Annotated in this window: 107 protein-coding genes and 1 pseudogene (1 of these 108 running past the window's edge); 29 read left to right on the forward strand and 79 right to left on the reverse strand. The window is 28.0% G+C overall.

Annotated elements, in window-relative coordinates; translation table 11 throughout:
• The coding region (locus tag KJR01_RS00005; protein WP_214115724.1) for a cache domain-containing protein at nucleotides 1-1,327 on the reverse strand (1,327 nt) is incomplete at its 3' end.
• 113 nt (nucleotides 1,328-1,440) lie between these two features.
• Nucleotides 1,441-2,439, reverse strand: a complete 999-nt coding sequence (locus tag KJR01_RS00010) for a c-type cytochrome (protein ID WP_214115725.1) — start codon at nucleotides 2,437-2,439, stop codon at nucleotides 1,441-1,443.
• 225 nt (nucleotides 2,440-2,664) lie between these two features.
• Here KJR01_RS00010 and KJR01_RS00015 point away from each other — a divergent pair, with 225 nt between their 5' ends.
• The gene (locus tag KJR01_RS00015; protein WP_214115726.1) at nucleotides 2,665-3,066 is read left to right on the forward strand and encodes a hypothetical protein; all 402 of its coding nucleotides are present in this window, start codon (nucleotides 2,665-2,667) and stop codon (nucleotides 3,064-3,066) included.
• Nucleotides 3,067-3,163: 97 nt separating this feature from the next.
• Here the strand turns inward: KJR01_RS00015 and KJR01_RS00020 are convergent, their stop codons facing one another.
• From KJR01_RS00020 to KJR01_RS00185, 34 genes are all read right to left on the reverse strand, one after another.
• On the reverse strand, nucleotides 3,164-3,634 hold the full coding sequence (locus KJR01_RS00020) for a hypothetical protein (RefSeq protein WP_214115727.1): 471 nt from the start codon (nucleotides 3,632-3,634) through the stop codon (nucleotides 3,164-3,166).
• A 61-nt stretch (nucleotides 3,635-3,695) separates the two neighbouring features.
• On the reverse strand, nucleotides 3,696-4,634 hold the full coding sequence (locus tag KJR01_RS00025) for a carbon-nitrogen hydrolase (RefSeq protein ID WP_214115728.1): 939 nt from the start codon (nucleotides 4,632-4,634) through the stop codon (nucleotides 3,696-3,698).
• Nucleotides 4,635-4,676: 42 nt separating this feature from the next.
• Nucleotides 4,677-5,198, reverse strand: coding sequence for a serine O-acetyltransferase EpsC (gene epsC, locus KJR01_RS00030; RefSeq protein WP_214115729.1), 522 nt, complete (start codon nucleotides 5,196-5,198; stop codon nucleotides 4,677-4,679).
• Complete coding sequence (cysK, locus tag KJR01_RS00035; protein WP_214115730.1) at nucleotides 5,191-6,099, reverse strand: cysteine synthase A; 909 nt, start codon at nucleotides 6,097-6,099, stop codon at nucleotides 5,191-5,193. The genes epsC and cysK overlap by 8 nt, the downstream gene beginning before the upstream one ends.
• A gap of 78 nt (nucleotides 6,100-6,177) precedes the next feature.
• Nucleotides 6,178-7,113 carry an agmatine deiminase family protein gene (locus KJR01_RS00040; protein ID WP_214115731.1) on the reverse strand — a complete coding sequence of 312 codons (936 nt, stop codon included), beginning with the start codon at nucleotides 7,111-7,113 and terminating at the stop codon, nucleotides 6,178-6,180.
• Nucleotides 7,113-8,174 (reverse strand): YeiH family protein, encoded by a 1,062-nt coding sequence (locus KJR01_RS00045; RefSeq protein WP_239803498.1) that lies wholly within the window; start codon nucleotides 8,172-8,174, stop codon nucleotides 7,113-7,115. The genes KJR01_RS00040 and KJR01_RS00045 overlap by 1 nt, the downstream gene beginning before the upstream one ends.
• Nucleotides 8,171-9,763, reverse strand: a complete 1,593-nt coding sequence (gene argS, locus KJR01_RS00050; RefSeq protein WP_214115732.1) for an arginine--tRNA ligase — start codon at nucleotides 9,761-9,763, stop codon at nucleotides 8,171-8,173. The genes KJR01_RS00045 and argS overlap by 4 nt, the downstream gene beginning before the upstream one ends.
• Nucleotides 9,763-9,993 (reverse strand): twin-arginine translocase TatA/TatE family subunit, encoded by a 231-nt coding sequence (gene tatA / locus KJR01_RS00055; RefSeq protein ID WP_214115733.1) that lies wholly within the window; start codon nucleotides 9,991-9,993, stop codon nucleotides 9,763-9,765. The genes argS and tatA overlap by 1 nt, the downstream gene beginning before the upstream one ends.
• 1 nt (nucleotide 9,994) lies before the next feature.
• A complete protein-coding gene (gene gmk, locus KJR01_RS00060; protein ID WP_214115734.1) occupies nucleotides 9,995-10,606 on the reverse strand; it encodes a guanylate kinase in 612 nt (203 codons plus the stop codon).
• 2 nt (nucleotides 10,607-10,608) lie between these two features.
• On the reverse strand, nucleotides 10,609-12,429 hold the full coding sequence (locus KJR01_RS00065) for a hypothetical protein (protein WP_214115735.1): 1,821 nt from the start codon (nucleotides 12,427-12,429) through the stop codon (nucleotides 10,609-10,611).
• 9 nt (nucleotides 12,430-12,438) lie between these two features.
• On the reverse strand, nucleotides 12,439-13,197 hold the full coding sequence (gene fliR / locus KJR01_RS00070) for a flagellar biosynthetic protein FliR (RefSeq protein ID WP_214115736.1): 759 nt from the start codon (nucleotides 13,195-13,197) through the stop codon (nucleotides 12,439-12,441).
• Nucleotides 13,185-13,892 carry an SIR2 family NAD-dependent protein deacylase gene (locus tag KJR01_RS00075; RefSeq protein ID WP_214115737.1) on the reverse strand — a complete coding sequence of 236 codons (708 nt, stop codon included), beginning with the start codon at nucleotides 13,890-13,892 and terminating at the stop codon, nucleotides 13,185-13,187. The genes fliR and KJR01_RS00075 overlap by 13 nt, the downstream gene beginning before the upstream one ends.
• A complete protein-coding gene (locus tag KJR01_RS00080) occupies nucleotides 13,885-14,505 on the reverse strand; it encodes an ABC transporter ATP-binding protein (protein WP_214115738.1) in 621 nt (206 codons plus the stop codon). The genes KJR01_RS00075 and KJR01_RS00080 overlap by 8 nt, the downstream gene beginning before the upstream one ends.
• On the reverse strand, nucleotides 14,505-15,569 hold the full coding sequence (gene tsf / locus KJR01_RS00085; RefSeq protein WP_214115739.1) for a translation elongation factor Ts: 1,065 nt from the start codon (nucleotides 15,567-15,569) through the stop codon (nucleotides 14,505-14,507). Before tsf ends, KJR01_RS00080 begins: the two co-directional genes overlap by 1 nt.
• Nucleotides 15,569-16,339 carry a 30S ribosomal protein S2 gene (rpsB, locus tag KJR01_RS00090; protein ID WP_214115740.1) on the reverse strand — a complete coding sequence of 257 codons (771 nt, stop codon included), beginning with the start codon at nucleotides 16,337-16,339 and terminating at the stop codon, nucleotides 15,569-15,571. Before rpsB ends, tsf begins: the two co-directional genes overlap by 1 nt.
• A gap of 119 nt (nucleotides 16,340-16,458) precedes the next feature.
• Entirely contained in the window at nucleotides 16,459-17,712 is a 1,254-nt protein-coding gene (locus KJR01_RS00095; RefSeq protein ID WP_214115741.1) for an ArsS family sensor histidine kinase, read from the reverse strand.
• Nucleotides 17,709-18,386 carry a response regulator transcription factor gene (locus KJR01_RS00100; RefSeq protein ID WP_214115742.1) on the reverse strand — a complete coding sequence of 226 codons (678 nt, stop codon included), beginning with the start codon at nucleotides 18,384-18,386 and terminating at the stop codon, nucleotides 17,709-17,711. Before KJR01_RS00100 ends, KJR01_RS00095 begins: the two co-directional genes overlap by 4 nt.
• A 233-nt stretch (nucleotides 18,387-18,619) precedes the next feature.
• Nucleotides 18,620-19,855, reverse strand: coding sequence for a type II secretion system F family protein (locus tag KJR01_RS00105; RefSeq protein ID WP_214115743.1), 1,236 nt, complete (start codon nucleotides 19,853-19,855; stop codon nucleotides 18,620-18,622).
• A 3-nt stretch (nucleotides 19,856-19,858) separates the two neighbouring features.
• Complete coding sequence (locus KJR01_RS00110; protein WP_442862230.1) at nucleotides 19,859-21,550, reverse strand: GspE/PulE family protein; 1,692 nt, start codon at nucleotides 21,548-21,550, stop codon at nucleotides 19,859-19,861.
• A 44-nt stretch (nucleotides 21,551-21,594) separates the two neighbouring features.
• Nucleotides 21,595-22,131, reverse strand: coding sequence for a hypothetical protein (locus tag KJR01_RS00115; RefSeq protein ID WP_214115745.1), 537 nt, complete (start codon nucleotides 22,129-22,131; stop codon nucleotides 21,595-21,597).
• Entirely contained in the window at nucleotides 22,128-23,000 is an 873-nt protein-coding gene (locus KJR01_RS00120) for a CDC27 family protein (protein ID WP_214115746.1), read from the reverse strand. Before KJR01_RS00120 ends, KJR01_RS00115 begins: the two co-directional genes overlap by 4 nt.
• The gene (locus KJR01_RS00125; RefSeq protein ID WP_214115747.1) at nucleotides 22,993-23,820 is read right to left on the reverse strand and encodes an ATP-binding protein; all 828 of its coding nucleotides are present in this window, start codon (nucleotides 23,818-23,820) and stop codon (nucleotides 22,993-22,995) included. Before KJR01_RS00125 ends, KJR01_RS00120 begins: the two co-directional genes overlap by 8 nt.
• Nucleotides 23,821-23,829: 9 nt before the next feature.
• Complete coding sequence (mshL, locus tag KJR01_RS00130) at nucleotides 23,830-25,452, reverse strand: pilus (MSHA type) biogenesis protein MshL (protein WP_214115748.1); 1,623 nt, start codon at nucleotides 25,450-25,452, stop codon at nucleotides 23,830-23,832.
• Nucleotides 25,430-25,798: a hypothetical protein gene (locus KJR01_RS00135; protein WP_214115749.1), complete on the reverse strand. Its 369-nt coding sequence runs from the start codon at nucleotides 25,796-25,798 to the stop codon at nucleotides 25,430-25,432. The genes mshL and KJR01_RS00135 overlap by 23 nt, the downstream gene beginning before the upstream one ends.
• Nucleotides 25,798-26,493, reverse strand: a complete 696-nt coding sequence (locus KJR01_RS00140) for a hypothetical protein (protein WP_214115750.1) — start codon at nucleotides 26,491-26,493, stop codon at nucleotides 25,798-25,800. Before KJR01_RS00140 ends, KJR01_RS00135 begins: the two co-directional genes overlap by 1 nt.
• Nucleotides 26,490-28,178, reverse strand: coding sequence for a hypothetical protein (locus KJR01_RS00145; protein ID WP_214115751.1), 1,689 nt, complete (start codon nucleotides 28,176-28,178; stop codon nucleotides 26,490-26,492). The genes KJR01_RS00140 and KJR01_RS00145 overlap by 4 nt, the downstream gene beginning before the upstream one ends.
• An 18-nt stretch (nucleotides 28,179-28,196) precedes the next feature.
• A complete protein-coding gene (gene era / locus KJR01_RS00150; RefSeq protein WP_214115752.1) occupies nucleotides 28,197-29,066 on the reverse strand; it encodes a GTPase Era in 870 nt (289 codons plus the stop codon).
• Nucleotides 29,063-30,382: an ATP-dependent protease ATPase subunit HslU gene (gene hslU, locus KJR01_RS00155; protein ID WP_214115753.1), complete on the reverse strand. Its 1,320-nt coding sequence runs from the start codon at nucleotides 30,380-30,382 to the stop codon at nucleotides 29,063-29,065. The genes era and hslU overlap by 4 nt, the downstream gene beginning before the upstream one ends.
• 2 nt (nucleotides 30,383-30,384) lie before the next feature.
• On the reverse strand, nucleotides 30,385-30,921 hold the full coding sequence (gene hslV / locus KJR01_RS00160; protein ID WP_214115754.1) for an ATP-dependent protease subunit HslV: 537 nt from the start codon (nucleotides 30,919-30,921) through the stop codon (nucleotides 30,385-30,387).
• A complete protein-coding gene (gene rplI, locus KJR01_RS00165) occupies nucleotides 30,921-31,364 on the reverse strand; it encodes a 50S ribosomal protein L9 (RefSeq protein WP_214115755.1) in 444 nt (147 codons plus the stop codon). Before rplI ends, hslV begins: the two co-directional genes overlap by 1 nt.
• A gap of 99 nt (nucleotides 31,365-31,463) precedes the next feature.
• Nucleotides 31,464-32,180: a tetratricopeptide repeat protein gene (locus KJR01_RS00170; protein WP_214115756.1), complete on the reverse strand. Its 717-nt coding sequence runs from the start codon at nucleotides 32,178-32,180 to the stop codon at nucleotides 31,464-31,466.
• A gap of 2 nt (nucleotides 32,181-32,182) precedes the next feature.
• A complete protein-coding gene (locus KJR01_RS00175) occupies nucleotides 32,183-32,665 on the reverse strand; it encodes a DUF3972 domain-containing protein (RefSeq protein ID WP_214115757.1) in 483 nt (160 codons plus the stop codon).
• Between the two features lie 8 nt (nucleotides 32,666-32,673).
• Nucleotides 32,674-33,921, reverse strand: coding sequence for a peptidase U32 family protein (locus tag KJR01_RS00180; RefSeq protein WP_214115758.1), 1,248 nt, complete (start codon nucleotides 33,919-33,921; stop codon nucleotides 32,674-32,676).
• Complete coding sequence (locus KJR01_RS00185; protein WP_214115759.1) at nucleotides 33,921-34,637, reverse strand: chemotaxis protein; 717 nt, start codon at nucleotides 34,635-34,637, stop codon at nucleotides 33,921-33,923. Before KJR01_RS00185 ends, KJR01_RS00180 begins: the two co-directional genes overlap by 1 nt.
• An 83-nt stretch (nucleotides 34,638-34,720) precedes the next feature.
• Between KJR01_RS00185 and glnA the strand changes: the two genes are divergently transcribed.
• Entirely contained in the window at nucleotides 34,721-36,151 is a 1,431-nt protein-coding gene (gene glnA / locus KJR01_RS00190) for a type I glutamate--ammonia ligase (RefSeq protein ID WP_214115760.1), read from the forward strand.
• A 30-nt stretch (nucleotides 36,152-36,181) separates the two neighbouring features.
• Here glnA and KJR01_RS00195 read toward each other — a convergent pair whose 3' ends face one another.
• The 8 genes from KJR01_RS00195 to KJR01_RS00230 all read right to left on the reverse strand — a co-directional run bounded on the left by KJR01_RS00195 (nucleotide 36,182) and on the right by KJR01_RS00230 (nucleotide 43,201).
• A complete protein-coding gene (locus tag KJR01_RS00195) occupies nucleotides 36,182-36,529 on the reverse strand; it encodes a cupin domain-containing protein (protein WP_214115761.1) in 348 nt (115 codons plus the stop codon).
• A gap of 61 nt (nucleotides 36,530-36,590) precedes the next feature.
• Entirely contained in the window at nucleotides 36,591-37,472 is an 882-nt protein-coding gene (locus KJR01_RS00200; RefSeq protein WP_214115762.1) for a glycosyltransferase family 9 protein, read from the reverse strand.
• Nucleotides 37,469-38,344, reverse strand: a complete 876-nt coding sequence (locus tag KJR01_RS00205; protein ID WP_214115763.1) for a lipid A biosynthesis lauroyl acyltransferase — start codon at nucleotides 38,342-38,344, stop codon at nucleotides 37,469-37,471. Before KJR01_RS00205 ends, KJR01_RS00200 begins: the two co-directional genes overlap by 4 nt.
• A complete protein-coding gene (locus tag KJR01_RS00210; RefSeq protein WP_214115764.1) occupies nucleotides 38,341-39,288 on the reverse strand; it encodes a glycosyltransferase family 9 protein in 948 nt (315 codons plus the stop codon). The genes KJR01_RS00205 and KJR01_RS00210 overlap by 4 nt, the downstream gene beginning before the upstream one ends.
• Nucleotides 39,269-40,258, reverse strand: coding sequence for an OmpA family protein (locus KJR01_RS00215; protein ID WP_214115765.1), 990 nt, complete (start codon nucleotides 40,256-40,258; stop codon nucleotides 39,269-39,271). Before KJR01_RS00215 ends, KJR01_RS00210 begins: the two co-directional genes overlap by 20 nt.
• A complete protein-coding gene (locus KJR01_RS00220) occupies nucleotides 40,251-41,330 on the reverse strand; it encodes a MotA/TolQ/ExbB proton channel family protein (protein WP_214115766.1) in 1,080 nt (359 codons plus the stop codon). Before KJR01_RS00220 ends, KJR01_RS00215 begins: the two co-directional genes overlap by 8 nt.
• Before the next feature lie 2 nt (nucleotides 41,331-41,332).
• Nucleotides 41,333-42,382, reverse strand: coding sequence for a class II fructose-bisphosphate aldolase (fbaA, locus tag KJR01_RS00225; protein WP_214115767.1), 1,050 nt, complete (start codon nucleotides 42,380-42,382; stop codon nucleotides 41,333-41,335).
• A gap of 9 nt (nucleotides 42,383-42,391) precedes the next feature.
• Nucleotides 42,392-43,201, reverse strand: a complete 810-nt coding sequence (locus KJR01_RS00230) for a peptidylprolyl isomerase (RefSeq protein ID WP_214115768.1) — start codon at nucleotides 43,199-43,201, stop codon at nucleotides 42,392-42,394.
• A 74-nt stretch (nucleotides 43,202-43,275) separates the two neighbouring features.
• On the opposite strand from KJR01_RS00230, the gene nth reads away from it, so the two are divergent.
• From nth to gltS, 5 genes are all read left to right on the forward strand, one after another.
• Entirely contained in the window at nucleotides 43,276-43,917 is a 642-nt protein-coding gene (gene nth, locus KJR01_RS00235) for an endonuclease III (protein ID WP_214115769.1), read from the forward strand.
• Nucleotides 43,880-45,124 carry a ComEC/Rec2 family competence protein gene (locus KJR01_RS00240; protein ID WP_214115770.1) on the forward strand — a complete coding sequence of 415 codons (1,245 nt, stop codon included), beginning with the start codon at nucleotides 43,880-43,882 and terminating at the stop codon, nucleotides 45,122-45,124. Before nth ends, KJR01_RS00240 begins: the two co-directional genes overlap by 38 nt.
• Complete coding sequence (locus KJR01_RS00245; protein WP_214115771.1) at nucleotides 45,121-45,921, forward strand: YihY family inner membrane protein; 801 nt, start codon at nucleotides 45,121-45,123, stop codon at nucleotides 45,919-45,921. The genes KJR01_RS00240 and KJR01_RS00245 overlap by 4 nt, the downstream gene beginning before the upstream one ends.
• A gap of 212 nt (nucleotides 45,922-46,133) precedes the next feature.
• The gene (locus KJR01_RS00250; RefSeq protein ID WP_214115772.1) at nucleotides 46,134-46,322 is read left to right on the forward strand and encodes a hypothetical protein; all 189 of its coding nucleotides are present in this window, start codon (nucleotides 46,134-46,136) and stop codon (nucleotides 46,320-46,322) included.
• Between the two features lie 178 nt (nucleotides 46,323-46,500).
• A complete protein-coding gene (gene gltS / locus KJR01_RS00255; protein ID WP_214115773.1) occupies nucleotides 46,501-47,802 on the forward strand; it encodes a sodium/glutamate symporter in 1,302 nt (433 codons plus the stop codon).
• Between the two features lie 12 nt (nucleotides 47,803-47,814).
• Here gltS and KJR01_RS00260 read toward each other — a convergent pair whose 3' ends face one another.
• From KJR01_RS00260 to KJR01_RS00275, 4 genes are all read right to left on the reverse strand, one after another.
• On the reverse strand, nucleotides 47,815-48,120 hold the full coding sequence (locus KJR01_RS00260; RefSeq protein WP_214115774.1) for an ArsR/SmtB family transcription factor: 306 nt from the start codon (nucleotides 48,118-48,120) through the stop codon (nucleotides 47,815-47,817).
• An 8-nt stretch (nucleotides 48,121-48,128) separates the two neighbouring features.
• On the reverse strand, nucleotides 48,129-49,004 hold the full coding sequence (locus KJR01_RS00265) for a permease (RefSeq protein WP_214115775.1): 876 nt from the start codon (nucleotides 49,002-49,004) through the stop codon (nucleotides 48,129-48,131).
• Nucleotides 49,005-49,849: 845 nt separating this feature from the next.
• Complete coding sequence (locus KJR01_RS00270; protein ID WP_214115776.1) at nucleotides 49,850-51,397, reverse strand: flagellar hook-basal body complex protein; 1,548 nt, start codon at nucleotides 51,395-51,397, stop codon at nucleotides 49,850-49,852.
• On the reverse strand, nucleotides 51,394-52,209 hold the full coding sequence (locus tag KJR01_RS00275; RefSeq protein ID WP_214115777.1) for a flagellar hook capping FlgD N-terminal domain-containing protein: 816 nt from the start codon (nucleotides 52,207-52,209) through the stop codon (nucleotides 51,394-51,396). Before KJR01_RS00275 ends, KJR01_RS00270 begins: the two co-directional genes overlap by 4 nt.
• Nucleotides 52,210-52,302: 93 nt before the next feature.
• Between KJR01_RS00275 and ciaB the strand changes: the two genes are divergently transcribed.
• Both ciaB and topA read left to right on the forward strand, forming a co-directional pair.
• Nucleotides 52,303-54,045, forward strand: a complete 1,743-nt coding sequence (ciaB, locus tag KJR01_RS00280; RefSeq protein ID WP_214115778.1) for an invasion protein CiaB — start codon at nucleotides 52,303-52,305, stop codon at nucleotides 54,043-54,045.
• Nucleotides 54,042-56,129: a type I DNA topoisomerase gene (gene topA, locus KJR01_RS00285; protein ID WP_214115779.1), complete on the forward strand. Its 2,088-nt coding sequence runs from the start codon at nucleotides 54,042-54,044 to the stop codon at nucleotides 56,127-56,129. The genes ciaB and topA overlap by 4 nt, the downstream gene beginning before the upstream one ends.
• A 44-nt stretch (nucleotides 56,130-56,173) precedes the next feature.
• Here the strand turns inward: topA and KJR01_RS00290 are convergent, their stop codons facing one another.
• Nucleotides 56,174-56,755 (reverse strand): hypothetical protein, encoded by a 582-nt coding sequence (locus tag KJR01_RS00290; RefSeq protein WP_214115780.1) that lies wholly within the window; start codon nucleotides 56,753-56,755, stop codon nucleotides 56,174-56,176.
• A 1-nt stretch (nucleotide 56,756) separates the two neighbouring features.
• Complete coding sequence (locus tag KJR01_RS00295) at nucleotides 56,757-59,150, reverse strand: molybdopterin-dependent oxidoreductase (RefSeq protein ID WP_214115781.1); 2,394 nt, start codon at nucleotides 59,148-59,150, stop codon at nucleotides 56,757-56,759.
• Between the two features lie 436 nt (nucleotides 59,151-59,586).
• On the opposite strand from KJR01_RS00295, the gene KJR01_RS00300 reads away from it, so the two are divergent.
• Nucleotides 59,587-67,776 (forward strand): hypothetical protein, encoded by an 8,190-nt coding sequence (locus KJR01_RS00300; RefSeq protein ID WP_214115782.1) that lies wholly within the window; start codon nucleotides 59,587-59,589, stop codon nucleotides 67,774-67,776.
• A 334-nt stretch (nucleotides 67,777-68,110) separates the two neighbouring features.
• Here the strand turns inward: KJR01_RS00300 and ychF are convergent, their stop codons facing one another.
• Genes ychF through KJR01_RS00340 form a run of 8 tightly spaced genes read right to left on the reverse strand, consistent with a single transcriptional unit; the run spans nucleotide 68,111 to nucleotide 73,959 of the window.
• Nucleotides 68,111-69,214 (reverse strand): redox-regulated ATPase YchF, encoded by a 1,104-nt coding sequence (gene ychF / locus KJR01_RS00305; RefSeq protein ID WP_214115783.1) that lies wholly within the window; start codon nucleotides 69,212-69,214, stop codon nucleotides 68,111-68,113.
• Nucleotides 69,211-70,623 (reverse strand): leucyl aminopeptidase, encoded by a 1,413-nt coding sequence (locus tag KJR01_RS00310; protein WP_214115784.1) that lies wholly within the window; start codon nucleotides 70,621-70,623, stop codon nucleotides 69,211-69,213. The genes ychF and KJR01_RS00310 overlap by 4 nt, the downstream gene beginning before the upstream one ends.
• Complete coding sequence (locus KJR01_RS00315; RefSeq protein ID WP_250325095.1) at nucleotides 70,607-71,257, reverse strand: DedA family protein; 651 nt, start codon at nucleotides 71,255-71,257, stop codon at nucleotides 70,607-70,609. The genes KJR01_RS00310 and KJR01_RS00315 overlap by 17 nt, the downstream gene beginning before the upstream one ends.
• A 2-nt stretch (nucleotides 71,258-71,259) precedes the next feature.
• Nucleotides 71,260-71,808 (reverse strand): adenine phosphoribosyltransferase, encoded by a 549-nt coding sequence (apt, locus tag KJR01_RS00320; protein ID WP_442862231.1) that lies wholly within the window; start codon nucleotides 71,806-71,808, stop codon nucleotides 71,260-71,262.
• Nucleotides 71,802-72,134 carry a hypothetical protein gene (locus KJR01_RS00325; RefSeq protein WP_214115786.1) on the reverse strand — a complete coding sequence of 111 codons (333 nt, stop codon included), beginning with the start codon at nucleotides 72,132-72,134 and terminating at the stop codon, nucleotides 71,802-71,804. The genes apt and KJR01_RS00325 overlap by 7 nt, the downstream gene beginning before the upstream one ends.
• Nucleotides 72,135-72,575 carry an RpiB/LacA/LacB family sugar-phosphate isomerase gene (locus KJR01_RS00330; protein WP_214116006.1) on the reverse strand — a complete coding sequence of 147 codons (441 nt, stop codon included), beginning with the start codon at nucleotides 72,573-72,575 and terminating at the stop codon, nucleotides 72,135-72,137. It abuts the gene before it with no gap.
• Between the two features lie 32 nt (nucleotides 72,576-72,607).
• The gene (gene smpB, locus KJR01_RS00335; RefSeq protein ID WP_214115787.1) at nucleotides 72,608-73,045 is read right to left on the reverse strand and encodes an SsrA-binding protein SmpB; all 438 of its coding nucleotides are present in this window, start codon (nucleotides 73,043-73,045) and stop codon (nucleotides 72,608-72,610) included.
• An 8-nt stretch (nucleotides 73,046-73,053) separates the two neighbouring features.
• The gene (locus KJR01_RS00340) at nucleotides 73,054-73,959 is read right to left on the reverse strand and encodes a lipoprotein N-acyltransferase Lnb domain-containing protein (protein ID WP_214115788.1); all 906 of its coding nucleotides are present in this window, start codon (nucleotides 73,957-73,959) and stop codon (nucleotides 73,054-73,056) included.
• 51 nt (nucleotides 73,960-74,010) lie between these two features.
• On the opposite strand from KJR01_RS00340, the gene KJR01_RS00345 reads away from it, so the two are divergent.
• Nucleotides 74,011-75,090, forward strand: coding sequence for an Mrp/NBP35 family ATP-binding protein (locus tag KJR01_RS00345; protein ID WP_214115789.1), 1,080 nt, complete (start codon nucleotides 74,011-74,013; stop codon nucleotides 75,088-75,090).
• A gap of 32 nt (nucleotides 75,091-75,122) precedes the next feature.
• Here the strand turns inward: KJR01_RS00345 and KJR01_RS00350 are convergent, their stop codons facing one another.
• Nucleotides 75,123-79,241 (reverse strand): hypothetical protein, encoded by a 4,119-nt coding sequence (locus tag KJR01_RS00350; protein ID WP_214115790.1) that lies wholly within the window; start codon nucleotides 79,239-79,241, stop codon nucleotides 75,123-75,125.
• 95 nt (nucleotides 79,242-79,336) lie between these two features.
• On the opposite strand from KJR01_RS00350, the gene KJR01_RS00355 reads away from it, so the two are divergent.
• Nucleotides 79,337-80,107 carry a DUF5718 family protein gene (locus KJR01_RS00355; RefSeq protein ID WP_214115791.1) on the forward strand — a complete coding sequence of 257 codons (771 nt, stop codon included), beginning with the start codon at nucleotides 79,337-79,339 and terminating at the stop codon, nucleotides 80,105-80,107.
• 4 nt (nucleotides 80,108-80,111) lie between these two features.
• Here the strand turns inward: KJR01_RS00355 and KJR01_RS00360 are convergent, their stop codons facing one another.
• The 14 genes and pseudogenes from KJR01_RS00360 to aspA all read right to left on the reverse strand — a co-directional run bounded on the left by KJR01_RS00360 (nucleotide 80,112) and on the right by aspA (nucleotide 96,497).
• Nucleotides 80,112-80,486 carry a hypothetical protein gene (locus tag KJR01_RS00360; RefSeq protein ID WP_214115792.1) on the reverse strand — a complete coding sequence of 125 codons (375 nt, stop codon included), beginning with the start codon at nucleotides 80,484-80,486 and terminating at the stop codon, nucleotides 80,112-80,114.
• The gene (locus KJR01_RS00365) at nucleotides 80,486-81,343 is read right to left on the reverse strand and encodes a helix-turn-helix transcriptional regulator (protein ID WP_214115793.1); all 858 of its coding nucleotides are present in this window, start codon (nucleotides 81,341-81,343) and stop codon (nucleotides 80,486-80,488) included. Before KJR01_RS00365 ends, KJR01_RS00360 begins: the two co-directional genes overlap by 1 nt.
• Entirely contained in the window at nucleotides 81,324-82,388 is a 1,065-nt protein-coding gene (rlmN, locus tag KJR01_RS00370; protein WP_214115794.1) for a dual-specificity RNA methyltransferase RlmN, read from the reverse strand. Before rlmN ends, KJR01_RS00365 begins: the two co-directional genes overlap by 20 nt.
• Nucleotides 82,385-82,894 carry a phosphorylase family protein gene (locus tag KJR01_RS00375; protein ID WP_214115795.1) on the reverse strand — a complete coding sequence of 170 codons (510 nt, stop codon included), beginning with the start codon at nucleotides 82,892-82,894 and terminating at the stop codon, nucleotides 82,385-82,387. The genes rlmN and KJR01_RS00375 overlap by 4 nt, the downstream gene beginning before the upstream one ends.
• Nucleotides 82,891-84,696: a 1-deoxy-D-xylulose-5-phosphate synthase gene (dxs, locus tag KJR01_RS00380; RefSeq protein ID WP_214115796.1), complete on the reverse strand. Its 1,806-nt coding sequence runs from the start codon at nucleotides 84,694-84,696 to the stop codon at nucleotides 82,891-82,893. Before dxs ends, KJR01_RS00375 begins: the two co-directional genes overlap by 4 nt.
• Nucleotides 84,686-85,471 carry a FliH/SctL family protein gene (locus KJR01_RS00385; protein WP_214115797.1) on the reverse strand — a complete coding sequence of 262 codons (786 nt, stop codon included), beginning with the start codon at nucleotides 85,469-85,471 and terminating at the stop codon, nucleotides 84,686-84,688. Before KJR01_RS00385 ends, dxs begins: the two co-directional genes overlap by 11 nt.
• Nucleotides 85,468-86,496, reverse strand: a complete 1,029-nt coding sequence (fliG, locus tag KJR01_RS00390; protein WP_214115798.1) for a flagellar motor switch protein FliG — start codon at nucleotides 86,494-86,496, stop codon at nucleotides 85,468-85,470. The genes KJR01_RS00385 and fliG overlap by 4 nt, the downstream gene beginning before the upstream one ends.
• Nucleotides 86,496-88,184, reverse strand: coding sequence for a flagellar basal-body MS-ring/collar protein FliF (fliF, locus tag KJR01_RS00395; RefSeq protein ID WP_214115799.1), 1,689 nt, complete (start codon nucleotides 88,182-88,184; stop codon nucleotides 86,496-86,498). The genes fliG and fliF overlap by 1 nt, the downstream gene beginning before the upstream one ends.
• Nucleotides 88,181-89,245 (reverse strand): prephenate dehydratase, encoded by a 1,065-nt coding sequence (pheA, locus tag KJR01_RS00400; protein ID WP_214116008.1) that lies wholly within the window; start codon nucleotides 89,243-89,245, stop codon nucleotides 88,181-88,183. Before pheA ends, fliF begins: the two co-directional genes overlap by 4 nt.
• 4 nt (nucleotides 89,246-89,249) lie before the next feature.
• The gene (gene lysA, locus KJR01_RS00405; RefSeq protein ID WP_214115800.1) at nucleotides 89,250-90,461 is read right to left on the reverse strand and encodes a diaminopimelate decarboxylase; all 1,212 of its coding nucleotides are present in this window, start codon (nucleotides 90,459-90,461) and stop codon (nucleotides 89,250-89,252) included.
• Nucleotides 90,462-90,479: 18 nt separating this feature from the next.
• On the reverse strand, nucleotides 90,480-91,523 hold the full coding sequence (locus KJR01_RS00410; protein ID WP_214115801.1) for an LptF/LptG family permease: 1,044 nt from the start codon (nucleotides 91,521-91,523) through the stop codon (nucleotides 90,480-90,482).
• The gene (locus KJR01_RS00415; protein WP_214115802.1) at nucleotides 91,524-91,964 is read right to left on the reverse strand and encodes a hypothetical protein; all 441 of its coding nucleotides are present in this window, start codon (nucleotides 91,962-91,964) and stop codon (nucleotides 91,524-91,526) included. It lies immediately after the preceding gene.
• Nucleotides 91,961-94,009 (reverse strand): annotated as a pseudogene (locus KJR01_RS00420) (cytochrome c biogenesis protein); the annotation flags it as partial. The pseudogene KJR01_RS00420 and the gene KJR01_RS00415, both read right to left, overlap by 4 nt.
• Nucleotides 94,010-95,096: 1,087 nt before the next feature.
• Nucleotides 95,097-96,497 (reverse strand): aspartate ammonia-lyase, encoded by a 1,401-nt coding sequence (gene aspA / locus KJR01_RS00425; protein ID WP_214115804.1) that lies wholly within the window; start codon nucleotides 96,495-96,497, stop codon nucleotides 95,097-95,099.
• Between the two features lie 61 nt (nucleotides 96,498-96,558).
• Between aspA and KJR01_RS00430 the strand changes: the two genes are divergently transcribed.
• The 17 genes from KJR01_RS00430 (at nucleotide 96,559) to KJR01_RS00510 (ending at nucleotide 111,628) form a co-directional block, all read left to right on the forward strand.
• Complete coding sequence (locus KJR01_RS00430; RefSeq protein ID WP_214115805.1) at nucleotides 96,559-97,278, forward strand: TerC family protein; 720 nt, start codon at nucleotides 96,559-96,561, stop codon at nucleotides 97,276-97,278.
• Nucleotides 97,268-97,522, forward strand: a complete 255-nt coding sequence (locus tag KJR01_RS00435) for a hypothetical protein (RefSeq protein ID WP_214115806.1) — start codon at nucleotides 97,268-97,270, stop codon at nucleotides 97,520-97,522. Before KJR01_RS00430 ends, KJR01_RS00435 begins: the two co-directional genes overlap by 11 nt.
• The gene (locus KJR01_RS00440; protein WP_214115807.1) at nucleotides 97,485-98,924 is read left to right on the forward strand and encodes a phosphoethanolamine transferase; all 1,440 of its coding nucleotides are present in this window, start codon (nucleotides 97,485-97,487) and stop codon (nucleotides 98,922-98,924) included. The genes KJR01_RS00435 and KJR01_RS00440 overlap by 38 nt, the downstream gene beginning before the upstream one ends.
• A gap of 102 nt (nucleotides 98,925-99,026) precedes the next feature.
• A complete protein-coding gene (locus KJR01_RS00445) occupies nucleotides 99,027-99,248 on the forward strand; it encodes a Flp family type IVb pilin (protein ID WP_214115808.1) in 222 nt (73 codons plus the stop codon).
• Nucleotides 99,238-99,660: a prepilin peptidase gene (locus KJR01_RS00450; RefSeq protein ID WP_214115809.1), complete on the forward strand. Its 423-nt coding sequence runs from the start codon at nucleotides 99,238-99,240 to the stop codon at nucleotides 99,658-99,660. The genes KJR01_RS00445 and KJR01_RS00450 overlap by 11 nt, the downstream gene beginning before the upstream one ends.
• A complete protein-coding gene (locus tag KJR01_RS00455; RefSeq protein ID WP_214115810.1) occupies nucleotides 99,660-100,430 on the forward strand; it encodes a hypothetical protein in 771 nt (256 codons plus the stop codon). Before KJR01_RS00450 ends, KJR01_RS00455 begins: the two co-directional genes overlap by 1 nt.
• On the forward strand, nucleotides 100,427-101,842 hold the full coding sequence (locus KJR01_RS00460) for a secretin GspD/PilQ domain-containing protein (protein WP_214115811.1): 1,416 nt from the start codon (nucleotides 100,427-100,429) through the stop codon (nucleotides 101,840-101,842). Before KJR01_RS00455 ends, KJR01_RS00460 begins: the two co-directional genes overlap by 4 nt.
• Nucleotides 101,843-101,851: 9 nt before the next feature.
• Nucleotides 101,852-102,919, forward strand: coding sequence for a CpaE/TadZ family protein (locus tag KJR01_RS00465; protein ID WP_214115812.1), 1,068 nt, complete (start codon nucleotides 101,852-101,854; stop codon nucleotides 102,917-102,919).
• Nucleotides 102,916-104,202 (forward strand): TadA family conjugal transfer-associated ATPase, encoded by a 1,287-nt coding sequence (locus KJR01_RS00470; RefSeq protein WP_214115813.1) that lies wholly within the window; start codon nucleotides 102,916-102,918, stop codon nucleotides 104,200-104,202. The genes KJR01_RS00465 and KJR01_RS00470 overlap by 4 nt, the downstream gene beginning before the upstream one ends.
• A gap of 1 nt (nucleotide 104,203) precedes the next feature.
• Nucleotides 104,204-105,091, forward strand: a complete 888-nt coding sequence (locus KJR01_RS00475) for a type II secretion system F family protein (RefSeq protein WP_214115814.1) — start codon at nucleotides 104,204-104,206, stop codon at nucleotides 105,089-105,091.
• Nucleotides 105,091-105,918, forward strand: coding sequence for a type II secretion system F family protein (locus KJR01_RS00480; RefSeq protein ID WP_214115815.1), 828 nt, complete (start codon nucleotides 105,091-105,093; stop codon nucleotides 105,916-105,918). The genes KJR01_RS00475 and KJR01_RS00480 overlap by 1 nt, the downstream gene beginning before the upstream one ends.
• Nucleotides 105,915-106,655: a tetratricopeptide repeat protein gene (locus tag KJR01_RS00485; RefSeq protein ID WP_214115816.1), complete on the forward strand. Its 741-nt coding sequence runs from the start codon at nucleotides 105,915-105,917 to the stop codon at nucleotides 106,653-106,655. The genes KJR01_RS00480 and KJR01_RS00485 overlap by 4 nt, the downstream gene beginning before the upstream one ends.
• The gene (locus tag KJR01_RS00490) at nucleotides 106,636-107,097 is read left to right on the forward strand and encodes a TadE/TadG family type IV pilus assembly protein (RefSeq protein ID WP_214115817.1); all 462 of its coding nucleotides are present in this window, start codon (nucleotides 106,636-106,638) and stop codon (nucleotides 107,095-107,097) included. The genes KJR01_RS00485 and KJR01_RS00490 overlap by 20 nt, the downstream gene beginning before the upstream one ends.
• Nucleotides 107,081-107,620, forward strand: coding sequence for a tight adherence pilus pseudopilin TadF (gene tadF / locus KJR01_RS00495; protein ID WP_214115818.1), 540 nt, complete (start codon nucleotides 107,081-107,083; stop codon nucleotides 107,618-107,620). The genes KJR01_RS00490 and tadF overlap by 17 nt, the downstream gene beginning before the upstream one ends.
• Nucleotide 107,621: 1 nt before the next feature.
• The gene (locus KJR01_RS00500; protein ID WP_214115819.1) at nucleotides 107,622-110,393 is read left to right on the forward strand and encodes a TadE/TadG family type IV pilus assembly protein; all 2,772 of its coding nucleotides are present in this window, start codon (nucleotides 107,622-107,624) and stop codon (nucleotides 110,391-110,393) included.
• Between the two features lie 72 nt (nucleotides 110,394-110,465).
• The gene (gene trxB, locus KJR01_RS00505; RefSeq protein WP_214115820.1) at nucleotides 110,466-111,398 is read left to right on the forward strand and encodes a thioredoxin-disulfide reductase; all 933 of its coding nucleotides are present in this window, start codon (nucleotides 110,466-110,468) and stop codon (nucleotides 111,396-111,398) included.
• A complete protein-coding gene (locus tag KJR01_RS00510) occupies nucleotides 111,395-111,628 on the forward strand; it encodes a hypothetical protein (protein WP_214115821.1) in 234 nt (77 codons plus the stop codon). The genes trxB and KJR01_RS00510 overlap by 4 nt, the downstream gene beginning before the upstream one ends.
• A gap of 364 nt (nucleotides 111,629-111,992) precedes the next feature.
• Here the strand turns inward: KJR01_RS00510 and KJR01_RS00515 are convergent, their stop codons facing one another.
• From KJR01_RS00515 to clpX, 6 genes are all read right to left on the reverse strand, one after another.
• Complete coding sequence (locus KJR01_RS00515; RefSeq protein ID WP_214115822.1) at nucleotides 111,993-112,247, reverse strand: hypothetical protein; 255 nt, start codon at nucleotides 112,245-112,247, stop codon at nucleotides 111,993-111,995.
• Nucleotides 112,228-112,587: a hypothetical protein gene (locus tag KJR01_RS00520; protein WP_214115823.1), complete on the reverse strand. Its 360-nt coding sequence runs from the start codon at nucleotides 112,585-112,587 to the stop codon at nucleotides 112,228-112,230. Before KJR01_RS00520 ends, KJR01_RS00515 begins: the two co-directional genes overlap by 20 nt.
• Before the next feature lie 4 nt (nucleotides 112,588-112,591).
• Nucleotides 112,592-112,969 (reverse strand): NINE protein, encoded by a 378-nt coding sequence (locus KJR01_RS00525; RefSeq protein ID WP_214115824.1) that lies wholly within the window; start codon nucleotides 112,967-112,969, stop codon nucleotides 112,592-112,594.
• Nucleotides 112,970-113,055: 86 nt separating this feature from the next.
• A complete protein-coding gene (locus tag KJR01_RS00530; protein WP_214115825.1) occupies nucleotides 113,056-113,826 on the reverse strand; it encodes a rod shape-determining protein MreC in 771 nt (256 codons plus the stop codon).
• Nucleotides 113,819-114,856, reverse strand: a complete 1,038-nt coding sequence (locus KJR01_RS00535) for a rod shape-determining protein (protein ID WP_214115826.1) — start codon at nucleotides 114,854-114,856, stop codon at nucleotides 113,819-113,821. Before KJR01_RS00535 ends, KJR01_RS00530 begins: the two co-directional genes overlap by 8 nt.
• Nucleotides 114,853-115,343: the 3' portion of an ATP-dependent Clp protease ATP-binding subunit ClpX gene (gene clpX / locus KJR01_RS00540; protein WP_214115827.1), read on the reverse strand. Its footprint extends 724 nt past the window's final position; only the last 491 of its 1,215 coding nucleotides appear in the window; the start codon falls outside the window, past its right edge — the gene reads right to left on this strand; it ends in the stop codon at nucleotides 114,853-114,855. Before clpX ends, KJR01_RS00535 begins: the two co-directional genes overlap by 4 nt.

Below are 115,343 nucleotides of genomic sequence, written 5' to 3' on the forward strand. Positions count from 1 at the left end.
CTTCTCCGTTTTTAATAACTTCGTTTGATTTTTGATTTACTGCATGCATAGATGCACTCATCTCTTCTACTGCTGCTGCACTTTCTTGTAAGCTACTTGCTTGCTTTCTTGCACCTTCGTTTATATCTTTAACACTTGTTTTTAGTATTTTAGATTTATCTTGTAGGTTTCTTGCAGTTTCAAGGTTTGTTTTTAACATATCTCTTATTTGCTTACCTAACATATTAGTTGCAAGTTCTACTCTACCTTTAGCATTTTTTATTTCATTTCTAAAGTCGTTTTGGCTATATTCATCAAATATCTTTTCAATTGAATTTGTATTAGCTCCAACTTTTTCTTCTAAAGTATCAAGCATTTTATTTAATACATTTTTTAATTCAATTAATTGTGGGTTTGCAGGATTTAGAGTAATTCTTGCTTTTAAATCTCCGCTTTCAATTGCTGCTGCTGTTTGAACGCTTTGTTCTACTGCTTCTTCATCTTTTAATAAAGATAATTTAGTTTTTTCTATATTATCATTGATTGCTTTTGCCATAGAGCCAAATTCGTCTTTAGAATGTAAGATGATTTCGTGAGCGTCTTCTTTTTCGTGGTTTAGGAAAGAGAAGAATTCGTTAATACCATTATTTAATTTGCTTAAAGATTTTACTATTAGCATCATCACATATACAATATAAGGGATAAAAACCACTATAAATACAAATAAAGCAATAATAGATGTCGTAACAAAACTACTATTGATTAAATTTTCTAACTCGTGAGTATTCTTATCAATCTCATCTAAATAAACACCTGTTCCAATCCATAAAGAATTTGTATTAGGTATTAATGCTATATAAGATAATTTTGGTGCTGTAATATCAGTGCCTGGTTTAGGGAAAGGAAAGGTTACAAAACCACCACCAGAATTAGCCTTTTTGCTTAATTCTTGAATAAAAAAAGTCCCATCAGAAGCTTGCATACCTTTTAAATCTTGTCCTATTAACTTTTTGCTAACTGGGTGAGCTACTGCTGTGGTATCTTTATAAACGAAAAAATACCCATTTCCATTGTCGAATCTAAAATTTTCTATAGCTTGTGCTATATAATCAATTTTCTCTTTTTCACTCTGTAAATCTTTTAAATGAATTGAAAGCGCATTAATCATTGCATCAGTTGATATTTTTAATTTTTCTTCTATATCAACTTGCATAATTCTTGCTACCTCATTTGAATTAGCTTGAATTGTCTTTTGATTATTATTGTAAAATAAATAAAGCATCAAAAATAAAACAAACAATCCTAAAATAATAACAAAACCAAGTTTTGCTTTTATAGTTTTTAACATTACATACTCCTTTTGAAACTTTAAATAAAACATAATTTTAAAATTTAAAAATATAAATAATGTTAAATTTAATTAAGATTTTAGGAATTTCAAAATTGAAATTCCTTTTTTACTTATTTTGCTTTAGATTTGCTAACTTCTTGCATTTTTATATAAGGTCCAAATCTATGTTGCTCTATGCTAAAATCATCATCATAAGGAGCTACATCCATATCAAGTGGTTTTGTCCTTCTATCAGGAAAATCTGCTTCACGATTAGCCTTAATTGGTCTTGGTTTTGAATTAATATAAGCTGCCACATCAAAAGCTTCTTCATCACTTAAAGTAGCATCACCTTTTGGCATATTACCTTTAATATACGAAGCTGCTTTTATTAGTCTATACATTCCAGCACCTGTGTTATAGCTATCATCTCCCCATAAAGCAGGATATACATAATATCCACCTTTTTGCTCGTCATTCGTTATACCTGCCCCATCTTCGCCGTGACAAGCCGAGCATTTTTCTTCATAAATAACTTTACCTTTTTTAGGATCAGCTGCTCTATTTAATAATTTTACTTGAGTAAGTCCTTGCCCTTCAACATTAGCACCTACTGGCACACCTTGGCTTAAATAGTGCATATAAGTTACAATTGCTTTCATCTCTACTGAATTAATAGGCAATGGCTTACCATTCATAGAGCGTTCCATACAGCCATTTATACGATTTTCAAGAGTAGCGACTACATCGCCTCTAGCTAAGTATTGTGGAAATCTAGCATAAATTCCTACAAAACCTGATTCATAAGGAATAGTCCCGCCATTTGCGTGACAGCTGCTGCAAGATAAATTATTTCCTGCATATCTTTTACTCTCATCTTTTGCCTTTGGACCTATGTAATATGTGGTTTCATTTAGGATTTTATTGCCTAAAATCACCGCTTCAATATATTTTGAGCCTTTAGGTAATTTTTCTTCATCTAAATACCCATCATCATTCATAGCACTCGGCACTACCCAATTCATTTTAGCTTGTTTAATGCCTGTTTCTGATTTGGTTTTATTCACACTTGGGTCTATCGCAAATGCAAAAGATGATAATAATAAAATCATACTAATTTTAGTTTTCATAACTTCTCCTTAAATTGATTTAAGAAAATGCTAGGATTTTTATGTGAATTTAATGTGAAAAATAAGCATAAAAATCGTAAAAAATTACAAAATTGTTACAAATTTACAAAAAATAAATAAAACTAAGAGAATTTAAAAAAATGAAGTATTAATTTTGATATTCTGTATTAAGTCAATTATAAGTATTATATTATTAAAATAAAAAACTAATATAAAGGAGAGAAAATGAGTAAAAAAATTAATATAATTATGGCTAGTACGTTATGTTTTATATCTACAGGTTGCGTTATGCCAGAACTTTTAAATGTAAATAATGTTATAAACCATAACAACAATTCTAATACTAACACAGCTAAAATCATAAGAACATATCCTGATAAAACCATAGTAACTCAAGGAAATATGAATTATGGTAAAAAATGTGCGTTCAAAACAGACCCTAGAAATAATAAAGTTGTAGAAGTAGGCTATGTTATACAAGATGCGTGCTTGCCTGATTGGTGTAAAAAATGGTATGACAATGTAGATTTAGAACCTAAATCTGATTCTGATAAATTTCAAGTTGATACTTGCCATAGTTTTATAATATATAATGCGTCATTAGGATATAAATTGATAGAAGATTAATAAAAGATTAAATAAATTATGCCTTTAACTTTTTAAAGCATAATTTATTAATCAAAAAACTAAAAAATAAAATCTTTAAACCAACAATCAAATTCTTTTACACTTCATCTTTAAATACTTCTTCTCTTACATAAATTGTGCATTCTTCTTTTTCATCTAAGCTTCCGTCCCATTTATAAACAGCTAATATTTCTCTTAATAAAGCTATTATTTCTTTTTCATTTAATGTTTTATTATCTCTTATAGAAAGTATTTTATAGACTTTGTCATAAACTACATTATCAATCTCTTGTTTGATATCATAATCTAAAATTATCCTTATATGTTCGCCTTTATAATATAAAATCCACAAAGATTTATTAAGCTCTGCATGGTCTAGTTCTGGGTCATCAAAATACATACAATTCATAAACCAGCAGTCTAATTCTTCATCTATTACAATATACCAATCATAAGGAAATTTATGATGTTGTTTGAGATACCAATCATTAGTATGCTTAATACAAATATCTACAAAAGAATATTTCTTCTCTAATCTATCATCAATAATTGCGTTTTTAAAAGCCATAAAATATCCTAGCAATTAGAAATTAGCTTAATGCTAATTCCTAATTAAATTCCAAAATGATTTATTCTTTTATAGCTCTTTTTGTTAGATTAGAATAATGTTCTATTCTTCTATCTCTTAAAAACGGCCACCAGCGTCTTATTTGTTCGCATTTTTTCATATCTATAGCAACTACTACTTCAAGCTCTTCGCTTTCATTGCTTCTAAATAGCTCTTTACCTTGTGCATCATATACAAAACTATTACCCCAAAAATCAATACCATTTTTAGTAGTTTCATTGTTATTTATAAAATGTTTTTTCTCATTTTGAGTAATGCTGCTTTCGCCACTAAGACTTACATCTTCAAAACCAACACGATTTACCCCCACAACAGGCAAACAATTAGCTATTGCATGTCCTCTTTGAACGCCTAGCCACGCATTTAATTGGTCTTGCATAGTTTCACTATCATCGCTAACGCCGTTTTCATAAAGCCAACCAATAGCTGTAGGATATATTAAAATCTGCGCTCCATCTAAAGCCATAAGTCTTGCAGCTTCAGGATACCACTGATCCCAACATACTAAAACTCCTAATTTTCCTACGCTTGTATCAATCGCACGAAAACCTAAATCACCTGGAGTAAAATAAAATTTCTCATAAAAATGCGGATCATCAGGTATGTGCATTTTACGATATTTTCCTGCAATACTTCCATCACTCTCATAAACTATAGCAGTATTGTGATATAAACCTTCTAGGCGTTTTTCATATAAAGATGTAACTAATACGATATTATTATCTTTTGCTACTTCGCTCCAAAAAATCAAATCATTTTCATAATCACTAGCTAGGTCAAAATTATTAGTATTTTGCACTTGGCAAAAATAAGCACTTTGGTGTAATTCTTGTAAAATTACTAATTTTGCACCTTTTTTAGCAACATTTTTAATCTTTGCTTTTGTGATTTCTCTCATATTTTCGCTATATTTTTGTGATACTAAACCAATTTTTAACATATTTTTATCCTTATAAGTTTTCAAGATATTATCAAATTCTAGTTATTTTATATTCTTGATTATTTCCTTTCCTATAGTTCCTACCATTGTTGTATTTGGCGATACATTTTTTAAAATAGTAGCATTCGCACCGATTTTTGCATTTTTACCAATTGTGATATTGCCTAAGATAGTAGCACCTGCTCCAATTATTACTCCATCTTCAATGGTAGGATGTCTTTTACCACTAACTTTACCTGTGCCACCTAAAGTAACCCCGTGATAAATAGTAACATTATCTCCTATAATAGTCGTTTCTCCAATCACAACTCCCATTCCGTGGTCAATAAATAAACCTTTGCCAATTATTGCTCCTGGATGTATTTCTATACCTGTTAAAAATCTTGAAAATTGAGATATAAATCTAGCTATAAAAAATAATTTTTTCTTATACATAAAATGCGCTAAACGATGAAACAACACAGAATGTACACCAGGATATAATAAAAAAACTTCTAATTTATTTCTTGCTGCAGGGTCGTTTTTTAAAATATTTTCTAAATCATATTTTAAATTATCAAACATCAAAAATCCCCATAGAAATATATTTTTCTCCGCCATCAGGAGCTATTGCTAAAATCTTTTTATCATTTGGTAAAGTTTTTGCCAATTCTAAAGCTGCAAATATACTAGCACCAGATGAAATTCCTAATAATAATCCTTCTTTACTAGCTAATAATCTTACCATATTAATTGCATCAGCTTCATCTACACAAACAATATCATCAACCACACTAGCATCATAAATAGCAGGAACAAATCCAGCCCCTATTCCTTGAATTTTATGCGCTCCTGCTGTATTTTTACTAAGCATTGGAGATTGCTCTGGCTCTATTGCTATTACTTTAATATCTTTAAAATGCTCTTTTAATCTCTTACCAACACCACTAATAGTCCCGCCTGTGCCTACTCCTGCTACAAAATAATCAAGAGTTTTAAATTCTTTTATGATTTCTTCTGCTGTTTTCGTATAATGCGCTTTTGTATTTGCTGGATTTTCAAATTGTTGTAAGATTATATATCTATTATCACTCTTTGCTAATTCTAAAGCTTTATTAATAGCACCTTTCATACCATCTTTTCCACTCGTAAGAATTAAATCAGCTCCGAAAGTTTTTATTAAATCTCGCCTTTCTTTACTCATAGTATCAGGCATTACTATGCAAGCTTTATAGCCCATTAATCTAGCAATCAACGCTAAAGAAATACCTGTATTTCCACTAGTTGGCTCTAAAATGATTGAATTAGAATTTAATTTTCCTTGTAATTTAGCTTCTTCTATCATAGCTAAAGCAGCTCTATCTTTTACACTACCGCTTAAATTAAATTTCTCAAGTTTTACATAAACTTGAGCCATTTTGTCATTTGTTAAAGCATTGAGTTTAACTACTGGTGTATTGCCTACTAAATCTAAAATATTTTTCATAATTACCCCTTGTTTTTAAAATAAAAATTTTATTATAAATTAAAAAATTAATTAAAAAGAGTAATTATGAAAATAAAATTATTCTTCAAATATATTCATACAAGAACAATGTAATGAACCATTTTGCCTTACGAAGACTAAGGCATTTACTAAAATAATTTTATGATTAGGTAAAGCTTTTTGTAATTTTTGTCTTACTAATTCATCATTTTTATCATCATAACAAGGCATTATTAAAGCATCATTTACAAACACAAAATTAGCATAAGTGCAGCCTAATCTTTTGCCATTATAATGTTTTGGGCTAGGAATTGGTAGTGAGATTAGATTATATTTAGTTTTTTTAAGCTCATCTTCTAAGGCTTTTAAACTAGCGTAATTTTCATCATTTTCATCTTCGCAAGAACTATAAGCGATAGTATTTTCATTAATAAATCTAGCTAAAGTATCCACATGAGAATCCGTATCATCACCTATAATGACACCATTTTCAAGCCACAAAACTTCTTGAACTTTTAAATATTTTTTAAGTGTATTTTCTATTTCTTCTTTGCTTTGTTGATTTCTATTATCGTTTAATAAACATTCAGTAGTTGTTAATAATACCTTGCCATTAGTATCAATGCTACCACCTTCTAAAATAAAATCAATTTTATTTAGGTCTTTTTTAAGATAATTTTTAAACAAATTTTCATTAAAAGCATTGTCTAAATTAGAACTAAATTTATTCCCCCAAGCATTAAAAACAAAATCCAAATTATTATCAATTGGACCAAAATCTCTAATCCAAGTATCATTAGTATTAAAACAATAAAACTCTATATTATTTAACTTTTTAAACTCATCAAGATTTGCACTTTCGTGATGAACTAAAAGCACCTTACAATGATTTGCAATAGCTTTTGCAAATTCTAAATAAGAATTTAAAATCTCATTTAAATAAGGCGACCAATCACTATCTTTATGAGGTAATGCTAATAATATATATTCACATTTTTGCCATTCTGCTCTCATTAACAAAACACCTTTATATAAGCATAAGCTGCAACCACTAACCATACGCATAAAATTGCTGCCATAATAAATGGCTTAAGACCAGCTTTGCTTAACATATCCTTTCTAATATTTACTCCAAGTGCCACCATTGCTAAACTTAATAAAAATGTATCAAAAATAGCAATATTAGGCTTTATAACATTTAAAGCATATTCTGTATTTAAAATAGGCAAACTTGATATGCCACAAGCTAGTAAAAATCCTAAAGCAAACCAAGGAATTTGATTTAAGAAATTGCCTTTTTTTTCTTCTTTTTTAAATCCAAAACTAAGCATTAATAAAAACGGAACAAGCATTAAAACTCTTACCATTTTTATAACTATACTTGAATTTGCCCCATCAACTCCTATACTAGAACCCGCTCCTACAACATGTGCAACTTCGTGTAAAGTCCCGCCTACTAAAAAGCCAAATAATCTACCATCTAAATCAAATAGATTTTGAACCAATGGATAAACAAACATTCCAATACAACCATACACAACTACGGTGCAAACTGCTATACCAACTCTTGCCGAACCACCTTTTAGCACACTCTCACTAGCTAAAACAGCAGCAGCTCCACAAATACTAGAACCACTAGCAATTAATGCTGATTGTAAAAAGTCTATTTTTAATAATTTTCCTATTAATAAGCCAATAAAAAATGTAGAAAAAACTATAAAAAAAGCAAGTCCAACTCCACTTAAACCAATGCTTTCAATATCACTTAAAGAAATTCTAAAACCATAAAGAATAATCCCTAGTCTTAAAATCTGCTTAGTGCATACTCCTAAAGCACCTGTTTTTTTTAATAAGCTTACATTATGATGTGCGAAATTTCCAATAACAGCTCCCAAAATTACGGCAATTATTAAAGCTGATATTCCAAAGTTCTTAAAAAAGCTTAATTCACCAATAGCATAAGAACAAAATGCTAAAACTACTAATACTACATAACTTTCTATTTTTTTACTTTTATAAATTTTATTTACCCCCAAAGCTACTTGCTCTGGGGATTTATTGTGTTTTTTACTCACTCTTTTTCCATTCTACTTACTGCATTTATACCAATTAAGCTAAGACCTGTTTTTATACATAAAGCAACTTGAGCAAATATTTTTAAATATTGCTCTTCGTTTTCATGTCCAATAACTCTAGTTTCATTATAAATTTTATGAAATGAACTTGCGATTTGTTTTAAATAATCGCATAATTTAGAAAGAGTTCTGCTATTAAAAGCGTCTTCTAAAACATCATTTAAAGCTAAAGCATCAAATAATAAATTAAGTGCATTTTCATCTTTAAAATTACTTAAGCTAACATTAATTACATCATTAAAGTTTTTATTAGCTTTTGCAAATATTTGATGAATTCTTGCGTGTGCGTAGTTTATATAAAAAATAGGATTTGAATTATCTTGCTTTTTAAACTCATCTACATCAAACTCAAGCGGGCTATCACAACGTTTACTTATAAAAATATATCTTAAAGCATCTACGCCAATATCATCTAAAACATCGCTAAATAAAATGACATTACCTTTTCTTTTACTCATTTTATAAGGTTGTCCGTTTTTTAGCAAATTAACCATTTGAGCTAGGATTACTTCAAGATTATTAGCATCATGCCCTAAAGCACTCATAGCAGCTTTTACACGAGCAATGTAGCCGTGATGATCAGCTCCCCATATATTAATAACTTTATCATATCCCCTACTTAATTTATCATCGTGATAAACAATATCAGCTGCTAAGTAAGTCCCCCTACCATCTTCACGCACGATAACTCTATCTAAGTCATCTCCATATTTTGTAGATGCTAAATATAATTTATCATCTTTTAAATATGTTGCTTCGGCTTTTTTTAATTTTTCTAAAGTTTCTTCAAGCTTTGGATAATAAGCAGTTTCGCTTACATAATTATCAATCTTAATTCTAGCATTTGCTAAAGTTTGCTTGATTTCTTTTAAGACTTCATCTTTAGCTAAACTTGCTATTTTGGTTTTGTTATTTATAAAATCATCTTTAAATTTATCATAAAAAATCCTAGCAAGTTCTTGCATATACTCGCCACCATAAAAACTTTCAGGATATTCAACATTTTCTTTTAAAACAAAATCTCTTATAGCTAAAATAACGCTTTCGCCTAATAAATCTATTTGATTACCTGCATCATTTACATAATATTCTGTATCAAATGTATAGCCTAAATGTTTTGCAATTTTATTTAAACTATCTCCATAAATAGCACCCCTTGCGTGCCCTATGTGAAGCGGTCCTGTTGGATTTGCACTTACATATTCAAGCAAGATTTTATAATTTTTTTTAGGACTTTTTGCAAAATCTTCTGGGTTATTTAAAGCATTTTTACATAATTTATCTAAAAAATCATTTGATAATTTGAAATTGACATAAGCATTCACTGCTTCAACACTGCTAAAAATCTCACAATTTTTCAATTTTTCTGCAAAATCTGTTGCAATTTTATTTGGGGCTAATTTAAGCTCTTTTGCAAAGCTAAAGCAAGGCATTGCAAAATGAGCTAAATTTCTATCTTTTGGACTTTCTAAACTAAATTCGCATTCTAATACTTTTGATAAATACTCTTTAATACTTTCCTTTAGCATTAGGCTTTTTGCTCGCTTTTTACTTCATTAGCTTCAGTTTTTTTAGTATTATCAGCTAATTCATCAATTTCATTCACAGGCTTTGCAGTAGTATCATCTGCCATTTCTTTTTTAAATGTTTTAATACCTTTTCCTAAGCCTTTTGCAAGTTCTGGTAATTTTTTACCACCAAATAATAAAATGATTACTAATAAAACAATAATCCAGTGCCATCCACTACCTATTCCCATATTATTCTCCTTTTTTCCATTCTGAAATAAATTTTTTAATGTCTTTATTTAACACTTTTAAGTTTGCTGCTTGGTAAAGTAATTTAAGCTCTTTATAAGCTTTTTCCAAATCATCATTTATAATAAAAAAATCATATCTTCCAATAGCTTGAACTTCAGCAGTTGCATTATGAAGTCTTTTAGCAATTACATCAGGATTTTCTGTGCCACGAGAAACAAGGCGTTCTTTTAATACTTTTTCATTCTCAGGACTTATAAAAACTGATAAAAAATCTTTACCTAATTTATCTTTTACTATTCTAAAGCCTTGAACATCTATATCTAAAATAACATTCTTACCATTTTCTAAAGCGTCATAAATTGGTTTTAATGGCGTTCCATAATAATTCCCATGAACATTAGCATATTCTAAAAATTCATCATTTTTAATTCCTAATTCAAATTCTTCGTGGGTCAAATAATAGTAATTTACACCCTCTTTTTCTCCTGCTCTAGGAGCTCTAGTGGTTGCTGATATTGAAAAGTAAAAATCATTATAATCTTGTGCTAAACGCTCTAATAGTGTGCTTTTGCCCGCACCACTTGGGCCTGATATTAATAAAATTCCTGCCATAATTAATCTTTAAAACTTATATTAATTGATATATTTATATCTTTTATACGATTTTTCGTGCCTTTTGTGCTATTGATAATAGCTTGATTTACTGCTTTTGTAACATTTTCGCTAACTTCACTAATGTCATCATCAACATTTGCTTCTATACTATTAGTAAAATCATTATTTTTTTCTTTTATATCTTCATTATTGTCTAATAATTCTACAACTTCCTCCCCTAACGCTTTTTTAATTTCAATTTCATTTAAATCATCAAAATCACTCACTTTTTCATCTCCTACAATTTCTTGAATATCTTCAATATCATCTTTAATATCATCAAAAGCAGCTAAAGAACCTAATTCATTATCTTGAATATCTTCTAAATGATTATTAACATTCAAATCTTCTTTCACATCTTCAAATTCTTCTTCTAAACCACTATCAATAAAATCATCTTTCATATCTTCAGCTACATCTAAATCACCCGTAACAACATCAAAATCATTTGTTATTTCTGTATTTAAATCATCTTCTAACTCTTTAAAATTATCATCTTCATAACTATCGTTTATATTTTCTTCTAAATCATTTGAACTTGTAAAATCAATATCATCTTGCAATAAATCTTGATAATCTCTACTTAATTCTTCAAAACTTTCAGGTAATGAAAATTCATCAATATTATTCAAATCATCTAAATTTAAATCATTATTTAAATTCTCTTCTAAATCATCTATATCTTTCGTAGTTTTTAAATCTTCTTCTAAAACAATAGCATTACTTAATTCATCTAAATTCTCAATATCACTTAAAGTATCCAAATCTTGCGATAATTCATCATTATTTAAATTCTCATCTTCGTTAAAATCAGATAATTTCGTATCTAATTCATCATCTAAAGAATTTAAATCATCAAGAGTATTTAAATTCTCATCTAACTCATCATTAGTATCATCTAAATCTTGTGCTAACTCATCATCTAAAGAAGTTAAATCATTAGAACTATCAAAATCTTGTGATAATTCATCATTATTTAAATTCCCATCTTCATTAAAATCAGATAATTTCGTATCTAATCCATCATCTAAAGAATTTAAATCATCAAGAGTATTTAAATTCTCATCTAATTCATTATTAATATCATCTAAACCTTGAGATGCTTCATCATTATTTAAATTATCAAGTTCTTCAATATTATCCAATTCTTCACTAAATTTATTATCAACATCATCTAAATTCTCTAAATCTTGCAATAATTCATCATCTAAAGAAGTTAAATCATTAGAACTATCTAAATCTTGCAATAATTCATCGTTATTTAAATTATCAAGTTCTTCAATATTATCTATGTTAAAATCATCTATAGAATTTAATTCATCAGTATTATCTAAATCAAGCTTAGTTTCCAAACCTAAACTATTACCAAAATCATTCAAGTCTAAACTATCTAAATCAGTGATATTATCTATTTTAAATTCTTCCAAATCAATATCATCACTTAATAAATCAATATTATCTAAATCGCTAGTATTAAAATCTTCTTTTAATTCGTCTTTAAAACTATTTATCAAATCTATAAAATCAGTAGGTAAAAATGGTTTATGAATAACTATTGCATCATTACTTGTTTCATTTTTTGCTAATATAAGAATTAATTTTTTAGACATTTGTTGACATAATTTAATATCAACTTCACACTCATTATCAGCTATAATAATATCACAAGGTTCAAGCTCTTCTAAATTATTTATTTCTTTATAAGTAATATTTAATTTTTGCAAACTAAGGCTTATTAATCTTGAAATTGCTGGATTTTTATTAATTAATATTGCATTCATTATACCTTCCTAACTTACAAATAGTTCAAGTTGTAAAAACACTTTTAAAACCAATTCTTTAAAATAAAACAAGATTGTAGCTAAAATTGTCATCAAAACAATAAATGCTATCGTTATTTTTATAGGATAGCCTACCACTAAAAGGTTAAATTGTGGCATTGTTTTCATAAGCAAACCAAATACAAAATCACTAAGCATTGATATAGCAATTATTGGAAACGCAAGGCTAAGACCAATTAAATATATGTCTTTAGTCTCATTCATTATCTGTCTAAACCAACCATCATGCAAAGCAAAATCACCTAAAGCAATACCATTTAAACTCTTTGCCCAAAATAACAAAACCAAATGATGTCCATCATAAGCTAAAAACAAAAGTAATGCAATAAGAGAAATAAAGTGACCAATGATAGGAGTATTTGCACCGGTATTTGGGTCAAGCACGCTAGCCATAGAAAAACCCATAATAAAACTAATATGTTCTCCACTCATTTGTAAAATCGTAAAAGTAAGCTGCAAACAAAGACCTGCAACAAGTCCTAACAAAAGCTCAGTTATAAGAGCAATAACTAAATAATTTGGCGTTATATTAGTATGAGCTAATGGATAGAAAAAAAAAGTCATAATAATAACAAAACTAGACTTAATAACCACAGGAATTTGTAAATGCGAATAAAATGGAAAAAACAAGCAAAGTCCGCTCATTCTAGCAAGTAATAGCATAAACAAAACTATGTTTTGCTCACTAAATAATCTTACGAGTTCCATTCTTGAATAATTTGCTCTAATTCATCTATACATTCATCACAAGATTTATAAATAATATGAGAAAATAAAGCTTCATTTATATATTTATTTTTTTCTAAATTAATTAATATATTTTTAGATTTTGCAAACCTTAATAAATAATTTATATTAATAACTGCACCACTTGTTCCTATGATAACCACCAAATCATCTTCATTAAGATTATAAAATGTTGAATATAAATCAGTATAAAATGGCGCTTGTTCTCCAAAAAACACCACACTAGGTTTAATTAATTTACTTTGGCATTTTTTACAATTTTCAAATTTAAATTCCAAATCATCATTTAAATTAAGCTTAGTAATATCATTACAATTAGTGCAGTGTAATTCTAATAATTTTCCGTGTAAGTGAATTACATTTTCACACCCTGCACGCTCTAATAAATCATCAACATTTTGAGTAAAATTAATAATTTCAAAACGCTTTGATATTTCAGCAATTTTTTCGTGCATTTTATTAGGTTTAACTTTTCTTAATTCAAGTCTTCTTTTATTATAAAACTCATGAACTAAATTAAAATTTTTAATCCAAGTTTGATAATTACAAACTATATCTAAATCATATTGTTCCCACAAACCATCATTATCTCTAAATGTGCTTAAACCAGATGGTGCACTAAGACCAGCTCCACTTAAAAAAACTAACTTACTCATTATTTATCCTTAAAATATCATCACACATTAAAGCTAAATTTTCATCGTGAGTAATTAAAAATAAGGCTGAATTGTTTAATTTAACATAATCAATCAATAATTTCATAGCTATTTTTGCATTTGTTGGGTCAAGATTTCCAGTTGGCTCATCAGCAAAAATAATTTTAGGTTTTTTGCAAAGAACTCTAGCAATACTTACTCTTTGTTGCTCTCCGCCACTTAATTCATTAGCTTTTTTATTTAGAATTTCTTTAATACCTAAAAAATTAATTATCTCATCATCTATTTTATTATTTGATAAAACACTTGCTAATTCAATATTTTCATAAGCTGAAAATCCTTTAAAAAGATAATGCTGCTGAAAAATAATTCCAAAATCATTTCTTCTTATTAATAATCTTTCATCTTCGCTAAGTTTATAAATATTCTTATCTTTATAAAAGACTTCTCCGCTATCAGGTGCTAAAAGTGTTGATAAAATATGCAATAATGTAGATTTTCCGCAACCACTTTTGCCTAAGACGGCTAAAGTTTGTTGCGGATTTAAAGTTAAATTTAAATTGTTAAATAAAACGGCATCGTATTTTTTACCAACACCGCTTGCTTTTAACATTAATTACCCATTTGAGCTGCAACTTCTGCTGCGAAATCTTCGTTTTTCTTTTCTAAGCCTTCGCCAACTTCATATTTTACGAAGCTTTCAATTACTAATTCATCTTTTAATTCAGCTGATTTATCAGCAATAACTTGCTCTACTGTTTTCTTATCATCCATTACATAAAATTGTCCCATTAATGTAAGGCGAGAATCTAAAATTGAGTTATCAGCTATAAATCTTGCCATTTGACCAGGAACAATTTTATCCCAAATTTGCTCTGGTTTATTTTGAGCTTTTAATTCAGCTTTTATATCTTCTTCAGCTTTCTTTAAAACTGCATCAGTAATTTGTAATCTACTTGCAAATTGTGGAATTTTATGAAGTGGCTTTTTAAGGCGAACTAATTCTTCATTTTCTTTTTCAAGTTCAGCACATAAAGCTCTATATTCAGCTTCTACAAATTCCTTATCTAAATCTTTATAACTTAAAACACTTGGTTTCATAGCTGCAATATGCATACAAAGTTGTTTTAAAAATTCTTCAACTTTTGCTTTATTAGCAGCATTATTAAATTTAGCCTTAACGATAACACCTACACGACCATTTGTGTGTAAATAACCACTTAAAGCTTCATTATCATTTGCTTTTAAAGTAGCAAATCTTCTTACAACTAAATTTTCTCCAATAGTTGCGATTTGATTTTTTAGATAATCTTCAAATTTAGCCCCATCAATATTGCTATTTAATAAACTTTCAACATCGCAAACTCCACTAACTTGAACTTGCTCAACTGTTTTATTTACTAAATCTATAAATTTATCATTTTTAGCAACGAAGTCAGTTTCTGAATTGATTTCTACTAAACTTGCTAAATTATTTGAAAGTTTAACACCAATTAAACCTTCAGCTGCTAATCTATCAGCTTTTTTAGCAGCTTTACTTAAGCCTTTTTCTCTTAAGTATTCAACCGCTTTTTGCATATCTCCATCACACTCTTTAAGTGCGTTTTTACAATCCATCATTCCAGCACCTGTGCTTTCGCGCAGGTCTTTTACCATTGCTGCTGTAATTTCTGCCATTACATTTCCCCTTCCATCATAGCTTCTTCTAATACTTCTTGTTTTTCATCTTCGCTAACTTCTGCTCTTTCAACTACTTCACCATCTTGTTCTCTTAAAGCTTTACCTTCTAATATAGCTTCGCACATTTCTTGGCAAAATAATTGAACTGAACGAATAGCATCATCATTACCTGGGATAGGAAAATCTACAACATCAGGATCGCAGTTTGTATCAATTGGAGCTACTACTGGGATTTTTAATCTATTTGCTTCTGCAACTGCAATTTTTTCTTTTACTGTATCAATTACAAAAATCATATCAGGGCGAGTTTTAAGGTCTCTAATACCGCCTAAATAATCTAATAATTTTTCTTTTTTACGATTTAGCATTAATGCTTCTTTTTTAGTTAATAAATTAATGCTTCCATCTTCTTGCATACTTTCAATAACTTCAAGTTTTCTAATTGATTGGCGAATAGTTTCAAAGTTTGTCATCATACCGCCTAACCATCTGTGATTTACATATGGCATTCCACATTTAATTGCATATTCTTTAATAGCATCTGTTGCTTGCTTTTTAGTTCCAACAAATAAAATTGTTTTACCTTCTGCTGCTGCATCACGAACGATATTGTATGTATATCTAAAATATCTAATTGTTTTTTGTAAATCAATTACATAAATACCTTTTCTCTCACCAAAAATGAACTTTTTCATTTTAGGATTCCAGCGTCTTGTTTGATGCCCAAAATGCACACCACATTCTAATAAATCTCTCATTGTAACCATAGGTTTCTCCTTAAAAAATTGTTTTTACCTCCACACCCAAATACAACTAGCGTTGCAACAATAAGGATTGGTGTGTGTGAAATAAGCGGATATTTTAACTTTTTTAAAGTTAATAAAGGTTATTTTTCTTGAGTTTTTTCTTCTTTGATTATATTATCAAGATTAGTAATGGCAAAAATATTATAACCATTATCATAGTTATAATTTAATTTCAATTTATGAGCTTCTAAAATCGTATTTACAACATAAAGCCCCAAGCCAAAAGAATTTGAACTCTTATTACCACCTTGAGTAAAAGGCTCTAAATAATACTCAATATTTTTATCTAATTTTTTACCTTTGTTATAAAACTTTATACTTTCATGGCAAATTATAACTCTTACAGCATTATCATCTGAATATTTAATAGCGTTATCTAATAAATTTTTAATTGCAGTTGTAAATAGTTTAAAATCAACATAAACTACAAAAGTATTATCACTTATAATATTAATTTTTTCATTTTCTAAAAGCAACATTTCCTTTGCTTCATTAAAAATGTGAGTAATTGAAATTTTCTTTGGATTTTTTGCAACTCCACTTGTGATTTGCTCTACTGCGGCTAATTCATCTATTAAAATCACCATTCTATCAAATACATTTATAAGTCTTTGCTTAAATTTCGTATCTTCTAGCATTTCAGCTGTAATTCTACCTTTTGTAATTGGAGTTTTAAGCTCGTGCATTATATTTCTTAAAAAAAATTGTCTTGAAGTATTTAAATCTTTAATTTTTTTAATAGCTTGATAAAAAGCATCTGAAACTTGAGAAATCTCATCATTACCCTTGCTTATATTTTCTATATTATCTAAATCATTGCTAGCAAATTTTGTAATTTGTCTTTTAAGTCTTCTAATAGGTCTTAATTTACCTATAACAAATATATAACTAATTAATAAAACCAAAATAACTATACATAATATTATTTGAATACTCATATATCTATAAGAATTAAAATTCGTATCTTCATATAAGAAATCTTTATCATTTGCTATTATATATAAATAATTCTTGCCATTACTTGTAAGAATTTTACTTGCTCCTAAATTATTACTATCTTCAGCCAATGTTATAGCATCAAATAAAATTAATTTTTTACTATCTTGGTCTATTAATTTAAGTTTAAATTGATTTTGTTTGTAATTAAATTCATCTTCAGTAATTGCATTATTTAATTCTTGGAGTTTTAAATTCGCTAAGTAAGAATATCTAGCGTTTAGTTCGTTTGAATAATTATCCTTATCATAATTAATCAACCAAATAAACGCCATTCCTATAGTTGAAGTAGCTAATATAAAAATAAAAGTAATTACATAAAAAATACTAGATTTCATTGTGTTAGCTTATAACCAATTCCCCTAATTGCGTGAATATGAGTTGGAGTTTTGCTATCATCACTAATTTTTTGTCTTATTCTAGAAATAATTACATCTATACTTTTATTAGAACTTTCTTCATTAATTGAAGAACAATTGTAAATTAATTCTTCGCGGCTAACTACACCACCTTCTTTTTTAATTAAATAACTTAAAATATCAAATTCTGCATTTGTTAAAACTAATTCTTTGCCTCTAAAATAAATAGCGTGTTTAAATTCATCATATTCTAAAGTCTTGTTGCTATGCTCGTTTGCACTTATTTGAATTTGTTCAAATCTTCTTAAATGCGATGTAATTCTAGCTTTTAATTCTTTTGGATCATACGGTTTTGGTAAATAATCATCAGCGCCTAATTCTAAAGCTTCTACTTTATCATTTATATCGTGTCTTGCAGATGATACTATAATTGGACTTGTATATTTTTTTCTAATTTCTTTACATACTTCAAGTCCGTCCATTCCAGGCAATGTTAAATCCAATATAATCAAATCATATGTAGTAAGATTTAATTTTGACAATCCAATATATGGTTCATCAGCAATATCAACTTTCATATCATATTGCTCTAAATATTCTTTTAAAATTTCTGCTAATTCTAAATCATCTTCAATCATTAATATTCTAGTCATTTTAACTCCTTTAAATAATTACTAATACAGATAAAACCTTATCAAAATCTATAATTTATATTATAAACCAAATAGCTTACAAAGATTATTTTAATTCATTAAAATTAAAACTATTTATCAAATTAAAAAATATTGTAGCTTAGTGATTGTATAGAACTTAGTTAAATTATTGTAAATTCAAACTAATAAAGAAATGTATTATCTTTAGTCAAATTCTTGACTAAAGATTTTATTTAGCTTTTTACAGCGCTTCCTAAATCCCACATAGGCATAAAAATACCAAGTGCTAAGAAAAGAACCATACCAGCAATAAATAACATAAGAATTGGCTCAATATAGCTTGATAGGTTATCTATAATATTATTAAATCTTTCCTTATAATACCCAGTAACTTTTTCAAGCATTGCATCTAATTGACCACTGGCTTCGCCTGCTTTAATCATTTGAATAAGCATATTCTCATAAAGTTCTGTTTCTTTAAAAGATTCAGTTAAGCTAAGCCCTCTTGAAATTGAAACTTTAGTAGCATTTAATTTATTTTTCATAGTTGTATTAGATATTGTTCTAAGTGAAGTATCAAGTGCATCTGCAATAGGAATACCTGCTCTTACTAGCTCTGTAAAAATAAGATTAAATCTACTCATAGTAGCAAATAAAATAATCTTTCCTATTAGATAAGTTTTTAAAGCATATCTATCAACTAAAGCTTTATAATTATCATTAATTCCATAAAATCTTTTACTAGCAAATATCCCACCAATAAGCACAACTAAAACATATATCCCATAATTTCTTAAAGTATGCTCAATAAATAACAAAGCCTTAGTAGCAGGTGGTAAATTAGCCCCTAGTTGTTCAAATATCTCCTTAAACTGCGGAACAACAACAAGCATTAAGATAGTAAATGCTATAGCAATAGCTGTAACAACTATTATAGGATACCTTAAAGCCTTTTTAAACTTTTGTTGATTGTCATATAATTCTTGTAAAATTTCTGCAAGTTTTTTTAAACTTTCACCCAATTTACCAGTGCTTTCACCTAGCTTAACCATAGCTAGTGTAATATCACCCAATTCAGCTTGAAATGGCTCAAGTGATAAACTTATACTAAGACCAGCATTCAAGTCCTCATAAACTTTAGAAAAAATCTCTTTTACCCTTTTATTTGCACTTGAATTTGCAACTTCTCTCACACTATCATGGATAGAAATACCAGCACCAGCCATAACACCTAATTGGTTAATTGAAGCAATCAAATCAGGTAATTTTATAGTAGGTTTAAAAAAAGATAAATTTTTTAATTTATCAACAGCACTTCCTAGCGAAACGGTTTGAACTTCGCCAGCCTTTACTATACGACCTAAATTTTTATTTTTAGCTTGTTCAACAGCACTTGCCTTGCTTTGTGCTGTTAGAGTTAAGACCTTTTTTTGTCCTTTACTAATATACTCAACTTGAAATTTCTTCATTTATTACTCTTTCGCAACTCTTAATACTTCATCAACACTAGTAACACCCTTAGCAGCTCTTACTATACCATCATGAAACATATCAACAAAACCTTCTTCATAAGCTACTTTTCTAATCTCTTCTTTAGATGCACCCGCTGCAACCATAGAAGAAATTCTATCGCTGATTGGTAGAATTTCACTTATCATTTCACGACCAGTATAGCCTGTTTGAGAACATTTAGGGCAACCTACAGGCTTATAAAATTGTGGATTTTCTACTTCTTTTACATACTTTTCAATTCTTGAATAAAAATTATCAGGTATTTTTGTAACTTGCTTGCAATTAGGGCAAAGCTTTCTTACAAGTCTTTGTGCTTCAATTGCTGTTAATGCACCACTAACCATATAAGGCTCAACCCCCATATCAACTATCCTAGTAACGGCTGAAACTGCGTCATTCGTGTGAAGAGTTGAAAATACTAAGTGTCCTGTAAGTGCTGCTTGAATAGCAATTGTTAATGTTTCAGCATCCCTAATCTCACCTATCATTATAATATCAGGGTCTTGTCTTAGAATAGACCTAAGTGCGGCTGCAAATGTTAGCCCTGCTTTTTCATTAACATGCACTTGCTGAATCAAATTCAACTGATACTCTACAGGGTCTTCAACCGTGATGATTTTAGTCTCAACACTTTTCATATCATTAAGCGCAGCATAAAGAGTAGTTGTTTTACCACTTCCTGTTGGACCAGTTACAAGAATAATCCCATAAGGTGCATGCATTGCTGCTTGAAATCTTTCAAGATTTGTAGGGTGCATTCCAAGATTGCCTAGACTAATTAAAATCTTTGATTTATCAAGTATCCTTAAAACTATACTTTCGCCATTTATAATAGGTAATGTTGAAATACGAAAATCATATTCTTTATCTAAAACCCTAGCAGAAAATCTACCATCTTGTGGTTTTCTTTTTTCTGCAATATCCATATTTGATAAAAGTTTCATTCTAGAAACCATTGGTGGATATATATCTTTATCAAAAATAAATATTTCAGTTAGCATACCATCAATCCTACCACGAACAATGCAGTTTGTCTCGGTTGGTTCAATGTGAATATCGCTTGAGCGATTTACAATACAAGTTCTAAGGATAACTTCAATTAATTTTAAAATTCCAGAGCTATCTTGCTCTCCACCAGTCATTGTAGGATCAGAACTTAATTCTTTTCTAATATCATTGATAATATCTTTTATACTTTCATTTAATTGAATTTTACTTAAATATCTATCAATTTGAGATGGATGTGCGACATAGTTTTTAACAAGTTTTCTACTAAATAAGTGCTGAACTTTATCTTGAGTTTCTAAATTAAATGGTTCTTTATATGCTACATATAAATTAATTTCATCTTCTTTAAAAGGTAAAAATCCATAGTTTGATAAAACTGAATACTGAATTTTTTCAGAAATTTTATAATTAATATCAACTGAATCTAAATCTATATATTCAAATCTTAATTTTTGTGCAATTTTTTCTAAAAATTCTTTATTACCTATTTCAAAATGTAATGCAATATCATCTAAAGTAATACCATTAGTCTTATAAAGGTCAATCAATAAAGATTCTAATGTGCTTTCATCTAAAACGCTTTTTAAATAATTTAACTTATCTTGTGGATTTTCAAAAGACATAATAGTGTCTTTTAATTCCATTTTTCTTCTATATACTAAAACTCCTAAACGATCTACAAATTCCATTACCAGTACTCTTTCACTTCTAATATTTGATTGTTTGAATTTAAAATAGTTAAAACCATCTTAGTAAATGGTTTATCAAATCTCAAACTCATTTCATAGATTTTATCATTATATCTAAAAATATATTTATCATTTTCCTTTATATAATTACCTGATATATAATCATCATAAATATCAGATAAAATATAATCACACTTAGGTAGCTTAATAGAGCTTATATTAAGGTTATCAACTAGTGCTGAATGCAATAATTTTTTCTTATATAAAATAGTTGAATAATAAACAGCATTAGCTCTTGCTTCTTTTGAATTTCTAAGTGCAATAATAACAGCTGATAATTTGTTTATATAATCTGTTCTTAAACATGCAATACCATACAAATTCATCAATCCATCATCTTGATTTTTTACAGCTAAATCATATACTAAATTATTGCATACTTTTGAATATTCTTGATTTTCAATAGCTTTATTAATGTCTGCTAAACTAATGGCAAAACAATTTAAAGCTATTAATAAAAAAATAATTTTTCTCATAATTTACCTTCTTTAATTAAGTCTAAAGTTTGTTTAACACGAGTTGAACTATTAGAATTTAAATAATTAGTTAAAGAATTAATAGCTTGCTCTTTTAAACCTAATTTATAACTTGCTTTTGCAAACATAACCCAAGATTTATCGTTTTTAACATCTAATTTATTTGCAGTCAATGCCCATTCTCTAGCGTTTTTAAAATCGCCTTTAGAATAATATACATCAGCTATATCTAAAGCAAAATATATACTATTAGTTTCAGAAAATTTTAATTTCAAATATTCTAAATCATCTAATTCCTTTCTGCTTTCTACCTTAGGTGTAGCCGTAGAATTTAAATCAGTAATAACTATTGTGTTAGTTTCTATATTTTTAGGTATATTTTTAATAATGTTATTATTTTTAATATTACTTGATTTTGTTTCACTTGTATTTGATTTAAAAGATGAGTTTTTAACATCTATATTCATAATGCTTAATGATATAGTTTCATTATTTGTAGTATCTGATAAAGTAGTAGTATTAACTTCTTCTTGTTTAGGCATATCTACTAATTTCTTATCATTATCTGGCTTATTACTAATTACTTCTACTGGTTTATTGATAATATTTTTATTATCTAATATTTTTTCTTTTTCTAATTTAACCTTAGTATCATTTATAATCTTTTTAACTTCATTATTACTTTTTTTTACATTAGTTTCTAATTCGCTAGCACCTTTTGAGTATGCAAAATATATTAAAGCAGATATAAAAATAACAAATATAATAAAAGCTAATATGTATAAAAAGATATACTTTTTCTTTTTTTTCTTACTTGAATAAATTTTCCATTTATTTTCTAATTCTATAACTTCATGTAAATTAAGCATTTAATAAACCTTTATCAAGAGCAGCCATTTCTAATACTTTTTCATTGATTTTTGGATTACTAAACTCACTAAATCTTTCTTGCTCGTAAAATTCATATATTTCAAATGCTTTATACAATAACATATTAACAGTTCTTAAGTTTCCTTTAGTAACGCTATATATAAACTTATAATTTTTATTACTAAAAAATCCTTTATCCAAACCATTCTTTAAAGTTTCTAATTTCTTATTAATATAAGTTTTAATTTCATCTTCACTAGATTCACTAAGTTCAATACTTTCCCAAATTCTAGTAGTAAAATGTTCTTGAGCTAAAATATCCTCATCAGCAATTGTCTTATGAACTGTAAATAAGAATTTAAACATTCTAGTATCTGATAGTAGTCTAATTTTTTCTATTAATATATTAGGATACATTTGAGCTTCATCAAGCATTACCATATATCCATCGTATTTTAATTCTTCAGGAGTTTGAGTAACTTTATCTTTAAAAATTCTTAAAAAATCTTCGTATTTTTCAATCTCTACATATTCATTAAAAATTTTTCTATGCAACTCTGTGTAAAATCCTGATTCTGAATAAAATGGCTGTTCTAATAATATAATCTTTTTATTTTTTTCTTTTAAATCTTTTTCTATTTTATTTAATAAAAAAGTCTTACCACAACCTGGCTTACCATAAAACAATACTAATTTTAAAGGCTTTTCTAATGAAGTTATAATCTTATGATAAGCAATCTTAGATTTATCAAGATTGATAAATCTAAGGCTTTCTAAATTGTCTATAAATAATTCTTTAGCTAATGTATATTTATTCAATAGCAACCCTTATTCAACATTATTTATTGAATCAAATTCTTCTGCTTTTTCTTTAAATAAGTTTTTAGTAGCAGTAGGTTTTAAATCTTCTTTATAATCTAGTGCTAAAGAGTATCCTAAATCTTCTAAAGATTTTCTTACTTCTTCTTTATCTTTAGTAAAATCAACAACATGCGGAGTGATAACAAACACTAATTCTGTTTTTTCTTTTGATTTTTGTTTAGAGCCAAATAATTTTCCTAATAAAGGAATATCTTGTAATACCGGAATTCCATTTTTACTAAATAATTCAGAATCAGTAATAAGACCACCTAAAACAATAGTCTCTCCATCTCTTACTTGAACAACTGTTGATAATTTCTTTTGTTTTGTATCTGGAGCAACAACCCTATAGCCATCTTTAACTTTTTTATCTTCAATATTTATTAGCTCACTAATGCTTGGATTAATTCTTAGCATAATTTTATTATCATCTGATATTTCAGGTAAGATATTTAATAAAATACCTACGAAAATTGATTTTTCTTCATCAGCATCACCCGTGCTACCACTATCTGTAGTTGTGCTACTTCCTTTTAATTTATAATTATATGTATCACCAACCGTGATTAATGCTTGTTGGTTATTTAAAGTTGCGATTTTAGGACTTGAAACAACTTTAACATCTCCACTTTCTTTAAGAAAATTTATCATACCTGTTAGGTTAATACCCATATTTATAGCTATATTTTCATCTCCATGCCATCTACCTTTATCGGTTTTACCCCAAAATACATTAGAAGTATTTTTTTTATCAGCTAAAATAATAGTGCCATTAGCAGTGTTTCCAATAAGATTTGTAAGAGATGCTCCAGTAGTATCAAATCCTAAATTAAATTGTGTCCAATCTATACCTGTTTTATGAGATTTATTAAGGCTTACTTCAATAATTGAAACATCAATTACTACTTGTTTTTTAAGTGATTCTTGAACTTGATTTAAATAAGTTTCAATCCTATCTAAAATTTCATTACTTGAAGTAACTGTGATTAAACCTGCATTAGCATTGATTGTAGGAGGGGTAATAGGAATATTTTGACCTGAATTTTGAACTATTTCTGAAATCTCTTTGCCTATGTTTTTCCAAAAATCAAATTCTTCTTTAGTTTCAATCATATTATCACTATCTGAACTTGAACCTGAACTTGAACTTGAGCTACTGCTATCGCTGCTGCTTGCTTGAGATTCAACATTTGCCTTAGTAATAGCACTACCCTTACGAACTGAAGTAATATAATCTAATTTAAATGTTTTAGTATTTAAACCTTGAATTTTTAAGATATTATTTGAAAAATCATAATCTAAACCTTGTTCAGCAATAAGCAAATCAAAAATGCCATTAATATGCATATTTTTAATGCTTATTCCATCTTGTCTAGTACTCAATATTCCTTTTGAATATGAATCTTTATAAACTACACTAAAATCACATACTTTTGATAATTGATTAATTATTTCGTAAGCTGAAGTATCTTCTTTATTTACTTTAATATCAAAAGCTCTTTTTGAGCAATCTGCTGCACTTAATGAGCTAGATAGCATTAGCGCTGCACTTAAAGATATAATAGTTTTATTTAACACTGATTTGAACATTCTGATTATCCTTTAAATTAAGTTCTACATAATTAATTGAATTTGAAAGACCAACTCTTTCATTATTAATACTAACTACCCTATAACCTGCAGTAATTATTTCGTTTAAACCATACCATTTTTGATTGATTTTCACTCTTTTATCTACAATAGCATATAAAGTAAAAGTTATAACCTCGTCTGATTTGATTTTGTCCTTATAAAAAGGATCATTTGTTTTTGTAATTTCAAGATAGTCTATTGTATTTCTAACTTGAACTAATTCATTAAATTTATTGTCAAGTTCTGTTCTTGTCATAGCAAAAATTGCTTGAATACAAACTAATATACATAATACTTTTTTCATTAATATTTAATCCCCCATATTGAGATTTTAACATCAGCTTGAATGTCATTTGTATAAACTTTGTTATTTTCGCCACCATTATTATCATTATTAGGATTATCTGTAGGCTCAATTTTATATAGTTTAAGCATATTTACATCTACAACATCAATTGATTTTTCTAAGCTATTTACAAAATGTAAAATATTTTGGAATTTACCAGTTAAAGAAAATTGAACATTAAAAACTTCTTCTACTTTTTGACTTACCAAATCATTTACACTGCTTCTTACATCACCTAAAACTACTTGATATTTTTTAGATAATTCATTAATTTTAGCCATAAACTCAGACCAATTTTTTTGATTATATAATAATTTTGACGCTTCTTTTAATTTATCATCAAAATACATATTCTCATCACTGATTTCTTTTCTTGCTTTTTCTTCGCTAATGATATCTTGTGTTAATTTTTGTATTCTTGAGTTTTGCTTTTCTCTTTCAATAAAATCATCAAGTCTTCTTAACTCTTCTTTAGCTTTATTTAATAATTCTGTTTGTTCTGCCACATACTGCTCTGAACTCTCATATGTATAATCATAGATTAAATAACCAAATAAAAATACACACATAAATATACTCATATAGAATATATTAGTATTAGGCTGCTTTTCGTAATAATTATCTATTTTATCAAAAATACTACCTTGTTTCATCTTAAAACCTTTATTACAATATTACTTTCATGCTCTTTATCTTTATCATCAAGATTTAATATCTTAATCAATACATCTCTTGATTCAATACTATAAGTATCATCAGCACCTATTTCTTTTAAGAATGAAGTTATACCTGTTGAAGTTCCTTTTAAATTAACATTTATAATATCATTATCAAAAGACATACTTGTTACTTTAATATTGCTTTGATTTAAGATACTAGCCATTTTTGTAGCTGCACTAGCTTTTGATAGATAATTAACTTTTTTATCATAAATATTATCTAAAAGTGTATATCTAAATTCTAAAGTTCTTCTAGCTTCATTTACTTCAGCTGATAAACTAGATAATCTACTTTCAAGGTTTTTAATTTCATTATCAATTCTTGTATATTCTGTTTGTTTAGCAGGAATTTTTTCACTAGTATCTCTTTCTTCTACTTCAATAAATTTACCATTTATATAATTATATATAGGATAAATACTAGCCAATACAATAACAGCCAAAATTGATAAAATTAACTTCCCAGAATATCTCTTCGCAAAAGGTGGTGGTCTTAAGAATGTAGATATGTTAAATACATCATTTGGCATTTTTAATTGTTCATTAGCTCTTAACAAGCTTAATAAAACAAATGGATTAATCCTTAATTCTCCGCCTTCTTTTTCAGGAGTAGTTGTAAATTCAGAAGGTGTATTAACCTCAACGGTAAAATTTCTAATATTTTTAAATAAATCATATTTAATTTTATGGATATTAATAAATTCTGCTACCTCAAGACTATTAATTCCAATTTCAACTTTATTATTAAGCATAGTTTCAAGTATAATATCATCATCAAGACACCTAAAGCAAGAAAACAATACTTCAACTTTTTTTAAGAAATTTTGACTTAACCCAATATCAGTTCCTACAAATACTTTTGTAATAGTAACATTATCTAATTGAGCACCTCTTAATATTAAAGATAAATTATTAATTAAGAATTTAAAAGACTCGCTTAAAACCTTATTAAGTGAAACTCTTTTTGCATCATCTACATGGTCAAAACCATATTTTGATAATTCATTTAAAAACATATGTTCAGGAATTCTCTCTCCTAAATCATGAGAAAAGCTACCATGCAACATATCTATGCTAAGTTTATTAATAATCTTATAGTTTATTAATTCTCCATCTTTATACACAGTAAGTGTTGTATATGTTTTATGAAAATATATAAATACTTGAACTCCATCACTTTCTATAAGTTTGCTTGTATAATAATTTTGATACATCAATGGTTCAATATCTATATAATCAATATACTGAAGCTTATTAGCTACATCTTTAAATTCTGTTTCAATTTTTTCATTTTCTACTACAAATACATTATATACTGTATTAATTCCCATACTAGCATTAGAAATACTATAAGATATCTTATAATCCTTGTCTATATCTAATTCTAATACTTCATAAGTTTTGTTTGTAATTATACTGATTTCATCCTCATCTGTATCGTTTGGAACCTCAACAGAAGCATACTTTACATTTTCACCTGGCATATAGGTAATATTGTAAGCAGAATTGCTTTTTTCCTTAACGGTAATTTCACTAAGGACATTATCAGCAAGTTTATAGAGTTTTTTTGTACTTGAATCAAAAGCGACCAATTCTCTTTTTTTCGCTGTTTTCGCCATTTAAATACCTTTTATTTTTTATTGTTTTAAGCCTACTTTTTTTAAAAAGTTCTCATTATCGTACCATTTTTTTTGAACTTTTGCAACCAACTTTAAGTTAATTTTTAATAAAAAAACTTCAGCAATTCTTTTCCTAGCAACTATTCCAATACGCTTAATTGTATTAGCATTTCGACCAATTAGCATTGCTTTATGATTTTCTGAATCTGTAATAATATCGGCATAAATAGTTAAAAAATTATCTTTTTCTATAATTTTATTAATTAACACTTCACAACAATATGGTAACTCATCACTAAGATTTTGATAAATACTTTCTATTATTAATTCTTTAATAACATCTTTAGTTGTTTTATCAGTGCTAAATTCTGGGTCAAAAAAATATGGGTGTTCTGGTAAATACTTTACCATCTCATCTAATAATTTATTTTTATAAAATTTATTTTTTGATGAATAAGGAATGATATTAGGAACAATATCTAATTTATTAAATTCTTCTAATTTATCTAACAATTTTTTAGGTTCAACCAAATCAACTTTGTTTATAACTACAATATGCTCAACCTTTGGCTTTAAATCTAAAAATTTTTTATATTCATCTAAACTATCAAAAATACTCATAACGAATACAATCAAATCACACTCATCTAAGCTCTTTTTAGCAGCTTCTATTAATAGTTGATTGAAATTCTTATTGCTTTCGTGTAGGCCTGGAGTATCTATTAATATTATTTGATTTTCATCGTGCATTATTACCACATTCATTTTTCTTCTTGTGGCATTTTCTTTATGTGATACTAGGCAAATATTTTCGCCTAGTAAAGAATTAATCATTGTGCTTTTACCGGCATTTGTTCTGCCGATTACACTTACAAAACCGCTTTTCATAAAATATATCTTGCTATATCTTGATTTTCTATAATAGAGCCTAATTTATCATCAACTAATTTTGTATCTATTACACAATCTTTATCTTTGTATTTATCACACTCATAAGAAATATCTTCTACTAATTTTTCAATAACAGTATGTAAGCGTCTAGCACCTATATCTTCCATACTTTCATTTGCTTGTGCTGCTATTTTTGCAATTTTTTTAATAGCATCATCTTCAAACACTAAATTAACTCCTTCAGTTTCTAAAAGTGCTTTATATTGTTTTAAAAGTGAGTTTTTAGGTCTTGTTAAAATTTCATACAACTCATCAGCACCCAAGCTATCAAGCTCAACTCTTAATGGAAATCTACCTTGTAATTCAGGGATTAAATCACTTGGCTTACTTAAATGAAATGCACCTGCTGCAATAAATAATATATGATCAGTTTTTACATTACCTAATTTAGTATTTACTACACTACCTTCTACGATAGGTAACAAATCTCTTTGAACTCCTTCTTTGCTAGGGTCTTGTCTGTTTGAATTACCCGAGCTTACCGCAACTTTATCTATCTCATCAATAAAGATTATGCCTTCATTTTGAACTCTTTTTAAGGCTTCATCTTTAATGCTTTCATTATCTAAAACACTATCTGTTAATTCAGTTTCTAAAACTTTTCTAGCGTCTTTAATTTTTAACTCTTTTTTCACTTTTTTATCAGCAATACCAATTACTTTTACCATCTCTTGCATACTTGCAAGTTCTGGTGGTAGATTTGGATTTGTCTCAAGTGAGCGTTGGGTTACATAAATTTCTATAACCTTATCTTCAAATTCTTTATTTCTTAGACGCTCCTTCATCTTTTCTAAGCTAGTTTCATACTCTGCTTGTTTTTCTTCACTAACACCTTTTGGCAATGGCGGTAATAATTTTTCTAAAATTTTATTTTCTATTAGTTCAGCTAATCTTGATTTGTTTTTTTCTAAATGCTCGTTTTTTACTAAAGTTAAAGCTGCATTAGCTAAATCTCTTACCATACTTTCTACATCACGACCAACAAAACCAACTTCAGTATATTTACTAGCTTCTACTTTAATAAAAGGCAAGCCCATTAATTTAGCAATTCTTCTTGCAATTTCTGTTTTACCAACACCTGTGCTTCCTATCATTAAAATATTTTTAGGAACAACATCATCTTGCATACTTTCTTCAAGCTTTAATCTTCTATATCTATTTCTTAAAGCAATAGCAATTACCTTTTTAGCTTTTTCTTGACCTATTACATATTCATCTAAAAATTCAACAATTTCTTTAGGTAACATCTGCATTCTTAATCCCTTAATTCATAAGTAGTTATATTTGTGTTTGTATAAATACAAATCTCTCCTGCAATTTTAAGACTTTCTTTAACTAAAGTTAATTCATCTAAATTCGCATGATTATGCAATGCTCTTGCAGCACTAAGTGCGTATGCTCCACCACTTCCAATAGCACAAATGCACTCATCTTGTGGCACAACTACATCGCCTGTCCCGCTTAATAAAAAGATTTGTTTTCTGTTTAAAACTATCATCATAGCTTCAAGTTTTCTTAAGTATTTATCTTTTCTCCACTCTTTTGAAAACTCAATAACAGCTCTTTCTAAATCTCCTTTTTTACTCTCAAGCATTTTTTCAAACATATCAAATAAAGTAAAAGCATCAGCAGTGCTTCCTGCAAAACCTGCTAATACTTTTCCTTCATAAAGCTTTCTAAGTTTTACTGCATTACCCTTTAAAACCGTATTTCCAAAAGTAACTTGTCCGTCACCACCAATTACTGAAGCGTCTTTTCCCTTATAAGCTAAAATCGTAGTAGCGTGAAACATTAAGCACCTTTTACCACTACTACAAATTCAGCAACAATGCCATGACCTAATTTTGCACTCACCTTATACTCACCTTCTGCTTTAATAGCATAATCTTGAATGCTTTTTTTATCAAGTTCAAGGTTAAATTGCTCTTTAATAGCGTGTGAAATTTCATCTTTTGTAACTCCACCAAATAATGTTCCATTAGCACCTAATTGTTTTTTAATAATAACTTTTTTATCAGCTAAGCTATCTTTTAATTTATTCATTAATTCAAGCTCGTATCTGTCTTGCTCTTCTTTTTTCTTTAAATCACTTGCGTGTTTTCTAAGCACTTCTGTGCTAGCAACTTTTGCAAAACCTTTACCAATTAAGAAATTTTGACCATAACCATCTTTTACTTCTTTAACTTCTCCGGCTTTACCTAAGCCTTTTACATCTTTAATTAATAAAACTTTCATAATTTCTCCTTTTTGTAATATTATTGATTGTAATAAAAAAAAGTATATTTTACGCAAATTATTATGTGGAATTTAAATCTATAATGAATGATTTAAATTCTAATACTTTATTTGATTAAGTATGTCGTAATTATAGCAACCCATCTGCTCGCCTAAATCACAAGCTTTTTTACTTAATTTAAGCGCTTTATTATAGTCTTCTTTTACACCTTCACCATTAAAATAAGCAAGAGCTAAATTATTGCAAGCCATAGGATATTCTCCATCGCAAGCTTTTTCATATAATTTAATTGCTTTATTGTAATCTTGTTTTACGCCTTTTCCTTCGCTATACGAAACGCCAGCATTATAACAAGCATTAAAAACTTCTCCATCGCAAGCTTTTTCATACAACTTAATTGATTTACTATAATCTTGCTTTACACCTTGTCCAATATAATAAGAATTACCTAAATTATAACACGCTTCAAAAACATCTGCATTACAAGCTTTTTCATATAAGTTATTTGCTTTTTTGTCATCTTGTTTTATACTTTTTCCATTTTTATATATCCAGCCTAAACCAAAACAAGCACCAAACTCATTTGCATCACAAGCTTTTTTAAATAATTTAATTACTTTTGAATAATCTTGCTTTACATATTTTTCTTGACTATAAATATAACCTAAAAAACTGCAAGACTTAAAATTATCTTTAGCACATTCTTTTTCCCAAATTTTAGCAGCTTTTTCGTATTCTTTATTTTTATAATACTCTAAACCTTGATTAGCAAAACAAAACACGCTAATAAATACAAATAATAAGATTTTTCTCATTTTTATTCTTTAATATCTTTTTGATAATTTTCTACAGCTTTATTCCACATTAGTTTATATTTGCGTTTAAGATATTCAATTTCTTCTCTAGCTAATTCTAATTCTTTATTTAGCGTATCTATTACTTTTCTATCTTCATCATAAAGCTCTTGCATAGAATAAAGTGCTTCTTTTAAAAAGGCATTTTCACCCCTTAAAACTTCTAAAGTTTCATCTTTTGCATCTAAGACTTTCTCGTGAAGATTAAGAATAGTTCCTATTGTCTTTTCTATAAAATTACCTGCAGGGGTATTTGCAATATCTTGAACTTCTATGTTTTTATCTTTTACAGGAACGATTGCAAAAGTTCCCGCATTTGCTTCTATTAAAAGCTTTTCATTTTCATATTTGTGTTTTAATGAACCACTTTTAATCATAGCCATTACAACTTCTTCATTCAAATGAACTAATTTGCAAAATTCACTAAGTTCAAGATATGTTTGCATAAAAACTCCTATGCTCTTAAAAAGCTAAATTCTGGCAATAAAGATGGGCTTAAAATCTCATTTATATTGCCACTATGTAATTCGCCAAATTCTTTGTTATTCTCATTTATAAGCTTTTTAAATTTACAAAAATATTTATCATCACGCTTATAAATTTCGCCTATTTCATTATTTACTAATTCAATATTTGCATTTAATGGAGCAAATATTTCGTATTCATAATCTTTTTTAATAATTCCCTTACTAGCTATGCTTTTACCATTTTCGCTAAACCCATGCACTTGCATTGTGCCTTGCATTATTGAAGTTTCGTGATTTTGAGTATCATCTTTTTCATAAGGTCTAGCCATTAAATACCCATCAGTAAATCCACGAGATTTTAAAGTATTTAACTCATCATCATATTTTTTTGCATCAAATTGATTATTTAAAGTATCAATTACAGCTTGTTTGTAAGTTCTAGTTGCACAAGCTACATAATATTCACTCTTAGTTCTTCCTTCTATTTTAAAGGCATTTATGGCATTTTTTTCCATAATTTTGTCTATATAATTAGCAAGCTTTAAATCTTTAGAATTAAAAATATGTGTTCCTAAATCATCTTCTACTATTCTAAATAAAGCATTATTTTCTGGATTTTTCGCATATAATTCATAAGGAAATCTACAATCATTAGCACATGCACCAAGATTTGAGCGTCTTCCACTCTGAACTGCTGATATTAAACACCTTCCACTATAAGCAAAACACATTGAACCATGCACAAATGCTTCTATTTCAATATCTGCATTTTTTGCTATATCACAAGCATCTTTTAAGCCTAATTCTCTAGCAATTACAACTCTTTTTGCACCTAATTCTTTATAAACTAAAGCATCTTCATAATTTAAAATATTTGCTTGAGTGCTAACATGGATAGGAATATTAGGAGCTATTTGTTTTGCTAATCTCATAGCACCTATACTAGCGATTATTAAAGCATCAGGTTTTAGCTCGGCAAGTAAGGCCAAATGTCTTTTAAGACCTTCTAGTTGAGCACTCACATGAAAACCATTAACCGTTGCATAAACTTGCACACCTTTGCTATGAGCATATTTTATACCTTCTGCAAAGCTAGTTTCATCAAATTCTTTAGCAGCACGAGAGCGTAAAGAAAACGATGAAAGTCCTGCATAAACAGCATCAGCACCATAATTTACAGCAATTTTTAATTTTTTTAAATTACCTGCTGGAGCAATTATTTGTGGAGTTAGCATTATTTTTTACCTAATGATGCAATTAATGCTTCAATATCATCATTTGTAACCAAATCAGCTGTGCTATCTCCTTCAATATGAACAGCACTACTAACTCTTTTTTCATCATCAATTCTGCCTTCAAACAAGCTATTCATATACTTAGATAATGCTCTCATTACATTAATTACACGCTCAATTTTTTGTCTATGAATATCTTGATATTGCATAGCATCCATTGCCATCATAGCTTCATCTTGTCCCATTGCTAAATTATCTAATGCTTCATCAATTTTTGCTAATTGTTCTTTGCATTCAGCTAAACATTCACTAAATTTATTAACATTAGGAAATTTCTCATTTAAAGTTGTAAATAACTCAACTTGATTTTGAACTGATTTTTTAAAGGTTTTTATAATCTTTTCAGCAGTTGCAAAATAATCCATCATTGTTTCAATTTTTTCAAGTAATTCAGTAGCTTTAACTTCACTATCACGAGTTACATCATCTAATTGATTTACAACTTTATGATCTTCTGTTGGTGGTGGTGGTGGCCAAGATTTCCTTGAATCTGGTCTATATGATTTATATTCTTCTTCTAAACTCAATTCTTCATCTTCTAAATCTTCAATTGCTTCACTAGGCTCTACAACTTCTTCTTTTATATCATTAACAATCTCATCTTCAAAATCATCAAGCCCACCAGCCATTAAAGCATCTAATTCTTCTTGCGTCATTATTTTTCTTCCTTAAAATAATACTTAATTAAAAAATATTAGCTAAAATCATAGCTAATCAAATCTAACTTAAGGTTAAAAAAATGGCTAAATTTGTAAATAATGTTACCGAATTCTTTGATTTTTGCATAAGCAATGAAATAAAGTTTGTAGATTTTAGATTTACTTCTCTTGATGGCACTTGGAATCATCATACATACACTATGAAAAGTGTAACAAAAGATACACTTACTAATGGAATTCCTTTTGATGCAAGCTCATATAAAGGCTGGCAACCAATTGAAAAAAGTGATATGATATTAATCCCTGATGTTACAACAACTTTTATTGACCCATTTACAAGCGACAATACCGTTATTGTAATCTGTGATATTTTTGATGTTTATAAAAATGATTTTTATGAAAAATGCCCAAGAACAATAGCAAAAAGAACTCTTAAAATGCTAGAAAGTAGTGATATTGCTGATACTGCGTATTTTGGTGCTGAAAATGAATTTTTCATCTTTGATGATATTAAAATCGTAGATACAATGAATTATGCTATGTATCAAATAGACACAGAAGAAGGTGAATGGAATGATGGTAAGCATTATGAAGACGCTTATAACACCGGTCATCGCCCAAGAAGAAAAGGTGGTTATACTCCAGTTCCTCCTGTTGATAGTATGCAAGATTTAAGAGCTGAAATGGTTCAAGTTTTAGAGCGTGTTGGTATTGAATGCTTTGTTCATCACCACGAAAACGCACAAGGTCAAGGAGAAATCGGGGTTAAGTTTAATACTTTAGTAGAAGCTGCTGATAATGTTCAAATATATAAATATGTAGTAAAAATGGTAGCTCATCTAAATGGTAAAACTGCTACATTTATGCCAAAACCACTTCATCTTGATAATGGTAGCGGAATGCACGTTCATATGAGCTTATTTAAAAATGGTAAAAACCTATTCTATGATAAAAGTGGCTATGCAGGACTTAGCAAGACTGCAATTCATTATATAGGTGGGGTTTTAAGACACGCAAGAAGTGTAACAGCATTTACAAATCCAACTACTAATTCTTATAAAAGATTAATACCAGGGTTTGAAGCTCCATCAATTCTAACTTACTCTTGTCAAAATCGTTCAGCTAGTTGTAGAGTGCCTTATGGAATTAACGAAAAAAGTGCTAGAGTTGAAATGCGTTTTCCTGATAGTTCTAGTAATGTGTATTTGGCATTTTCATCTATGCTTTTAGCAGGACTTGATGGAATTAAAAATGAGCTTACTGCAGCTGGACCTATGGATGAGAATTTATTTAAATTAAGCCTTGATGAAATTAGAGAAAAAGGAATAGAGCAATTACCACATACTCTAAGGGGTGCTTTAGAGAGCTTAATCCGTGATAATGCTTATTTAAAACCTGCATTTACTGATGTTTGCATACAAGATTATCAACATATGAAGTTTAAAAATCAAGTTTGGCCAGTAGAACAACGCCCAACTGCATACGAATTTAAAACTACATATTCTTGCTAATTATTTAGAGGTTGAAAAACCTCTAAAGTATTAATCAATTTGAACGCTTTTTACCCTACTAAAATTATCATTTTTTGCAAGACTTAGTCTAATTATGCTATCTTCATTAGCAATTAAGCTATGATTAATATTAGCAGCTACTTTTATACTCATCAAATCTTTTAAATTTATACTTTTATTATCAATTATAAACTCAATATCCCCTTTTAAAACTTGAACCACAATCACTCCTGGAGCTTTATGCTCTTGCATAATTTTACCTTTTGGTAAAATAATTTGGATTTCTTTGTTTGCTTCATCATCATAAATTGGAGTTATTTTTAACTCACTTGAATTGCCTTGCCAATCTTTTACTTCATAAATTACATTAAATTTCATAAAATCTCCTTTGAATAATTTTAGGAGTATTTTACTCTTTAAAGAAATAAAAAGACTTGATTTATCTCATTTGTTCTAATACAAATTCAGGTGTCATTTGTTTCATACAATTATGATGTTTTAGTGGGCATACTTTTTTAGCACAAGGAGAACAAGGCAAAAATAATGAAAATAACTTACCATTATCACAAAAAGGGTATGTTTGTTTTGTATTTGTAGGTCCAAAAAATGCTAGAACTTTTATATTAAAACTAGCACCTAAATGCATAATTCCACTATCATTTGCCAATAAATAATCAAGACTAGAAACTGCTAAAGCCAATCTTTTAATATTAGTTTTACCACACAAATTAATGGCTTTTATATCGTATTTTTTAAGCTCATCTTCAATAAAATTACAAATTCCAGCTTCATTCTTAGTCCCAAAAAGTATTATTTTATGCTCTTTAAAAGTGCTAGCAATTTTTGCAAAATAACTAGGCTCATAGCATTTAGCTGCACCATAATTAGCACCAGCTGCTATTCCTATTAGTTTTCTTGTTTTAAGCTTTTTAAAAGGTAAAGCTGTGTTTAATTGCTCGTCTAATCCAAGTGGCTTTATTAGATTAAAATATTTTAAAACTTGATGAGTATTATCACTTTTGTTTGCTTTAAAATAAAATTTTTTCTTAGCATTTAATATAAATAACAAAAACTTAGATGACAAACTTGCTTTAAATGAAATTCCTAAATCAAATTCTTCTTTTAAAGCCTTAATTTGCTTTAATCTTTGTTTTTTTATCTCTACTACAATTTTACCTAAATCCTTATAAAGCTCACAAGCTACAAAACTTCCATAAAAAGTAATTTTTGCATTAGGATATTTTTTAATTAAAGCATTAATAGCACCAGCAGCCATAATAGCATCGCCTAGCCAATTAGGTAAATATATAAAAATTTTCAATACTCATCCTCATAAAATGTCTTAAATCTTTTGTGAAACCAAAAATACTCGCTAGGATTTTTTTCCCACATTTTTTTCGTGCATTCTAATTGATAAAAGCTAAGTTCTTCTATTGTTTTTTCACTAGCCTTTAATGGCTTAAAAAACTCTATACAATAACCATCGCTAATTTCATAAATATAAACAGGCAATAAATAAGCATCACACCTTTTAGCTATAAGACTTGCTGCATTGCTTTGAGTAACTTTTCTACCATATAAAATAAACTCGCTACTTTCTTTAATATGTGCGTCTTGATCGCTTACAATTCCTACTAATTCATTATTGTTTAAAGCCTTAATCATAGGTCTTAAAGCATTTGTTTTTTCTATTAGTTTTACTCCGAAATTTTCTCTATATTTAGTGAGTATGGCATTAATTTTTGCACTCTCTAAAGCTCTTCCAATTATATTAATTTTACAATTATACTTAATAGCAACAGCAGATGGCAAAATCTCCCAATATCCATAATGTGCTGTTGTAAAAACTATTTTTGCATTAGCACTTAATAAATCTTGTAAATATTCTTCGTTTTTGAATAATTTTATTTGTTTTAATAATTTTTCTTGGCTTATATTTTGATTTTTTACCATTGATAATATATAAAAGGCAAATTTTTTATAAACTTGTTTGGTAATTTCTATACTTTTTGGAGCTTGTGTGAGTTTGCAAAAATGCTCTAAGTTTTTTAAGATTATATTTTTATGTTTTTTATTAATTCTAAATGCTAGGCTACCGATTAAATTAGCAAAGAATTTTAAAATCTTATTGGGAATTAATTTTAGTAAAAAATTAAAAAAATAAAAAATAAAAATATATAAATAATCTCTCATTTGCTAAAAACCTTACTAATAATATCTAAAACTTTTTCTTTATTTACATCGCTAAATTTATAAAAATAATGTTGTAAATTAGATGGACTTATTAATCTTTTTGCAGGTTTTTTATCACATTCGTTTAAAAAAGTTATATTAGGACGATTTAAAACCACAGCAATATGAGTAGTCCCGCTATCATTTCCTATAATTAATTTTGCTAATTTGCTTAAAAACACTAATTCATTTAATGAAATTTTAGGCAAGACTTTAGCATTTTTACATTCTTTTGCAATCTCATTTGCTCTATCAAGTTCTATTTGAGAACCCCAACTAAGCAATATTTTATAATCACAATTTTTACAAATATCAATCAATTTTTCTAAAGGAAGCATTTTATTTATCTTGCTTGAGCCATTATGTAATAATATAAATTCATCTTCTACTAAAGGCTTTATTTTATTCATAATATTTTGAGTTTTTATATCATCATAAATTAATACATCACTAGTTACTAACTCATCATTGTTAAATTCTTTTAAAGCAAAGCGAGTTAATTCAAGGCTTCTTTTATACACATTTTCTAAATAATCACAATTGCAATGGTTTTTATAAAAATAATAAGCTAACTTTTCTCTTAAACCATTTTTAGAATATCCATAAGAATTTGCGCTCAAATAATTTGCTAAAAAACCTGATTTTATTCTTCCTTGATAATCAATACTAATATCATATGATTTTTTTAAATGTTTTATCTCTTTTAATGCTTTTATTGGGTGTTTTTTGAGTGGTAATGAATAAATATTATCAAACCAAATAAGTCCATCAAGTAAAAAATAAAACCTAGAATCTACAAAAAAATCAATCCTAGCTTTAGGATATGCAGCTCTTATATAATTAATATGCCATAGCATATGAAAAATATCGCCCATTGCACTAAGTCTAATTATTGCTATTTTCACTTAAATCCTTTGAAATTACACTTTCAAATTCCTTGATTGCTTGTTCATTTGAAAATTGTAATTTTATTTCTATTCTTCTGCTTGCTTGTTTATCTTCAACGCCATCTTTAAATTTTAAATCATTATAGCTTTTGCCAACTGCTACAAGTAGTTTTTCTAATCTTTTATCATTATAAAACGAATTAATAAATTTCATAATCTCCAAAGCTCTTTTTTGAGATAACTCAAGATTATAAGTAAATCCACCAACACTATCAGTATGTCCTTCAATCACTATACTATCAATATTAGCTAGAATTTCAGGTGAGCTAAGCAAGGCATCAAAATACTTAATTAGAGTTTTTTTAAGCTCTTCTTTTGCACTATCTTTAATCAAATACTCCGCACTATCAAACAAAATACTAGCATTTAAGCTAATACTGCCTGAATTCAGATTGATTAAAATATCATTTGATAATTTATTTTGTAAAGCTTGAATTAATTTTGTTTTATTATTTTTAAGCTTTTCGTATTCAACCTTAAACCCACTCAATTGCTTTGCTAATTCGTCTATTTTATCATCTTTATTTTTTATTTTTATTTCAGTATCTTCAAGATTTTTAAGTAGCATTAAAATCTGTGCGTCTTTTTTGTCAATATTACTTAATAATTCTTCCTTATTTTTTGCATTTTCATCTAAATTAAGAAGCAATTTTTTAATATAATCATTTGCATCTTTATTTTTATTTAGCTCATCGTTTAATGAAATATTGAGTTTTTCAAGCTCTTCATTTAACGAGCTCAAAAGCTCATCTTTGCTAATTATTAAAGCTTTTGATTCATCTAAATGTTTTTGTTCATTTTTTAGCTCATTTTGTGTAAAAATATATTTTAAAACAATAGCACTAAGAACTAAAATAAATACAAACAACAATCCAGCCATCAAATCAGCATAAACTATCCAAAAATTATTATTATCTTTATTACGCATTATTTATTTTATTTAATACCTGATTTGCTTCTTTGCTAAGGTTTTCAATATCAGCTTTTAATTCATCAACTATTCTAAATTCATGTTTTTCATCTTCATAAATATTCTTAAAATCTAATAATTTAGCTTCTAAATCTTCTTTTAATTTAGCAAATTCTTTCAAGCTATTTTCAATTCTTAATGAAAATTCATCTATTTTTTCTTGCATTTGCTTAGTATTTTTATTGCTTAATTCTAAAGATTTTTGAGCTAAATTTGTATGAACTATCGCAATTTTTTCATAAGATTTAAATAATTCTTTAAAACCTGTAAATTTATCTTGATGGAGTTTTGATATTTCATTAAAAAACTCATTATCATAAAGCTTTGATAATAATAAATTTGTATTAGAAAATAACTCACTATTTTTTCTAAGAGAAATTCTTTCTAATTCTTCTTTACTCCAAAAATATTTTTTACTATTAATTCTATAATTTTCTTTAAAATTATTAATTTTAGCAATACCAAGTCTTGAATAAAACATCCACCAAATAGTAAGAAAAATCCCATAAATTGAAACATAAAAAGCAGTTGAAATTCCGCTAAGCAATAAGCTAATTTCTCCTTCAAGCGCAGCTGAACTACCTACTTTAAAATCAGGCATAGATATTGCAATACTTATAAAAGTTCCTAAAATTCCAATCATTGGAAAAACAGCACTAGCAATATATCCAAATGAAAGTGGCTTTAGCTTATGTAAATAATTATCAAAAAATTCATCAAAACTCACATTAGCCTTACTAATTTCATCAATTCTTAAAGAATTATCTTTAATAAAATCTTTTAAATCATTTTCAAAAATTGACGAATTCTTTTTAATTTTTGCATATACACAATATTCATTTTGCGGTGCAAAAAACATAGCAAATACTAAGAGCACAGCACACATTATAATAGTATGTAATGGCATAATAAGTTTTATAATATTTAAATAAGCTAAAATCGCTAACACGAAGACTAATAAAGGTAAAAAGATTAAAAATAAAAAAGAAGAAAATACACTTTTCTTCTTTTTAATAATTATTGTTTGCAAGATTAATTCCTATTCATACAATTTAACTCGCTAAACGCTTGTAAAAGGCGTTTTTGCATAGATTTTTCTCCAGCAACTAACCACATTCTTGGGTCATAATATTTCTTATTAGGCTTATCATCACCTTCAGGATTTCCGATTTGTCCTTGTAAATATCCGTGATTTTTTACTTCATATTCACGAACACCATCCCAAAATGCCCATTGAGTATCAGTATCTATATTCATTTTAATTACGCCGTAATTGATTGCTTCAGTGATTTTTTCTGCTTCACTACCACTTCCGCCGTGGAATACAAAATTAAGTGGTTTTGCACCCTTTTGTAAATATTCTTGACAATTATGCAAAATTACTGGCTCAAGTCTTACATTTCCTGGTTTATAAACCCCATGAACATTACCAAAACTTGCTGCGATTGTATAATTTGTCCCAATTTTGCTTAATTCTTTATGAGCTAGTGCTACATCGCTTGGTTGAGTGTATAATTTAGCATTGTCAATATTTGTATTATCAACTCCATCTTCTTCTCCACCAGTGCAACCTAATTCAATTTCTATACCGATTTCTAATGCGTTAAATTTCTTAAAATATTCGCAAGAAATTTCAATATTTTCGTTTAAACTTTCTTCGCTTAAATCAAGCATATGAGAACTAAATAAAGGTTTTTTATGAATTGCATAAAATTCTTCATTTGCCTTAATTAAATCATCTATCCAAGGTAAAAGTTTTTTTGCTGCGTGATCGGTATGTAAAATAGCAACTACTCCATAAGCAGCTGCTACTTCATGCACATACTTTGCACCTGCAATTGCCCCAATTACTGCTGAATTAGGACAATCTTTTCCTGCAAAAAAACTTGCTCCGCCATTACTAAATTGAATAATAATAGGCGAATTTGCTTCACGAGCAGCTTTTAATGCGGCGTTTATAGAATTTGTTCCTACAACATTTACTGCTGGAATTGCAAATTTATTTTCTTTTGCGTAAGCATAAACACGCTCTAAATCTTTACCATAAATAACACCTGGTTTTACTAATTCTAAAACACCCATTATAAATCCTTATTTAACTTGTAAGCCTGAATTTTTAATCAAATTCTCAACTTCGTTTTTAATTAATTCTTTATGTTTTTCATTTTTTAAACCATTTTCAATAAATGGAGTTGCTTCTTGTAAGCTTCCTTGTCTGCTAGCTCTAAAATCTTCTCCTAAGATTACATGAAAACCAAATTGAGATTTTACAGGTTCTGAAACTTCATCTTTTTTAAGTTTTTTAGCTGCATTGAAAAACTCAGGAACTAATTCATTTGCACTCATATAAGGTAAATCGCCACCCATTGCTCCTGAACCTTTATCAAGTGATTTTGATTTAGCAAGTTCGCTAAATTTAGCTACTAATTTATCTCCTTTAAGACCTTTTAATTGTTTTAATATTTCTTTAGCATCAGCTTCACTAGCAACTAAAATATGTTTAGTTTTTACAGCTTCAGGAACTTTAAAATCATTTGAATGTTCATCATAATATTTTTTAATTTCAGCATCACTTACCTTGATACCTTCAAATTTTTTCAATAAATATTGTTGAGCAAGTAATAATTCTTTTGCACTATTTAAAGCTGATTGAAATTTCGCATCTTTATCTAATTTCATTTTTTCAGCTTCTTTAGCAAAAAGTCTTTTTGATAATACATCTCTTATTAAACCATCTTTAACTTCTTTTGGAAGCGCACTTACATCGCTTATTTGAAATTGAGCTAAATAAGGTGCTAAATCATCGCTTGTAATTTCTCCACCTTTATAAGTTGCAACCACAGCTGCATTTAAGCTTACACCACATAAAAGTCCTGCTAGAACTAATGAAATTTTTTTCATAATATCTTCCTTTTTCAATTGATTTGATATATCATTTTACAAATATTGTGTAAAAAAATAGTAAGATAGTAATTATGAGAAGAAGAGAAAAAGAAATTAAAAATAGATTTTTAAATAATTATAAAAACGCAAAAAGTGAATTAATTTTTAATAATGATTATGAACTTTTAGTTTGTGTTATGCTATCAGCTCAATGCCTTGATAGTAGAGTTAATCTAATAACACCAAGTTTATTTGCAAACTATCCTGATATAAATTCTTTAGCAAATGCAAATTTAATGAATATAAAAGAATTAATTAAAAGTTGTAATTTTTATCAAAATAAAGCAATTAATCTTATCAAAATGGCAAAAAGTGTTGTGGAATTTCATTCAGGAATTATACCTATGAGATTTGATGATTTAATAAATCTTGCAGGGGTTGGAGAAAAGACTGCTAATGTGGTTTTATGCGAGAGTTTGGGTGCAAATGTAATGGCTGTAGATACTCATATTTTTAGAGTTAGCAAAAGATTAAAAATATCAAATGCAAAAACTCCTAATGATTGTGCTAAAGAGCTTACGAAACTATTTAAAACTGACCTTGATAAATTGCATAAAGGAATGGTTTTGTTTGGAAGATATATTTGCAAGGCTAAAAAACCTGATTGTAATAATTGTTTTTTAAACGATTTATGTGATGAATATAAAGAGCAAAAGAACTCTAATAATCAATAAAAAACATTATTTTATAATATTTATTGTTTTAATTGCTGTATTTTGTTTGCAAGTGCATTTGAAATTCTTAGATTTTTGCGAGTTTTTAGAACAAGATAGTTATGAATTAAAAATAAGCAATAATTATTTAAAAACTAAAAATAATAAAAGTTATTATGTTCTAGCACTTGCATATAAAGATGTTTTAATATACACAACTACTAAAAAAGAAATTAAATCCAATAAAATTAGATTAAAATTCGCAGCTAAAAATAAGCTTAATTTTTATGAATACTTACAAGCTAGATTTTATTTACCAAGCTATGCCTTAGAAGAATTAGATGAGATTAAAGAAAACGCATTTGTAAGTTATTTTATAAATCAGCACGAGAATTTAACTATGAAGCAATTTTTTGGAGCTTTGTTTTTTGCAAAAAGCATTAGCAAGGATTTAAGAGATAGCGTAAATTACTATGGGATTGCACATTTACTAGCAATATCAGGCTATCATTTAGGGCTTATTTATTCTATATTTTTCTTTATATTTTCAATTATTTATAAGTATTTTCAAAAAAGATTTTTCCCATATAGGTCAATTCATTTTGATTTAGGAATAATTATTTTCATAATCTTAGCCTTATATTTTTATGAAATTGGTCTAGTTGCAAGCTATTTTCGCTCATTTATAATGGCTATTTTGGGATTTTATTTTATAATTAGAGCAATTAAAATTCTTAGTTTTTCGCATTTATTTTTAGCATTTTTTATTTGCATTGCTATTAATCCTAGCTTTTTATTTAATGTAGGATTTTTCTTCTCTTGTCTAGGGGTTTTTTATATATTTTTATTTATTTATCATTTTAATGCTAATTCGCTTACAAAACTAATCTGCCTTGAACTTAGCACCTTTTTTGCAATGGTTGCACCTGTTTTATACTTTTTTCCATTGCTTAGCTTTCAACAATTATTAGGGATTATTTTAACTCCTATTTTTGTGATTTTTTATCCTTTAGTTTTGTTTTTACATATTATTAATTTAGGAGATTTATTGGATAAATACTTATTAATGTTTTTAGATTTTAAAATGTTTGCAACTAATTTTAAATTGGAATTTAAATATTTTTTCATTTATTTAATACTTAGTTTTTTATCAATTTTTCATAGGTATTTAGCAATTTTTGTTATAAGTTTGAACTTAATATTTTTTATTTATCTAGGATTTTTATGAAAAAGATTTTACACATTTTAAAAACAATTATTAATGTAAGTGATAAAGGTATTTTACAACACGCTAGTTCGCTTTCTTTTTATAGTGTTTTAAATATTATTCCGATTTTATCTTTAAGTTTTTTTGTATTCGCTCATATGCCAAGTTTTAAAGAACAAAGCAGCCAATTAAATAATTTTATATTTAGCTTAATTTTGCCAAACCAAGAAGCAAATTCTGTAAATTACATAGAGCAATTTTTACAAAATAGCACAAAACTTGATGTAGCAGGAATTATCGCTATGGTTTTTGCTTTATTTATGTTTTTTAATGCTTATGAAAATACCATCTCGCACATTAGCAATACTCCTAAAAAGGGCTTTTTTTCATCACTTAGCACATATTGGTCGCTAATTACTCTAGCACCTTTAGGATTATTAACTAGCTTTTATTTAAGTTATAAAATTCAAAAATATATAGATGCAATAGGACTTAAGTTTAATTTCTTAGGGATTTTACCTTTTTTAATCATTTGGGCTTTGTTTTTTGTATGTTTTCATATATCAATTAATAAACATTTAAATCCTAAAATCATAGCTCTAGTAAGCTTTTTAGTAGCTTTAGTTTGGAGCATTTTTAAAAGTCTTTTTGTATTTTATATATCATTAAATAAAGTATATGCTAGCATTTATGGTAGCTTTTCTGCTGTTTTATTTTTCTTTATATGGCTTTATTTTTCTTGGATAATTTATCTTAATGGAGTAAGAATTAGTTCTTTACTAAACACAGATAATGCAAAAACAAAATCAACAAAATAGGAACTAAATTCCTATTTTAAAATCCATAATTGTTTAATTTAAATTATATAAATATATTTAATAATTTTATAAATATTTTGCTAATTTAAAATCGCTAATTTGACTATATATTAGGAATTTCAGAATATTTTTTCAAAATTTATTTTTTTTAAGTAAAGTTTAAGATTGTAGGAGTAGAATGCCGGCGCATTTTAATTAAAAAGGAAGAAAAAATGAAAAAGTTATTAGTTTTAACAGCTATCTTAGGTGCATTTAGTGCAGGTTTATTCGCAGAAGAAAATACAGACGCTACAAAAGTTCAACCAGTAGAACAAACTCAATCAGTAGAAAATGCTGATGCAAATGCACAAGCAGTTGCAGTTGAGCCAGAAGCAGAAAAAAAAGACGCTGAAAGCAAATAATTTCTAAGCTACCTTTTAGGTAGCTCTTCTTTATATATCAATCAAAACTTTATTAAATAAAATCTCAAAATTATTACAAAATTACTCACTTTTTTAAAAAAATAAAATTAATTGCTTATATTTGTAACAAATTAAATATTTTAAGACAAAATAAAGCGATTTAATAAAAGGAGTTTTAATGGAAAAAATCAATCTCGGTATTGCAACTTTGCTTAGCAATGATAATGGCACTAGTGTGCTTGAACTTAATTTTTATAGCACATTTATTTGTATTATGCTTGTCTTAATTTTGGGTAGAATAATTACTAAATATTCTAGCTTTTTAAGAAATTACGATATTCCAGAGCCTGTAACTGGTGGTATCATAGTAGCATTTATTTTATTCTTATCTAGTTATTATGCAAATTTTACAATCAAATTCGCAGAAGATATAAAAACCCCACTTTTATTAGCATTTTATGCAACGGTTGGGCTTAGTGCTGATTTTGATAGTATCAAAAAGGGCGGGAAATTACTAATTACTTTCTCAATTGCTGTTTTCGTCTTATTAGTGGTTCAAAACGCAATTGGTGTTGGAGTAATGAGTGCTATGGGTGAAAATCCATTAATAGGCTTACTTGGTGGCTCAATTACACTTAGTGGTGGGCATGGAACTGGCGCTGCTTGGGGAGATACATTTCAAGAAGCACCTTATAATTTCGCACAAGCAACTGATATAGCAATGGCGTGTGCTACTTATGGATTAATTTCTGGAGGGCTTATTGGTGGTCCTATGGCAAATTATTTAATCAAAAAATTTAATCTAAAAAGCGATGAAGTAGAAAACAATGAAACATCAAGTGATGAAGCATTTACAAGTCCGCAAAAAGTAAGATTAATTACAAGTTATAGTTTTATTACAAGCTTAAGTTTAATTGCTCTTGCTTTAGTGATTGGTAATGCAATTGATTATGCGTGTCAAGCAGCAAATGTAGCTACTAATAAAGAAATTCGCTTTTTAAAATTCTTAGATAGTATGCCAACATTTGTATGGTGCTTATTTTCAGGAATTATTATTAGAAATGGCTTTAGCTCACTAAATATTCATAAAGTATTTGATAGAGAAGTAGGTGTGATAGGAAATGTGGCTTTATCATTATTCCTTGCTATGTCAATTATGACTTTAAATATCGTTGAACTTATAAAATTAGCTGTTCCAATTAGCGTTTTATTAGTAATTCAAACAATAGCAATTATTATTTATGTAAGATATGTAACCTTTGTTATTTGTGGCAAAAACTACGCAGCAGCTTGCCTTGTAGCAGGACATTGTGGCTTTGGTATGGGTGCAACTCCAACCGCGATTGCAAATCTTCAAGCAGTAACAAATCACTTCGGACCTTGCAAAATAGCATTTATTATCGTTCCTATTATGGGTGGATTTTTAGTAGATATTGTAAATGCTCTTGTTGTTACTGGCTTTGTTGATCTTTTATTTTAATTCCTAGATTTTCTAGGAATTACATTCTTTTGGGGTTTTTAAATCAGGTAAAGTAAAATTAGCCTTTTTTAAAAGCTCTAAAATCTCTTTAGTATTTTCATAATTTATCTCATAATAAATAAACGCCCCATCTCTACTAGCTATTAATAAATCAGCATCTTTTAATATCTTTAAATGCCTTGAAATCCTAGACTGAAGCATTTCAAAACTCTCACATATCTCACATACGCAACATTTTTTATGAATATCTAAAAAAGCTAATATTTTAAGCCTAGTTTCATCATTTATAGCTGCTGTATAATTTAATAAATTCTTCATTTTAATCCTTAGTAAAATAAATAAAGTAAAATTCCAAAAATATTTGCCATTGATAAAATACTAAGTATAAATATTATCATCATACGAATTTTAAACATTGACTTAAGTAAAATTAATTCAGGCAAAGAACAACCCCCACCAGCTATTAAAAAACTAAAAAATATACCGATAGGAAACCCAACATTTATTAAAGTTACTCCCAATGGAATAATCAAGCAAGTTTGTATATAAAGCAACAAACCAACAAAACTAGCCAAAAATATACCATAAATTCCAAAACTAGATAAATAATCTTTAATAAATTCAACAGGCATAAAATTATGCAAAAAAGCACCTATTAACATACCAAATAATACATAATAAAAAATATCATTATATGATTTTAAAGACTTGTATAAACATTCATACAAATTAAGCTTGGTATTTTGATTAAATTGAAATTCTTTAGTTACAATATCTTTTAATAGCAATCTTGCAGGTATTAAACCTATTAAATAGCTTATAATAAATACAAATATAACTATATAAATAATGTAATAAAAAGTTATGCTAAAACCAAATGCACTAAGTAGCATAGTAATTAGCATAGGATTAATTAATGGCGAAGTTAGTAAAAAAGCACTAGCTACTCCGTGATTAATATTATTTTTAATTAAAGAATTAAAAACAGGTATAGTTGAACAAGAACAAAAAGTAGTAATTGAGCCTAAAAATATTGCTATAAAATATGAAAAAACATTATTTTTTAAATATTTATTAAAGCTATATCTTGAATTAATATAAAACATAATCATATTGATAAAAATAAATAAAAAGCTTATTTCAGCAGTTAAAAACAAAAACTCATAAAAAGTTTCTAATAATTTCTCACTTGTAAATTCCATAAAAATCCTTTTTCAAAATAAAATAATTTTGAAAATTTATTATAGTATTCTAAATATCAAGTTATCTTGATATATTATAAATATATTAAATACTTTTCACAAGATTTCAATCAAAATAGCTATGAGAATTTAAAATTAAGAATTTTTATAAATATTTTAATTACTAATACAATTTATACTATTTTTAAGCTTCTTTTTAGGATTTGGCAATTCATCAACCATTGCTATTACAATCATACTCAAAAGCTATTTATCTTCTTATAACAAAATATCTAATTTTGCTCTTTTAAAAAAGTAATAAAATTAGCTCATTTATATATTTAATGCTTTAATAATAACTGATTATCAAAAATACCACCTACAATAAAAACATACTCACTAAAAATATATTTATAATCAAACAAGTCTAAAACATACTTTAAATAATCCTTAATTTTAGCTATAAATTAATCTTTCTTAAAAATAGCAATAAGTAAAATTAAAAATTATGTTTAGTCTAATTACTATATGATTATGTATAAGTTAAATTGATATAAAGTTAAATTATAAGTAAAATAAATTGTATAAATAATAAAACTTTTTAAAGTAACAAAATCAAAACATATTAAAAATTACCATAAAATATTGTTCTTATAAATCAAAAATAATTCCAAAATACTAATTAAGTAAAACTAATAATTTATCTCTTAAAAATAAAGCATTTATATCTAATATTTAGTAGAAAATATTTAAAAATAGTATTAAACACACAATTTTTAAATATTTTTATACTAAATAATTTATTTAAAATATATTTTTAATTATATTTAACACGAAAAATTGTGCTAAATATAATTTATTTTGTATTATTTTTTCATCTCTATTGCGCGTTTTAGCATTTGATCGGCTGTTGTGATACTCTTAGCGTTTGCTTCATAAGCCTTTTGAAAAATAATCACTTGAGTAAGCTCCGTGCCTAAATCCACATTGCTTTGCTCTAAATAATTTGATTTGATTTTATATGAGTTTATTACATTACCATTTGCGTCGGTAAAAAATATAGGATTTCCACTATCAGGAGTAGTGCTGAACTCATTTTCTCCATTTTTATGTAAGCCTTGCTCATTTACGAAATTAAACACTGCAAACTTAGCTACAGCTTGAGATTTACCATTGGTAAAATTAGCTAATATATTGCCCCTTTCATCAATAGCATAATCTTTTAAAACTCCTGCTGGATAGCCGTTTGCTTCTACATAACGCTCTATTTTTGCATTATCAATACAAGTTAATCCATCATATCCACCCTTGCCATCAACTCTTGGGCTTCCTAGATTTAGATTTATTCCATCTATTTGATTTAATTCATTTGTATTTAATGAACCATCAGTATTAAAAATAATATTCCCACTAGCTTCACTAATAGTATTTCCTTGAGTATCTTTTAAAATAGCAGTAGCTTTAAAATTAAGCTTATCAATAGCTTGTATTTGCAAATCAATTTTTCTAATATTTCCATTCGCATCATAAGTTGCTATATCAAATTTATTATTAGCACCTACATTAATAGTCTTTACTTGCCTTGCACTAAAGCTATTTACATTCCCGCTAATTGTCTTTTCTAAATTCCCAAACTCATCAGCAAATGCTTCTATAGTATCGCTTCCATCTCCCCTATCAACTTCTAATAAAATTCTAGCATTAGGCTCAAGATTACTTGCTTTAAAAGTGCTTTTATTATTATCAATTTCTAATTCAATATTATCAAGATTTATATATTTATCTTCTTCGTGAAAAGCATTGCTAAGATTTGCTTTAATATTTACATTTGTAGTTGCTACTGCATTCATAAAAAGTGTTCTTGGCAATGTTATAGGAGTTTGTGCGTTTGGTGCGTTTAGTTTAATATCTAAATCATTATTAGATATTGTAAAACCAGCATTTGAACTAACTTTTCCAAACATTTCTTTAATATTTTCACTCATAGCACTCGCATTAAATCCAGCATTCATAGTCCCTAGCACAAATCTTCCAAAACTATCAACCAAATTAAAATCGCTATCAATATTAAAAGCCCCATTTCTAGTATAATAAGTATTACCATCGTAATCTTTTATGCCATAAAATCCCTTGCCTTCAAGTGCTACATCAAAGGTATTTTGACTAGAAACTAAAGCTCCTTGTTTTTGAGAAAAAGTTGAGCTTAAACCACTTGCAGCAAGTCCAACTTGATTTGCCCCAAAATTATTTAAGCCACCAACATCATTGCCTGTTTGATAAAATATGTCTTTAAATTCAGGCATAGCAGCCTTGTAGCCAACGGTGTTTATGTTTGAAATGTTATTAGCTAATAAATCCATTCCAAAACTATGAGTTTTTACCCCACTAACCCCGTTATAAAATGAACGCATCATAGTTTTTCATCCTGAAATTGTGCTATATCATCAAAGCTGATTTTAATACCAGAAGCGTTTAAATAAGCCTTGCCATCTTCAAAAGTAACCCCATCAACCTTAAAATACCCGCTAGGAATTTGAACTATATTTCCGTGTTCATCTTCATATTGAGCTACGAATTTAAAATCGCCCTTCTCTCTAATAGTTCCATCTTCATATCTAGTATCCCAAATAAAATTATTATTACCTTTTTGAATAATGTCTTTATTAACTTTAATTGCGTCAATTTGCTCTTTATTTGAATTAAATACACCTATTACTACATCATTTGGAGCACCATTTGGAAAGTATAAGTTAAACGGCAAATCAACGGCCTTACCATCGTGAGTAAAGGTATCTTTTTTAAGCACAGCCATTTTACCAACCGCATTAATCATACCAATTCCTACACTATTGCTAAGTAATTCCATTCTCTTAGCTAATTCATCCATAGTTTTATTGGTTTTTTCTTGAGTTTCAAGAGCTGCTAGTTGGCTTGTTTGAGTTAGCATTTTATCACTATCCATTGGACTTGTTGGGTCTTGATGTTTTAATTCTTCAAGCAATAATCTCATAAAAGCTTCTTGAGAAATCTTAGAATTTGGATTAGTCCCATCGGCTTCTTTTAAGGCTTTTGCATCTGCTTCTTGCTTTTTTACATCACTTGTATGAATGGTATTATCAAGGCTAAAGCCCTCTGATTTTTGCTTATCAGAAAGCGTATTAGCATTTTGTGCAGCGATACTTGTATTAACACTCATAGCAGTATTATTCATAGGTGAAATTGCCATTTTCTATCCTTGTTTAAAAATATTTTTACTTATATAGCAAAGTGTGTTCCATATTTAAATATTTTTTGGCAAAATGCGAAAAAAGGAGCAAAAATGTTAGGAAAAATCATAAAAGAGCACGAAGAAGAATTATTCTCATTATACAAATTAAACTCATCAAGCAATCACGATTTAGCAAGGCTTATAAATAATGATTTAAAAGAACTTGGCTTAGAAATAAATGATATGAATTTCAATTCATATTTATTAAGAATTATTGAGCTAAATACTACAAATTATGAAAATACTTGCAAAAAAAATAATATAAACTTAGCAAAAGCAAAAGATTTAGCATATAAAAGAGTAAAAGAATTTTACGAGCAAAGACATATAAAAATCATTGAAAAATTAAGCCCTTGTTTAGATAGATTTTATGTAGATTTATTAAATCTAGTGCATAAAATCGGTCTTGTTTTTAATAGTATTCAGCCTAAGTGGGATAAGGCAATTGAAAAAAATAATGAATTTTTTAAAAGTTTAGAAAATCCTTATGAGTTTATAAAAAATAATAAGCTTTATTATCTTGATGAAAATGATGAAATAGCTACTAGGATTTATGCAATAGCAATTAATTTGGATACTAAACCAGAGCTTTTACCATATTCTTTATATTTTGAAGAAGAATTTAAAAAGATTGATGAATACTTTAATGAGTTTTTTAAATTAAATCATAAAAATGAAGCATATATAAAATATCTTAAAGCCTTGCAAAATGCTTTAATGAGTAAAGAGCTTAGCCTAAAGCCTTGGCAAAATGCTGAAATAGCTTGGATGGGGGCAAAGGACTTCATTCAAGTTGGGCATTTTTTAGAATATTACGAAGACGCTTTTACTCATTCAGTAGCACTTGAGTGGGATATTAGAATTGATGATAATTATGATTTTAATAGTGAAAGTTTTGTTAATAAGATGAAAAATAGCTTAAATAAAGCTTATAAAAACGCTAATATAACTAATCAAAACGCATTAAATCTAAGCCTAGCTAATTTAGACAAAATTGAGCTTCATATTAGCAAACCTATACTTTATTATGGAGCAGAATTAAATGGCTTATTTTCAGCTCAAGTTGTGCCAAATGATGAATTTGTATCAGCAAATTATGGCAAAAAAATATTTGCATTTTTAGATTTTGTCTATAAAAAAACAAAATCAAAACCAAGAACAATGCTAAATCAAAAAGTATTTGATAAAGCCTTTAACGACTACAATAAAAGCGTATTAAATGATGAGTTTTTATGGAAAAAGATTTATGAGATTAGCACCATTGGACACGAAGCAGGACATATTTTCTTTATAGGTAGCGATACAGAAAGCTTGATGAATACTAATGGAGTATTTAAAAATATTGAAGAATTTAAAGCAAGTGCTGGTGGGATATATGATTTTTGTAATCATTTTGATGAAAAATACAAAAAGGCCTTATTAGCAAATATAACAAGTAGAGCAGTATCTTTAATGGCTTATAAAAGCACTAAAGAAATAGAGCCTTATTATTGTGAAGGTTTGATATTTTTAGCGATATTGTTTAAGAGCAAGGTTTTAAGCTTTTCAAATGATACTTTATTAAGCGTTGATTTAGAAAAATTTGAAGATTTTCAAAAGGAATTTTTAAATGTATATAACGAACTTGCAAAAACTTATCTTAAAAAAGAAAATGCAAATAATTTTTTAAAAGATTATGCAGTGTTAAAGGATTTAGAATACATTAGCACAAATAAAGATTTAGTAAAACTTGGCGATGAATATAGAAAATTATATGATGAATTTGCCAATGTTTTAATCAAGGAGAACGAATGAGTAATACCCTAATAATAGTAGAATCACCAAGCAAAGCTAAAACAATTTCAAGATTTGTAGGTAGTGAATATAGCGTAATTGCATCTAAAGGTCATATTAGGGATTTGCCTAAAAATAAATTAGGAATTGATATAGAAGACGGACATTTTAAACCTAATTATGAAATCAGTAAAACTCACTCAAGCATAGTAAAAGAATTAAAAAGCCTTAGCAAAGGTGCTAAAGTCTTACTAGCAACCGATGAAGATAGAGAAGGAGAAGCAATTGCATATCATCTAGCAAATATCTTAGGCGGAGATGTTTTAGGCTATGATAGAATAGTTTTTCACGAAATTACAAAAGACGCTATTTTAAACGCTATTAAACACCCAAGAAAAATAGATTTAAATAGCGTAAATGCTCAACAAGCTAGGCGTATGCTAGATAGAATTGTGGGTTTTAAATTAAGTGGCTTATTATCAAGCAAGGTAGCAAGCAAGCTTAGTGCTGGTAGGGTTCAAAGTGCGGCTTTAAGATTAATTATCTTAAAAGAGCGAGAAATAAGAAATTTCGTAAGCATTGAGTATTATGAGCTTGATACTAAGTTTAAAACAGATTTAGAAGTAGAATTAATAGAATTTGACAACAAGAAATTATCAAAAACAAGCATTACTGAAAAAGCCTTAGCCGAAGAAATCCTAAAACACATTAAAAGCTCGGATTTTATCGTAGATGAAATCAGTATAAAAGAGCGTAAAGATAGTCCAAAGCCACCTTTTATGACTTCTACTTTACAACAAGCTGCTAGTTCTAAATTAGGTTTTTCTCCTAAAAAAACTATGATGTTAGCACAGACTTTATATGAAGGCGTTCAAACTCACGCAGGATTTATGGGTGCAATTACTTATATGAGAACTGATAGCTTAAACTTAAGCGAAGAAGCAATAAAATCAGCAAGAGAGCAAATAGCAAAAGACTACGGCAAAGAATATTTACCGACTAAAGCAAGAGTTTATGAGACTAAGAGCAAAGGCGCTCAAGAAGCTCACGAAGCTATTCGTGTAACTAATGTTAGCTTTACTCCTGAAATTGCTAAAGAGTATTTAAAGGCTGATGAATATAAATTGTATAAATTAATTTATGATAGATTTTTAATGACCCAAATGGCTGATGCGAAGATAGAAAACAATACAATTTATATCACAAGTAATAAGGCGAAGTTTAAACTAAGTGGAAGAAGAGTGCTTTTTGATGGGCATTTAAGATTGAATGATGATGCTAGTGGAGATAAGATTTTACCTGCTTTAAATAAAGGCGATAAAATGACTTTACAAAGCTCAAAAATAAAGACCTTACACACAGAGCCACCTGCAAGATACAACGAAGCAAGTCTTATTAAACAACTTGAAGAATTAGGCATAGGTCGTCCTAGCACTTACGCACCTACAACAAGCCTTTTAATTGATAGAGATTATGTGAAGTTAGAGAAAAAACAACTAATCCCTACAGAAAAAGGCGAAAAAATCATAGAATTTTTAGAAGAACATTTTATGCAAATAGTAGATGCGAAATTTACTAGCAATATGGAAGAGCGTTTAGATGAGATTGCAACTCATGGGCGTGATTTAGATGAGGTTTTAAATGAATTTTATGAGCCATTTATCACTAAAATCAACGATGGAAAAACAAGTATTCAAAGTCAAAAACAAGTAGAAAAACTAGGAGAAAATTGCCCTGATTGTGGTAAAGAATTGCTAATTCGTGAAGGCAAATTCGGTAAATTCGTAGCTTGTAGTGGTTATCCAAAATGCAAATATTCAAGGAATTTAAACGATACAAAAACCGAAAACAAAGAAGAAAAACCTAAAAAAGAATTAGTAAAACTAGATGTCCCTTGCCCTAAATGTGGTAGCGATTTGGTGCAAAGATTTTCTAAAAGGGGTGCATTTTATGGGTGTAGTTCTTATCCTAAATGTAATTTCATTAGCTCATACCCACTAGCTAAAGAAAAATGCGCTAATTGTGGCGGAATAATGATTATAAAAGAACTTAAAAAAGGCACATTTATAGAGTGCTTAGATTGTAAAACAAAAATAGAAAAATAATAAAAGAATTTGTAATTAATCCTAATTACAAATTCTATTTTAATTTACTTAAAAGCTCCATTGCTAGAATGTGCTTGCATATAGCGTAATATTCTATCCTTTTGCTCGTCAGTAATTTTTGCATTCATTTGCATTGCTCCTAAATAAGCGTCCCATTCATCAATTGCGTGTTCGCTTGGAGCGTGTGCTGCGTGACAACTCGTGCAAGAATCATAATAAAACACCTCAACACCTTCAAAAGCAGCGTCTTTATCAGTAGTTAAAGAGCTTGATTTTACCCAAAAGCTCATTTCAGGCTTAGCGTCTTTACTCTCTAAATAAACAAATTCCGCATTTTTATTAAATGCTAATTTATCTCCTACAACTTCTCCACTAATGCTAACCTTAGCTAAATCTTCTTTAGTTTCAATTAGCTTAACCATAGTTCCTTCATAAATCGTTCCGATTTGCTTTTGATTTTCATCTAGCATTGTCGCTTTTTCATCTAAAATAAATCTAATATCTTTAGCAAATTCTTGCTTTTTTATCTCAACTTTTGCAGGAGTTGGTAAAAATATTTGCTGATAATCAGGCTTGTATGCAAAAGCACTTAAAGTAATTAATGATAATCCTATAATTTTTCTCATTTTACGCTCCTATAATTGTTGGTGGTGTTGTGTTTTTATATGGTTTAACAGCTTCGTTTTTACCTAGCTTTCTAATCGCTACTAAGCAAGTATTTACGCTTGTTGCTTGTGCCATTTGAGAAGTTGGGCGAGATGAAGTCAGCACATTTACATGACCTTGATTGCATCTTGCATTATCTTTATCATCTTCAGGGTCATACCAAGCACCTTCTTGAATAGCTACAACGCCACTTCTAATATCATCACTTAAAAATGCACCTGCTAATAATCTACCACGATTATTATATACTTCTACCACTTCGCCGTGCTTAATACCAAGCTTTTTAGCATCTTCAGTATTAATTACTACAGGCTCACGACCTTGAATTTTGTAAAGCTCTCTTACCCAAGTATTATCAAGTTGAGAATGAATTCTATATCTTGGGTGTGGGCTTAATAAATGGAATGGATATTTTTTGCTTAATTCTTGATTTCCTAAATATTCAGCCGGTTCAAACCAAGTTATATGACCTTTAAAATCAGGTAAATCATAATCAGCAAATTTTTGTGAGTAGATTTGGAATTTTCCACTTTCTGTTGCTAATTTATTATTCACTGGGTCTTTTCTAAAATCAGCGTGGCGAACAAATTCATAAGCTTCTTTTGGAATTTCAAAATGAAGTGAGCCTTTCTCCCAAAACTCATCAAATTCCATTTCATTTATACAATCACTCTTCTCATAAAAACTTCTTATCCATTCTAAATGGTCTTTCTTGCCACCACTAAACTTAGCCAATTCTCTTTCGCCAAATCTCTTTGCTAATTCATAGAAAACATCATAATCATTGCGGCTTTCATACACAGGCTCGATTACTTTTTTCATAGCATATACCCAATCTTGTGAATATGAACCACCAAAACTTATATCATCACGCTCAAGTGTTGTTGTAGCTGGGATTACTATATCAGCCATTTTTGCCATTGGTGTCCACCAAGGCTCATGAACAACTATTGTTTCAAGTTGTCTTAAAGCATGAATTAATTCATTAGTATTTGGATGGTGACCTAAAACACTAGCACCTGCTACATAAAACATTTTAATCTCTGGATATGTAAAGGTTTTGCCTTTAAAATTAATAGTTTTATTTGGATTTAGGATAGCTTCGCTTACACGACTTGCAGGGATATTTATATTTACGCTATTTTTTCCTTGTGGTAATCCAACAGGAAGTAACGCTCCACTAAACGCTCCACCAGCCGAGCAATAATGCATAGAAAAGCCAAATCCACCACCAGGAAGTCCAACTTGACCAATCATACAAGCTAAAGTTATGATAGCCCAGTCAGCTTGTTCGCCGTGATGCGCTCTTTGATTTGCCCAGTTACCTGCTAAAAATGTTCTTTTACTAACGAATAAATCGCATAATTCTTTAATCTTAGTCGCATCAATTCCACAAATCTTAGCCGCCCATTCAGGAGTTTTTTCTACTCCATCAGTTTTACCTAGTAAATATGGTAAAAATTTATCAAATCCATCTGTATATTTAGCTATAAATTCTTTATCATATTTTCCACTTGTATATAAATAATGGCACATTCCAAGTATCATTGCAACATCGGTATTTGGGACGATTTTTATCCATTCAGCCTTTGTAATTTCTGCCGCTTTTGTATATTGTGGGTCAATGTTAATAAACTTTATATTACTAGCTGCGTATTTTTTAAGCCAACCATCATTCTCACGATTAGCTACCTTAAAATCTATTTGATTATCCTTGTAAATATCACAACCCCACATTACATAAACTTCGCAGTTTTTAATCATTTGCTCGTAATTTGTTTGCAAACTATAAACTTCTAAATCCCCTGCTATAGCAGTATTTACTTTACCCGCTGCTCCGTTACTATACTCTCCATCAGTGCCTATTGCTCCACCTAAAACGGTGTTAAAAAATCTACCTGCAACTGCGTTACAATTATGAAGTAAGCCAACATGACCCCATCCACCATAACTTGCGTTAAAGATATTTTCTGGTTTTGTAGCTTTAAGCTTTTTATATAATAAATCAAGCACTACATCCCAACTAACACGAACGAAAGGCTCACGACCCCTTAAATCAGGGCGATTTTTACCTTCTAAAAAACTTTTTCTAACACTTGGATATTTTACCCTTGTATCTGAATATGTTCTATCTATGATAGCTTTAGTGATTACGCTTGGGTTTTTATCACTTTCGTGTGGGATAAGATTGATTATTTTTCCTTCGCTATTTACTTCGGCTGTAAATGCACCAAAATGTGTAGCGTGTGGGATTTGCTTGATATCATAAAAATTTGTATCAGCACTCAAAGGACAAGTAATCGCACTAGCTGTAATTGCTGAACCTTTAAGGAATGTTCTTCTTGAAATTGCCATAATTTCTCCTTTTTAAAATATAAAAGAACATTTTATATAGTAAGTATTATCATAAAGTTATAAGGTATTTTTAGTCTTCTTTGAATAATTAGAATTTGAAAATGAAATTCTTAAGAAAAATTATAAAATATATATTTTTATATTTACTAATAAAAATTAATTTATATTTAAGATTTTAAATATTTAATAATAAATATTAAATTTTTATAAATTAATATTTTATCTACTACAACAATATATAAAGCATTTTAAATACAACTAAATTACTATTAGAAAACTTGTAATATTTAAGTATTTTATTGCGAAAAATTTAGCAAAAATTGTTGCAAAATTATCATTTTTTAAGCTTTGTTTTTTCAATTTATAAATATAATACCTTGATTTATATCAATTTTTTAGCATTAATAAAAATCAAGCAACTTTTTAAGGATTTCATATGAATAAGACCATAAGAATGTCATTACTAGCATTTACGATAATTAGTTCAGTTCAAGCAGCAGATGTAACTAATGGAACTTTAAATATTGATAAGATAGATGATGAATATAGTAGTATTAATCAAACAAATATAAGTAAAATTAATTTTACAAATGGAACCACACCAGAAAACACTAATTTTACCATGAAAGGTGGTGGAGACTTTCACCCAGAAGATAGCTTTGAAGGAACTTTTAAAAATTTTACTATTGATAGCACAAAACACATAAATACAAGTCAAAAAAGTAGAGAAGATAGAAGCACTTTATGGATGAATAAAAAAAGCTCTATGACAATCAAAAATAATTTTACTATAAATGGAGATTTAGATGACCCTGCAAATATGACAGATGATGATCTGAAAAGCAAAGATGGAATTTATATAGAAAATGCTAATGCTTCATTGTTAGTAGAAGGTGATTTGATAGGTAATAAAACTTACTTAGTAAATGATAAAAATTCTAAATTTACTGTAAAAGGTAATACAAAACTAGAAAATACATTTTTGCAAAATAAATCAGGCACAATGACATTAAATACCTTAGAAGGTAATGGCTCTTCTAATTCTAAGCTAGAAAATAAAGCCGGTAATCTAAACGCTGAAACTATTTCATCTACAACTATTAATAGCAAAGGCGGAACTCTAACTTCTAAAAATATCAATAATAATTCTATCATCAATAGCGAAACTGGTGGAACTATTAATGTTACAAATGAAATTAATGGCTCAGAAGTTAATGGCAAAGGTGGAAAACTAACTGCAGGAAGTATTACCAATAATTCTACAATAACAAGCACGAGTGGAACTATTAATGTTACAAATGAAATTAATAATTCAACAATAAATGGCACAAGTGGAAATATTACTGCGGGAAATATCACAAATAAATCTACTATCAATAGTAAAGGTGCGACTATTAAAGTAAATAGCAATATTGACAATTCAACAATTGAAGGCGATAGTGGAACTTTAACTGCGGGAAATATCACAAATAAATCTACAATTAATAGTAAAGGTGCAAATATAACTGCTGATAATATTACTGCTAATTCAATTATAAATAGTGAAAGTGGTGGGAATTTAAGTGTTACAAATAATATTGACAATTCAACTATTAAAAATAATGGTGGGACTATTGATGTTAAAAATGATGTAGTAGGTTCTACAATTGATGGAACTAGCGGGACTTTAAAGGTAGCAAACAATATAGATAGCTCAACTATCAATAGTGATGGTGCTACAATCCAAGTTAAAAATGTTACAAATAACTCAATTATTAATAGTAATACAGATGGTAATTTAACTATATCAGGCGATGTTATAGGCTCAACTATTAATAGTAATGCTAATGGAAAATTAAGCGTTAATAATGTTAAAGATAACTCAACTATAAATAGCAAAGGTGGGACTTTAACTACAAAAGAAGTTAATAATTCAACTATTATAAGCGATAGTGGGGCTTTAAATATTAATGGCAATACAAGTGGCAATACCATTACTCACAATGGTGGGAGTGTAATATTAGGTGACGCAACTAATGAAACTACCGGCACTAATAATACAATTAATATCAATTCAGCTGGCTTTAATATAAATTCTAATTTATCAAATGGCACGATAAATACAAAAGGCAGTGGTGTTGCTAATTTCACAAAAGACAATACAACCATAACAGGCACTAAAATCATAGGAGATAATCCTTCAAGCATTAATGTAATGATTGGTCAAGATAAAACTCTCACATTAAAAAATGCTAATGCTACCAATTCTTATTTTGGACAGACTACAGGTAGTGTTACCGGTGGTCTTACAATAAGTGGTGGTAATTATGAGAATGTTATTTTAGGACAAGGTGGTGGAGGAGCAACTATACAAAAACTAACTATCACAGATAATGCAAATATAAGTGGGGATAGAATAAACGCTGATAATCTTACAATAAAGAAAAGCTCTGTAACTACTAGCGGAAATATTAGCACCAATACAAATATCACAATTGATGGTTCAAATGTTGATTTTAAAGATGTTATTATGGGTAAAGATAAAGTTACATCAACAATTAATATCACCAATTCAAATCTTACTTCAAACAACACTAAAGATGGTGGTATTTGGTCTACTCAAAGTGGAAATAAAATAAATATAACTAATTCTAAGCTAGATTTAGTAACCTTAAAAAGTGGTAGCGATATAACAATTAAGGATAATAAAACCGATAAAGCCTTAATGTCAAAAACAGAAGTAACATCAACTCAAGGCGGTGTAACTTTAGATAATACAGATAGTAATGCAAAGAACATAAATGGTAAAAATATCAATATTACTAACAATTCAAATATACTTTCTGGAACACTTAAAGCTAATGAAAATGTAAATATTAACAATAACTCAAATATCCAATCGGGTAAAATAACAGCTGAAGGTGGAGATATTACGCTAGATAATTCAAACACAAGCGAAAACGCTAATTTAGAAAGTAAGTTTAATAATGTTACTTATAAAGGCAAGTCTAATATACAAGGCAATACCATAGCAGGAGCTGATATTATCATTGAAAATGGTGCAAATGTAAGCAAAGGAACTCACACAGCTACTAATATTAAATTAAATAAAGATGGAAATATAAGTGGCTCATCAGAGCTAAATGCTACAAATCAAGCCGACATTGGTGGCAATGTAAGTGGTGGTAAAATCACTGCAAATAACACTATAAACATTAATTCTGGTGGTAATGTAAGTAGCGGAGAATTAAATGCAAATGATATATATGTTAAATCAGGTAGCAATGTAAATGGTGGAGTATTTACTGGCACAAATTCTATTAATATTGGAGGATTAGGTAAAGACAAAACTAATGTTAGTGGTGGAGAATTTACAAGTAATTATTTTAAATCTACTAATGCAAGTGTTAGTGGTGCAAATATCAATACAGACGGAGCTTATTTTCAAAACTCAACTTATAATGGAAATAGCTTTAAATCAACTGGCGATGTAATTATAGATAACAATAGCGAAATTAATTCAGCCCTTGATATAGGTGGTGATGCAAAAATATCTTATGGAAGTAAGCTAAATGCAGATATTATAAATGTTAAAAATATAGACATTTATGAAACAAATACAATAATCAATGCCAATATAAATGCAAGTGGATTTTTAAATATGTATAGTGATGCTACCTTAAATGCAGATAAAACAATCAAAGCAAATAGTGCAAGAATAGGAAGTGGAAATATAAAAGGTATTTTAGATATAGATGATAGTGTAAATTTATTCAATGCCAATGTAGAAAAAACTGCAAAAATTACAGCTAATAATAAAATCCAAGCATATATGTTTGGAAATATAAACGGAGAATTAGAATCTAAAAATAGTGATATACTCTTAGGATATGGAGCTAAATCAGATGAAAATGCTAAGTTTATAACAAATAGTGGAAGCGTTATTTTAAGTAATAAAATGCTTATGGATAACGCTCCTGTAACAGATACTCAAGAAACCGATATAAAAGGGACAATTAATGCTAATAAATTGCTTGTAAAAGATGGTGCTACATTAAATGCTAATTCTACAATAACTACTACAGCAGAATTTGAAAGCAAAGCTATTTTAGGAGAAAGTGGTGTTGTAAATGCTAATAGCGTTACTTTAAACGATAGTAGCACTAAAACAAACTCACAAATCAATGCTACTGATATAAAAGTAAATAATGGCTCAACTATACAAGGTGGCTTAAAAGCTAAAGATATAACGATTGATAATTCAAAAACAGAAAATGCTACCATAAATGCTAATACAATAACCTTACAAAACAAAAGCGTAATCAACGAAGGCACAAAGCTTAGCACAAATACTAATGGTGGTAAAATCATAATAGATGGAAAAGATACAAAAGTATTAGCGTCAATTGAAGATACTGATAATTTAGAAGTAAGAAATCAAGCTACACTTAGTGGTAATGTAAATATTAAAAGCACTACTACTATAAAAGACGCTAATTTATCGGGAAATCTAACTTCTAATGAAGTTAATTTCATTAATTCTAAATTAGATAATTCACAAGAAACTACAATCAAAGCTAATAAAACATTATTACAATTAGCTCAAGATATGCTTTTAGAAAAATTAAACATTCAAAATAAAGATGCTAATAAAAATAATGATGTTAGAATTGATGGGAATTTAAAAATTGCTAATTCTAAGATTAGTAATTCTAATATAAATGCAGCAAGTATAGATGATACATTAAATCTTAAAAATGTAGATTTAACTAATGCAAATATAGGTAATGATACTAGCAAACGCTTAAATGATTTAACTTTAGATGATGTTAAATTTACTGGAGATACTATCAGTGCTAAAAATACTAATATCTTAAATACAAAAGAAACTAAAGAAATTGATGCTAATTTAATTAAAGCTGATGAGAAATTAAGCATTACAAATTCTAAAAATATAAAAACAAATACTCTAAATGCAAAAAATACTGATATAAGTTCATCTAGCGTAACTTTAACAAATGGTAATTCTAGTGATTTTTCAGCTACTAAACAATCAGTTGTAAATGTTTTAGGAGAATTATTTACAAATAAAGCCTTAATAGATTGTTCTACTACTAATAATGGTTTAATTAAAGGAACTAATTTAGTTACCGTGCAAAATGGCTCTATTATTAATTCAAATATTAATAGTAGCGGTAGAGTAGATATAATAGGTGGTGGCTCTTGTGCTAATAACACAACTACTACAATTAATAAAGCAATAGAAACTAATGAATTAGTAGCTAGAAGAGGTGCAGTGATTAATGCAGATAGTAATTTTAACAATGCTACAATTGATAATGCTACTATAAAAGGAGATTTAACTAGCAAAAATCCTAGTGGAACGCTACTAATTGCAAATGGGGCTGAAGTTGCTGGCGGAAATATTGATGTAGCAGGTAATATAATCTTAAGCAATGACGCTCAAAATCTAGGAGAGCATAATGGAATTAGTCCAGAACCACCTGCAGCTAATAAGAAAACTACCATTAACTCTACTATAAAAAATGCTAATGATATTACTTTAGGAAAAGATACAACGATAAATGCAGATATTAATAAAGCTAATAATATTACAGCTACAAATGCTACATTGAACTCAAGTAATGTAAATGCTAATAATCTTAATGCTAATAATTCTCAAATAGGTAAAGATGATAAGAGTTCTAATATTATCTTGCAAGGAATGGCAAATATAGCAAATAGCGTAATTGATGCGACAATTAATGCTATAAAAGATATTGTTGTAACTTCAGATGATAAGAATAATCCAAGCAAGATTAATTCTAAACTAACTTCAAAAGAAAATATCACAATCAAAGGAAGCGAGCCTACGCAAGTTAATGCTGATTTAAAAGCAGATAAAAATATCAATGTAACTAATGCAACTATAAAAGATAATACGAATTTAAATGCAAATAATGATATTAATTTAAACAACACTAAATCAAATAATATTAAAGCTACTTCAAATTCTGGGAATATTACTATTAGTGGTGGGGAGTTTAAAGGAAAAGACGCAATAATCACTGCAAATAATGGAAAAACCACATTAACTAATAATGCTAAAGTTTGCTCTAGCATTGATACTAAGGATTTGGATTTAAATAACAAAGCTAGTATTTGTAGCGATGATACAACTCCTGTTACAATCACTAGCACAGGTTTAAGCAATATTGATGGTAAAAATGGTGTTAATATAGGCGAAAATGTTACATTTAATGCGAATAATTTGGATATTAAAAATATTGATGATAAGTCTAAATTAGACGCTAAATTAAATGCTAGTGGGGAATTTAAAGTAAGTAATTCAACTTTAAAAAATGATATAAGCGTTAAAGGAAATAAAGCTTGTTTTAAACCAGATAACACGACAACTCTTAAAGGAAAAGTAGAAGTAGATTGCCTAGATTCTAATCAAACTACATTTGATGGCGAAGTTATAGCTAAGAATGTAAAAGATAATGGCTCACAATTTAACAATAAAACTACAATAGATGGTGGGACAAATAATTTAAATAATTCAACATTTAATGATGATTTAACACTAAAAGGCGAAGGCAATACTAAATTAAGCAATGCTTCTATGAAAGATTTAGTAAATGAAGCTATTAAAGTGGTATTAGATAATATTAAATCATTTAATAATATTACAAATCAAAATGGCGGAGATTTAAGCATTAATAATACTGATAAAATCGCTGGAACAAGTATTAAAAATAATGGGGATAAATCTAAATTAGACTTTAATAATATAGGCGAATTAGCAACCAAAATTACAAATGATGATGGCGGTATTTTAAGTCTTACAAATGTTAAAAATGTAAGCGAAGATATTACAAATAATTCAGAATTGAATGTAAATAATTCTATTATTAATGCTGCTATTAAATATGACAATAATAAGTGTGGGACATTAAACACTAGCAATGGAATTTATAATAACAATGTAGAACAATGCAATATAAATGCGAACTTAAATAATACCTTTAATAAAGATATTTTAGTGCATAATCATTCAGAGATTTCAGGTAATTTCACTGCAAACACATTTAAAACAAATACGCTAAATGCTGATAATGCCTTCATAGAAATTACAGGAACTAAACCTATATCAAGCATTGATGATTTGGCTACAAATACTTATGATAAGACAAGCGATTTAAAAAATAGCACTTATACAATCAAAAATTCAACAATAAGAGCTACTAATACAAATAGCAATGGTATAGGTGGAATTAGAGCTGATAATTTAATAGTGGATAATTCACACATTCAAGCACAAGTTGTAACTAATACTCTAAATGCTAATAATTCTAAGTTTTATATTTATGGTGGTGGAATTGATACTAGTTTAGAAGATAAATTCAGTGGTCCTATCATAGTAAATAAAGAAGCTTTAGGAGAAAATAATGAAATCGTTTTATACAATACGAACTTAAGTAAGTTAATAAATACAAGAGTTCCTATTGCTATTGTAAATGGTAAAAAAGAAGATAATGAAAAAGATAAAGCTTACTTTAAAGTAACTTATAAAACCGTTTTAGCTACTTATAATACTAAGGTTTTAAGCTTTGATGAAATAGGTAAAGATGGAGTATGGAGTTTAGGTTTAACAGATAAAGAACCAATAATTAATAAAGATAGCATTAGGTCTAATTTAGAAATAGATAAAGAAGCTTTAAAAGGTTTTGGTAAGGTTAGTGCTGATGATAAGGATTTATTGACTTTAGAATATCTTGACCCAGCTGTTACAAGTGCGGTTAAAAACATAATGTATACACCATATTATGTTGCTAGATATTATATTGATGATAATGACTTAAGATTTAATTACTTAAGAAATGATGATAAAAATAAAGGTTTTTGGATAAATTCTGATTATGGTTATTTTGAAACAGATTCAAATAATTTAAAAGGTAGCAGAGTTAATGTCGGAGTAGATAATAAAGTATCTTTAAAAAATCTTGATGTAGCTTATGGTATAAAAGCTTCTAAAGCAAAACTAAAAGCTAATAAAGCATTAAGCACTGATGTTGGAATAACTGGCATTGGACTTTATGCTAGCACGAATTTTAATTCGGGATTTTTCGTTGATTATGACTTAAATTTACTAACTTTAAAGGGTAATTATAAGAGCGATTTAGCGATGATAAATACTACAAGATATGATAATTTATGGCAAGCAAAAGTTAAGGTAGGACAAAGATTTGGCTCTGATTATTATGTAGAACCTAATGTTAAATTAATAGCTACTCGCTATCCAAAAGTAAATATTGATGGAGCAGTATTAGGAATTCAAACAGAACAAGCAGCTCAATATACTGCAAAAGCAGGTATTAAAGCTGGTGCTAAAATCAATGATAAAGTAGGTTTAAATACTGAATTTGCTTATATTAAAGACTTAAACGAAAGTCCAAGTAATAGTGCTAATGATGGTATGACTTATTATTTTGAAAGGGTTCAAGATAGAGGATTTGAAATAAAATTCGGAGCTGATTATAAACCTAGTGCTAATACTAACATTAATTTAGATTTTGCTAAGAGCATTACAAATCACTTTAATAATAACTACAATATAAACTTAGGATTTTCTTATAATTTCTAATCTAAAATCAAGCAAGGCTTTTTTAAGTCTTGTTTGATTTATCTTCAATCAACAATGCTTTTAATATTTTTAACTTATAAAAATTTTTATCTTTTCTAAATTCTATAAATAAAAAAGATTTTTAAAAGATTAGCAAGACTTTTAATTGTATTTGATTTATCTTCAATCAATAATATTTTTAATATTTTTAACTTATAAAGATTTTTAACTTGTATTTTAATGTTTTATTTGAGTATTTTAAGTTTGCTTATAAAGATTTTTATCTTTTCTAAATTCTATAAATAAAAAGGATTTTTAAAAGATTAGCAAGACTTTTAAGCCTTGCTAATAAGATTTATACATTAAATCTAAAGTGCATTATATCGCCGTCAATTACTTCGTAATCTTTACCTTCTAAGCGTAATTTACCTGCTTCTTTAGCTTTTGCTTCGCCACCACAATTTACAAAATCATCATAGCTAATTACTTCAGCTTTGATAAAGCCTTTTTCAAAATCATTATGAATTACACTTGCAGCCTTAGGAGCTTTATAACCTTTATGAATAGTCCAAGACCTAACTTCTTTAACCCCGCAAGTAAAATAAGAAATCAAATTAAGCTTAGCAAAACTTGTCCTAATAATAGCTGCTAAACCACTTTCATTTACACCTAATTCTTTTAAAAACTCATTAGCTTCAGCTTCGTCCATTCCAACCAAATCTTCTTCAAGCTTAGCACATAATTTTAAAACGCTATGATTTGATTTGGCTGCATATTCACGCACCTTTTTTACATAATCATTATCATCTAATAATTCATCTTCGCTTACATTAACGCCATAAATTACTTCTTTAGCACTAAGCAATCTTAATTCTTTATTTAAAGTTATAAAAGCTTCGCTATCACGATTATTATATTCACTAGCTAATCTGCCATCTTCAAGGTGTTTTAATAAATCCTGTGCTAATTCAAGGCATTCTTTAGCACCTTTAAGATTTGCTCTTGCTTCTTTGCTAAGTCTATCAAGCTTTTTATTAAGTTGTTCAATATCAGCTAAGATTAATTCAAGATTTATGATTTCTATATCTCTTAACGGGTCAACCCCACCTTCAACATGAGTGATATTCTCATCATCAAAACATCTTACTATATGTAAAATCAAATCAGTTTCACGAATATTTGCTAAGAATTTATTCCCTAAACCTTCGCCTTTGCTAGCACCCTTTACAAGACCTGCAATATCTACAAATTCTATCATTGAATGCATTATTCTTTCAGGATTTACTATATTTGCTAAGACTTTTAATCTCTCATCAGGCACTTCAACAATAGCTTTATTTGGCTCAATGGTGCAAAATGGATAATTTGCTGCTTGAGCGTTTGCTGCCTTTGTTAAAGCATTAAAAGTCGTGCTTTTACCAACATTAGGAAGTCCAACAATACCTACGCTAAGGCTCATTTTGCACTCCTTGCCATTCTAAGTAAGTTTATAATATTCATTCTAACTCCAGCTGCACTTGCTCCATAAGCATTCTCGCCCCACACTTTTTCTACATAAGCAGGTCCAGCAATGTCTAAATGCAACCATTTGTCTTTATATTCTTTTCTAATAAACTCGCCTAAGAACATTCCTGCACTAATTGCCCCACCATATCTTGAGCTACCTGTATTGCTAACATCAGCTATTTTACTTTTGATAAGCTCTTTAATGTGTGGATTAAAGTGTAAAACGCAAGTATATTCGCCACTTCTTTTTGAATTATTATAAAACTCGTTTTGCAAGTCTTCATTATATCCCATAATACCACTTGTATATTCGCTAAGTCCAACCACACAAGCACCTGTTAAAGTAGCTAAATCTATTAATAAATCAGGCTTTAAATCTTGAGCAAAACTCAAGCAATCTGCTAAAACCAATCTTCCTTCAGCATCAGTATTTCTTACTTCTATACTTACACCTTCTCTTGAAATCAATACATCATCAGGCATATATGATTTTTCGCTTATGCAGTTTTGTGCTGCACCTATAATTCCATGTATTTCATAAGGTAGTTTTAACATACTAGCTGCTTTTAAAATACCTAAAACAGCAGCCGCACCACTCTTATCAGCTTTCATAGTTAGCATATAATCAGCCGGTTTAAGACTTAGCCCACCTGTATCATATACAAGTCCTTTTCCTACATAAACTATTTTTTTAATAGCGTTTTGTGGTTTGTAAGCTAAGTGAATTAATTTTGCAGGATAACTACTTGCACGATTTACTGCTAAAAATGCGTTCATTCCTTCTTTTTGTAAATAATCATCGCTATAAACATTGCATTCTAAATCAAATTCTTTAGCTAATTTTAAAGCGTCTTTTTCAAAACTAAGTTGATTATAAGTGCTTGGAATTTCATTTACTATATTTTTTACATCTTCACAAGCATTTGCTAATACTTTACCTAGCTCAACGCCTTGTTGAATATCATCGTTTTGTTGTGTTTCAAGGCTTATTAATTCTATTTTAGAATTCTTAGGTTCTTTATGATATTTATTAAACTCATATAAAGATGAAATAACAGCATAAATATGAGCATAAGCACTATAAAACTCACAACCAAGATTAATAAATTCAAGGCTAATGCTTTTTATATTTAAGTTCTTAATGCTCTTAATCGCACTACCTAAACTAGCTATAAAACTAGCATAAGTTAATTCATCGTTTAAGCCAACATAAAGCGTTCTTTTAGCTAGGTTGCAAATCGCTCCAACTCCCTTATAATCATTTATTTCAAAAAATTCTTTATCATCAAATCTACTTAAATCTTTGTTTTGTATCAAACAAACTTTAAAATCAGTATTTTTTTCATTAAATACTACTTTCATTTTTTTTACCTTTCTTACTTAATAATTTATTTTCTAAACTTTTAAAAGCATATAAAATTAAGCATAAAAATCCTACAACTAAAATTCCTGCCAAATACCAATGGTCTTTCGCCCAATTAATAATCTCCCATATATGCTCGCCAAAAATATACACTATAAAAATAGTAATAGCAGCCCATACTTGAGCTGAAATAAAATTAATTATTGCAAATTTCTTTGCACTATAATTAGTAAGCCCTATACTCATAGGAATAACGGTTCTAAAACCATACATATAGCGTTGAATAAATATTATAGGCCAGCCGTATTTTTGAAGTAAAATCTGTGCTACTGCAAATTTTCGCCTTTGTGTTTTTAGCTTTTTTCTAATATAGCTTTTTGAGTATCTTCCTATATAAAAATATATCTGATCGCCCAAAAACCCCCCACAACCTGCTATAAATGTGATAAGTCCTATATGAATATGCTCTCCGTGAGCTGCAAGTCCTGCTAGTATTAATGCAGTTTCGCCTTCTAGCGTGCACCATAAAAATATAATAATACTAGCAATTACGATTTTATCTCTAAATAAGGAAGTTAAAACCCCCTCAGGGTCAGCAAAAAAGGAATTTATAAAATTAATTATCATATCCATTGCTAATCCTTTAAAATGCAATAAATATCATCACAATGCTCTTTTAAAGCTTTATATCCACCGATATTTATATCTATTAAAAAACAACTCTTAATCTCTTTAGCACCTGCTAATTTTAATAATTTCATACAAGCAATGCTAGTGCCACCCGTTGCTAATAAATCATCCATAAAAAGAACTTTTACATCTTTTTTACCTAAAAATGCGTCCTTTTTCATCTCTATTTTATCTTTGCCATATTCTAAATCATATTCAATACTTAATAGCTCTCCTGGGAGTTTGTTTTTCTTTCTAATTGGAACAAAAGGGATATTTAAAATAGCTCCTAATGCAGCTGCAAAAATAAAGCCACGACTTTCAGCTCCTACTAAAAAATCAAATTCTTCATCTTTATATTTATCTTTTAAGTGATTTATTAAAACTTGCCAACCTTCTTTATCTGCTAAAAGCGTGGTAATATCTGCAAATACAATTCCTTCTTTTGGGTAGTTTGGATATCTTTTTATCTTCTCATTTAATAATTTTTCTATATTCATATTAATCCTTATAATAAGCTTTCAATTTTTGCTTCTAATTCTTTGATTTTTGTGTTTAATTTATTATTTTCTAAGCGATATTGAGAATTTCTTGTCCTAAGGCTTGTTAATTCACTTTTTACCTTATCTAATTCTTCATTTAATACATCTATATTTCCTAAAGAGCGTTGAAGTTGTGTTTGTAGCTTTCTCATAACTACTTCTGTATCATCAAAATTAGTTTTTAAAAACTCTTTTGAGGCTCTTTCTTTATTAAGTAATGATTTATAATAATAAGTCATCACTAAAAAATAAATACATATACAAACTAAAGCAGTAATAACCATCCAAATAAATAACATTTATTGCCCTAATTTTTTTACTCTATTTTCGTGTCTTCCACCAAGAAATGGGGTATTTATAAAGGTTATGATTAAATTTTTTGCAAGTTCAAAATCAACAAATCTAGCGCCTAAAGATATAACATTAGCATCATTATGTTCTCTTGCTAATCTTGCATAATCTTCGCAATGACAAAGTGCTGCACGAATATGCTTATGACGATTTGCCGCTATGCTAATTCCTATACCACTTCCACAAATAATAACACCTATTGAATTTGTATCGTTTTTAAGCTCATTTGCTAATTTATTAGCATAATCAGGATAATCCACACTATCATCACTATCACAACCAAGATTTATACATTCGTATTCTTTACTAAAGTATTCAATCAAACTAAACTTTAACTTAGTTGCTGCGTGGTCGTTTGCAAAATAAATTCTCATATTTTTCCTTAATATAAAATAATTTTAGTTTAATATTTAAGAGTTAATTAATAATACGCTCTTGCTTCTCGTTTTAAATCTCTTTCTTTGATTGCTTGACGCTTGTCGTGAAGATTTTTTCCTTTTGCTAAAGCTAGAGTTCCTTTCAAAATCCCACGCTTAAAATAACAATTTAGTATTACTAAAGTAAATCCATCTGTGCTGATTTTACCTATTAATTTATCAATTTCTGCACGATGAAGCAATAATTTCCTAGCTCTTCTATCTTCGTGAGTGAAGTATTTATTCGCCGTATTCATATGACCTATGTGGCTATCAAGTAGCCAAGCTTCACCTTTGATTATCCTTACAAAAGAATCTTTTAAATTGATTTTGCCGTGTCTTACAGCTACAACTTCGCTACCTAATAAGGCAAAACCACATTCATAAGTATCAATTATGCTATATTCAAATCTTGCTTTTTTATTCTCTGCAACGCTTTTCATTATTATCCTTAAAATGAGTATATAAGACCGATTTTAGCGTAATTTTGATTAGCAATTAAACTTAAACGATAATTTTTATAATCAAAATAAGTATTAAGATTTATATGTTTTTTATCAGCACTAATTTTTATACCAAAATTATCAAAATCCTTTAAATAACCTATGTTTAAGCCGTAATTATTAGCCCCTATAAAAAAACCTTCATAATAATACCCTAAGAAAAAATTAGCAAACACCCTAGCCTTTTTATATCTAATTCCTAATTCAAATTCATAGCTAATCTTTTCGTATTCGCTGATTTTGATAGGGCTTATATAATTTTTATTAAAGTTTAATATATTTAAACTATGAGATAATTTATCATTTAGACTAAGAATACTTATCTCAAAATCAAGGCTATTTTTTTTATCATATTCATAAAACAATCCTACTTTATGAAAGTTCTTTTTATAATCAGTATTAAGCGATACAAAACGAATTGGAATTAGGCTTGATTTAAGATTAACACCATAGTTTTTGGCATACATACTTAAAGCTGATGAGCAATTTTTATGCAAAAATGTATAAGTATCATAAATCTCATCTTCGTAAAATAAAGCTGATAGATTGGCTTCTTGGCTATCATCTAAATTAAGCGGATAGCATTTTACTTGTCTTTCATCATCTTCATAAAACTTAATTAATTTATCCTTAGGCAAAATTTGCATAACGCCTTCTACTCCAAAAAGTGCTGATAAATTATCTTTAATATTTAAATTACTATTTAGATTAAAACTAGCCGCTTTATTGTTATAAGCTAAAAATATATGCCCAAACATAGTATCAAGTCGCTTGTAGCTATCACTTACATAACAAACACTAATATCACTTGCTCTTAAAAAAATACTAATAATTAATAAAAATACAAATTTCATCTTATTATTTTACTTTTTTTGTTAGCATAAAAGGTAAAAAAAGGAGAAAAAATGGAAATAATTGAACTATTCAAAAATGTCAAATATCCTAATTTTCAAAAGGATATTGTAAGTTTTGGTTTTGTAAAAAGGTGCGAATTAGCAGGAGATATTATCCTAATGGATATTGAAATTCCAGCTGCAAGTGTAGAAATAGCAAATGCTATTAGAAATGAATGTGAAGCAATAGCTAGAAATAATCATTATAAACTTGAGCTTAAAATCATTCAACCAAAATTAGAAGAGCCAGAAGTAAAAAGACCAAAAATCAAAAATCTAGCTCCACAAATTAAGCATTTTGTGATGATTAGTAGTGGAAAAGGTGGAGTTGGCAAAAGCACAACTACTCTAAATCTAGCATTATCACTTGCAAAACTTGGTAAAAAAGTAGGAGTGCTAGATGCTGATATATATGGTCCTAATATGCCAAGAATGCTTGGTGCTGAAAATGAAAAACCTGTAGTAGTAGGCAATAAAATCCGTCCTGTTAAAGCTTATGGAATTGAGTTTATGAGTATGGGAATTTTAATTGAAGAAGGACAAGGATTAATGTGGAGAGGCTCTATGGTAATGAAAGCGATTGAGCAACTTTTATGCGATGTGTTATGGAGTGAGCTTGATGTATTATTGCTTGATATGCCTCCAGGAACAGGTGATGCACAAATTACTCTAGCTCAAAGCGTGCCTGTTAGTGCAGGAGTTTGCGTTAGCACCCCACAAGCAGTAAGCCTTGATGATAGTAAAAGAGCTTTAGATATGTTTAATAAATTGAATATACCTGTAGCTGGAGTGATTGAGAATATGAGTGGTTTTATTTGTCCTAATTGCGATGTTGAGCATGAGATTTTTGGTAAAGGTGGAGCGCTTAATTTAGCTCATGAATATGATTGCTCTGTTTTAGCTTGTATTCCTATTGATTTATCAATTAGAACGGGTGGAGATAGTGGTAAGCCTATTTCTATGTGTGAGCCAAATTCAATAGTAGCAAAAAGATATGAAGAAGCTGCATTTAAATTAATTGAGTTTTTAAACACTACTAAAGCTGATAATTCTATTATTCAACCAACGACAAACACTCCAGCTTGTCATTAATAAAAAGAAGGGTTTTTAAACCCTTCTTAAAATTACTTAGTATTTGTAAATTCTAAACTGAACTTACCACCATGTAAATCACTTGTATTATTAAGATTAATTACTTCTTTAATGTATTGCTTTTTAGCATTATCAGGTGTTAGTGTGATAGTTACTTCGCCTGTTTTTGGATCTTTAGAAAAGCTTGAGCCATATTCAGCATTAAATGATAATTCATTAATAATAGCACCAGCGTCTTTATAATATAAAGAACTCTTTAAAGGTATTTTTGTTCTTTCGTTTTTCTTATTTAAATAATAAAGCTCTAAATCTGTTGTAGGATTTAAAGTAATTTTGTCAGTATTTGTTACTTTATTATCTTTATAAGTAACATTAGTAAAGATAAATGAGTATTCATTAGCTAAATTAGTGCTAGCTCCATCTAAAGAAACTTTTGATGATTTTAATAATGAAAACTCAGCAACACTTGGCTTAGCTAAACTTGCATTAGTATCTATTGTTTTATTATCTGGAGTTTTTTTGTATTTAGTATAAGCTAATTCTAAATCTACAGATATTTTATCTTTTGGTGCAGCAAATCCAGCTATAACAGCATTAATGTTACTTGTTTTTGTATTGTTATATAAATCTTCTAATTTTTTATCAAAATCTTTATTTAACTTATCTTTTGTAATGATAACTCTATCTACTAGAATTTGATTTGCACCATTAATTGTGGTATTAAAGCTTTTATCCGTATAATTTTCATCAATATTTACTAAATATCTATCTTTAGCTTGTTTATCAGTATTATCAAAATTTAATTCATACTCAAGATTATGGTCTTTGCTAAATTTATGATATACATAATTTAAGCTATTTGTATCCTTAGCACCTAAATTATTAAATACATAATAAATCTTTAAGCTATTATTATCGCCTACTTCACTCTTAAAGAATGTTTTTTCATCTGTAAAGGCATTGTTTATTATAGGAGTTCTTAAAACATACTCTTTAGTACTATTAAAGTTAATATCTATAGCACTTTTACTATCAATTAAACAACCTACTTTTCCATATTCATCTACTTTATTATTGATAGCATTTGCATTACATAAACCTTTAATACTATCTGGTTTTGTGAATTTACCTTCGTATAACTTAAGTTTTGCATCAGTTGATAATGGGAAATTTACAACTGCGTCATTGATTTTATAGGTATTATTATTGTCTTTTACAAACGCAACTTCATTGCTATCAGATATAGTATTTTTATTAGTTGCATTTAAACTAAAATCATAATTTTTACCTTGACTATCTTCTACACTTAAAGTAGTTTTTGTTAAAGCAAATTCTTCATTTGTTACTATTAGCTTGTCATCAGCATCTTTTAATCCTGCATTAAATACTGCTACTTTTCCACCCGCAAGAGCATTTTCTCCAGCTGTAAATGTAGTGCTTGTGGTGTATTCAACTAAAGCAGGTCTTAAACTAAAATCATTAGTACAATTTCTAGCTTTTACAGGCACTTCAATTAGGCTTTTAGCGTCTTTATTGTTATTGTTTTTATTGATTTCTTCTTGAACTTGAGATTTAGAATATATTGTATAGCATACTTTATATCTACCTACTTTTAAATCATCAATTCTAACAACGCCATTATAAAACGGATAAGCACCACTAAATCCTGTTTGAGTAAATATTGGATTACTTACTAAATAATCATTGTCGTGACTAATATTAACTTTACTTGTTCCATTGTCATAATAAGTAAGATTTGCTGATTTAATTATTGTATTAGTATTTGCGTCTATTACATCAAAAGTTACAAAATTATCAATATTATTTAATTTATTTGATGATTTTGCGCTTTGAATACCTAAATAAACAGGTTTTCCAGCTATTCTCGTATTTGCAGTCGTAGTATTAAAGCCTGTGCTAGTGCTGTTTAATACAGGCATTTTATCAGGGTCTTGTTTGTTCCAAATAGAACCAAAATCTACATTACTAGCATTAAAATTAATATCACTAATAATTACATAAAACTTACCTGATGATTTAGCATTAATGATAGTAGTTGAATTGGTTTCAAAAAATGGTCTATCATCAGCATAAAAACCTCTATCAAGTGTAAGTTCTAATAAGATTGATTCACCAGATTTATATTTAATTGCATCTAGTAATCCTTCATCAACTCTTAATGCCATAACATCAGTTGTGTAATCACTTGCAAAATAGCCATTCCTTTCGCTATCTTCACTAATTACTCTAAAGCCACCATCAGTTTTGCTTAATTTATAAGTTTTGTATTTGAAATCTTTAAATTTAAATTTCATATTAGAGCAGTTTTTACCACTACTTATATCGCATTCTTGTTTATTTTCAAAGCCTAATCTATTAGGGTCTAAATCAACGCCTTCGTATGTAAATGATAATTGAGCGTTATTATTTACCCCGTATTTAAGCTCTGTTACAACATAAAATTCTTTTTCATTAAAGCTACTTGGTAAATTTTCAACTCTTGCTTTTCTAGGAACTTGGGTATTATCAATTTCAGTAGTTTTAGCTCCATCAGCGTCAGGATAAAAATGTAAATAATATCTAGCACCAATTTTGCCATTTGAAGAATTGCCGTATTTTTTCGCATCATCATATCTAAAACTTGTAGGTCTAGTATTTAAAGTAAATATATGCTCTTCACCAGAAGTTGCTCTAGTATAAATATTACTTCTATCTATTGAGTAATTAGCGATTGCATATTTACCATCTAAACTACTTATATAGTTTTGTAAAAACTCATTAGCTGGTTTATTCCATAATAATTTACTAGATTGCATAGCTTCAAACTTTGCATAACCATTTTGATTTTTACTTCCATAATATTGTAAATTAATAAAATAACATTTTCCTATCTTATTATCATTACCAAAAGCATTAGAATTATTGCTACCTTGGTCTAAATTCTTATTAAAAAAAGGAAACACATTATCTTTATTATTAAACTCATTAGTTCCATATAAACTTATATTTTTTAAAGTAATTGCTTCAGTTATTTTTCTTAAATTATAAGTTTGGTAATACAAATCTCTTTTATAGCCTTCTGGATAATGTCTAACATGCCAATCATCCCCTCTAAATTCTGCAGAACCATAAAGGTCTCCACTAATTCCAAAAGGAACTACTTGACCATATTCATTTTTTATTCCACCATATTGAGCCGCACCTGTTTTCATATCGTAAACATGGTCACTAGCAGTAGAAGCTCTAAATTGATAACCTAAACCCCATAAAGAATGGAAAAATCTAACATATTTTCCATGAGCGCTTAAACTATTCCAATCACTAGAACCACAACCTTTACCATTTTTAAAATTACGATTATCCCAATGATAAATCTGATTACACCAAGCACCTCTATCTTTGCCACCTGATATTGTTCTTTGAGCTAAAAGAGCCCAACTTTGATACATATGAGAGCGTTTTGAGCCTGTTCCTGGTATCATTTGTCCATTTTGTATGCCTAGATTTTGATTTACGAAGTTTTTAAAATCATTAGGAAAAGAACTCATATTAATATTATCGCTTAGATAAAAACTAAATGGATTGTATTCTTTTTGATTGTTAGCAACTACTAATAATCTACCTGTAGTATTTACGCCAAAATCCTTATATGATTCTTGATAATTTCCTAAACTATATTGATATATAGTAGTATCATATTTAATACTTGGGCTTATCTTGTCTTTTGAAACATATAATCCTGTATCAAGATTAGCTTTATTAATATTTGCAATAAAATCACTAGCATTTGGAATTTTATTTGTTCCTAAATCATTACTACCATCAACCATACAATACACATTATCTCTATAATTTGCATTATCTGCTTCAGGATTTCCGCTACCATCTTTATAACTATACACTTGCATTAAAGAAGCGCAATCATAATAAGCCCAAGCATCACTACCAGGTCTTCCGTGAAGACAACCAATGATTGCATTATCACGACCATAGTTATAAAAGTCTTGTATTAATTCAAGTTTAGTATGTGCAGCACCATACGCATTATCAACATTTCCAATAAAAATACCTTTAATTTTATTTTCTGTTGTTACCATACTCCCGTGCAATACACTTATCGCACATAGGGATAGAAATATCGTTTTTTTCATATTTTCTCCTAAAATAAAAAAAGTATATTTATTTTACATAAAACTTATCAATTAATGCTATAAATTATAAAAATATTTCAATTTAAGGAAAAATAATGTTTAAAGACTATTTATGCTTAGGTGTGATAGGAAATGTCCCTAATCATTTAAATCAAGCTAACGAAGCTAAAGATTTTACTGAATTACACACAAGTGATTTTGCACCTAAAGGTGTGTTTCCATTCTACTCTAAAGATAGTGATAAAGAATATTTAAAGAGATTTTGTATTAGTGAAAATGAGCTTATTTTAGATGGAGATTTTGTTCAAATTGAGCCTGAATTATGTGTAATTTTTAAAGCTTTTTATGAAAATGATAAACTAAGTGATTTAAAACCACAATTTTATGCAGCGTTTAATGATGCTAGTAAAAGAGTAAATGAAAATAAAATATCTTCTAAAAAGAACTTCTCAACTGCTAGTAAAGGTATTGGGAATTTAGTTCCTTTAAATAATCTTGATGAATTAAATGATTATAAAATCCACTGCTATTTAAAAAGAGATAATGAGATAATAAAATACGCAAACGAAGATTATATAAAAAATTATTTTTATTATTCAAATACATTAATCACTTGGCTAATTGATACTATAAATAATCAAATAGACATAGCAACCCTTGAAGATATAAGACCTTTAATAGCTAGTAAGCCTGCAAATTTATTGATATGTTTAGGTGCTTTATCTTATACTCCTTTTGGAGAAAAACACTATTTAAAAAATAATGATGAAATCTTTGTAGCTATTTCTAAAAATGATGAATTTATAAATGTTAAAGATGGCTCTTGCCTTCATCAAATAGTAAAAAGCAATAATTCTAGTAAATAATTTACTAGAATTTATCTTCTAACTTATCGTAACTTTCTTTTAATTGCAACATTATTAAGCATTTTTCAAGGTCTTTAAAATGCGTTGTATCATCTAAGAGCAAAAAGCATTTTTTTAATAATTCTTTATGTTCTTCATAATCATCGCTTACTAATTTTGCAGCTATACTAAAAGCATTTATTAAACTATTTTTAGTGTTAATTTCTAATAAAATATAAGCAAAATCAATATATCTTAAATCATTATAAGAAATCTTATTTGAGCTTTTTAGACAAAAAATCTCTTCATTTATTATGCTAAATCCTTCAATATTTACTATACTAATTTGCTTTTCTTTGCACTCATTACAAATTATTTCAAATATCTTTTGCTTTTGCATTAAATATTCTTTAAATATTCTTTAATTCTAGCCTTGCACTCATTTGCTAAGCTTTTTGGCTCAAGAATTTTAATATGTGGAATCCACTTAAAAACTAGCCTAATAATCTCATCTTCATAACTTGTTTCTGTTTCTATTATGATTTTGTCTAAATGGCTTGAAATTATTCTTTGATTTTTTAATATTGCTCTTTTTAAAAAATATTCTTTAGCAACACAATCTAATTCTAAAATAACATTTGTAATATTATTTGATATAAAACTACTTGAATTATTGTTAATTAGCTCTTGTGTGCTTTCATTTGGGATAAATTCTTCTTGTGTGATTAATAAATTTTTGATTTTATATAAAGTAAAGCTTTTAAGTTCAGCTTCTTCACAAGCTAATAAATACCAAATATCTTGATGATTTACTAATTTATAAGGCATTAGAATTCTTTCTTTTGCATTATAAGTTATTTTAATTTTTACCTTATTTAAAATCGCATTAGTTAAGCTCTCATAAACACTACTAATATCATCAATTTCGTTATTTTTAATATTAGTAATTGGTAGTTCTTTTTGAGTAAAAAGATTGTTTAAAAACTCATCGCTAAGCCTTGTTGGAAGCATAGTAATATCAAATATTTTTATAAGTTTTCTAATCTCTTCGTGATTGCTTTTGATATAAGCTTTATCTAAACTATAATCCCCATTTCTTCTAGCAATTATTGGTAATTTTGATAATCTTTCATTAATATCACGCTGAATAGTCTTAGCATTTACTCCAAATTCTTCAGCTAAATCGTGCTTATTTAATATCTCTTCATTATAAAGTCTTACTAATATTTGAGCTATTCTATATGATGGTTTTTGCATTTTCATCCTCGTTGTTTCTTAATTGCCCGCACGCTGCACTAATATCAAGCCCTTTGCTTTGTCTAATGGTAGCGTTTTGTCCGTGTGCTTGTAAATAATCTCTAAAAGCAATTACTTTTTCTTCACTTGGGCGTTTATAGATACTGCCTTCGTGTGGGTTAAAATAAATTAAATTTATCTTAGCTTTTATTCCATGTAGTAATTTTACTAAAGCCTTTGCGTGGCTTAAATCATCATTAATCCCACCTAAACATAAATATTCAAATAACACTCTTTTTCTAGCATCTATTGGGAAATTCCTTACCGCATTTAAAACGCTTTCAATATTATAAGCCTTATTAATAGGCATTAATTCATCTCTTAAAGTATCATTTACAGCGTGAAGCGAAATTGCAAGTAATACACCTAAATTCATCTTGCCTAATTCTTCAATTTGCTTTGCAAGACCACTTGTTGAGATTGTTTGACGGCGTGGTGATATTGCTAGAGTATCATTATGAGAAAAGATTTTAATAGCCTTGCTAACTGCTTTTAAATTATCAAGTGGCTCTCCCATACCCATAAAAACTATATTAATACCTTGCTCATAAGGGATTTTTGCGTATTTTTTGATAAATAATACTTGAGCTACTATTTCAGCTGTGCTAAGATTTCTAATAAGCCCACTTTTACCCGTTAAACAAAAGGCACAACCACTTTTGCAACCTACTTGGCTACTTATACAAATAGTGTATTTTGCACTTTTTTTCACACCATTTTCTATTCTTTCTTTTTTCATAGGTAGCAAAACGCTTTCTATTGTGTGATTATCGTGCAAGGAAAATAAGAATTTAATACTCCCATCAATGCTTGTTTGAGCTATTTTTAAGCTAAGTGGCATAATGTTAAATTCATTTTTTAATTGTTCTCTTAGAGCTTTTGATAAACTTGTAGCTTCGCTAAAATCATTTATATATTTTTGATATACAAATTTTGCTAATTCATTATTTAGATATTTTGGACTAAGGTTATATTCTTCTGGTAAAAAATCTAATAATTCTTTCATAAAAGTCCTTTGTTTTCTAAGTAATTTTCTAGTATTTCATTAGCTTTTGCTATGTTTTTTATATATTCTTCGTGTGCGAATTCATCACAATAATTAGTCGCTACTAAAATTGCACTAGCTGGGATTTTATAATAATTAGCAGTCGCAAAAAAACTAAAACACTCCATATTTTCGCCTAATATCCCGTATTTTTCATTCATTTTCTTAGCGTATTCGTAATTTTTACAAATATAATTAGAAGAATTTAAATTAGAAACTTCATTAGTTTTCATAGGGGTATAAACTAAATCATCTAACATAGCTAATTCAATATTTACAGCACTTTTAAACTCATTTACGCTAAAAAGCTCAATTTCTTTAGTATAAAGCCCCATTGAACCTATAAAAATCAATCTTTTTGGCTGCTTTTTAAGTATTAATTCGCTAAGTTTTATAGCGCAATTACTACCTAATCCAATAGGCTCTGCGTAATCATAAATCTCACTTATTCCTGCACTAACTATCATTTATTGCCTTTAATTTTATTTATAATACTTTTTGCATCAAGCCCTAAGCTTTGCATAACTTCATTTGTATTTCCGTGAGTTATAAACTCATCTTCATATTCATAAGATATTAATTTAATGTCTAAATCATATTCTTTTAAAAAGCTAGAAATTATAGAATTTAATCCGCCTATTTTTGCACTTTCGCTAAAAATATGCCATTCTTTTGAACTCTTAGCAAGATTTAATAAAAACTCTTTATCAAGTGGTTTAGCAAATACTAAATCAATTACATTTGCATTGATTTCTTCACTAACTGCTAAAGCTTTTGCAACGCCTTCTCCAAAACCTAAAAAGCTTATATTAGAATTTACATTTTTAATAAAATGAGTTTTTAAGCTTGGCTCATAGCTCTCATCTAAAGCAAAACTTCCCCTTGGATAGCGAATAGCAATTAACCCAACTTTACTTGTAGCGTATTCAAGCAATAATTTAAAACTTTTAGCATTCGTTGGGGCACAAATTTTAAAATTAGGTATGCAAGATATATATGAAATATCAAAAGCTCCTTGATGAGTTTTGCCATCATTTCCTACAATCCCTGCACGATCAAGTGCAAAAACCATATTAAGATTAAGTATTGCACAATCGTGAATTAAACTATCATAAGCTCTTTGCAAAAAAGTTGAATAAATAGCTACAACAGGCATAAAACCACATTTACTCATAGCTGCCATTGAAGTTACTGCGTGAGCTTCTGCTATTCCTACATCATAAAATCTATTAGGATATTTTGCTATTAATTTATCAATTCCAGTGCCACTTGGCATAGCTGCACTAAGACCTACTATTTTTTCATTTTTACTTGCTAGTTCATCTAAAATATCACTAAAAATTGCCGTTGCACTAGGTTTTTTTGAACTACTTAAACTCTTACCTGTTTTTATATCAAAAGCTCCAACTCCGTGCCAACTACCCTCATCATTTAAAGAATACTCATAACCATAGCCTTTGATTGTTTGAATATGCAATAATACAGGCTTTTTAAGACTTTTTGCTAGATTTAATGCAGTTATTAAATCAGCAATATTATGCCCATCAATTGGGCCAATATATTCAAGTCCTAATTCTTCAAAAAACATTCCAGCAGGAGTGATTAATTTAAATCCATCTTCAAATCTTTTTGCAGTATATCTAGCACCTTCAGGCAAGTATTCAAGCATTGCTTCAACGCCTTTTTTAAATTTTTGATAAATTGGACTTGATAAACTTTTTGATAAAAATCTTGAAACAGCACCAATAGGCTTACTAATACTCATTTTATTATCATTTAAGATAATAATACTTGGATATTTTCTATCTCCTAATTCATTTAAAGCTTCATAAGCTAATCCACAGCCCATCGCCCCATCACCAATAATAGCAATTGGAATTGCATCTTTTTTATTAAGACTAAAAGCCTTTGCAACCCCCGTTGCAAGAGATATTGAAGTAGATGAATGCCCTGCTATAAAAAAATCATACTCGCTCTCATTTGGCTCGGTATAACCACTAATTCCATTAAATTGTCTTAGATTTTCTAAATTCCTATTTGTTAATATTTTATGTGCGTAGCATTGATGAGATACATCAAAAATTAAAGGATTTTCCTTTATATCAAATAAATGATGAAGAACAACGCTTAGTTCAACCACGCCTAAATTAGACGATAAATGACCGCCGTTTTTGCTAACTTGCTCAATGATTGTAGCTCTTATATCACTACATAATTCTTTTAATTCGTTTTCATTAAGGCTTTTGATATTTTCAATTTTACGCTTCATCTAATATCATACTCCTTGCTTGTGCTAATCTTTCTTTTAAGTTAATTTGAGTATTTAATGTATCTGAATTAATAATCAAACAACCCTTATTAATAGCATCATCAGCTAAGATTTCAATCCTATTTGAACTTAATTCTTTATTTAAATAATCAAAATCCTTAGGATTTACACTGATTTTAATCTTAATGCTTTTATCAATTCCTTGCATTATCGTATTTGCATAAGCTAGAGCAATTTTTGCTGAACTTGTTTCTAACTCTTTATTTACTACTTCTTTAGCTATTAAATAAGCAGCTTCGTTTAAATCGCTTTTTGTTTTTTCACAAAAATCACTTAATTCTTGGCATTTATTTTCAAGCTTTTTAATACTATTTGATACATTTATACTAAGCTCGTTTATTTTATCTTCATTTTGAGATTTACCTGCGTTTAAACCTTCTTCATAAGCGTTTTTTTTAGCTATTTCAATCTCATTTAAAAGTCTTTTTTCAAATTCTTCTTCTTGTTTTTCAAGTTTCATTTGAAGTTTTACTACATTATCGCTTAAAGTTTCCATTTTTTTAAGCATTTCTTCATTGATTGGATTTGGTGGCGGTGGTGGTGGCGGAGTAATTTCTTTAATTATTACAGGCTCTTCTTTTATTTCTTGTGGAGTTTCAATAACCTCACTAAGCTGCTCTTCACTTGTATCAGTGTCAAATGAACTTAGAATTTTAAATTTATAATTTTGAATATGATGCTCTTTGGCTTTATTATCAATAATAGTTTTCATCATTCTATCATCTCATCACTTTCGCCTAATTGTATTACTCCGCTTTCATTAAGCTTTTGAACAACTTCAACGATTTTTCTTTGTGCTTCTTCTACATCTTTTACCCTAACAGCACCCAAAAATCCCATTTCTTCATTAAAACTCTCCGCTGCTCTTTGGCTCATATTAGATAAAAACATACCTTTTAAATCTTCCGTGCTTCCTTTTAAAGCTATCATTAAATCTTTTTTATCAGCAACTTTTAATATCTCTCTAATTGCTGTTGTGCCTAATTTAGTAATATCATCAAAAGTAAACATCATATCTTTAATAGTAGTTGCAAGTTTTTCATCAGTTTGCTCTAAATATGCAATAGTTGATTTGCTTGATTTTTGACCTAGGCGATTAAGCACTTCAGCAACTGCTCTAGTCCCACCAACTTCAACTTTATAAGATGTAAGAGATTGTAATTTACTCTCTAAAACGGTTGAAACTCTTTTAATAATACTTGGGCTAATATCACCTAAAGTAGCAATTCTATGGATTACTTCACTTCTTAAATTATCTTCAAAAAACTCTAAAGTCTCAGCTGCTCTAGTAGGCTCCATATGTGCAATAATTAAAGCTATTGTTTGTGGATATTCATTTACGATAAAGTCAGCTAATTGTTGAGGTTTAATATTGCTAAGATAAGAAAATGCTTGATTTCCATCTAAAGTTTTTGCTAATTTTGATAAGATTTTTTCAGCTTCTTCAATCCCATAAGTATTGTATAAAATCTCTTTAGCAAATTCCAAACCACCATTTTTAATATACTGATTTGACTTAAGTAAAGCGTGAAATTCTTCTAATACAGCAGTAGCTACTGCTCTATCGACTTGCTTTGCACTTGCAATATATTTTGTGATTTCAATTACCATATCTGTATCAAGATTTGAAAATATTAGTGTGCTTGGCTCTTCTCCCATTAGAACCAAAAATATTGCAATTTTTTCTAAAATACTTAAATCATTATATAAGCTTTTTTGTTCGTTGCTTAAATTTGCCATTACATTTCCTTTTGAGATTGATTAAATTCAGCATCGTTTTTTAATAAACTTTTAAATAGCATAGCAACCTCATCACTTTTTTCTGTGCTAATAGTTTTTAATTTTTCAAGTAAAATATCATATTGTAATTCATCTTCACTAAATCCAGCGTCAATTCCAAGTTGTTCTTCAACTCTTTTCTTAGCTTGTTGGTATTTTTCTATCGCATCTTCTTCATCATCAGCACCTTCTTCACGCCTAATTTCTTCTAATTCTTCAGGTGTAAATACCTTATCCTCAAGCATTTTCTTAATAAACGGAGATATAACCTTTTTATAAAATATAAACATTAACACCATAGCAAAAATATATTTTGCAGGTGGAATAAACGGCATTATATAGCTTTCTAAGAAATTAGTAATTTTAATTGATGGTGGAACTGGAGCTTTAATATTATTAAATCTAATATTATCAACACTAACGCTATCTCCTCTAGTATCATTAAATCCTATTGCGTTTTTTACTAAACCTTGCAGTTTTTTAAGCTCATCATCGCTAATTGCTACATATTTTACTTCGCCGTTTTCATCAATTTCGTATTTTCCATCTACTACTACTGCTGCACTAATTCTATTTAAGGTTGCAAATTGACCTTTGATGGTTGTAATTTTTTTAGATATTTCATAATTAATTGTGCTTTGATTTTTGCTATAACTTTCTTTATTTTCTCCATCTTCAATGCCTTGAACAGGTCCAATATTTGATATTGCTCCTGGCACTCCGCCTACTTCTTTACCTTTTTTGCCTTCTTTTTTCTCTTCTAAGCTTTGCTCACTTCTAGCGACTGAATTTGGGTCAAACACTTCACTTTGACTATTTGCCTTATCAAAATTAAAATCAGCATTAACTCTAGCAACAACTCTATCCCAACCACCAAGAACAGGTGCTAAAACATTTATAATCTTTTGCTCTAATGAATTTTCATATTCTTTTTTATAATTTATTTGTGCGTTTAATTCATCTACATCAAGCCCTACTTCATCAGCACCTAAATTAACTCCATTTTGGTCAATTATTTTAACATTCTCAACACTTAAACCAGCTACTGATGATGCTATTAAATTTTTAATCCCTAAAACTTGTTTTTGACCTAATTTCATACCCATTTTAATATTTAAAACCACTGAAGCTGTTGGTGGCTCTTTTTCTTTTACAAATAAAGATTCTTTACCAAAAGCAATATGAACTGCAGCTTTATTAATAGGATTTAGGCTCTCAATTGTTCTTGCTAATTCGCCTTCTAAAGCTCTTTTAAACTTGATTTTTTGTTCTTCATCAGTAGCTCCAAATTCTTGTTTATCAAAAATCTCAAAACCTACTTTATTATCCTTTAAAATTCCAGCACTTGCCACTTCTAAACGCTGCTTATAAACATCAGCACTTGGAACTAAAATGGTGCTTTCATCTTTTAAAATATAATTTATCTGATTTTTTTCTAATATTGACACAACTGCAGCTGAATTTTTAGTATCTAATTCATCAAATAAAACAGAATATCCAGAGTAGTTTTTATTATTACCAGAATTATATACGAGTAAAAAAACTATAAAAGCAACGGTTGCAATAATGGCTGCTAATATAGTTAGTTTTTGTTTTTTTTCTAAACCCGAATAGAACTTGCCTATTCCTTGTAAAAATTGCTTAATCATTTATCATTCTTTAAATATGAGCCAAGCCATTTTATATTTGTTTTATTTTTTAAGATTTTTTGCACATTCAAATCATCAATATGTCCGTCAAAATCAATAAAAAAACTATATTCAAATTCTTTTTTCTTTAAAGGTCTTGATTCAATTTTAGTTAAGTTGATATTTGCTTCTTTAAACTCATTAAGCAAATCAACTAAAGCACCTGCTTTATGTGCTGTATTTGCTAGAATTGATGTTTTAGAATTGCTTGATTTTTCGCAAGAATGTTTGCTAAGCACTAAAAATCTAGTTTTATTTGCCTTATTATCTTCAATACACTCAAACATTAAAGGCAAATCGCTTAGTTTTGCTGCAATTTTTGAGCAAATTGCAGCTGAGTTTGGCGTATCTTTTGCTAATTTTGCAGCAGCAGCTGTGCTTTTTGTAGGGACAAACTCAATGTCTAAAATATTATGAGCTTCTAAGAATTTTTTACACTGATTATAGCCTTGTGGATGAGAAAAAATCACTTTAATATCTCTTATATCATCAGTTGTGCTTGCGAATGAATGATGAATATCTAAATAATTTTCAGCAAAAATCAAAATATCATCGTATTTTGCAAGACAATCAAGAGTAGCTCCAACCCCACCTTCTGTATTGTTTTCTATAGGAACTACTGCATAAGATACTTCATCGTTATTTAAACTAACAAAAACATCTTCAATAGTAGCAATCTCAATATATTCACTAAGCGCTCCAAACCACAATCTTGCTGCTTGATGAGTATAAGTGCCAATTGGACCTAAAAACGCAACTCTTTGTGGTAATTCAAGATTTCTTGAAATTGCAAAAATCTCTTGATAAATTGCTTTAATTGCGTCTTTTTCTAATAAGCCTTTGCTATTTTCACTTAATCTATTTATTATCTCGTTTTCTCTTACAGGACGATAAATTGGACTACCTTCATTATGCTTTAAAATACCAACTTGCTTTACAAATTCCATTCTTTGATTTAATAATTTAATTATTTCATCATCAATTTTATTTATATTTTGTCTAATTTCTTCTAAATTCATAATATACTCACAAACAAGATAATTCATTAGCTATTAATTCATCAAAACTTTGAGCTTTATTTATTAATTTTAACTCATTGTTATATAAAGAATATTCAGCAACCTTTGTTCTTGAATTATAATTTGAGCTCATTACAAATCCGTAAGCTCCTGAACTTTTAATAACTACTAAATCATTTGCCATTAAAGGTGGTAAAACTATATCTTTTGCTAAGAAATCTCCACTTTCACAAACTCCACCAACTAAATCAGCCTTGCTACTTTCGTTTAACTTATTTACACTAGGAAAGCTTAAAATCTCGTGATATGCTTCGTATAAACTTGGGCGAATTAGTTCACACATAGAAGCATCGCATATTACAAATCTTTTTCCTTCGTTAATTTTTTCATATAAAACCTTGCTTACTAAATAACCTGCATTTCCTACAATATAACGACCTGGCTCACAGCAAATTGTCAAATCTTGTGCTTTTGCAATATTTTTAATCATATGTGCAAACTCATCTAAATTAGGCTCGATTTCATCATTTTTGTATTTAATACCAACTCCGCCACCAATATCAAAAAACTTAATATTTAGCCCTGCGGTATTTAGCTCTTTTATAAATTTTTCTACCAAAATAGCAGCTTGGATGATACTACTTAATTCTAAGATATTTGAACCTATATGAAAATGAACTCCTACTGGATTTAAATAATCTGATTTATGTGCTTTTAAAAACATAGCCCTAGCATTATCTAGGCTAACTCCGAATTTGTTTTCTTTAAGACCTGTTGAAATATAAGGATGAGTTTTTGCATCTATATTAGGATTTACACGAATACTTATATTTACTACTTGGTTTTTACTCTTTGCAATACTTTCTAAAAGCTCTAATTCAGCACTACTTTCTACATTTATATAAAGTATTTTTTGCTCTATTGCAAATTCTAATTCACTTGCACTTTTACCAACCCCACTAAAAATTATTTTATAAGGTTTAGCACCTACTTTTAAAGCTCTTCTAATCTCATTTGCACTAACACAATCAAATCCACTATCTAAATTCGCTAAAAACTTTAATAAAGATAAATTTGAATTAGCCTTAACCGCGTAAAAAATATTATTTTTAGCTCCACTAAATGCTTTTTTAATACTATTAAATCTATTTTCAATCTCGTTAAAATCATACAAATAAAAAGGTGTATTAATACCATTTGCAAGTTTTAAAAAGTCCATTTTTTGCTCCTTTTATAATCACTTATTTTTATTAAACTTCATTAATGAATATACAATAATTATACTTATTGGCAAAAGAATAGCTAGTTCAGGATTTATACTACCATTACTAGCAAATCTTAATAGCAAAAATAAAACTCCATAAACTAATAAAGATAAACTTGTATATGTTAAAGCATAGATATTTAAATCATTATATCTTGGCATAATAGGAATATTGTAAAAAATTATAAGCATAAAAAATGGAGCATATAATAAAAATATACTTTGCTTATAAATACTAGCTCTTGCTATGTTTTTATTAGCTTCAAAATTATTAAGATAAAAAAATGCGTCTTTTAAAGAACTATCATCAGTGCCTAAATTATCAAGCAAACTTGGGTTAAAATCTTTTAAAATCATTTCTTTTTCTAAATTTTGATTAATTATAAAGGTATCATCAAAATTATTTCCTAATTTAAATTCCATAACTTTTGCGTCTTCTAAAACCCAATTATTATCAATAAAATTTGCTCTTTTTGCTAAGATGATTTTAGATATTTCATTATTTGTTTTTTTGATAATTTTAATATCATTCATTGTAGATTTATCATAGCTTTTTATATAAATATAATCATCTTGATATTTAAAAAACAAATCCATTTGTTCTTTGCTTAAATATCCGTATTTTAAAATATTACTTTTATAATTTTCTGCATAAGCAATATTTGTATAGTTTAAAAAAATTGCGATAAAACTTATTATTAAACTTATAAACATTATAGGCTTAACACTTGCGTTTTTGCTAAGCCCTAAAGAATAAAACGCTATAAATTCATTTTTTTTAATAAGAGATATTTTTGTAAAAATCATAGCAAGTATTAAAGCTATTGGCAATATATAATAAAAAGCTGTAAGCATTGTATATACAATATATAATAAGAATATATTAGTATTTAAATGCAGCTTTTTATAATTAATTAAAATATCTATAAATAAATAAAATCCTACAAAAGCAATAATAAAAATTAAACAATTTTTAAGATAAAGGCTTGCAAGATACCTAAAATAAAGTTTATTCAATTACTTCATCCTTCTTCTTGCAAGTCCTAAATTCTCATATAAATCTATTTCTCTTTTGTAACTTGGATATTTTTTACCCAATTCGTGATTTAAAAAAGCAATTAATTTTGCTTCAGCACATTTGTTAGCACAAACAACACTAATAAATCCTAATTTTTTTTTAGCATCTTCACTTAAAGTTGTAAGACTTGCTCTATTTTCAAGACTTTGACTTTGTAAAAACGCTAAAACTACTTTATTTAAAGCAGCTGGAGTTTTTGCACTCTTTGCTGCTTTTATCAAATCATCTAAAGCATTTACTTTCTTGACTACTTCTTGCTTTTCTTGTGTAAGAATTTGATTTTCTTTATTTTTTGAGCTCTTGATTATAAAATAAAAAACTAGAGCAATAATTACTAAAAAAGCTACTACACCGACAATTATAAATACATTATCTCTCATAAAAGTTCTGCTTCCTTTTTATTTTTACTTGCAACAATCGCTAATAACGCCATAACTCCTACGCTAATGTAAGCATAAATAGGCACGCTAGCAGCTTCTCCTGCAGCATATGAGTGCATACCTGTTAAAAAGTAATTCACTCCAAAATAAGTCATAATAATACTCAAATATGCAAACATAGAGCATACTGCAAATGTAAATTGATTATTTATTCCTTTAATCATTCTAATATGTAAAACTGCAGCATAAACTAAAATAGATACTAAAGCCCAAGTTTCTTTACTATCCCAGCCCCAATATCTTCCCCAAGATTCATTAGCCCAAACACCACCTAAGAAATTGCCTAAAGTAAGCAATGATAAGCCTAAAATCATAGCCATTTCATTAATCATTGTAGCTTCTTTTATATTTGATTTTATTCTTTCATTTAGCTTTTTATTTTTTCCTAACATAATAAATAAAACTAATACAAAAATTCCAAGTAAAGCACATAGACCTAAAAAGCCGTAACTTGCCGTAATAACGCTCACATGAATTGTTAGCCAATAACTTTGTAAAACAGGTGCGAGATTGCCTATTTGTGGGTCAATTGAACTAAGATGAGCTACCATTAAAACAATAGCTGCAAGAATTGATGTAAGCGATAATGAAATAGGACTTTTTTTAGAAAATACAATACCACTTAAGCTTAATGCCCAAGAAATATACAATAAACTTTCATAAGAATTTGACCAAGGTGCATGACCACTTAAATATCCCCTAATAGCAAGTGCAATTGTATGAACTATGAAAACTAAAATATTTAGATAATAAACTATTTTAAAGGCAGTTTTTAGACTTGTTTTACCACTAATCATTCTTGAAAATACTAAAATTAATAGCACTAAACCACCTAATAAATAAACAGGGCTTAATTTTGTAAAAATCCCTACCTTATCAAAAGCGATTTCTAATTTAAATTTTGCTTCATCAATATTAGTTCCTTGACTTGCCTTAATCTCATTTAAAATCTTTGAGCTTAAAGCATAATTATTGTCTTTATTTGCATTTATTAATGATAAAAAATAAGCTTTTAAATCAGGTTTGCTAGTTTCTAAGACATTTAAAGCTTTACCATCTTCAAAACTAGCTCTTACATAACCACCTAAAGAAGCATAATATAAAAGATTTAAACGCTCATCAACTTTTAATAATTCTTTTTCATAAGTTCCACGCTTGTTTGGATTGGTTCTTAAAGCTTTATCTACTTCATCTTTTAAAGCATATACATTATTTGGAAAAAAATCATAAAAACTAGCATATTTACCCTTGCCAAGATTTAAAAAATCTCTTATTTCTTGATTGCTTAGATAAATAAATTTTTCTTTAGAAAAGTCTTTAAAATCACTCATAATCCATATTAAAAGCTCTGTTGCATCTTTGCCTTGATAAGTGCTTGTTTTATGAATTTTATTTACTAAATCAAGTGCTAATGAGCCAAATGGAGCTATTCTTCCATTGTCTTTTTGAACTGGTAAAACGCTTAATTCTTTTACATGCTCTTCTAGGCTAACTGGGGCTAGATTTTTATTAGCATTATCTATAGCTTCATTAATGTCATCAGAATGTAAAAGCGGAGTTAAAGCACTAAGTAAAAGCACTAATGAACTCATTTTTGCTAAGCGTTTTGTTAAAATCATAAAGCGTGAGTTTTTGTAAATTAAGTTTAAAAATAATCCTATACCTAATAATAAGTATCCAATATAAGTTGGTATTTTGCCTGGGTCTTGATTTACACTTAAAATAGTTCCTAGCTCATCTTTATCGTATGAGCTTTGATAAAATCTATAACCTTTATGGTCTAATACATTATTCATATAAATCTTATAATCCTTACTTTCATCATCATTTATTCTAATATAACTTGCATAAGATTTCGGAGAATTTGAAGCCATATAACGCTCTAATTCAAATTTGTTTAAAGTAAAGCTAAATGGTAATTCAAGTAATTTAGCAGTATAAGATATGCTAAAAGTTTGATTTGCTAGAGTGATTTTTTGCCCTTCTCCTTCAAATAAATATGCGTATAAACTATCATTATCATAAGTTACTTTTACTAAATAAGCATTTGGATACTCGCTATCTTTGCTATCTTCGTAGTATTTAACGCCGTTTTTGTAAAATTTATCAAATCCAATTTTGTAATTTTCAAATGAAATTACCATTCCATCATCAAGGCTAAATTCATTATCAGCTAATAATTTTATATTTTTCTTATTTTTAACATCAAATATTTCTAAATCAAAATTCGCTTTAATTTTGTTTTCGTTAAATTCTAAAAGCTTAGCATTCATTGAAATAGCTTTTTTATTTGCTATTACAACTTCTCCTAATACAACAAATCTACCTTCATCAAGAGCTAATGCACTTGAGCCTTGCTCTCCTGAAACATTTAATAACACAAAAGGTTTTCCGCCTATTTCTTCTTTATAAGCTGGTTTTGCGTGTAAAATAACTTTTTCTAATTTTAAATTAGCTATTTTGCCATCTAAATCTAAGTTAATATCTACATCATTATGACCTATTACGCTTATATATTTAAACTCATCGCTTGAATAGTATTTATTATCTTTCATAGCAGAAATACTAAAAAATGCTTCTCTTGAGCTTACTATATTTGAAGTTTCATTTTCTCTTATATGAATATATCCTTCAAATCCATAATACCTAGTAAGTGCCGAGCCAAGTAGCATAAATAAAAAACTAAGATGGAATATAAAAAGCGGTAATTTTTCATACATTTTATATCTAAATATTGCAAAAAATAAATTAATTCCTAGCAATACCTGAATAGCAGCAAACCACCAGCTAGCATATATTAAAGCCCAAGCTGTAGGAGTTCCATATTTGCTTTCTATAAAAGTTGCTAAACCACTAGCAAAAGCAAACAACAAAAACAAAATTATGCTTAATTTCATACTTGATATCATCTTATACATTGTTATTCCTTGTGATTGTTAAAGATAAATTTTAACTAAAAAAAATTAGCTAAATTTAAACAAAAGCAATAAATAATAATTTTTATTATTTAGATTAAATTATTATCTATTACTTTTTAAAGAAATAGGAATTTAAAATTCCTATTTCAAAATATTATTTAATTTCTCCCATATGTGGCTTTAACATAAACTCAGGGCTTAAAATCTTATCAAGCTTTTCTTTATCCATTAATTTACGCTCTAAAACTAAATCATAAACTCTTGCACCCGTTTGCAATGCAACTTTTGCAATACTTGCACTATTTTCATAACCTATATAAGGATTTAGTGCGGTTACAATTCCTATACTATTCATCACAAAATCTTCGCATATTTGTTTATTTGCTGTGATACCATCTATACATTTATCAGCTAAAGTCTTCATAGAACGCTCAAGCATACAAATACTATTTAATAAACTATATGCTGCAAGTGGTTCAAATACATTTAATTGTAATTGTCCGCCCTCGCAAGCTAAAGTAACACTAACATCAGCACCAATTACATAATAACACACTTGATTTACTACTTCAGGGATAACTGGATTTACCTTACCTGGCATAATTGATGAGCCTGGTTGCATTTTTGGTAAGTTAATTTCATTTAAACCACATTTTGGACCACTAGAAAGCAATCTTAAATCATTACAAACTTTACTTAATTTTGTTGCAACTCTTTTTAAAACTCCACTAATTTGAACGAAAGCTCCTGTATCTTGTGTAGCTTCTATTAAATCATCTGCTATTACAAAATTTGCACCTGTTATGTATTGAAGGTGTTTTGCAACGATTGGTGGATAATCAGGATGAGAATTAATTCCTGTTCCAATAGCAGTTGCACCCAAGTTAATTTCTAAAATTAAGCTTCTTGCTTCGCTAACTCTTTGTATATCTTCGCCAAGCATTACAGCAAAAGTTTTAAATTCTCTTCCTAAAGTCATTGGAACTGCGTCTTGAAGTTGGGTTCTTCCCATTTTTATAATATCTTTAAACTCAATTGCTTTTCTTTCATAAGCTGCTTTTAAATAATTCATAGCTTTCATTAAATCGCTTAAATAATCATATAAAGCAACTCTTAAAGATGTTGGATAAGCATCATTTGTGCTTTGAGATAAATTCACATGGTCATTTGGATGGCAATACTCATACTCACCTTTTTTATGCCCTAATTTTTCTAAAGCAATATTTGCTATAACTTCATTTGCATTCATATTTGTAGAAGTTCCTGCACCACCTTGTATCATATCTACAACGAATTGGTCTTTATATTTTCCAGCTATTAATTCATCACAAGCAAAACAAATAGCGTTTTTAATCTCTTCATTAATTAAACCTAATTCATAATTAGCTAAAGCTGCTGCTTTTTTTACTTTCGCAAAAGATATAATTAGTCTTGGAAAGTCCTTTAAACGCTTTCCTGAAATGTCAAAATTTTGCACTGCTCTTAAGGTCTGAACTCCATAATAAATATCATCAGCAATTTCAAGTTCGCCTAAAAAATCGTGTTCTAATCTCATTTAATCTCCTTTAAAAAATTTCGGTTAGGATAGCATTTTTTAATCAATAAAAAGGACAATTATGTTTGAATGGATTTTCACTTCAGAAGGTATATTATCTTTCGTAACTTTAGTATTACTTGAGATAGTTTTAGGAATAGATAATATTATTTTTCTTACTATTTTAGTAAGTAAATTACCAAAACACCTTCAAAATAAAGGCCGTATTTTAGGACTTGGTTTTGCTATGCTAACTCGTATAGCACTTTTATTTAGTATCTTTTGGCTTGTTAAACTTACAAAACCTTTATTTAATATCTTAGGTCAAGATTTTAGCGGTAGAGATATTGTCTTAATTGGTGGGGGAATATTTTTAATAATTAAATCAATTAAAGAACTAATATCAATGCAAAAAAACGAGCATAGTGATAATAGTAATTTTAAGGCTAGCTCAAATTTCTTTGTTGTAATAATTGAAATTGCTTTAATTGATATAATTTTTTCTTTAGATAGTGTAATTACTGCGGTAGGAATTGCTGATGAGCTTAGCATTATGATATTAGCTGTAATAATTGCTATGATGTTTATGATGATTGCTAGTAAATGGATTGGAGATTTGGTAGAAAAATTCCAAGAATTAAAAACTCTAGCTTTAACATTTTTAGTCTTAGTTGGTGGCGTTTTAATAGTTGAAGGTTTAAATATTCATATAAATAAAGCATATATTTATACTGCTTTAGCATTTAGTATAGTAAATACAACCCTAAATATCTTGCAAAAAAAGGCTAAAGATGAAAAATAATTTTACTGAATTTGTTTTAAAGCATTTTGGAATATTTTTATATTTTACACTAAGCAATATTTTTTGCTTAGTATTGTTTTCTAATAAGATTATAAATCAAGGCATTATTCAAGATTTAAAATATATAAAATCTACTTCAGTTACACTAATTTTTATAATCTTATTTGTATATTTTCTAATCTATATTCTAAAATCTAAAATCCCTTATGGGGGGGGGTATTTTAAGATTTTTAATAATTTATAATTTCTTTGTAATCTTTATTCAATCTTTTTTAGTAATTAATTTTAATAATTTTTTAAATCCAAGTTTCTTAGAAGCATTTTTAAATACAAATATGGCTGAAAGTATTGAGTTTGTATCAATATATATTAATTTTAAATTCTTTGGAATTTTAATTTTTATGATTGTGGCTTTAATTTTATTAAAAATTAAAATAAATATAAAGATAAATAACAAATTAAACATAGCTTTTATTATTTTAATCTTCGTAGTGTGCTTTGGGAATGATTTAAGAAGAGCTATTAAATATGATTTTAGTAGATATATAAATATTCCTTTTATTAAATTTAATAAAGAATTAATTTATACAGATGATATTTTGATTAATTCTAAAATAATGCAAGAGAGTTATTTAAAAATTGCTAATAATCACGAAAAATTAAAAGCTAATGAAAACATAAAAAATATAGTTTTAATAATAGGAGAAAGCTCAAGAAGAAGTGCTTATCAAGAATACGGGCAAGGATTAAACACCACGCCTAATCTAATAAATATAAAAAATAAAATAATTTATTCTGATGTTATTGCCCCTTATGCTTCTACAAATCCAGTAATGAGTGTATTGCTTAATTTTGCTAATTTAGATAATTTAAGTGAAAGAAAATTTTATGAGAATTTAGATATTATTAATTTATTCAAATTAGCAAATTACAAAACCTTTTGGATATCTAATCAAGACTATATTAGCGAATGGGGAAATAATGCTGCTAGTGTTGGTATTATGAGTGATTTTTCTTATTTTACAAATAAATATATGAGCTCTAGCGATACTTTAAGTTATGCAAAATATGATGGGGTTTTATTGCCTATTATTAAAAACCTAAAATTAAATGATAATAATTTCATAGTAATTCATCTTTTAGGAAATCACGGAAATTACAAAAAACGCTATCCTAAAGAATTTGCAAAATTTAATGAAAGCGATATTAAAACTAATATAAGCGATAAAAAAAGCATAGCAGAATATTATAATTCCATACTTTATACTGATTATATAATCCAAAATATTTATGATATATTTAAAAACGATGATAGTTTGATAATTTATTTAAGCGACCATGCTGAAAGCTTATATGATGATAAAAGTAAATCTGTTTTAGGGCATATTTTAGATAAAATTACTGCTGAAATACCTTTTATACTTCTTTATTCAAATTCTTTTGAAGAAAATCATAAAAAACTATTAAAAGATTTAAATAAAGCTAAAGATTTGCCTTTTATGAGCGATGATTTAATACATTTAATTTGTGATATTGCAGGAATTTATCCGATTGAATATAAAAGTTATTTAAGCCCACTTAGAAGCGATTATAAAAAAGACAAAATTAGATTGTTTGGTAACGAATTAAAGTATAATAAATTTTAATTTAACAGGCAATAATAAAATTTTATTTTGATAATGATTTTAATATTAAATTTAGTTTATAAAAATATAATAAGTACTTTAAATTCATTTTAAGGATAAAATATGAATCAATTTATTATTAAAACTTATTGTAAATTTTTAATTTTTATTAAAGATACTAAAGCAGTTACTGCTATTGAATATGCACTTATTGCTGTTGCGATTTCTGCAATGCTGTTTTTGGTTTTGGGTAGTGGCGATGATGGTCTTATAAGTAAAATAAAAGATTCATTTAAAAGTATTCAAGATGCCCTTACAATAACCAAGGAAGAAAGTGGTAAATAACGTAATTTTAGGTGGGTTTTTCTTACTTTTAATTACTATTTGTTTTACAGATTTTAAAAAAAGAGAAGTTAGCAATTATCAAGTTTTGATTGCTTTGTTTTTATGTGTTGTTGCCTCATTTACATTTGAATATAAATTAAATTATAAATTGAGTTTATATGCTTTATTAGTAGGCTTTTTATTATGGAAAATCAAGCTTTTTGGAGCTGCTGATGTAAAGCTTATTTGCGTTTATTTACTTTGCGTTAGGGAAGAAAATTTGATTGATTTTTTATTTTTAATGTCGGTTTTTGGCTGTTTTATTGGGATATTTGTTTTGCTATTTTTTAAAAATAAAAGCGTTCCTTATGCCCCAGCAATAGCTACTAGCCACATAATTATTTTTTATGAATTATATTGTAAAGGTTTCTAATGAATTCAAAATTAATTATTATTTTAGCAATAATGATTATTATAATCTCTAGCTTTGGGATTATTAATCAAAAACTAAATTTACCTAATGCTGATGAAAAAAAACTTTATAGTATTTTGGTATTAACAAAAGATATTAAAAAAGGAGAAATCCTAAAAGATGGTGACTTAAAGATTGAAAATAAAGAATTAAATAGTGATTATTTAAAAGATTCTTTAATTATTGATAAAAGTACTGATTATATTATTGAAGGAAAATTCTCTATAAATAAAGATTTAAGTGCAAAAAGTCTTTTAAGATATGAAGATTTATTAAAAAGTAATATTTTAGATGATTCATTAGATATTTCCATTCAAGGAGAACTAGCCTTTTCTTTTACTTTAAATGAACGTGAGTTTAAAATTTTAAAAGGTATAAAAAAGGGTGAAAATGTTGATGTTTATTTTAAATACGAAGAAAAAACAAAAAATCAAGATTTAGGCATAGTAACAAAAAGCGACAATATAAACAAATCAAACAAAGATAATGCAAACCTTGTAAATCTAGTTTTATTTTTTAAAGACAAAAGATTGTTAAATAAAACTAGCATAAATGGAGAAAATCAAGTAATTTTACAAATGAATGCAAATGATATTAAAACTATTTATGCAATAGAAAATTTAGGACATTTTTATATTTTCCCTGCCGATAAAAATAGTAAAGAAAATTTTTCAGCTGAAAAAATATTAGTAAAAGAGCATGTAAAAGAATTAAGAGGAGATGAAAAATGAGAATAATTATATTTTTATCGTGTTTTTTGACAATTTTAAGTGCTAATTATTTGACACTAAAACCAGGTGAATCAAAAGTTTTTAGTACCAAAGAAAAAATAACAACAGTATTTGCGAGTGAGCCAAAGGTACTTGATTATCAAGTAATTAATTCTACAACTTTAGCTGTTTTTTCAAAGACAAATGGATATGCCGAGATTAAAGCTTTTGGTGAAAAAGGAAATAATGTTATTTTAAACATAAGTGCTAATATTGATACGGAAAGTCCAAATCTAGCAAAAATTGCAAAGCTAATTGAAAGGCAAAATCCTGATTCAAAAATAAAGCTTGAAAAATTATCAATAGAAGAAAATGGTAATTCAAGTTCAAAAAAGGGTTATATTATAAGTGGAGTTGTGCCTAATTTAGAAAGCAGGGATAAAGCTTATTTAACAGCAGCAACTGCACTTGGATTAAATATAAAATCAGATAAGATTAAAAGACAAAATATTTCTAAAACTTCAAATACAGGTGTAGATATTTCAAGAGATAGTAGTGAAAATTTAGATTTTTTAGAAAAAATAACTATTGATGGATTAGTAGATGATTTAGAAGTATTAGCTCCAAAGCAAGTAAATGTAAAACTTATAATTGCAGATGTAGAAAAATCAATTGTAGAAAAATTAGGAATTGATTTTAATAATGGACATTTTGAAATACCTATTACAAATTCAAAAATACATTCTTTACCATTAAATCTTAAAACAATAGGAATTACATCAATTATTGATGCAATAAAAGATGAAAATGTAGCTAGAATTTTAGCACAGCCAAATATTTCAGTTATTAGTGGCGAGAGTGCTACATTTCAAGTAACTTCTCAATATACTCCGACAGGAATGACGATAGCAAGTAATGGTGTTACAGAAATTAATCCACAAACTCCTATTGATTATGGTATTTCGCTTACAGTTCAACCTAAAGTTTATAGCAAAGATAGGATAGTTTTAAATATAGCTCAAGAAGTAAGTGATATTGCAAGTGTAGTTGAAGGTAAAACTACAAGCACAGCAAATATCAAAAAAAGAAGAACCCAAAGTGTGGTAGAGCTTGCCGATGGGGATAGTTTTATATTAGGTGGGCTTATTGATGAGCGTGATATTGAAAATCTAAGAGGAATTACTGGGCTTGGAGATATACCAATTTTAGGTGGAGTATTTAAGAAAAATTCAAAAACTAAATCAAAAACAGAGCTTTTAGTAGTAATGACTATCAACCTTACAAAGCCAGTTACACAAGAATATATTCAAGTGCCAAATATTCATAAAAAAACTTTAGTTGGCTCATTGTTTAATATAGACAATATTCAAAATATCGCTTTAAAAGAAGCAGAAACTGCTAATTTTATTTCAAATATTGATTTTATAAAATAAGGAGAAAAAATGTTTTTTAAAAATACAAATGATAAGATTATAAAAAAATCAATCTTAGTAATCTCCTTAGATGAAATTAGAGCAAAAAATATAAAAGAACATTTAAGTATAAAAGGTTTAGATATAAAGACATTAATTAAGAATTATAAAGACATAAATGCTAAAGATTTAGGCTCTAATTTAATAGCCATAATAATTGATTTAGGAATAATAAAAAATGTAAATGAGAGTATTAATATATTAAATACCATTTTACCTAAAGACAATACTTGCATTGTTTTTGCAGATAATGACTCTATTGCTATTAGGCAAGAGTTTTTAAATAAAGGTTTAAGATATTTACATTATGAAACGCAATTTAATGAGTTGTTTTATGAACTAGATTCGCAAAGTGAGAATAAGGGTAGTTTTAGCTCTATTCAAATTAGTGTTTTAGGAACTAAAGGTGGCATAGGCACTTCTTTTATAGCGTATTTACTAGCAAAAAATATTTATGATAGGTTTTGTAATAAAACATTACTTTTGCAAGGTGCAAATAGTTCTTTTAATATAGATTTATTTTCAGATATTAGTTTTAATACAGAATATTTTCAAGATAAAGGAATATGTTTATATAAAGAATCACTTGAAGATAATTTCGTAGGATTTAATAAATACTCAGAGCATAAAATTAACTTTATGGTATATGACCAAGGTATTTATAATGCAAGTAAAGAAAATATAGAACTTACCTTATCAAATTCTGATTGTGTAGTTTTAGTAATAAATAAAGAACTAGCATCAATTAAAAAAACCAAAGAAGTATTAGAAACTAATGATTTTTTACTTAGCGTAAATCAAGGTGCTAAAAGAATTATTTTAGTTTTAAACGAATTAAGCCCTATAAAAACTCTTAGCATAGGAGATATTGAAGAGTTATTAAAAAGAAAAATTGATTTAATAATTCCATTTAAATCTGGCATAAAAGAAGTAAAAAACAATGGTGCTTCAAAAATCAATAAAGCAATATCAAGTCTAGTAAATCTAGTAATTGGCATAAAAGAAAAACCTTTAAGTTTATTTAAGAGAAAAATATGAATAATGTAGCTTTTAAACAAGAAATTAGATTTATTAGAGAACAGACTTTAGCTATTATTGATTTAGATAAGATTGAAGAATTAGCTACCGATAGGCAACTTTTATTAAAAGAGATTTCAACTTTAGTAAAAAAAGTAAGCATTACAAATAAAAAATACCTATCTCCTAAGGATTTTTCATATATTGCCGAGTTAATTACAGATGAAATTATGGGACTTGGACCTTTAAGAGAATTAATGGAAGATGATAGTGTAAGTGATATTTTAGTAAATGGCCCTAATAATATTTATGTAGAAAAAGGTGGAAAATTACAAAAAAGTAATTTAGAGTTTCTAGACAATAACCAACTAACAGATATTGCAAAAAGAATGGTAGCTAAAATGGGAAGAAGGGTTGACGAAGCTCAGCCACTCGTTGATTCAAGACTTCCTGATGGAAGCCGTTTAAATGTGGTAATTAGTCCTATTGCACTTGATGGGACTAGCATATCTATTAGAAAATTTAATAAAAGTTCAAAAACACTAGAAGAATTAGCAATCGGTGGCTCAATGATGCTAGAGATGGCAAAATTTTTATCATTAATTACATATTCAAGATGCAATATAATTGTTTCTGGTGGAACCGGTAGTGGTAAAACTACTCTTTTAAACGCACTTTCACAGCATATTAGCAATGATGAAAGAATTGTTACTCTTGAAGATGCAGCCGAGCTTAAATTAATGCAACCACATTTAGTAAGGCTAGAAACTAGAATGGCAGGAGTTGAACAAAGTGGACAAGTTAGTATGAGAGATTTAGTAATAAATGCTCTTAGAATGAGACCTGATAGAATAATTGTAGGTGAGTGTAGAGGTGGTGAAGCATTTGAAATGCTTCAAGCTATGAATACAGGGCATGATGGCTCAATGACAACCCTACACGCAAATAGCCCACAAGATGCACTTAGCAGACTTGAAAACTTAGTTATGATGAGCGGGTTTGATTTGCCAATTTCAGCAATTCGTTACAATGTGGCAAGTGCTGTTGATGTAATAGTACAAATTGCAAGATTAAATGATGGTTCAAGAAGGGTTATAGAAATAGCTGAAATAGGAAAGATTAATGACAATGGAATAACTAGCCTTTATCCTATTTATAAATTTAAGCCAAGACCTTATAGAGATGAAAAAGATAAAATCATAGGCGATTATGAATTTTATGGATTAAGAGAAGATTCTGTCATTACAAATAATGCGATTATGTTTAATATAAAAGATTATTTAGATGAAATAGTGGGGGCTTAAAATGGAAAATATATTTATTTTAACTCTACTTTTTGGCTTTTATCTTTTATATTTTGGTTTAGGTAAATCAAGGCTTAAAATATACGGAAATAAATTCTTAAAAAGTGATTTAGCTAAAAACACTCAAAAACAAAAGAAATTAAATATAAATGCAAATCTAGCGTTTATATTTAGGAATATTTATGACAAAAATACTGGATTAAATAGAAAAAATCTCATAATTTTTGTTGTAATTGTGTGCGTTTTGTTATTTATAAATAAAACATTCTTAAATCTAAATGTAATTATTGTGTTTTTTGCTTCTTGTGTATTTGGAATTTATTTTATAAATAAATTAGCTTTCAAACAAATAAAAGATGATTTTGATAAGAATTTCCCAGAGCTTTTAGTAGTTTTAAACGGAGCAATTAGTGCTGGTAGCAATGTAAATCAAGCTTTACAAGATTGCTCAAATGTAATTTCAGGAGTTTTAAGAACCGAGCTTAAAATAATAGTAAAAGCACTTGCCATCGGAGATGATACACAAAAAGTTTTTGAGGCTAGTTATAAAAGACTACCTTTTAAAAATTATTATTTTTTCTTAACTTCACTTTTAGTAAGCCTTAATAGTGGTGCAAGACTGAAAGAAATTTTAAGCAGATTAGCCACTTCAGGAACAAAAGCCAAAGCAATGGAAAAGAAAAAAGAGGCAATGACAAGCGAAGTTAGAATGAGTGCAAAAATAACAGCGGCTATACCGTTTGTATTTTTATTTTTAACCAAATTTATAAGCCCTGAAAATTTTGATTTTATTTTATATGATGAGAAAGGTCGTTATATTTTATATTATTTTTTAGGTAGCGAGTTGATTGGAATTCTTATGATTATGTATTTGATGAGGAAAATATAATGCAAAGTTTTTATATTTTATCAATGATTTTTGGAGTATTTTTGATGTTTTATGCAATAAATAAAAAAAATACTATGAAAAAATATAGTTTGGTTATAAATAATACAGGTTTTAGCGAATTTATAAACATAACCAATGCTTATGATATTTTTGAAAAGAGCGATAAAACTTTATATTATTTAAGAAAAATTGATTCTAATGTGGTTTTAAAAGTCTTTTTTGCATTTAGTATTTTTATGATTTTTTATATTTTAAAAACAAGTGGATTATTAAAAATCTCTCAAAATACATTAGCGGCTTTAGGAATTTTTATTTTTATATTAGTAATTATTGCACCAAGCTATTTACAGCAATTTATCATTGAATCAAGGATTAGAAAAATAAGTACTGATATTCCTATGTTTGTAGATTTATTAGCAGTTTGTGTGCAATCTGGAATGAGTATTGAAAATGCTATTAAATTTTTAGAAGGCAGTATTACTTCATTAAATGAAGCTTTCGCACCTTTTTTAAGTAAATTAATTATCAAAATGAATGTAAATGGGCTTGAAGCTGCATTAAATGATTTACAAAATGAATTGCCTAGTCGTGAAATATCAATGATGTGTTCTACATTAAAACAAAGCATTAAATATGGAAGTGGAATTTATGAAAGTTTGATGAGTTTAAGTGCTGAAATTAGAGAAAGTACCTTGCTTCAAACAGAAGAAGCCATAGGTAAATTATCAGCTAAAATGAGTGTTCCACTTATTTTATTTTTTATGTTTCCAGTGATTATAGTAATCGCTGCACCAGGAGTAATGAGAGTATTAGGAGGAATTTTATGAAAAAATTAACAGTTTTATTTTTATCAATTTTTATTTTTACAGGTTGTCAAGCCACTTTAAAATCAAAACAAGATATTTTAGATGATACTTTAACCAAAGAAAAGATTTATACAGCTATTAAAAATTATGATGATTTAATCAAAATCAATAAAGAAAAATTACAAAAAAAGGACACCCCAGAAACAAGAATTGCACTAGCCTTAAATTATTACGATATAAATGATTTTGATTCATCACTTTATTATTTAAAGCCATTATTACAAGATGGTAAAAATTATAAAGCATTTTTACTCAAAGCAAAAATTGAAGATTATAAAGAAAATTATAATGAAGCCTTAAATGATGCTATAAAAAGTATTAATCTAAATCCAAAAAATCCAGAAGCTTATAATGTAATAGGTATAGTAAAGGCAAAGCAAAATAAATACGAAGATGCAAAAATAGCTTTTCTAAAAGCAAAATCATTATTTTTAGCTGATGAAATAGTAAATAATAATTTAGGTTTATTAGAAATATCAGAAGGTAATTATGCTATTGGAGTTGATTATTTATTACCTTTATACAATAGAAATTATAAGAATTTAAAAATTATTAATAATTTAGTTTTTGCACTAGCTAAACTTAATAGAGATAGTGAAGCTATTGAAATAATAAAAAGAGAAAATTTAGCTAAAGAGCCAAAAAAATTATTAATAAATATTAAGCAAATAAATACAAATGAAAAATTTTCTAAATGATATTAAAGGCATAGCAGCGATAGAAACCGCTATGCTGCTTTTTCCTTTTTTAGTATTTGTTACGATTTTGGTTGAGGTTTTATTGTTAGTTTATACTAGCGTTGCGATTGATTATGTAAATAGCCAAGCAGCAGCCTATGCTTCAAGTTTTTCTTATAAAGAAAATTATTTAACAAAATATAAAGAAGAATTAGATAGACAAAGACAAAAAATAGGATTTTTCTTAACCGATGGAAGTTTTGATATAAGCATAGCGTATTGCAATGATTTAAACGAATTAAGTAAAGAAAAATGTGAGTCAAATAATGATGAAAGCATAATAAATTTATATGAACTTACATATAGAGTAAGGACTATTTTTTTATTTAATTGGATAGAAAAAGGCAAGGTTTTAAAGAGCAAATTAGCATATTACAACGAAAGACATGGAAAAAATGATTAAATTTTTAAAAGAAAAAGGTGCAAGTGTAAGCATAGAAATGTGTGGAATGTTAATGCTTTTTACGATTTTTTTGATACTTAGTGCAGATGTGGGAAAGCTTATAAAAACTCAAAATTCATTAGAAAAAATAAGCTATTCACTAGCAGGGATTATTAGAGAAAGGTCTTATTTATATAGTGCAAAATTAGTAAATGATAAAGACATAGATGAACTATTTAAAATTGCTTTAGTTTTAAATAAAAAAACTTTAGATAAAGAATTGGGTCTAATAGTAGAGTGTTTAGAGACAGATAAAAGTGGTGATATGAATTATAGAAGCTATACAAAAGGTGAAGTGGAATGTAAAATAGATACTAGTTTAAAAGATACAAGTAATTTAAATTTTATTACAAAATTTAATACTAATACAAACATTTATAAAGTAACTCTTTGTACTAAAAATGATGATTTATTTATGCCTATTAATGGTATTAGCTTAAAAGCATTAGAGCCACTTGCAAGTTCAATAGTATATGGAAGATAAAATGAAATTTATTTTAGAAAAAAGAGCTTTTGCTTTAGTAAGTGTAGCGTTAATTTTACCTTTTATTTTTGGACTTTGTGTGATTGCTTATGATTTAAGTATTACACTTAAAAATCATTCAAGATTACAAGATGCTTTAAGAGAGGCTAGTTTTTTAAGTGCCACCAATGAAGAGAATTTAGAAGATAGAGTAAAAATATTAGTGAGTGAATATTTAGGAAGTGATAAAAATGTATCAAATATACAAATAAAGCAAATTGATGGGATTACAAAAGTCACAGCAGATATTACAAATAATGGTATTTTTAATAAATTTATATCAGTAGATGATGAAAGCATAAGCACTAAAGGCATTTACGGAATGCAACCATCTAGCAAAATTAGCGATACTGATTATATTTTTGCCATATCTTTCGGAAAGTCAGGAGCAGAAAATAGTACGCTTTTAAATTCCACTTTAAAAAATCTTTGCAATGAAGATAATAAAAAGCTAATTAAATATGGAGCTTGCAATCCTCCTTTAGGTAAAAAAGAAATCATAGATGCAACACAAACAATGATTGCAAATATAATTAAAACTGCCAAAGAATACGATAGTGAAAATAAACAGTATTTTGGTTTTGTACCTTATTCTAATGTCGTGATGGTAAAAGGTAAAGATTTATATGAAAAAACTATTGTAGATATAGGCGATGGATTAACAAAAAGCGAATATGAAAACGCATATTATTATATTGACCCAATGGATATTTATGTTCCAAGTGAGTTTAAAAAAGTTGATTTTTTTTCTAGGTATTATCCAAAAAACATATTAAATCATGCAAATTCTAAGCTTGATATATTAGTTTTAAATCGTTTAAAAGCTTTAAATATTGATACTACTATTTTTACAAATGAATTTTCGGGGGATTTTTTGCTTAGAAAATTTGCACTTGATTTAAATAATGAAAGATTACAAAATTATTCTAAAAAAGATATTGAAGATGCCATTAAAACATTTGATTTAGGATACGATAATCAAAAACCAGGCTTAAATGAAGGCGAGTTTAAAAAAGATAAAACTAGAATAGAAAATACTATAAATAATGCTTTTAGCGAAAATGAAAGTATGATTTTTAGACTTTATAATCCAAAGGTTGATAGGCTTTTAATTAAAGGTTCAAATACAGAAATAATACAAACAGCAAAAGCTATGCAAAAAGCTGAAAAAGAATATCAAAGCTATTTAGAGGCTTTGGCAATAGTTAAAAATGTTTTAAATAGTAGTGTTGGTGATGGTTCTTTTAATAATGACTTTGATACAGATTATGCTTTAAATTTATATAACGTTTATTATAATAAATATATAATTGGAGAAGATGGCAGTTATTATGGATATGATGAGATAAATGATTGCAGAATTAATGGCGATGAAATGATGTACGCGTTTGAAGATTACGAATCAGCCTTAAGAAATAATAATTTAAGTGAAGCAAAAAATAAATTTAGTGAGGCAATGAATTATATAAAACAAGCCGAACAATGCTCTTCAACTTCAATTCCTAAACTTTATGAAACTAAAGAAGAATTTGAAAAAGACTTATTAAATCTTCATAATTATATAGAAGGAGAAGATTATCAAGGGTATTATGATATGGTTGATTTAAAAGGTGATGATGAGGGTTATGCTGATTGGGATTTAATAAACAATGCTCTTTACGATAAAGACTATAGCTTAATCACAAAATTACTAACTAAATACAAAAACAAATACAAAACAATATCTTATTTTAAAATAATAATCGCTCCAACTTATCCAAAAGAAGCTCCAAAAATTACAATTAGTACAGTTTTAGTAGAGAAAATACAAGAGCTTAGTAAGGAAGTGAAAAAATTACAAGCTGACTTTAATAGAATAGATACATTTCAATTTAGATATTGTGAAGACTCAAAAAATATAGAAAAGGAACCAAAGTTTTGCGATTTTTCAAAAGAACCATTAAAGAGTAAATTTGACAAAAGAAATATTCTTAAAAGAGATTTAGATGATAAGCAAACAGAATTGGATAGATTAAATAATACAAGTAGGTTTTTAAATGGTAGCAGTATTTTAAGTGACGAATTAAACTACGAATTAATTACCAAACTTGAAGGAATGATGAATGAAGCTTTTAGAAAATATAAAAATGCAGAAAGTGATTTAAATGCAAATTTTGATTTTAAAGGAAAGGCTTTAGGGAATAGTTATATGGCATTTTTATTAGGTGGGGTTACTCAGCAAACAATTGCAAATGCTATGAAATTTGTTGAAATAAAACCTTTAAAAATTCAAACTCCAAGTGATATAAAAGAAATTAATATTTTAAATGAAATACCATTTAAAATTGATAGAGGTTCTTATGATGTGGTAACTCCTTTAAATAAAGATTTTGCAAGCGTAGGACTTATTAGAGCTGCACTAATGGCTACAAAGTCTAAAAGTAATAATCCAAATGTGAAAATATTAGTTTTTTCATCAGCAGCAAGTGATAATGATGAAGCACTTTTTAAGGCAGGATTATGTCAAAGATTAAAAAATGGTATTAAACAAATTACTGGTAAAAATACAGAAATTTATGCAATTACTTTAGGCTTATCAAAAGATGAAATGAAACTTGTGAATGAAAGCAAATATAAGCAAGTTTGGTCGCAATGCACAAATAATATTTTAATAGGAGAATCTGTTGAAGATTTAATTAATATAATATATCAAAATATATTTAATACACCGTTTGGAAATATTACATATAAGTAAAGTATATTTTTAAACTTGATTAACTTAATAAAGTTATTATTAAATAATAAAAATTATTAATTAGGAGATAAAATGTTAGATTTAGCTATTATTGGTGGTGGCCCTGCTGGTCTTAGTGCGGGATTATATGCAACTCGTGGTGGGCTTAAAAATGTTGTAATGTATGAAAAATTTATGCCAGGCGGACAAATCACAAGCTCAAGTGAGATGGAGAATTACCCAGGCGTTGCAACCGTAATGGATGGAATTAGCTTTATGGCACCTTGGAGTGAGCAAAGCACTAGATTTGGTCTAAAAATTGAGCAAAAAGAAGTAATTAGAGTTGAAAAAAATGGCGAGAATTTTAAAATAATTTTCTCTGATAATTCAAGCGAAGATGCTAAAGCTGTTATAGTTTGCACAGGAGCAGCTCCTAAAAAAGCTGGTTTTGTAGGCGAAAATGAATTTTTTGGTCGTGGAGTAAGCACATGTGCAACTTGCGATGGTGCGTTTTATAGAAAAAAAGAAGTTGCAGTTTTAGGTGGTGGAGATACCGCACTTGAAGAAGCACTTTATCTAGCTAATCTATGCTCTAAAGTATATTTAATCCACAGAAGAGAAGGTTTTCGTGCAGCTCCATCAACCGTTGAAAGAGCTAAGAAAAATGAAAAAATTGAGTTCATTTTAAATGCTAAAGTAGAAGAAGTAGTAGGAGATAATGCTGGAGTTACAGGCGTTAAAATAGTATTTAATGATGGTAGCAAAAAAGATTTAGCAGTTCCAGGGATATTTACTTTCGTAGGACTTGATGTAAGAAATGAAGTATTAAAACAAACTGATGGCTCATTTTTATGCGAAATGATAGGAGATGCTGTTAAGGTTGATTTAAAAATGAGAACGAGTGTTGAAGGCTTGTTTGCTGCAGGAGATTTAAGAGTAGATGCTCCAAGACAAGTTGTTTGTGCTGCGGCTGATGGTGCTAATGCTGCTTTAGGCGTAATTTCATATTTAGAGAGCAAACATTGATAACTAAAATCAAATTAGCATTAGTTAATGAAGACTTTTACGAATTAGAAAGTTTAGCCAATGAGCTAGAAGATAAAATTAATAGCAATTGGCTAGATACTCTAAGTAAAGATGAATTAGTAGAATTACAAGCCTTGCATACTCAATTAATTGATACTTTATTAAAATTAAAGCATAAAGATTTAGAAAGATTAAAAAAGCTTAAAAAATCTTTAAGCTATATAAAATAGGAATTTTAAATTCCTATTCTTACCATCTAGTTACGCCACCAATAGCCATTACACTAGCACCTACAATAAAAAGGCTAATTAATTTTATAACTAACAATAAAGCAATAATAAATCCAATAGCTATTAAAATATTTATGGGTTTTCAGGGTTGAATTAAAATTAGAAAGTTTAGCCAATGAGCTAGAAGAAAAAATTAATAGCGGTTGGCTAGATACTCTAAGTAAAGATGAATTAGTAGAATTACAAGCTTTGCATACTCAATTAATTGAAACTTTACTAAAATTAAAGCATAAAGATTTAGAAAGATTAAAAAAGCTTAAAAAATCTTTAAGCTATATAAAATAGGAATTTTAAATTCCTATTCTTACCATCTAGTTACACCACCAATAGCCATTACACTAGCACCTACAATAAAAAGGCTAATTAATTTTATAACTAATAATAAAGCAATAATAAATCCAATAGCTATTAAAATATTTATGAGTTTTCTAGGTTTGCTAATAGGTGTTAGCTCGTATTTAGTGAAAAATTCTTTTAATAAAAAATATCTATAAGTTGCACTTGTTAAAACGCTGATAATTATATAAATTAAAACATAACTAATATAAGAAAAAATCAAAAGAATTTGATAAGCCCTTTGGTTTAAAATAAAAATAACCAAAAAACGATAAAACCACAATTACCCCATAAACAATTCCTGCATAAATCCACATAGAACGCAACGCATAACTAAAATAACTAAACAATAATGTAGGAAGGCATATATCTTTTAGTCTAAAAGAATATCTTGCTGTATTTGATTCGCCATTATTTGTATAGTATTTTGCCGCATTGCTTAACTCATCAACTATTGCAGCATTTGGCAATTCTCCTACAAATTCACTCAACTTTACTCTCAATTCTTCTTCGTTTTTGATTAATTCTTGACCTTTGTTAGAAATTAAAAAATCTGTTTTCATAAAATCATCCTATTATTTGTAATATTTTTGTGTAATTGTCTTTTTGAACTGCTTTATATACAAAATATATATCAACTAATACATAAATATATAAAGCCCATAAAATAAAAACTCCGATAAATATAAGTGTCGAAGCCAAGCCTATTAAAAATAGACCTATTTTTAAAAATCCTAAAAGCATATTTCCTTGATAAAATCTATCAACACCCCAAACTCCGAAGAAAAATCCTAAAACTGCTGCTAAAATTGGACTTTTTAACGGGATTAGTGGAAGGTTTTTATATTTTTCTTCGCTTAAATTATCAAGTTTATCATTTAGCATAAACTTTTGCTCACTTGAAATTTTATTATCAAGTAGCATTAAAATGGAACTCTTATCCATAATTACTCCTTTTTTAAAATGAAGTAATTATTCTACACCCCCCCCCTATTAACAAAGGGTAAATTAATAAAAAATAATTTAAGATTTTAATTTTTAATTTCTTGTGAGTTCTCTTTAGCACTTACCATATAAACATATCTATAAGGACTAAGAGTTTTTGTATCTTCTAAAATAGCTCTTTTATACCCAGCTTCATCTATGATTTTTACTACTTTTCCAACATAAATACCCTCTGGAAAAATCAAATCCTTTCCACTCGTATAAACCAAATCTCCTATATTTAATTCTTTATAATCAGTAACGAAATTAACATAAATTGAATTTTTACTACCTTGTAAAATAGCAGGAGTTTTATTTTCCCCAACAACCACAGAAAAAACACATTTTTCATCATTTAAACTAAGTGCATAAGCTCTATTATTATTTGAATACATAATCCCCACTGCATTATTATCATATATCAAACCATAAGTAATATCAGGCTTTATACCATCATAACTCATCCAAAATTTAGTTAAACTTCCAATTTTTTCATAAGATAATACCCTAGTTAAGGCTAATTCAAATTCATATTTTTTAAGATTATGGGCTTTTGCAAGATTGTTATATTCTATAACTAAATTATCATATAAGAATTTGTATTGTTTTAGCTTTTTATTTTCTATGCTTAATTCATCTATCTGATTTACTTGATTAAAATATTTAGTAATATTTTGTTTGGTGTAATCATAAGCATTATAAAGCTTATTTAAAACAAAATCATTAACCCCTAAAACAGCATTTTTAACATCTGCTACAAAATAATAAGAAGATGTAAGCAAAACGCATATTAGGAGTAATAATTTAAATTTATTCATCATTTACTATTTGTCTTAGTAAAGAAATCTCTTCAAGTATTTTTCCAGTTCCCCTTGCTACTGCGTGAAGTGGCTCATCAGCAACATAAACAGGTAATTTCACAATATCGCTTAAATATTTATCAATTCCACGGATTAATGCTCCACCACCAGTTAGCACTATACCATTTTCTACAATATCGCCTGCAAGTTCTGGTTTTGTATTTTCTAATACGAACTTAAGTGCATCAGCAATTTCTTTTAAAGGCTCTTTTATAGCTTCACGAATATCTTCGCTACTTAGCTCAACCTTACTTAAAAGCCCTTTTACTTGGTCTTTTCCTTTAACAACTATAGTTAATTCTTCAGGTAATTGAATAGCTGAACCAACTTGGATTTTAATATCTTCGCTAGTTCTTTCGCCTATTATTAGATTGTATTTTTCTTTTACATAATTTACAATTGAGCTATCTAACTTATCTCCTGCTGTTCTAATACTTTTTGCAGTATGAAGACCACCTAGAGTAATAACTCCTATTTCAGTAGTTCCACCACCAATATCAACTACTAATGAGCCGACAGGTTCTTGCACGGGAAGATTTGCACCAATTGCTGCAGCCATTGGCTCTTCAACCAAATACACTTCTCTTGCACCAGCACTCAAAGCACTTTCGCGAACTGCTTTTCTTTCAACTTGAGTTAGACCATAAGGAACTGATATTAATATTCTAGGGCGTAAAAAACTCTTTCTTTTATGTGTTTTTTCAATAAAATATCTAATCATTTTTTCAGTCATATCAAAATCAGCTATAACCCCATCTCTCATAGGGCGAATTGCTTGAATATCGCTAGGAGTTTTGCCTAGCATTTCTTTAGCTTCTTTACCAACTGCTAAAATTTTACTCTTTCCATATTTTGTATGTTGAACTGCTACAACACTTGGCTCATCAATTACTACACCCTTATCTTTTACTAGCACAAGAGTATTTGCTGTGCCTAAATCAATACCCATATCACTTGAAAATAACCCTATTAAATGGTCTAGTATCATTTATTATCCTTAATTTTTAAAAAAATAGCATCGCCTTCGCCATTAACAAAATCTTTATTTATAACGATTTCATAACCTTCATATTTATCTAAATCAAACATTAAATCAAGTAATAATTGTTCTAATATCCCACGAAGACCCCTTGCTCCTGTTTTTCTATCAAGAGCTTTTTTAGCAATAGCTAAAAGTGCGTCTTTATCAAATTCTAATTTAACACCATCAAATTCAAAAATCTTTTGATATTGCTTGATTATTGAATTTTTTGGCTCAATTAAAATTCTTACCATATCTTCTTCGCTAATTTCATTAAGACTTGCAATTGCGTGCAATCTTCCAACTAATTCAGGAATTAGACCAAATTTAATCAAATCATCAGGCTCAATATGTGAATACAATTCATCTTCACTAAGTTTAACGCTAGTAGTATCAAAACCCATTACATTCTCGCCTTGCTTTTGCTTTAAAATCTCTTCAATTCCATCAAAAG

Source organism: Campylobacter sp. 2018MI10, from assembly GCF_018501175.1.
GTDB lineage: Bacteria > Campylobacterota > Campylobacteria > Campylobacterales > Campylobacteraceae > Campylobacter_E.

What these genes read in the sequence shown, in the direction of transcription:
- KJR01_RS00500 (WP_214115819.1), top strand. Translation starts at nt 107,622, where the DNA reads ATGAAATTTATTTTAGAAAAAAGAGCTTTTGCTTTAGTAAGTGTAGCG.
- ciaB (WP_214115778.1), top strand. Translation starts at nt 52,303, where the DNA reads ATGTTAGGAAAAATCATAAAAGAGCACGAAGAAGAATTATTCTCATTA.
- KJR01_RS00180 (WP_214115758.1), bottom strand. Translation starts at nt 33,921, where the DNA reads ATGCTAACTCCACAAATAATTGCTCCAGCAGGTAATTTAAAAAAATTA.
- KJR01_RS00015 (WP_214115726.1), top strand. Translation starts at nt 2,665, where the DNA reads ATGAGTAAAAAAATTAATATAATTATGGCTAGTACGTTATGTTTTATA.
- fliG (WP_214115798.1), bottom strand. Translation starts at nt 86,496, where the DNA reads ATGGCAAATTTAAGCAACGAACAAAAAAGCTTATATAATGATTTAAGT.
- KJR01_RS00435 (WP_214115806.1), top strand. Translation starts at nt 97,268, where the DNA reads ATGAAAAATAATTTTACTGAATTTGTTTTAAAGCATTTTGGAATATTT.
- KJR01_RS00010 (WP_214115725.1), bottom strand. Translation starts at nt 2,439, where the DNA reads ATGAAAACTAAAATTAGTATGATTTTATTATTATCATCTTTTGCATTT.
- KJR01_RS00300 (WP_214115782.1), top strand. Translation starts at nt 59,587, where the DNA reads ATGAATAAGACCATAAGAATGTCATTACTAGCATTTACGATAATTAGT.
- mshL (WP_214115748.1), bottom strand. Translation starts at nt 25,452, where the DNA reads ATGTTCAAATCAGTGTTAAATAAAACTATTATATCTTTAAGTGCAGCG.
- KJR01_RS00430 (WP_214115805.1), top strand. Translation starts at nt 96,559, where the DNA reads ATGTTTGAATGGATTTTCACTTCAGAAGGTATATTATCTTTCGTAACT.
- KJR01_RS00485 (WP_214115816.1), top strand. Translation starts at nt 105,915, where the DNA reads ATGAAAAAATTAACAGTTTTATTTTTATCAATTTTTATTTTTACAGGT.
- trxB (WP_214115820.1), top strand. Translation starts at nt 110,466, where the DNA reads ATGTTAGATTTAGCTATTATTGGTGGTGGCCCTGCTGGTCTTAGTGCG.
- KJR01_RS00260 (WP_214115774.1), bottom strand. Translation starts at nt 48,120, where the DNA reads ATGAAGAATTTATTAAATTATACAGCAGCTATAAATGATGAAACTAGG.
- rpsB (WP_214115740.1), bottom strand. Translation starts at nt 16,339, where the DNA reads ATGGTTACAATGAGAGATTTATTAGAATGTGGTGTGCATTTTGGGCAT.
- glnA (WP_214115760.1), top strand. Translation starts at nt 34,721, where the DNA reads ATGGCTAAATTTGTAAATAATGTTACCGAATTCTTTGATTTTTGCATA.
- KJR01_RS00490 (WP_214115817.1), top strand. Translation starts at nt 106,636, where the DNA reads ATGAAAAATTTTCTAAATGATATTAAAGGCATAGCAGCGATAGAAACC.
- KJR01_RS00020 (WP_214115727.1), bottom strand. Translation starts at nt 3,634, where the DNA reads ATGGCTTTTAAAAACGCAATTATTGATGATAGATTAGAGAAGAAATAT.
- KJR01_RS00245 (WP_214115771.1), top strand. Translation starts at nt 45,121, where the DNA reads ATGAAAAAGATTTTACACATTTTAAAAACAATTATTAATGTAAGTGAT.
- KJR01_RS00170 (WP_214115756.1), bottom strand. Translation starts at nt 32,180, where the DNA reads ATGAGAAAAATCTTATTATTTGTATTTATTAGCGTGTTTTGTTTTGCT.
- KJR01_RS00265 (WP_214115775.1), bottom strand. Translation starts at nt 49,004, where the DNA reads ATGGAATTTACAAGTGAGAAATTATTAGAAACTTTTTATGAGTTTTTG.
- tatA (WP_214115733.1), bottom strand. Translation starts at nt 9,993, where the DNA reads ATGGGAATAGGTAGTGGATGGCACTGGATTATTGTTTTATTAGTAATC.
- KJR01_RS00340 (WP_214115788.1), bottom strand. Translation starts at nt 73,959, where the DNA reads ATGAAATTTGTATTTTTATTAATTATTAGTATTTTTTTAAGAGCAAGT.
- KJR01_RS00470 (WP_214115813.1), top strand. Translation starts at nt 102,916, where the DNA reads ATGAATAATGTAGCTTTTAAACAAGAAATTAGATTTATTAGAGAACAG.
- gmk (WP_214115734.1), bottom strand. Translation starts at nt 10,606, where the DNA reads ATGGCAGGAATTTTATTAATATCAGGCCCAAGTGGTGCGGGCAAAAGC.
- KJR01_RS00110 (WP_442862230.1), bottom strand. Translation starts at nt 21,550, where the DNA reads ATGGAATTAAAAGACACTATTATGTCTTTTGAAAATCCACAAGATAAG.
- KJR01_RS00205 (WP_214115763.1), bottom strand. Translation starts at nt 38,344, where the DNA reads ATGAGAGATTATTTATATATTTTTATTTTTTATTTTTTTAATTTTTTA.
- KJR01_RS00230 (WP_214115768.1), bottom strand. Translation starts at nt 43,201, where the DNA reads ATGAAAAAAATTTCATTAGTTCTAGCAGGACTTTTATGTGGTGTAAGC.
- KJR01_RS00105 (WP_214115743.1), bottom strand. Translation starts at nt 19,855, where the DNA reads ATGAAGAAATTTCAAGTTGAGTATATTAGTAAAGGACAAAAAAAGGTC.
- KJR01_RS00415 (WP_214115802.1), bottom strand. Translation starts at nt 91,964, where the DNA reads ATGAGAGATAATGTATTTATAATTGTCGGTGTAGTAGCTTTTTTAGTA.
- KJR01_RS00135 (WP_214115749.1), bottom strand. Translation starts at nt 25,798, where the DNA reads ATGAAAAAAGTATTATGTATATTAGTTTGTATTCAAGCAATTTTTGCT.
- KJR01_RS00195 (WP_214115761.1), bottom strand. Translation starts at nt 36,529, where the DNA reads ATGAAATTTAATGTAATTTATGAAGTAAAAGATTGGCAAGGCAATTCA.
- KJR01_RS00530 (WP_214115825.1), bottom strand. Translation starts at nt 113,826, where the DNA reads ATGAATAAATTTAAATTATTACTCCTAATATGCGTTTTGCTTACATCT.
- epsC (WP_214115729.1), bottom strand. Translation starts at nt 5,198, where the DNA reads ATGTTTGATAATTTAAAATATGATTTAGAAAATATTTTAAAAAACGAC.
- cysK (WP_214115730.1), bottom strand. Translation starts at nt 6,099, where the DNA reads ATGAAAAATATTTTAGATTTAGTAGGCAATACACCAGTAGTTAAACTC.
- KJR01_RS00095 (WP_214115741.1), bottom strand. Translation starts at nt 17,712, where the DNA reads ATGAAATCTAGTATTTTTTATGTAATTACTTTTATTTTTATATTAGCT.
- fliR (WP_214115736.1), bottom strand. Translation starts at nt 13,197, where the DNA reads ATGGAACTCGTAAGATTATTTAGTGAGCAAAACATAGTTTTGTTTATG.
- KJR01_RS00360 (WP_214115792.1), bottom strand. Translation starts at nt 80,486, where the DNA reads ATGCAAAAGCAAAAGATATTTGAAATAATTTGTAATGAGTGCAAAGAA.
- topA (WP_214115779.1), top strand. Translation starts at nt 54,042, where the DNA reads ATGAGTAATACCCTAATAATAGTAGAATCACCAAGCAAAGCTAAAACA.
- KJR01_RS00120 (WP_214115746.1), bottom strand. Translation starts at nt 23,000, where the DNA reads ATGCTTAATTTACATGAAGTTATAGAATTAGAAAATAAATGGAAAATT.
- KJR01_RS00140 (WP_214115750.1), bottom strand. Translation starts at nt 26,493, where the DNA reads ATGAAACAAGGTAGTATTTTTGATAAAATAGATAATTATTACGAAAAG.
- aspA (WP_214115804.1), bottom strand. Translation starts at nt 96,497, where the DNA reads ATGAGATTAGAACACGATTTTTTAGGCGAACTTGAAATTGCTGATGAT.
- KJR01_RS00350 (WP_214115790.1), bottom strand. Translation starts at nt 79,241, where the DNA reads ATGAAAAAAACGATATTTCTATCCCTATGTGCGATAAGTGTATTGCAC.
- KJR01_RS00310 (WP_214115784.1), bottom strand. Translation starts at nt 70,623, where the DNA reads ATGAAAGTAGTATTTAATGAAAAAAATACTGATTTTAAAGTTTGTTTG.
- KJR01_RS00535 (WP_214115826.1), bottom strand. Translation starts at nt 114,856, where the DNA reads ATGATACTAGACCATTTAATAGGGTTATTTTCAAGTGATATGGGTATT.
- KJR01_RS00475 (WP_214115814.1), top strand. Translation starts at nt 104,204, where the DNA reads ATGGAAAATATATTTATTTTAACTCTACTTTTTGGCTTTTATCTTTTA.
- KJR01_RS00145 (WP_214115751.1), bottom strand. Translation starts at nt 28,178, where the DNA reads ATGGCGAAAACAGCGAAAAAAAGAGAATTGGTCGCTTTTGATTCAAGT.
- KJR01_RS00445 (WP_214115808.1), top strand. Translation starts at nt 99,027, where the DNA reads ATGAATCAATTTATTATTAAAACTTATTGTAAATTTTTAATTTTTATT.
- KJR01_RS00250 (WP_214115772.1), top strand. Translation starts at nt 46,134, where the DNA reads ATGAAAAAGTTATTAGTTTTAACAGCTATCTTAGGTGCATTTAGTGCA.
- tadF (WP_214115818.1), top strand. Translation starts at nt 107,081, where the DNA reads ATGGAAAAAATGATTAAATTTTTAAAAGAAAAAGGTGCAAGTGTAAGC.
- KJR01_RS00295 (WP_214115781.1), bottom strand. Translation starts at nt 59,150, where the DNA reads ATGGCAATTTCAAGAAGAACATTCCTTAAAGGTTCAGCAATTACAGCT.
- lysA (WP_214115800.1), bottom strand. Translation starts at nt 90,461, where the DNA reads ATGGACTTTTTAAAACTTGCAAATGGTATTAATACACCTTTTTATTTG.
- fliF (WP_214115799.1), bottom strand. Translation starts at nt 88,184, where the DNA reads ATGATTAAGCAATTTTTACAAGGAATAGGCAAGTTCTATTCGGGTTTA.
- KJR01_RS00080 (WP_214115738.1), bottom strand. Translation starts at nt 14,505, where the DNA reads ATGTTAAAAGCAAGCGGTGTTGGTAAAAAATACGATGCCGTTTTATTT.
- KJR01_RS00185 (WP_214115759.1), bottom strand. Translation starts at nt 34,637, where the DNA reads ATGACGCAAGAAGAATTAGATGCTTTAATGGCTGGTGGGCTTGATGAT.
- KJR01_RS00270 (WP_214115776.1), bottom strand. Translation starts at nt 51,397, where the DNA reads ATGATGCGTTCATTTTATAACGGGGTTAGTGGGGTAAAAACTCATAGT.
- dxs (WP_214115796.1), bottom strand. Translation starts at nt 84,696, where the DNA reads ATGAAGCGTAAAATTGAAAATATCAAAAGCCTTAATGAAAACGAATTA.
- KJR01_RS00075 (WP_214115737.1), bottom strand. Translation starts at nt 13,892, where the DNA reads ATGAGTAAGTTAGTTTTTTTAAGTGGAGCTGGTCTTAGTGCACCATCT.
- KJR01_RS00215 (WP_214115765.1), bottom strand. Translation starts at nt 40,258, where the DNA reads ATGCGTAATAAAGATAATAATAATTTTTGGATAGTTTATGCTGATTTG.
- hslU (WP_214115753.1), bottom strand. Translation starts at nt 30,382, where the DNA reads ATGCAGATGTTACCTAAAGAAATTGTTGAATTTTTAGATGAATATGTA.
- smpB (WP_214115787.1), bottom strand. Translation starts at nt 73,045, where the DNA reads ATGAAAAGCGTTGCAGAGAATAAAAAAGCAAGATTTGAATATAGCATA.
- KJR01_RS00240 (WP_214115770.1), top strand. Translation starts at nt 43,880, where the DNA reads ATGAATATAAAGAGCAAAAGAACTCTAATAATCAATAAAAAACATTAT.
- KJR01_RS00115 (WP_214115745.1), bottom strand. Translation starts at nt 22,131, where the DNA reads ATGAGAAAAATTATTTTTTTATTAATAGCTTTAAATTGTTTTGCCATT.
- KJR01_RS00355 (WP_214115791.1), top strand. Translation starts at nt 79,337, where the DNA reads ATGTTTAAAGACTATTTATGCTTAGGTGTGATAGGAAATGTCCCTAAT.
- KJR01_RS00460 (WP_214115811.1), top strand. Translation starts at nt 100,427, where the DNA reads ATGAGAATAATTATATTTTTATCGTGTTTTTTGACAATTTTAAGTGCT.
- KJR01_RS00040 (WP_214115731.1), bottom strand. Translation starts at nt 7,113, where the DNA reads ATGAGAGCAGAATGGCAAAAATGTGAATATATATTATTAGCATTACCT.
- KJR01_RS00525 (WP_214115824.1), bottom strand. Translation starts at nt 112,969, where the DNA reads ATGGATAAGAGTTCCATTTTAATGCTACTTGATAATAAAATTTCAAGT.
- KJR01_RS00440 (WP_214115807.1), top strand. Translation starts at nt 97,485, where the DNA reads ATGGGGGGGGGTATTTTAAGATTTTTAATAATTTATAATTTCTTTGTA.
- KJR01_RS00480 (WP_214115815.1), top strand. Translation starts at nt 105,091, where the DNA reads ATGCAAAGTTTTTATATTTTATCAATGATTTTTGGAGTATTTTTGATG.
- KJR01_RS00025 (WP_214115728.1), bottom strand. Translation starts at nt 4,634, where the DNA reads ATGTTAAAAATTGGTTTAGTATCACAAAAATATAGCGAAAATATGAGA.
- ychF (WP_214115783.1), bottom strand. Translation starts at nt 69,214, where the DNA reads ATGAGCCTTAGCGTAGGTATTGTTGGACTTCCTAATGTTGGTAAAAGC.
- KJR01_RS00465 (WP_214115812.1), top strand. Translation starts at nt 101,852, where the DNA reads ATGTTTTTTAAAAATACAAATGATAAGATTATAAAAAAATCAATCTTA.
- gltS (WP_214115773.1), top strand. Translation starts at nt 46,501, where the DNA reads ATGGAAAAAATCAATCTCGGTATTGCAACTTTGCTTAGCAATGATAAT.
- KJR01_RS00100 (WP_214115742.1), bottom strand. Translation starts at nt 18,386, where the DNA reads ATGACTAGAATATTAATGATTGAAGATGATTTAGAATTAGCAGAAATT.
- tsf (WP_214115739.1), bottom strand. Translation starts at nt 15,569, where the DNA reads ATGGCAGAAATTACAGCAGCAATGGTAAAAGACCTGCGCGAAAGCACA.
- era (WP_214115752.1), bottom strand. Translation starts at nt 29,066, where the DNA reads ATGAAAAGCGGTTTTGTAAGTGTAATCGGCAGAACAAATGCCGGTAAA.
- KJR01_RS00455 (WP_214115810.1), top strand. Translation starts at nt 99,660, where the DNA reads ATGAATTCAAAATTAATTATTATTTTAGCAATAATGATTATTATAATC.
- rplI (WP_214115755.1), bottom strand. Translation starts at nt 31,364, where the DNA reads ATGAAAGTTTTATTAATTAAAGATGTAAAAGGCTTAGGTAAAGCCGGA.
- KJR01_RS00375 (WP_214115795.1), bottom strand. Translation starts at nt 82,894, where the DNA reads ATGATAGTTAGTGCAGGAATAAGTGAGATTTATGATTACGCAGAGCCT.
- nth (WP_214115769.1), top strand. Translation starts at nt 43,276, where the DNA reads ATGAGAAGAAGAGAAAAAGAAATTAAAAATAGATTTTTAAATAATTAT.
- KJR01_RS00275 (WP_214115777.1), bottom strand. Translation starts at nt 52,209, where the DNA reads ATGGCAATTTCACCTATGAATAATACTGCTATGAGTGTTAATACAAGT.
- argS (WP_214115732.1), bottom strand. Translation starts at nt 9,763, where the DNA reads ATGCTAAAGGAAAGTATTAAAGAGTATTTATCAAAAGTATTAGAATGC.
- KJR01_RS00315 (WP_250325095.1), bottom strand. Translation starts at nt 71,257, where the DNA reads ATGGATATGATAATTAATTTTATAAATTCCTTTTTTGCTGACCCTGAG.
- fbaA (WP_214115767.1), bottom strand. Translation starts at nt 42,382, where the DNA reads ATGGGTGTTTTAGAATTAGTAAAACCAGGTGTTATTTATGGTAAAGAT.
- hslV (WP_214115754.1), bottom strand. Translation starts at nt 30,921, where the DNA reads ATGTTTCACGCTACTACGATTTTAGCTTATAAGGGAAAAGACGCTTCA.
- KJR01_RS00175 (WP_214115757.1), bottom strand. Translation starts at nt 32,665, where the DNA reads ATGCAAACATATCTTGAACTTAGTGAATTTTGCAAATTAGTTCATTTG.
- KJR01_RS00385 (WP_214115797.1), bottom strand. Translation starts at nt 85,471, where the DNA reads ATGATGAAAACTATTATTGATAATAAAGCCAAAGAGCATCATATTCAA.
- rlmN (WP_214115794.1), bottom strand. Translation starts at nt 82,388, where the DNA reads ATGAAAGAATTATTAGATTTTTTACCAGAAGAATATAACCTTAGTCCA.
- KJR01_RS00520 (WP_214115823.1), bottom strand. Translation starts at nt 112,587, where the DNA reads ATGAAAACAGATTTTTTAATTTCTAACAAAGGTCAAGAATTAATCAAA.
- KJR01_RS00065 (WP_214115735.1), bottom strand. Translation starts at nt 12,429, where the DNA reads ATGAATGCAATATTAATTAATAAAAATCCAGCAATTTCAAGATTAATA.
- KJR01_RS00345 (WP_214115789.1), top strand. Translation starts at nt 74,011, where the DNA reads ATGGAAATAATTGAACTATTCAAAAATGTCAAATATCCTAATTTTCAA.
- KJR01_RS00325 (WP_214115786.1), bottom strand. Translation starts at nt 72,134, where the DNA reads ATGTTATTTATTTGGATGGTTATTACTGCTTTAGTTTGTATATGTATT.
- KJR01_RS00365 (WP_214115793.1), bottom strand. Translation starts at nt 81,343, where the DNA reads ATGCAAAAACCATCATATAGAATAGCTCAAATATTAGTAAGACTTTAT.
- KJR01_RS00290 (WP_214115780.1), bottom strand. Translation starts at nt 56,755, where the DNA reads ATGAGAAAAATTATAGGATTATCATTAATTACTTTAAGTGCTTTTGCA.